This is a genomic window from Agrococcus terreus (assembly GCF_014645235.1).
GTDB lineage: Bacteria > Actinomycetota > Actinomycetes > Actinomycetales > Microbacteriaceae > Agrococcus > Agrococcus terreus.
Map to the genome: position 1 here is coordinate 1 of NZ_BMLM01000002.1, position 113,480 is coordinate 113,480.

The 113,480-nt window shown below is 74.6% G+C and carries 105 protein-coding genes (1 of these 105 running past the window's edge); 16 read left to right on the forward strand and 89 right to left on the reverse strand.

Annotation, left to right across the window (positions count from 1 at the left end):
- Window positions 1-706 precede the first annotated feature (706 nt).
- The 17 genes from tyrS to infC all read right to left on the reverse strand — a co-directional run bounded on the left by tyrS (window position 707) and on the right by infC (window position 17,907).
- Window positions 707-2,005: a tyrosine--tRNA ligase gene (gene tyrS / locus IEW90_RS09820; protein ID WP_188718123.1), complete on the reverse strand. Its 1,299-nt coding sequence runs from the start codon at window positions 2,003-2,005 to the stop codon at window positions 707-709.
- A 20-nt stretch (window positions 2,006-2,025) separates the two neighbouring features.
- Window positions 2,026-3,441 carry an argininosuccinate lyase gene (argH, locus tag IEW90_RS09825; RefSeq protein ID WP_188718124.1) on the reverse strand — a complete coding sequence of 472 codons (1,416 nt, stop codon included), beginning with the start codon at window positions 3,439-3,441 and terminating at the stop codon, window positions 2,026-2,028.
- Window positions 3,438-4,367, reverse strand: coding sequence for an ornithine carbamoyltransferase (gene argF / locus IEW90_RS09830; RefSeq protein WP_188718125.1), 930 nt, complete (start codon window positions 4,365-4,367; stop codon window positions 3,438-3,440). The genes argH and argF overlap by 4 nt, the downstream gene beginning before the upstream one ends.
- Window positions 4,364-5,287 (reverse strand): acetylglutamate kinase, encoded by a 924-nt coding sequence (gene argB / locus IEW90_RS09835; protein WP_188718126.1) that lies wholly within the window; start codon window positions 5,285-5,287, stop codon window positions 4,364-4,366. Before argB ends, argF begins: the two co-directional genes overlap by 4 nt.
- Window positions 5,277-6,461 (reverse strand): bifunctional glutamate N-acetyltransferase/amino-acid acetyltransferase ArgJ, encoded by a 1,185-nt coding sequence (argJ, locus tag IEW90_RS09840; RefSeq protein WP_188718127.1) that lies wholly within the window; start codon window positions 6,459-6,461, stop codon window positions 5,277-5,279. Before argJ ends, argB begins: the two co-directional genes overlap by 11 nt.
- On the reverse strand, window positions 6,458-7,504 hold the full coding sequence (gene argC, locus IEW90_RS09845) for an N-acetyl-gamma-glutamyl-phosphate reductase (protein WP_188718128.1): 1,047 nt from the start codon (window positions 7,502-7,504) through the stop codon (window positions 6,458-6,460). The genes argJ and argC overlap by 4 nt, the downstream gene beginning before the upstream one ends.
- A 9-nt stretch (window positions 7,505-7,513) precedes the next feature.
- On the reverse strand, window positions 7,514-8,176 hold the full coding sequence (locus IEW90_RS09850; RefSeq protein WP_188718129.1) for an SIMPL domain-containing protein: 663 nt from the start codon (window positions 8,174-8,176) through the stop codon (window positions 7,514-7,516).
- Between the two features lie 68 nt (window positions 8,177-8,244).
- Window positions 8,245-10,713, reverse strand: coding sequence for a phenylalanine--tRNA ligase subunit beta (gene pheT / locus IEW90_RS09855; protein WP_188718130.1), 2,469 nt, complete (start codon window positions 10,711-10,713; stop codon window positions 8,245-8,247).
- 1 nt (window position 10,714) lies between these two features.
- The gene (gene pheS / locus IEW90_RS09860) at window positions 10,715-11,761 is read right to left on the reverse strand and encodes a phenylalanine--tRNA ligase subunit alpha (protein WP_188718131.1); all 1,047 of its coding nucleotides are present in this window, start codon (window positions 11,759-11,761) and stop codon (window positions 10,715-10,717) included.
- 86 nt (window positions 11,762-11,847) lie between these two features.
- Window positions 11,848-12,834: an amino acid ABC transporter permease gene (locus tag IEW90_RS09865; protein WP_188718132.1), complete on the reverse strand. Its 987-nt coding sequence runs from the start codon at window positions 12,832-12,834 to the stop codon at window positions 11,848-11,850.
- Window positions 12,831-13,481: an amino acid ABC transporter permease gene (locus tag IEW90_RS09870; protein ID WP_188718133.1), complete on the reverse strand. Its 651-nt coding sequence runs from the start codon at window positions 13,479-13,481 to the stop codon at window positions 12,831-12,833. Before IEW90_RS09870 ends, IEW90_RS09865 begins: the two co-directional genes overlap by 4 nt.
- A gap of 67 nt (window positions 13,482-13,548) precedes the next feature.
- The gene (locus tag IEW90_RS09875) at window positions 13,549-14,454 is read right to left on the reverse strand and encodes a glutamate ABC transporter substrate-binding protein (protein ID WP_188718134.1); all 906 of its coding nucleotides are present in this window, start codon (window positions 14,452-14,454) and stop codon (window positions 13,549-13,551) included.
- Between the two features lie 31 nt (window positions 14,455-14,485).
- Window positions 14,486-15,232, reverse strand: a complete 747-nt coding sequence (locus tag IEW90_RS09880) for an amino acid ABC transporter ATP-binding protein (protein WP_188718135.1) — start codon at window positions 15,230-15,232, stop codon at window positions 14,486-14,488.
- Window positions 15,233-15,319: 87 nt separating this feature from the next.
- Window positions 15,320-16,132 carry a TrmH family RNA methyltransferase gene (locus IEW90_RS09885; RefSeq protein WP_188718136.1) on the reverse strand — a complete coding sequence of 271 codons (813 nt, stop codon included), beginning with the start codon at window positions 16,130-16,132 and terminating at the stop codon, window positions 15,320-15,322.
- Window positions 16,133-16,134: 2 nt separating this feature from the next.
- Window positions 16,135-16,515 (reverse strand): 50S ribosomal protein L20, encoded by a 381-nt coding sequence (gene rplT, locus IEW90_RS09890; RefSeq protein ID WP_188718137.1) that lies wholly within the window; start codon window positions 16,513-16,515, stop codon window positions 16,135-16,137.
- A 34-nt stretch (window positions 16,516-16,549) separates the two neighbouring features.
- Window positions 16,550-16,744: a 50S ribosomal protein L35 gene (rpmI, locus tag IEW90_RS09895; protein ID WP_188718138.1), complete on the reverse strand. Its 195-nt coding sequence runs from the start codon at window positions 16,742-16,744 to the stop codon at window positions 16,550-16,552.
- A 29-nt stretch (window positions 16,745-16,773) separates the two neighbouring features.
- Entirely contained in the window at window positions 16,774-17,907 is a 1,134-nt protein-coding gene (infC, locus tag IEW90_RS09900) for a translation initiation factor IF-3 (RefSeq protein ID WP_188718139.1), read from the reverse strand.
- A gap of 187 nt (window positions 17,908-18,094) precedes the next feature.
- On the opposite strand from infC, the gene IEW90_RS09905 reads away from it, so the two are divergent.
- A complete protein-coding gene (locus tag IEW90_RS09905) occupies window positions 18,095-18,460 on the forward strand; it encodes a DUF1844 domain-containing protein (RefSeq protein ID WP_188718140.1) in 366 nt (121 codons plus the stop codon).
- A gap of 23 nt (window positions 18,461-18,483) precedes the next feature.
- Here IEW90_RS09905 and IEW90_RS09910 read toward each other — a convergent pair whose 3' ends face one another.
- From IEW90_RS09910 to IEW90_RS09935, 6 genes are all read right to left on the reverse strand, one after another.
- Window positions 18,484-19,302 (reverse strand): SseB family protein, encoded by an 819-nt coding sequence (locus IEW90_RS09910; RefSeq protein WP_188718141.1) that lies wholly within the window; start codon window positions 19,300-19,302, stop codon window positions 18,484-18,486.
- A gap of 10 nt (window positions 19,303-19,312) precedes the next feature.
- Window positions 19,313-20,062, reverse strand: a complete 750-nt coding sequence (priA, locus tag IEW90_RS09915) for a bifunctional 1-(5-phosphoribosyl)-5-((5-phosphoribosylamino)methylideneamino)imidazole-4-carboxamide isomerase/phosphoribosylanthranilate isomerase PriA (RefSeq protein ID WP_188718142.1) — start codon at window positions 20,060-20,062, stop codon at window positions 19,313-19,315.
- A 50-nt stretch (window positions 20,063-20,112) separates the two neighbouring features.
- Window positions 20,113-20,751, reverse strand: a complete 639-nt coding sequence (gene hisH, locus IEW90_RS09920; protein ID WP_188718143.1) for an imidazole glycerol phosphate synthase subunit HisH — start codon at window positions 20,749-20,751, stop codon at window positions 20,113-20,115.
- Window positions 20,748-21,347 carry an imidazoleglycerol-phosphate dehydratase HisB gene (gene hisB / locus IEW90_RS09925; protein WP_188718144.1) on the reverse strand — a complete coding sequence of 200 codons (600 nt, stop codon included), beginning with the start codon at window positions 21,345-21,347 and terminating at the stop codon, window positions 20,748-20,750. Before hisB ends, hisH begins: the two co-directional genes overlap by 4 nt.
- Before the next feature lie 9 nt (window positions 21,348-21,356).
- Complete coding sequence (locus IEW90_RS09930) at window positions 21,357-22,454, reverse strand: histidinol-phosphate transaminase (protein WP_373284783.1); 1,098 nt, start codon at window positions 22,452-22,454, stop codon at window positions 21,357-21,359.
- A 72-nt stretch (window positions 22,455-22,526) separates the two neighbouring features.
- Window positions 22,527-22,886 carry a hypothetical protein gene (locus tag IEW90_RS09935; protein ID WP_188718146.1) on the reverse strand — a complete coding sequence of 120 codons (360 nt, stop codon included), beginning with the start codon at window positions 22,884-22,886 and terminating at the stop codon, window positions 22,527-22,529.
- Window positions 22,887-23,136: 250 nt separating this feature from the next.
- Here IEW90_RS09935 and lexA point away from each other — a divergent pair, with 250 nt between their 5' ends.
- Entirely contained in the window at window positions 23,137-23,763 is a 627-nt protein-coding gene (gene lexA, locus IEW90_RS09940; protein WP_188718147.1) for a transcriptional repressor LexA, read from the forward strand.
- Window positions 23,763-24,494: an alpha/beta fold hydrolase gene (locus IEW90_RS09945; RefSeq protein WP_188718148.1), complete on the forward strand. Its 732-nt coding sequence runs from the start codon at window positions 23,763-23,765 to the stop codon at window positions 24,492-24,494. Before lexA ends, IEW90_RS09945 begins: the two co-directional genes overlap by 1 nt.
- Here the strand turns inward: IEW90_RS09945 and hflX are convergent.
- Window positions 24,491-26,005, reverse strand: coding sequence for a GTPase HflX (gene hflX, locus IEW90_RS09950; protein ID WP_188718149.1), 1,515 nt, complete (start codon window positions 26,003-26,005; stop codon window positions 24,491-24,493). The genes IEW90_RS09945 and hflX overlap by 4 nt on opposite strands.
- Before the next feature lie 26 nt (window positions 26,006-26,031).
- On the opposite strand from hflX, the gene IEW90_RS09955 reads away from it, so the two are divergent.
- Complete coding sequence (locus tag IEW90_RS09955; protein WP_188718150.1) at window positions 26,032-26,643, forward strand: class I SAM-dependent methyltransferase; 612 nt, start codon at window positions 26,032-26,034, stop codon at window positions 26,641-26,643.
- A gap of 40 nt (window positions 26,644-26,683) precedes the next feature.
- Here IEW90_RS09955 and dapF read toward each other — a convergent pair whose 3' ends face one another.
- From dapF to dapA, 13 genes are all read right to left on the reverse strand, one after another.
- Complete coding sequence (dapF, locus tag IEW90_RS09960; protein WP_188718151.1) at window positions 26,684-27,565, reverse strand: diaminopimelate epimerase; 882 nt, start codon at window positions 27,563-27,565, stop codon at window positions 26,684-26,686.
- On the reverse strand, window positions 27,562-28,470 hold the full coding sequence (gene miaA, locus IEW90_RS09965; RefSeq protein ID WP_188718152.1) for a tRNA (adenosine(37)-N6)-dimethylallyltransferase MiaA: 909 nt from the start codon (window positions 28,468-28,470) through the stop codon (window positions 27,562-27,564). Before miaA ends, dapF begins: the two co-directional genes overlap by 4 nt.
- Window positions 28,467-29,966, reverse strand: coding sequence for a tRNA (N6-isopentenyl adenosine(37)-C2)-methylthiotransferase MiaB (miaB, locus tag IEW90_RS09970; RefSeq protein WP_188718153.1), 1,500 nt, complete (start codon window positions 29,964-29,966; stop codon window positions 28,467-28,469). Before miaB ends, miaA begins: the two co-directional genes overlap by 4 nt.
- Before the next feature lie 96 nt (window positions 29,967-30,062).
- Window positions 30,063-30,527, reverse strand: a complete 465-nt coding sequence (locus tag IEW90_RS09975) for a hypothetical protein (protein WP_188718154.1) — start codon at window positions 30,525-30,527, stop codon at window positions 30,063-30,065.
- Between the two features lie 62 nt (window positions 30,528-30,589).
- A complete protein-coding gene (locus IEW90_RS09980; protein WP_188718155.1) occupies window positions 30,590-31,198 on the reverse strand; it encodes a regulatory protein RecX in 609 nt (202 codons plus the stop codon).
- Entirely contained in the window at window positions 31,195-32,253 is a 1,059-nt protein-coding gene (gene recA / locus IEW90_RS09985) for a recombinase RecA (RefSeq protein WP_188718156.1), read from the reverse strand. Before recA ends, IEW90_RS09980 begins: the two co-directional genes overlap by 4 nt.
- A 192-nt stretch (window positions 32,254-32,445) precedes the next feature.
- A complete protein-coding gene (locus tag IEW90_RS09990; protein ID WP_188718157.1) occupies window positions 32,446-32,667 on the reverse strand; it encodes a DUF3046 domain-containing protein in 222 nt (73 codons plus the stop codon).
- A 3-nt stretch (window positions 32,668-32,670) separates the two neighbouring features.
- Window positions 32,671-33,000 (reverse strand): helix-turn-helix domain-containing protein, encoded by a 330-nt coding sequence (locus IEW90_RS09995; protein ID WP_188718158.1) that lies wholly within the window; start codon window positions 32,998-33,000, stop codon window positions 32,671-32,673.
- A 120-nt stretch (window positions 33,001-33,120) separates the two neighbouring features.
- Window positions 33,121-33,678, reverse strand: a complete 558-nt coding sequence (locus IEW90_RS10000) for a CinA family protein (protein ID WP_229679623.1) — start codon at window positions 33,676-33,678, stop codon at window positions 33,121-33,123.
- Between the two features lie 28 nt (window positions 33,679-33,706).
- On the reverse strand, window positions 33,707-34,309 hold the full coding sequence (gene pgsA / locus IEW90_RS10005; RefSeq protein WP_188718159.1) for a CDP-diacylglycerol--glycerol-3-phosphate 3-phosphatidyltransferase: 603 nt from the start codon (window positions 34,307-34,309) through the stop codon (window positions 33,707-33,709).
- Between the two features lie 53 nt (window positions 34,310-34,362).
- Window positions 34,363-37,227, reverse strand: a complete 2,865-nt coding sequence (locus IEW90_RS10010; RefSeq protein ID WP_188718160.1) for an FtsK/SpoIIIE family DNA translocase — start codon at window positions 37,225-37,227, stop codon at window positions 34,363-34,365.
- Between the two features lie 142 nt (window positions 37,228-37,369).
- Window positions 37,370-39,043 carry a ribonuclease J gene (locus IEW90_RS10015; protein ID WP_268236829.1) on the reverse strand — a complete coding sequence of 558 codons (1,674 nt, stop codon included), beginning with the start codon at window positions 39,041-39,043 and terminating at the stop codon, window positions 37,370-37,372.
- A 99-nt stretch (window positions 39,044-39,142) separates the two neighbouring features.
- Window positions 39,143-40,114: a 4-hydroxy-tetrahydrodipicolinate synthase gene (dapA, locus tag IEW90_RS10020; RefSeq protein ID WP_188718161.1), complete on the reverse strand. Its 972-nt coding sequence runs from the start codon at window positions 40,112-40,114 to the stop codon at window positions 39,143-39,145.
- A 55-nt stretch (window positions 40,115-40,169) separates the two neighbouring features.
- Here dapA and IEW90_RS10025 point away from each other — a divergent pair, with 55 nt between their 5' ends.
- Window positions 40,170-40,688 carry a GNAT family N-acetyltransferase gene (locus IEW90_RS10025; protein ID WP_188718162.1) on the forward strand — a complete coding sequence of 173 codons (519 nt, stop codon included), beginning with the start codon at window positions 40,170-40,172 and terminating at the stop codon, window positions 40,686-40,688.
- A gap of 19 nt (window positions 40,689-40,707) precedes the next feature.
- Here the strand turns inward: IEW90_RS10025 and IEW90_RS10030 are convergent, their stop codons facing one another.
- The 4 genes from IEW90_RS10030 to dapB are packed head-to-tail and all read right to left on the reverse strand — an operon-like array spanning window position 40,708 to window position 43,301.
- Window positions 40,708-41,202 (reverse strand): dihydrofolate reductase, encoded by a 495-nt coding sequence (locus IEW90_RS10030; protein ID WP_308421873.1) that lies wholly within the window; start codon window positions 41,200-41,202, stop codon window positions 40,708-40,710.
- A gap of 13 nt (window positions 41,203-41,215) precedes the next feature.
- Entirely contained in the window at window positions 41,216-42,079 is an 864-nt protein-coding gene (locus IEW90_RS10035; RefSeq protein WP_188718164.1) for a thymidylate synthase, read from the reverse strand.
- Window positions 42,076-42,600 carry a hypothetical protein gene (locus IEW90_RS10040; RefSeq protein WP_229679624.1) on the reverse strand — a complete coding sequence of 175 codons (525 nt, stop codon included), beginning with the start codon at window positions 42,598-42,600 and terminating at the stop codon, window positions 42,076-42,078. Before IEW90_RS10040 ends, IEW90_RS10035 begins: the two co-directional genes overlap by 4 nt.
- The gene (dapB, locus tag IEW90_RS10045; protein WP_188718165.1) at window positions 42,597-43,301 is read right to left on the reverse strand and encodes a 4-hydroxy-tetrahydrodipicolinate reductase; all 705 of its coding nucleotides are present in this window, start codon (window positions 43,299-43,301) and stop codon (window positions 42,597-42,599) included. Before dapB ends, IEW90_RS10040 begins: the two co-directional genes overlap by 4 nt.
- A gap of 65 nt (window positions 43,302-43,366) precedes the next feature.
- On the opposite strand from dapB, the gene IEW90_RS10050 reads away from it, so the two are divergent.
- Window positions 43,367-43,828, forward strand: a complete 462-nt coding sequence (locus IEW90_RS10050; RefSeq protein ID WP_229679625.1) for a GNAT family N-acetyltransferase — start codon at window positions 43,367-43,369, stop codon at window positions 43,826-43,828.
- Between the two features lie 156 nt (window positions 43,829-43,984).
- Here IEW90_RS10050 and IEW90_RS10055 read toward each other — a convergent pair whose 3' ends face one another.
- The 3 genes from IEW90_RS10055 to IEW90_RS10065 form a co-directional block, all read right to left on the reverse strand.
- Window positions 43,985-44,587 carry a histidine phosphatase family protein gene (locus IEW90_RS10055; RefSeq protein WP_188718166.1) on the reverse strand — a complete coding sequence of 201 codons (603 nt, stop codon included), beginning with the start codon at window positions 44,585-44,587 and terminating at the stop codon, window positions 43,985-43,987.
- A gap of 92 nt (window positions 44,588-44,679) precedes the next feature.
- Window positions 44,680-46,062 carry a M16 family metallopeptidase gene (locus tag IEW90_RS10060; RefSeq protein ID WP_188718167.1) on the reverse strand — a complete coding sequence of 461 codons (1,383 nt, stop codon included), beginning with the start codon at window positions 46,060-46,062 and terminating at the stop codon, window positions 44,680-44,682.
- 125 nt (window positions 46,063-46,187) lie between these two features.
- A complete protein-coding gene (locus IEW90_RS10065; protein ID WP_188718168.1) occupies window positions 46,188-48,449 on the reverse strand; it encodes a polyribonucleotide nucleotidyltransferase in 2,262 nt (753 codons plus the stop codon).
- 256 nt (window positions 48,450-48,705) lie between these two features.
- On the opposite strand from IEW90_RS10065, the gene IEW90_RS10070 reads away from it, so the two are divergent.
- Window positions 48,706-49,569: a hypothetical protein gene (locus IEW90_RS10070; RefSeq protein ID WP_188718169.1), complete on the forward strand. Its 864-nt coding sequence runs from the start codon at window positions 48,706-48,708 to the stop codon at window positions 49,567-49,569.
- A gap of 123 nt (window positions 49,570-49,692) precedes the next feature.
- Here the strand turns inward: IEW90_RS10070 and rpsO are convergent, their stop codons facing one another.
- The 7 genes from rpsO to IEW90_RS10105 form a co-directional block, all read right to left on the reverse strand.
- A complete protein-coding gene (gene rpsO / locus IEW90_RS10075; protein ID WP_188718170.1) occupies window positions 49,693-49,962 on the reverse strand; it encodes a 30S ribosomal protein S15 in 270 nt (89 codons plus the stop codon).
- 88 nt (window positions 49,963-50,050) lie between these two features.
- The gene (locus IEW90_RS10080) at window positions 50,051-51,367 is read right to left on the reverse strand and encodes a PrsW family intramembrane metalloprotease (protein WP_188718171.1); all 1,317 of its coding nucleotides are present in this window, start codon (window positions 51,365-51,367) and stop codon (window positions 50,051-50,053) included.
- Between the two features lie 55 nt (window positions 51,368-51,422).
- Window positions 51,423-52,937: an aspartate ammonia-lyase gene (locus IEW90_RS10085; protein ID WP_188718172.1), complete on the reverse strand. Its 1,515-nt coding sequence runs from the start codon at window positions 52,935-52,937 to the stop codon at window positions 51,423-51,425.
- A gap of 131 nt (window positions 52,938-53,068) precedes the next feature.
- The gene (locus tag IEW90_RS10090; protein WP_188718173.1) at window positions 53,069-54,313 is read right to left on the reverse strand and encodes a kynureninase; all 1,245 of its coding nucleotides are present in this window, start codon (window positions 54,311-54,313) and stop codon (window positions 53,069-53,071) included.
- Window positions 54,310-55,365 carry an amidohydrolase family protein gene (locus IEW90_RS10095; RefSeq protein ID WP_188718174.1) on the reverse strand — a complete coding sequence of 352 codons (1,056 nt, stop codon included), beginning with the start codon at window positions 55,363-55,365 and terminating at the stop codon, window positions 54,310-54,312. Before IEW90_RS10095 ends, IEW90_RS10090 begins: the two co-directional genes overlap by 4 nt.
- 32 nt (window positions 55,366-55,397) lie before the next feature.
- A complete protein-coding gene (locus tag IEW90_RS10100) occupies window positions 55,398-56,282 on the reverse strand; it encodes a tryptophan 2,3-dioxygenase (RefSeq protein ID WP_188718175.1) in 885 nt (294 codons plus the stop codon).
- Window positions 56,283-56,358: 76 nt separating this feature from the next.
- Complete coding sequence (locus tag IEW90_RS10105) at window positions 56,359-57,204, reverse strand: N5-glutamine methyltransferase family protein (RefSeq protein WP_188718176.1); 846 nt, start codon at window positions 57,202-57,204, stop codon at window positions 56,359-56,361.
- Window positions 57,205-57,303: 99 nt separating this feature from the next.
- Between IEW90_RS10105 and IEW90_RS10110 the strand changes: the two genes are divergently transcribed.
- Together IEW90_RS10110 and IEW90_RS10115 are read left to right on the forward strand one after the other, a co-directional pair.
- Window positions 57,304-58,602, forward strand: coding sequence for a M20/M25/M40 family metallo-hydrolase (locus IEW90_RS10110; RefSeq protein ID WP_229679626.1), 1,299 nt, complete (start codon window positions 57,304-57,306; stop codon window positions 58,600-58,602).
- Window positions 58,603-58,805: 203 nt separating this feature from the next.
- Complete coding sequence (locus IEW90_RS10115) at window positions 58,806-59,213, forward strand: PIN domain-containing protein (RefSeq protein WP_188718177.1); 408 nt, start codon at window positions 58,806-58,808, stop codon at window positions 59,211-59,213.
- 138 nt (window positions 59,214-59,351) lie between these two features.
- On the opposite strand, the gene IEW90_RS10120 is transcribed toward IEW90_RS10115, so the two are convergent.
- The 9 genes from IEW90_RS10120 to truB form a co-directional block, all read right to left on the reverse strand.
- Window positions 59,352-59,774: a hypothetical protein gene (locus tag IEW90_RS10120; RefSeq protein ID WP_188718178.1), complete on the reverse strand. Its 423-nt coding sequence runs from the start codon at window positions 59,772-59,774 to the stop codon at window positions 59,352-59,354.
- Window positions 59,775-59,807: 33 nt separating this feature from the next.
- Complete coding sequence (locus tag IEW90_RS10125) at window positions 59,808-60,737, reverse strand: cation diffusion facilitator family transporter (RefSeq protein WP_188718179.1); 930 nt, start codon at window positions 60,735-60,737, stop codon at window positions 59,808-59,810.
- Window positions 60,738-60,739: 2 nt separating this feature from the next.
- On the reverse strand, window positions 60,740-61,615 hold the full coding sequence (locus IEW90_RS10130; RefSeq protein WP_188718180.1) for an aldehyde dehydrogenase family protein: 876 nt from the start codon (window positions 61,613-61,615) through the stop codon (window positions 60,740-60,742).
- Window positions 61,612-63,054, reverse strand: a complete 1,443-nt coding sequence (locus IEW90_RS10135; RefSeq protein WP_188718181.1) for an aldehyde dehydrogenase family protein — start codon at window positions 63,052-63,054, stop codon at window positions 61,612-61,614. Before IEW90_RS10135 ends, IEW90_RS10130 begins: the two co-directional genes overlap by 4 nt.
- Before the next feature lie 7 nt (window positions 63,055-63,061).
- Window positions 63,062-64,072, reverse strand: coding sequence for a deoxyribose-phosphate aldolase (gene deoC / locus IEW90_RS10140; RefSeq protein ID WP_188718182.1), 1,011 nt, complete (start codon window positions 64,070-64,072; stop codon window positions 63,062-63,064).
- A 156-nt stretch (window positions 64,073-64,228) separates the two neighbouring features.
- Window positions 64,229-65,164, reverse strand: a complete 936-nt coding sequence (locus IEW90_RS10145) for a bifunctional riboflavin kinase/FAD synthetase (protein WP_188718183.1) — start codon at window positions 65,162-65,164, stop codon at window positions 64,229-64,231.
- Window positions 65,161-65,571 (reverse strand): hypothetical protein, encoded by a 411-nt coding sequence (locus tag IEW90_RS10150; protein WP_188718819.1) that lies wholly within the window; start codon window positions 65,569-65,571, stop codon window positions 65,161-65,163. The genes IEW90_RS10145 and IEW90_RS10150 overlap by 4 nt, the downstream gene beginning before the upstream one ends.
- A gap of 69 nt (window positions 65,572-65,640) precedes the next feature.
- On the reverse strand, window positions 65,641-66,012 hold the full coding sequence (locus tag IEW90_RS10155; protein WP_188718184.1) for a hypothetical protein: 372 nt from the start codon (window positions 66,010-66,012) through the stop codon (window positions 65,641-65,643).
- Window positions 66,009-66,911: a tRNA pseudouridine(55) synthase TruB gene (truB, locus tag IEW90_RS10160; protein ID WP_188718185.1), complete on the reverse strand. Its 903-nt coding sequence runs from the start codon at window positions 66,909-66,911 to the stop codon at window positions 66,009-66,011. The genes IEW90_RS10155 and truB overlap by 4 nt, the downstream gene beginning before the upstream one ends.
- Before the next feature lie 33 nt (window positions 66,912-66,944).
- Here truB and IEW90_RS10165 point away from each other — a divergent pair, with 33 nt between their 5' ends.
- On the forward strand, window positions 66,945-67,937 hold the full coding sequence (locus IEW90_RS10165; protein ID WP_188718186.1) for a ketopantoate reductase family protein: 993 nt from the start codon (window positions 66,945-66,947) through the stop codon (window positions 67,935-67,937).
- Between the two features lie 55 nt (window positions 67,938-67,992).
- On the opposite strand, the gene IEW90_RS10170 is transcribed toward IEW90_RS10165, so the two are convergent.
- Together IEW90_RS10170 and IEW90_RS10175 are read right to left on the reverse strand one after the other, a co-directional pair.
- Window positions 67,993-68,694 carry a nucleoside/nucleotide kinase family protein gene (locus tag IEW90_RS10170; RefSeq protein WP_188718187.1) on the reverse strand — a complete coding sequence of 234 codons (702 nt, stop codon included), beginning with the start codon at window positions 68,692-68,694 and terminating at the stop codon, window positions 67,993-67,995.
- 50 nt (window positions 68,695-68,744) lie between these two features.
- Window positions 68,745-70,139 (reverse strand): DUF418 domain-containing protein, encoded by a 1,395-nt coding sequence (locus IEW90_RS10175; protein WP_229679627.1) that lies wholly within the window; start codon window positions 70,137-70,139, stop codon window positions 68,745-68,747.
- Between the two features lie 80 nt (window positions 70,140-70,219).
- On the opposite strand from IEW90_RS10175, the gene IEW90_RS10180 reads away from it, so the two are divergent.
- Window positions 70,220-71,092: an iron-sulfur binding domain-containing protein gene (locus tag IEW90_RS10180; protein ID WP_188718188.1), complete on the forward strand. Its 873-nt coding sequence runs from the start codon at window positions 70,220-70,222 to the stop codon at window positions 71,090-71,092.
- A gap of 71 nt (window positions 71,093-71,163) precedes the next feature.
- On the forward strand, window positions 71,164-72,576 hold the full coding sequence (locus IEW90_RS10185; RefSeq protein ID WP_188718189.1) for an RNB domain-containing ribonuclease: 1,413 nt from the start codon (window positions 71,164-71,166) through the stop codon (window positions 72,574-72,576).
- Here IEW90_RS10185 and IEW90_RS10190 read toward each other — a convergent pair.
- From IEW90_RS10190 to ispG, 15 genes are all read right to left on the reverse strand, one after another.
- Window positions 72,573-73,049, reverse strand: a complete 477-nt coding sequence (locus IEW90_RS10190; RefSeq protein WP_188718190.1) for a hypothetical protein — start codon at window positions 73,047-73,049, stop codon at window positions 72,573-72,575. The two genes, IEW90_RS10185 and IEW90_RS10190, sit on opposite strands and share 4 nt — an antisense overlap.
- Before the next feature lie 13 nt (window positions 73,050-73,062).
- The gene (gene rbfA / locus IEW90_RS10195; RefSeq protein WP_188718191.1) at window positions 73,063-73,500 is read right to left on the reverse strand and encodes a 30S ribosome-binding factor RbfA; all 438 of its coding nucleotides are present in this window, start codon (window positions 73,498-73,500) and stop codon (window positions 73,063-73,065) included.
- A gap of 89 nt (window positions 73,501-73,589) precedes the next feature.
- Window positions 73,590-76,307, reverse strand: coding sequence for a translation initiation factor IF-2 (gene infB, locus IEW90_RS10200; protein ID WP_188718192.1), 2,718 nt, complete (start codon window positions 76,305-76,307; stop codon window positions 73,590-73,592).
- 72 nt (window positions 76,308-76,379) lie between these two features.
- Window positions 76,380-76,763, reverse strand: coding sequence for a YlxR family protein (locus IEW90_RS10205; protein WP_308421888.1), 384 nt, complete (start codon window positions 76,761-76,763; stop codon window positions 76,380-76,382).
- Between the two features lie 166 nt (window positions 76,764-76,929).
- Complete coding sequence (gene nusA / locus IEW90_RS10210) at window positions 76,930-77,919, reverse strand: transcription termination factor NusA (RefSeq protein ID WP_188718194.1); 990 nt, start codon at window positions 77,917-77,919, stop codon at window positions 76,930-76,932.
- A gap of 130 nt (window positions 77,920-78,049) precedes the next feature.
- Entirely contained in the window at window positions 78,050-80,035 is a 1,986-nt protein-coding gene (locus tag IEW90_RS10215; RefSeq protein ID WP_188718821.1) for a PhoX family protein, read from the reverse strand.
- A gap of 236 nt (window positions 80,036-80,271) precedes the next feature.
- A complete protein-coding gene (locus tag IEW90_RS10220; protein ID WP_229679628.1) occupies window positions 80,272-82,035 on the reverse strand; it encodes a proline--tRNA ligase in 1,764 nt (587 codons plus the stop codon).
- 38 nt (window positions 82,036-82,073) lie between these two features.
- Window positions 82,074-82,778, reverse strand: a complete 705-nt coding sequence (locus IEW90_RS13855) for a hypothetical protein (RefSeq protein WP_229679629.1) — start codon at window positions 82,776-82,778, stop codon at window positions 82,074-82,076.
- 8 nt (window positions 82,779-82,786) lie between these two features.
- Window positions 82,787-83,782 carry a vWA domain-containing protein gene (locus IEW90_RS10225; protein WP_188718196.1) on the reverse strand — a complete coding sequence of 332 codons (996 nt, stop codon included), beginning with the start codon at window positions 83,780-83,782 and terminating at the stop codon, window positions 82,787-82,789.
- A complete protein-coding gene (locus tag IEW90_RS10230; RefSeq protein WP_373284758.1) occupies window positions 83,779-84,768 on the reverse strand; it encodes a vWA domain-containing protein in 990 nt (329 codons plus the stop codon). The genes IEW90_RS10225 and IEW90_RS10230 overlap by 4 nt, the downstream gene beginning before the upstream one ends.
- Complete coding sequence (locus IEW90_RS10235) at window positions 84,759-85,247, reverse strand: hypothetical protein (RefSeq protein ID WP_188718197.1); 489 nt, start codon at window positions 85,245-85,247, stop codon at window positions 84,759-84,761. The genes IEW90_RS10230 and IEW90_RS10235 overlap by 10 nt, the downstream gene beginning before the upstream one ends.
- Window positions 85,234-86,121 carry a DUF58 domain-containing protein gene (locus tag IEW90_RS10240; protein WP_188718198.1) on the reverse strand — a complete coding sequence of 296 codons (888 nt, stop codon included), beginning with the start codon at window positions 86,119-86,121 and terminating at the stop codon, window positions 85,234-85,236. Before IEW90_RS10240 ends, IEW90_RS10235 begins: the two co-directional genes overlap by 14 nt.
- Before the next feature lie 9 nt (window positions 86,122-86,130).
- Window positions 86,131-87,138: an AAA family ATPase gene (locus tag IEW90_RS10245; RefSeq protein WP_188718199.1), complete on the reverse strand. Its 1,008-nt coding sequence runs from the start codon at window positions 87,136-87,138 to the stop codon at window positions 86,131-86,133.
- Window positions 87,139-87,188: 50 nt separating this feature from the next.
- On the reverse strand, window positions 87,189-88,445 hold the full coding sequence (locus IEW90_RS10250; protein WP_188718200.1) for an MFS transporter: 1,257 nt from the start codon (window positions 88,443-88,445) through the stop codon (window positions 87,189-87,191).
- Window position 88,446: 1 nt separating this feature from the next.
- Complete coding sequence (ispG, locus tag IEW90_RS10255) at window positions 88,447-89,589, reverse strand: flavodoxin-dependent (E)-4-hydroxy-3-methylbut-2-enyl-diphosphate synthase (protein WP_188718201.1); 1,143 nt, start codon at window positions 89,587-89,589, stop codon at window positions 88,447-88,449.
- A gap of 106 nt (window positions 89,590-89,695) precedes the next feature.
- Here ispG and IEW90_RS10260 point away from each other — a divergent pair, with 106 nt between their 5' ends.
- On the forward strand, window positions 89,696-90,604 hold the full coding sequence (locus IEW90_RS10260; protein ID WP_188718202.1) for a ribonuclease HI family protein: 909 nt from the start codon (window positions 89,696-89,698) through the stop codon (window positions 90,602-90,604).
- 22 nt (window positions 90,605-90,626) lie between these two features.
- Here IEW90_RS10260 and IEW90_RS10265 read toward each other — a convergent pair whose 3' ends face one another.
- Window positions 90,627-91,955, reverse strand: coding sequence for a M50 family metallopeptidase (locus tag IEW90_RS10265; protein WP_188718203.1), 1,329 nt, complete (start codon window positions 91,953-91,955; stop codon window positions 90,627-90,629).
- A 46-nt stretch (window positions 91,956-92,001) separates the two neighbouring features.
- Between IEW90_RS10265 and IEW90_RS10270 the strand changes: the two genes are divergently transcribed.
- Window positions 92,002-92,610 carry a hypothetical protein gene (locus IEW90_RS10270; protein WP_188718204.1) on the forward strand — a complete coding sequence of 203 codons (609 nt, stop codon included), beginning with the start codon at window positions 92,002-92,004 and terminating at the stop codon, window positions 92,608-92,610.
- Window positions 92,611-92,718: 108 nt separating this feature from the next.
- On the opposite strand, the gene dxr is transcribed toward IEW90_RS10270, so the two are convergent.
- Together dxr and IEW90_RS10280 are read right to left on the reverse strand one after the other, a co-directional pair.
- Complete coding sequence (gene dxr / locus IEW90_RS10275; protein WP_188718205.1) at window positions 92,719-93,804, reverse strand: 1-deoxy-D-xylulose-5-phosphate reductoisomerase; 1,086 nt, start codon at window positions 93,802-93,804, stop codon at window positions 92,719-92,721.
- Window positions 93,801-94,319, reverse strand: coding sequence for an OsmC family protein (locus IEW90_RS10280; RefSeq protein ID WP_188718206.1), 519 nt, complete (start codon window positions 94,317-94,319; stop codon window positions 93,801-93,803). Before IEW90_RS10280 ends, dxr begins: the two co-directional genes overlap by 4 nt.
- Before the next feature lie 50 nt (window positions 94,320-94,369).
- Here IEW90_RS10280 and IEW90_RS10285 point away from each other — a divergent pair, with 50 nt between their 5' ends.
- Window positions 94,370-95,692, forward strand: coding sequence for an aminotransferase class III-fold pyridoxal phosphate-dependent enzyme (locus IEW90_RS10285; protein WP_188718207.1), 1,323 nt, complete (start codon window positions 94,370-94,372; stop codon window positions 95,690-95,692).
- Window positions 95,693-95,697: 5 nt separating this feature from the next.
- Complete coding sequence (ald, locus tag IEW90_RS10290) at window positions 95,698-96,813, forward strand: alanine dehydrogenase (protein WP_188718208.1); 1,116 nt, start codon at window positions 95,698-95,700, stop codon at window positions 96,811-96,813.
- Between the two features lie 16 nt (window positions 96,814-96,829).
- Here ald and IEW90_RS10295 read toward each other — a convergent pair whose 3' ends face one another.
- The 9 genes from IEW90_RS10295 to IEW90_RS10335 all read right to left on the reverse strand — a co-directional run.
- Complete coding sequence (locus IEW90_RS10295; protein WP_188718209.1) at window positions 96,830-99,478, reverse strand: FtsK/SpoIIIE domain-containing protein; 2,649 nt, start codon at window positions 99,476-99,478, stop codon at window positions 96,830-96,832.
- Between the two features lie 86 nt (window positions 99,479-99,564).
- Entirely contained in the window at window positions 99,565-101,718 is a 2,154-nt protein-coding gene (locus tag IEW90_RS10300) for a transglutaminase-like domain-containing protein (RefSeq protein WP_188718210.1), read from the reverse strand.
- The gene (locus IEW90_RS10305) at window positions 101,715-102,893 is read right to left on the reverse strand and encodes a DUF58 domain-containing protein (protein WP_188718211.1); all 1,179 of its coding nucleotides are present in this window, start codon (window positions 102,891-102,893) and stop codon (window positions 101,715-101,717) included. Before IEW90_RS10305 ends, IEW90_RS10300 begins: the two co-directional genes overlap by 4 nt.
- Before the next feature lies 1 nt (window position 102,894).
- Window positions 102,895-103,845 (reverse strand): AAA family ATPase, encoded by a 951-nt coding sequence (locus tag IEW90_RS10310; RefSeq protein WP_229679630.1) that lies wholly within the window; start codon window positions 103,843-103,845, stop codon window positions 102,895-102,897.
- Between the two features lie 35 nt (window positions 103,846-103,880).
- The gene (locus IEW90_RS10315) at window positions 103,881-109,586 is read right to left on the reverse strand and encodes an Ig-like domain-containing protein (RefSeq protein ID WP_188718212.1); all 5,706 of its coding nucleotides are present in this window, start codon (window positions 109,584-109,586) and stop codon (window positions 103,881-103,883) included.
- The gene (locus tag IEW90_RS10320; protein WP_188718213.1) at window positions 109,583-110,941 is read right to left on the reverse strand and encodes a serine/threonine-protein kinase; all 1,359 of its coding nucleotides are present in this window, start codon (window positions 110,939-110,941) and stop codon (window positions 109,583-109,585) included. Before IEW90_RS10320 ends, IEW90_RS10315 begins: the two co-directional genes overlap by 4 nt.
- On the reverse strand, window positions 110,941-111,783 hold the full coding sequence (locus IEW90_RS10325) for a PP2C family protein-serine/threonine phosphatase (RefSeq protein ID WP_188718214.1): 843 nt from the start codon (window positions 111,781-111,783) through the stop codon (window positions 110,941-110,943). The genes IEW90_RS10320 and IEW90_RS10325 overlap by 1 nt, the downstream gene beginning before the upstream one ends.
- Before the next feature lie 66 nt (window positions 111,784-111,849).
- A complete protein-coding gene (locus IEW90_RS10330) occupies window positions 111,850-113,034 on the reverse strand; it encodes an NAD(P)/FAD-dependent oxidoreductase (protein ID WP_188718215.1) in 1,185 nt (394 codons plus the stop codon).
- 9 nt (window positions 113,035-113,043) lie between these two features.
- Window positions 113,044-113,480 carry the end of a DUF4192 family protein gene (locus tag IEW90_RS10335; protein WP_188718216.1) on the reverse strand. The gene runs 613 nt beyond the window's last position, so the window shows 437 of its 1,050 coding nt (coding positions 614-1,050); its start codon lies beyond the right edge, outside the window — the gene reads right to left on this strand; it ends in the stop codon at window positions 113,044-113,046.

The following is a 113,480-nucleotide window of genomic DNA, read 5'->3' on the forward strand; positions in this document are numbered from 1 at the left end:
GCCAGGATCAAACTCTCCGTAAAGAAAAGTTGCATACGAGCCGGGGAAAATACCGGCACGCAGCGAGTTCGATCTTGACAATAAGGATCGTCTACTGACAATCCGTCATCATCCAAAGGAATCCGCGCGCCTTACGGCACGACGGGTTCAAAAATATGGCATTTGACATTGTGCACGCTGTTGAGTTCTCAAGGATCAGACGCTCTCGTGCCTTCCCTCTCAGGTCGGCGCCAAGGCAACTTCTCTATCGTAACCACTTCTCGGACCGTGTCAAATCGACACGCCGTGCGGAGTGAAACTCGGACCGAATGTCGAGCCTCCGTCGTGGCAACCTGGCTAGGTTACCCGCTTCGGAGCGACTGTCAAGTCGGCGAGTCGGCCGGCTCGAGGAGCCCGCCAGGTGGATGACCGAGGCCATCCGACGATCGGCAGCTGCCGATCGTGCGTTCCGCACGTTCATCGTTGAAGTGGATGTTCACCATACCCGCGACTATCGGCACCACGCAATGCGTGTCGCCTGTCGGCTGGGAGGTGGCCCCCGCTTGATCCGCTGGCCTCTCCGGCCTGGCGTCTTTGGGGTGACGAGTGGATACGTTACACGGCTGGTCGGGCCGTGCTCCAAACCGCGCGCATCCCGGGCGTGTCGCCCGCGCCATCCCGCGCGACCGGAGGAGCGACTCCCCCGGAACCGCGGACGCGGGAGCCCTCAGGCCCCCGCGTCGATCCCCGCCAGCGTCTTCTTGCCGCGCCGCAGCACGGCGAACCGCCCGTGCAGCAGCCGGCCGTCGAGGGTCGCGGCCGGGTCGTCGATGCGCTCGTTGTTCACCGACACCCCGCCCTGCGCGATCGCGCGCCGGCCGTCGGAGAGCGACTCGACGAGCCCCGTCTCCTGCAGCAGCTGGAGCACCGGCGCGTCCGGGGTCGCGGTCGCCTGCTTGTCGAGCGACGAGACCGCCGCCTCGAGCGTGCCGGCGTCGAGCGCCGTCAGGTCGCCCGAGCCGAAGAGCGCCTGCGACGCGGCGATCGCCTGCTGGGTCGCGTCCGCACCGTGGATGAACGAGGTCGCCTGCAGCGCGAGCTCGCGCTGCGCCTCCCTGCGGAACGGCGCATCGAGGGTCGCCTGCTCGAGCTCGTCGATGCGCGACTTCGGCAGGAACGTGAACGCCCGCAGCAGCTGGCCCACGATCGCGTCGTCCTGGTTGAGCCAGAACTGGTACATCGCGTACGGCGTCGTGAGCGCGGCGTCGAGCCACACGGCGTTGCCCTCGCTCTTGCCGAACTTGCGTCCGTCGGCGTCGGTGATGAGCGGCGCGCCGATCGCGTGCGCGTGCACGCCCTCGGCCTTGCGGATGAGCTCGGTGCCGGAGGTCAGGTTGCCCCACTGGTCGCTGCCGCCCGTCTGCAGCACGCAGCCGTAGGCGCGGAACAGCTCGAGGAAGTCCATGCCCTGCAGCACCTGGTAGCTGAACTCGGCGTACGAGATGCCCTCGTCGCTCGCCATGCGCGAGGCGACCGCGTCCTTCTTCAGCATCGTGCCGACGCGGAAGTGCTTGCCGACCTCGCGCAGGAAGTCGACGGTCGAGAGCGGCGCCGTCCAGTCGAGGTTGTTCACGAGGCGCACCGCGCTCTCCCCCTCGTCCGAGAGGAAGCGCAGCACCTGCGCCTGCAGGTACGTGACCCACTCGGCCACCGTCTCGCGCGCGTTGAGCTGCCGCTCGCTCGTGGGCTTCGGGTCGCCGATGAGGCCGGTCGAGCCGCCGACGAGCGCGAGCGGCCGGTGCCCGGCGAGCTGCAGCCGGCGCATGATGATGAGCTGCGTGAGGTTGCCCAGGTGCAGGCTCGGCGCCGTCGGGTCGAAGCCGCAGTAGAACGTGATCGGGTCGCCCGAGAGCAGCTCGCGGAGCGCCTCCGGGTCGGTCGAGACGTGCACGCTCCCGCGATAGACCAGCTCGTCCCAGACGCTGTCGAAGGACGGGTCGAGCTGGATGGGGGCGATCTCGGTCACCCGACGAACCTACCGGAGGATCAGCACCCGACCAGGCGCGCGAGCCGCGCGTCGAGCGCCTCGAGCTGCGTCGCCACGGCCGTCGCCGCCGTGCCCCCGATGCCCGAGCGGGCGGCGATCGCGCCGTCGACCGTGAGCACCTCGCGCACCTCGGGCGTCAGGTGCTCCGACACCGAGCGGTAGTCCTCGTCGGACGCCTCGTCGAGCTCGATCCCGCGCTCCTCGCACAGCCGCACGAGCGCGCCCGAGATCTCGTGCGCCTCCCGGAACGGCACGCGCCGACGCACCAGCCACTCCGCCACGTCGGTCGCGAGCGCGTACCCGGCGGCCGCGCCCTCCCGCATCCGCGCCTCGTCGAAGTCGAGCGTCGCCACGAGCCCGGCGAAGGCCGGCAGCAGCAGCCGCAGCTGGTCGACCGCGTCGAAGACCGGCTCCTTGTCCTCCTGCAGGTCGCGGTTGTACGCGAGCGGCAGCGCCTTGAGCGTCGCGAGCAGCCCCGTGTGGTCGCCGATGAGGCGGCCGGCCTTGCCGCGCGCGAGCTCGGCGATGTCGGGGTTCTTCTTCTGCGGCATGATCGATGACCCGGTCGAGAAGCCGTCGTGGAGGCGGGCGAAGCCGAGGTCGCGGGTCGACCAGAGGATGATCTCCTCGGACAGGCGCGAGAGGTCGATCGCCGTCATCGCGAGGATCCAGGTGAGCTCGGCGACGACGTCGCGCGCGCTCGTGGCGTCGACGGAGTTCGGGCTCGGCGCGTCGAGGCCCAGCTCGGCGGCGACGATCGCCGGGTCGAGCCCGAGCGTCGAGCCAGCGAGCGCGCCGGCGCCGTACGGCGACTCGCTCGCGCGGACGCGCCAGTCGGCGAGGCGCTCGAGGTCGCGCACGAGCGGCCACGCGTGGGCGAGCAGGTGGTGCGAGAGCAGGATCGGCTGCGCGTGCTGCAGGTGGGTGCGGCCGGGCATCGGAGCGTCGGGGTGCGCCTCGGCCTGCATCCGCAGCGCCTCGACGACCGCGCGGATGCCGCGCTCGACCTCGACGCTCTCCTCGAGCATCCAGACGCGCACGAGGGTCGCGATCTGGTCGTTGCGGCTGCGGCCGGCGCGGAGGCGCCCGCCGAGCTCGGCGCCGGCGACCTCGATGAGGCCGCGCTCGAGCGCGCCGTGGACGTCCTCGTCGGACTCGGCCGCCGCGAAGGCGCCCGTGCGGACGCGCTCGGCGAGCTCGTCGAGCGCGCCGCGCATGGCGCGCAGCTCGTCGTCCGAGAGCAGGCCGGCGGCGTGCAGGGCGCTCGCGTGCGCCTTCGAGCCGCGGATGTCGTGCTGGGCGAGGCGCCAGTCGAAGTGCGTCGACTTCGACAGCGCCGCCATCTCGGGGCTCGGCCCCGACGCGAATCGGCCGCCCCAGAGCGAGCCCTCGTTCGTGCCGTGCTGCTCGCTCATGCCGCGCTCCGCTCGAGCAGCCAGGCCAGCAGGGCCTTCTGCGCGTGGAGGCGGTTCTCCGCCTCGTCCCAGATGATCGACTGCGGCCCGTCGATGACGTCGGCCGTCACCTCGAACCCGCGGTCGGCGGGGAGGCAGTGCATGAAGGCCGCGTCGGGCTTCGCCTGCGCCATGAGCGCGGCGTCGACGCGGAAGCCGCCGAAGGTGGCGACGCGCTCGGCCTTCTCGTCCTCCTTGCCCATCGACACCCACGTGTCGGTGACGACGACGTCGGCGTCGGCGACGGCCTCGGCCGCGCTCGCGACGACGGAGGCGGAGCCGCCCGTCCCCTCCGCGATGCGCTGCGCGTCGGCGACGACGGCCGCCTCGGGCGCGTAGTCGGCCGGCGCGCCGACCCGCACGTGCATGCCGGCGGTCGCGCACGCGAGCAGGTACGACTGCGCCATGTTCGAGCGGCCGTCGCCGACGAAGGCGACCGTCAGCCCGGCGAGCGCGCCCTTGTGCTCGCGGATCGTGAGCAGGTCGGCGAGCAGCTGGCAGGGGTGGAAGTCGTCGGAGAGCGCGTTGACGACGGGCACCGTCGTGCCGGCTGCCATCTCCTCGAGGCCCGCCTGCGCGTAGGTGCGCCACACGATGGCGGCGACCTGGCGCTCGAGCACGCGCGCGGTGTCGGCCGCGGTCTCCTTGCCGCCGAGCTGGCTCGAGGCGGTCGAGATGATGAGCGGCGAACCGCCGAGGTCGGAGATGCCGACGTGGAACGAGACGCGCGTGCGGGTCGACGACTTGTCGAAGATGACCGCGACCGAGCGCGGGCCCTCGAGCGGGCGCTCCGCGAAGCGGTCCGCCTTCATCCGGGCGGCGCGCTCCAGCACCTCGCGCTGCTCGGCGGGGCTCAGGTCGTCGTCGCGGAGGAAGTGGCGGGTCATGCGGGCTCCTTGGCGGTCGGGGCTGCGGCGGATGCGGGCACGACCTCGGTGCCCGAGCCGGCGCTCGTGAAGATCTCGGTGAGGATGGAGTGGGGCGAGCGGCCGTCGATGATCGCGGCCTTCGGCACGCCGGCGCGCACGGCGTCGAGGCACGCCTGCATCTTCGGGATCATGCCGGACTCGAGGGTGGGCAGCAGCGCCGCCAGGTCGACGTCGGTGATCTCGCTGATGAGCGAGGAGCGGTCGGGCCAGTCGGCGTAGAGCCCCTCGATGTCGGTGAGGATGACGAGCTTCTGCGCGCCGAGCGCCGCGGCGAGCGCGGCGGCGGCCGCGTCGGCGTTGACGTTGAGCGACTCCCCCGGCCGGTCGCCGTCGGGCGCGATCGACGAGACGACGGGGATGAGGCCCGCGTCGAGCAGGCGCCGCACGGGAGCCGGGTCGACCGCGACCACGTCGCCGACCTGGCCGAGGTCGACCTCGACGCCGTCGACGACGGCGCCGCGGCGGCGGCCGGTGAAGAGCCCCGCGTCCTCGCCCGACATGCTCGCGGCGAGCGGGCCGTGCGCGCTGATGAGCGACACGAGCGTGCGCGCGACCTGGCCCGTGAGCACCATGCGCACCACGTCCATCGCCTCGCGGCTCGTCACGCGGTAGCCGCCGCGGAACTCGCTCTCGATGCCGTGCACCTTCAGCGCCTCGTTGATCTGCGGGCCTCCCCCGTGCACGACGACCGGCTGGATGCCGACGTGGCGCAGGTACACCATGTCCTCGGCGAAGGCGCGCTGCAGCTCCTCGCTCACCATGGCGTTGCCGCCGTACTTCACGACCATCGTCGCGCCGCGGTAGCGCTCGAGCCACGGGAGCGACTCGATGAGCGTCTCGGCCTTCTGCGCGAGCAGCGCCTCGTCCCTAGCTGGCATATGCGGAGTTCTCGTGGACGTAGTCGTGGGTGAGGTCGTTCGTGCGGATCGTCGCGGCAGCGTCGCCCGCGTGGAGCTCGATGAGGATGCGCGTCGCGCGGGGCGCGAGGTCGACCTCCTCGCGCGGCCGGTCGGGCTCGCCGGCGTGGCAGACCCGGACGCCGTTGAACGAGACGTCGACCGCGTACGGGTCGAAGGGCGCATCCGTCGTGCCGATCGCCGCGAGCACCCGGCCCCAGTTGGGGTCGTTGCCGAAGATGGCGGCCTTGAACAGGTTGGAGCGCGCGACGGAGCGGCCGACGACGACGGCGTCGTCCTCGGTCCCGGCGCCCGTGACCTCGATGGTGATGTCGTGCGAGGCGCCCTCGGCGTCCTGCTGCAGCTGCGCGGCGAGGTCGTCGCACACCGCGGTGACGGCGGCGGTGAGCGCGGCCTCGTCGGCCTCGATGCCGGAGGCGCCCGAGGCGAGCAGCCACACGGAGTCGTTCGTCGACATGCAGCCGTCGGAGTCGAGGCGGTCGAAGGTCGCGCGGGTCGCGGCGCGGAGCGCGCGGTCGAGCACGTCGGCGGGCGCGGCCGCGTCGGTCGTGAGCACGACGAGCATCGTGGCGAGGCCGGGCGCGAGCATGCCGGCGCCCTTCGCCATCCCGCCGACGACCCAGCGGCCTCCGCTCGCGGCAGCGCCGTGGTCCGCGCCGCGGGCGACCGCCTGCTTCGGCACGGAGTCGGTGGTCATGATCGCGCGGGCGGCGTCCTCGCCGCCGTCGGCGGCGAGCGCCTCCGCGGCGAGGTCGACGCCGTGCAGCACGGCGGCGCGGAAGGCCTCGTCGCCGACGCCGATGAGGCCGGTCGAGGCCACCTGCACGTCGATCGCGCCGATGCCGAGCCGCTCGGCGACCCGCTCGGCGGTCTGGTGCGTCGTCTGGAAGCCGAACGCGCCGGTGAAGCAGTTGGCGCCCCCGGAGTTGAGGACCACGGCGCGCGCCGAGCCGCCCGCGATCGCCTGCTGGCTCCAGAGCACCGGGTTGGCCTTCGCGCGGTTGGCGGTGAAGACCGCGGCCGCCGACGAGAGCGGGCCGTCGTTGACGACGAGCGCGACGTCCTTCGCCCCGGACGACTTGACGCCGGCGGCGACGCCGGCGGCGCGGAAGCCCGCGGCCGCGGTGACGCTCACGGGGCGACCCCGTCGATCGAGAGGCCCGTGTGCTCCTCGAAGCCGAGCGCGATGTTCGCCGACTGGATCGCGGCGCCCGCCGTGCCCTTGCCGAGGTTGTCGATGGCGGCGACGGCGATGACGCGGCCGGCGGCCTCGTCGAGCCCGACGCCGATCTGGATCGCGTTCGAGCCGAGCACGTCGGCGGTGCGCGGGTACTGACCCTGCGGCAGCACCTGCACGAAGCGCTCGTCGCCGTAGGCGCTCACCCACGCCGAGCGCACCTCGTCGGCCGTCGCCTCGGCGACGAGCGGCGCCGTGACGGAGGCGAGGATGCCGCGCGACATGGGCACGAGCATCGGGGTGAAGGAGTGGCGCACCTCGGTCGCGCCGACGGCGCGCAGGTTCTGCGCGATCTCGGGCAGGTGGCGGTGCGTGCCGCCGACGCCGTACGCGTTCGCCGAGCCCAGCAGCTCGGAGGCGAGCAGCGACACCTTCGCGGCGCGGCCGGCGCCCGAGGGGCCGACGGCGAGCGTGGAGACGAGACCGCCCGGGTCGACGAGGCCCGCGGCGATGCCGGGGGCGATCGCGAGCGTCACCGCGGTGGCGTTGCAGCCGGGCACCGCGATGCGGCGGGCGGCGCGCAGCTCGCGGCGCTGGCGGCCGCCGTCGGCGAGCATGAGCTCCGGCATGCCGTAGGGCCAGGTGCCCGCGTGCTCGGTGCCGTAGAAGGCGGCCCAGTCGTCGGCGCTCTCGAGCCGGTGGTCCGCGCCCGCGTCGACGACGAGGGTCGACTCCGGCAGCTGCGCGGCGATCCCGCCCGAGTGGCCGTGCGGCAGGGCGAGGAAGACGACGTCGTGGCCGGCCAGCACCTCCGGGGTCGTCTCCTGGAACGTGAGGGAGGCGAGGGATCGCAGGTGGGGGTGCACGGCGACGAGGGGATGCCCGGCGTTCGAGTGCGCGGTGACGGTGCGCACCTCGAGCTCGGGGTGCTGCGCGAGCAGCCGCAGCAGCTCGCCCCCTGCGTACCCGCTCGCGCCTGCGACGGCGACGGAGAGGCTCATGCTCCCAGGCTACTCGGGTGCGGAGTCGCCTCCGGTCGCGAACGCCGCCTCGACCGCCGCAGGCACCTCGACCTCGCCGGCGCGCAGCTCGACCGCTCCCCCGCCCGGCGCGGACGCCAGCATCACGTCCATCGCCCTGCCCTTCGCGAGGGGCTGCGGGCCGGTGCCGGGCTCGCGGATCGCGACGATGCGCACCGCGCCGAGCGACGCGGCGCGCGCGTAGTCCTCGGCGCGCTCGACGGCGTCGGCGACGGCGTCCTGGCGGGCGCGCTGCGCGAGGCTGCGGTGCGTGGCGTCGGTGAGCGTCCACTCGATCTCGCCGAGCTCGTGCACCTCGTCGCGGCCGAGCGCCGCGATCCAGCGTCCGAGCGCGTCGAGGTCGACGAACGTCGCGGTCACGCTCGAGGCCGCGGTGTAGAGGATGCGCGGCGGCTGCCCCTCGGCCACCCACTCGCGGTGGTGCGAGAGCCAGACGCGGTCGGCGTGCCAGGACTCCGCCGCGCCACCCTCGACGAGGTCGCGCACCTCGTCGACGACGCGGCCGTGGGCCTCCTGCACGGCGGCCATCGCCGCCTCCGGCTGCTCCGCCTGCCAGCGCGACTGCACCGTGAGCCGCGCCCGCTCGGCTGCCGCGCGGCGCACCGCCTCGCCCCGGACCGTGATCTCGACCATCGCCGACCTCCTCGGATCCGGATGCTAGCGGTGCGCCCTGGCCGTTCCGCCCGGGTGCGCGCCCCGCCTCAGTCGCGCAGGCGCGCCCCGTGCCGGGCCGTCGCGACGGCGAGGCCCGCGAGCTTCGCGTCGCTCGCCTCGGCGGCGGTGAGGGTGCGGTCGGCGCCGCGGAAGCGGAGCGCGAAGGTGAGCGACTTCTCGCCCGCCCCGAGGCCTGCGCCCCGGTAGTCGTCGACGAGCGCGATGTGCTCGAGCAGGTCGCCGGCGCCCTCGCGGACGGCGGCGAGCACCTCGCCCGCCGGCACCGCGACCGGCACCACGAGCGAGAGGTCCTGCGTCGCCGCCGGCACCGGCGCGATGCGCTGCGTGTCGAGGCCGACGCGCGCACGCTCGACGAGCGTGCCGAGGTCGAGCTCGACCACCGCGACGACGCGCGGCAGGTCGGCCTCGGCCGCGACCGAGGGCAGGAGCTCGCCCGCGACGCCCACGACCTCGCCGTCGAGCAGCAGCTCGGCCGTGCGGCCGGGGTGCAGCCACGACCGCTCGCCCTGGCGCACCTCGAGCGCGAGGCCCGCGGTGCGGGCGGCGCGCTCGGCGACCTCGATCGCGTCGGCGACGCCGAAGCGGACGGCGGCGACGCCGGGCTGCTTGCGCACGCGCTCGCCGACGAGCACCGCGGCGAGGTGCAGCGGCTGCTCGGGCAGCGCGTCGAGGCTCGCGAGCACGTCGTCGGCCGGGCGCGCGTCGGCGCCCGGGAGCGCCTCCGTGCCCTGGCCGTCGACCGCGTGGAAGGTGCGGCCGAGCTCGAAGATCGCGAGGTCGGTGAGGCCGCGGCCCGCGTTGCGGTGCGCGGTGTCGAGCATGCCCGGCAGCAGCGCGGTCCGCAGCCACGGGCGCTCGCCGTCGAGCGGGTTCTCGAGCCGCACGGGCTCGGAGCCCGTCAGGCGCGCCTGCGCCTCGGTGACGAACGGCGCGACGAGCACCTCGGTGAGGCCCGACGACGCGAGCGCGTCGGCGATGCGGCGGCGGAGGCGCTGGGCGCGCGTGTAGCCGCGGCCTGGAGGCGCGACGGGCAGCACGGCGGGGATGCGGTCGAAGCCGACGATGCGCGCGACCTCCTCCACGAGGCCCTCGCGGTCGACGAGGTCGCCGCGCCACGTGGGCGGCACGACGGCCCACGCCTCGCCGTCGTCCTCGACGGATGCGCCGATGCGCTCGAGCGCGTCGCGCGCCTCGGCGTCGGTGTAGTCGGCGCCCGTGAGCGCGCGCCAGTAGCCGACCGGGATGCGCAGCGGCGCGGGCTCGGGCACCTCGCCCACGCGGGCGCCGAGCGCGTCGAGCTCGCCGCCTGCCAGCTCGACGAGCAGCTGCGCGACGCGCGCGGCGGCGGCGTCGGCGACGGCCGGGTCGACGCCGCGCTCGAAGCGCTTGGACGCCTCGGAGAACAGCTTGTGGCGGCGCGCGGTGCGGCCGATCGAGACGCCGTCGAAGGTGGCGGCCTCGATGAGCACGTCGGTGGTCGACGCGTCCATCTCGGTCTCGGCGCCGCCCATGACGCCCGCGAGGCCGATGGCGCCGCGGTCGTCGGTGATGACGAGGTCCTCGGGGTGGAGCGCGCGGTCGACGTCGTCGAGCGTCGTGAGGCGCTCGCCCGGCCGCGCGCGGCGCACGCCGAGACCGCCGCGGAGCTTGCCGAGGTCGTAGCCGTGGATCGGCTGGCCGAGCTCGAGCATCACGTAGTTCGTGATGTCGACCGGCAGCGAGATGGAGCGGATCCCGGCGAGGCGGAGGCGGCCCGCGAGCCACGACGGGGTCGCGCGCGTCGAATCGATGCCGCGCACGACGCGGACGACGAAGCGCGAGCAGCCGACGCGGCCGCGGATGGGCGACGCGTCGTCGATCGCGACGGGGAAGCCGCTGCCCTCTCCGGCGTCGATCACGGCCGGGTCGCGGAACGCCTGGCCGGTGGCCGAGGCGACCTCGCGCGCGATGCCCCGCAGCGAGAGCGCGTAGCCGCGGTCGGGCGTGACGTTGATCTCGACGGCCTGGTCGTCGAGGCCGAGGATCGCGAGCGCGTCCTCGCCGACCTCGCCCGGGATGCCGAGCTGGTCGAGGCGCATGATGCCGTCGTGGTCGTCGCCGAGGCCGAGCTCGCGCTCGGAGGCGATCATGCCGTCGGAGACGTGGCCGTAGGTCTTCCGCGCGGCGATCTCGAAGCCGCCCGGCAGCGATGCGCCGGGGAGCGTGACGACGACGCGGTCGCCCTCGACGAAGTTCAGGGCGCCGCAGACGATGCCGCGCACGCCGCCGTTCGGCTCGCCGACGTCGACCTGGCACCAGCGGATGGTCTTGCCGTTCTTCTGCGGCTCCTCCTCGATCGAGAGGACGCGGCCGACGACGATCGGGCCGCGGAGCCCGCCGCCGTGGACGGCCTCCTCCTCGAAGCCGACGCGCACGAGGGTCGCGTGCAGCCAGGCGGCCGGGTCGGCCGCGGGGATCTCGACGTGGTCGCGGAGCCAGGAGAGCGGGATGCGCATCTCAGATCACCATCCCGAACTGCTCGGTGAAGCGGACGTCGCCCTCGATCATGTCGCGCATGTCGTCGAGCTGGTAGCGGAACTGGAGGGTGCGCTCGATGCCCATGCCGAACGCGAAGCCGGAGTGCACCTCGGGGTCGACGCCTGCGGCGCGGAGCACGTTGGGGTTGACCATGCCGCAGCCGCCCCACTCGACCCAGCGGGCGCCGCCGCGCATGCCGGGGTGCCACACGTCCATCTCGGCGCTCGGCTCGGTGAACGGGAAGTAGTTGGGGCGCAGGCGGATGCGCGCCTCCTCGCCGAACATCTGGCGGGCGAGGTGCTCGAGCGTGCCGCGCAGGTGCGCCATCGTGATGCCCTTGTCGACGGCGAGGCCCTCGAGCTGGGTGAACACGGGCAGGTGCGTCGCGTCGATGTCGTCGGTGCGGTAGACGCGGCCGGGCGCGACGACGTAGACGGGCAGCTCGCGCGTGAGCAGCGAGCGGATCTGCACGGGGCTCGTCTGCGTGCGCAGCACGAGGTGGCGGTCGGCGGGCGCGACGTAGAACGTGTCGGACTCGCTGCGCGCCGGGTGATCGGGGTCGACGTTGAGCGCGTCGAAGTTGTACCACTCGTGCTCGAGCTCGGGGCCCTCCGCGATCTCCCAGCCCATGCCTACGAAGACGTCGCCCATCTCCTCCTGGAGGAGCGTGAGCGGGTGGCGGCCGCCGGGACGCTGCAGCCGCGGCAGCGCGGTGACGTCGATGCGCTCGGCCTCGAGCTGCGCGGCCTCCTCGGCCGCCTCGAGCTCGCCCTGGCGCGCCGCGATCGCGGCGCCGACCTGCTGGCGGCCGCCGCCGATGAGCTGGCCGGCGGCCTTGCGCTCCTCGGGGGCGATCTCGCGGAGCGAGGCGTTGAGCGCGGCGAGCGCGCTCCCCTGGCCGTTGTGCGCGGCCTTCGCCGCCTGGAGCTCCGCCGTCGTCTGCGCCGCCTCGATCGCGAGGAGCGCCGCGCCGACGGCGGCCTCGACGCGCGCGCCGAGGTCGTCGGAGGTGTGGGGATCGGTCACCGGTCGATCCTACCGACGGCCCGTGAGGCGGGACGACGGAGGGCGGGCACCCGCAGGTGCCCGCCCTCGTGACCGGTGGCCGAGCGTCAGGGCGCGCGGCCGTCGGCTGTGTCGTCCGCGTCGGGAGCGCGGCCCGTGAGCCCGAGCGTCCCGCCACCGCCGACGGCGTTGCCGGTGTTCGCATCGACGCCGCGCTGTGTCAGCAGCAGCTGCGTGTCGGTCGCGCCGCCCGCGTTGCCTGGGCGCTTGCCGCCCGCCGCGCGCGGGCTCGCCGAGACCCGCCGCTGCGCGATCGTCGCGACCCATGACAGCAGGAGGCAGATGGCGATGTAGATGGCGCCGATCACGATGGTCGACTGGATGATCGGCCGGTCGAGCGTCGCCGCCGAGCCGAGGCGCTTCGCGATGAAGAGGAGCTCCTCGAACGTGATGATGAAGCCGAGCGCGGTGTCCTTCAGCGTCACGACGAGCTGCGCGATGATCACCGGGAGCATCGAGCGGATCGCCTGCGGCATGAGGATGAGGCGCATGACGCCGGACTTGCGGAGTCCGATCGCGTAGCCGGCCTCCTTCTGGCCGCGCGGCAGAGACTCGACGCCCGCGCGGATGACCTCGGCGAGCACCGAGCCGTTGTAGGCGATGAGCGCGATGACGACGGCCCAGTACGGCGGCAGGCGAGGCCCGAGGACCGGCAGCGCGTAGTAGAGCAGCATCATGAAGATGAGGACCGGCACCGCACGCAGCACCTCGGTCACGATGGCCGCCGGGATGCGCACGGCGCGGTGGTCCGACAGCCGCGCGATCGCGAGGACGAAGCCGAGCGCGAGGGCGCCGATGGCCGCGACGACGAACGCGCCGAGCGTGTTCTGCAGGCCCTGGAGGATCTGCGCCCAGATGGTCTGGTAGGCGAACGCCTCCCACTTGCTGGCGCTGAACTGGCCGGTCTCTGCCATGCGCCAGACGATCCAGCCGAGCACCGCGATGACCGCGGCGACGGTCACGACGCCGAGGATGCGGTTGCGCGCGATGGCGCGCGGGCCGGGGACGTCGTACAGGACGGATGCCTGGCTCATCGCGCCACCTTCCAGCGTCGTTCGAGCTGCGACTGGAGCAGCGTGAGGAGCATCACGAGGGCGACGAAGATGATCGCGACCCAGAGGAGCACGTCCATCGCGTTCTCGCCGCGCTCGGACATGTAGGCGCGGATCGACCCGAGGTTGAGCACCGAGAAGCCCGCCGCGACCGTCGTGTTCTTCAGCAGCGCGATGAAGACGCTCATCATCGGCGGGATCACCGCGCGCATCGCCTGCGGCAGGATGACGAGCGACATGACCTGGCCGAACGGCAGGCCGATCGCCCGCGCGGCCTCGGCCTGGCCCACGGGGACCGTGTTGATGCCGGCGCGCATCGTCTCCGCCACGTAGGTCGCGGTGTACAGGCCGAGCGCCCACACGGCGAGTCCGAGGAAGTCGACGTCGCCCTCGACGAGGACGGGAACGCCGAAGGCGAAGAGGAAGAAGATCAGGGTGAGCGGGGTGTTGCGCACGAGGTTGACGTAGACCGTCCCCACGGCGCGCGCGATCGGTACGGGCGAGACCCGCATGCCGCCCACGATGACGCCGAGGACGAGCGCGATGGCGCCGCCGCCGAAGAACAGCACGACGGTGCCCCAGAGCGCCTGGCCCCACAGGTCCAGGTGTCCGAAGAGCGCGTCCAGCATGCGGCTCCCCTCTCTTGTCAGGAGTCAGCGGTAGGGGCGGCGGCTGCGCCGCCGCCCCCGTCGCGGATCAGTAGCGGTCGACCTCGGGCTGGGTGCCCTCGACGCCCGACGAACCGAGGTTCGCGTCGTAGATGGCCTGCCAGATGTCCGGGTTCTCCTCGAACAGCGTGTTGATGTGGTCGCGGAGCGCGTCGTCGTCCTTCGGGAGGCCGACGCCGTAGTTCTCCTCGCTGAAGGGCTCGCCCACGACCTGGAGGTTCTCCGGGTCCTGCGCGGCGTAGCCGATGAGGATCGCCTCGTCGGTCGTGACGCCCTGGACGGTGCCGGCGAGCAGCGCTTCGACGCACTGCGAGTAGGTGTCGAACTCGGTCGTCTCGATGTTCGGGTAGTTCTCGCGGATGTTCTGGATCGGCGTCGAGCCGGTCGCCGAGCAGACGGTCTGGCCGTCCATGTCGTCGATGCTCGCGATGTCCGAGTCGGCGGCGACCAGCAGGCCCTGGCCGGTCACGAAGTACGGACCGGCGAAGTCGATCGACTCCTTGCGCGAGTCGGTGATCGAGTAGGTGCCGACGTAGTAGTCGATGTCGCCGTTCTGGATCGCCGTCTCGCGGTTCGCCGAGGGGATCGACTGGAAGGTGATCTGCTCCTCGTCGAAGCCGAGCGACGCCGCGATCCAGCGCGAGATGTCGACGTCGAAGCCCGTGCGGTCGCCCGTGACGGGGTCCAGGTAGCCCAGGTTCGGCTGGTCCTCCTTGACGCCGATGGTGACGCCGCCGGCCTCGGTCATGGCATCGAACGTGGGCGAGCCCTCGAGCTGGACGTCGGTGGCGACCTCGAAGAGGGCGCCGGTGTCGCCGGTGTCGCCGCCGTCGGTGGCCGCCGGGTCGCCAGGGGTGCCCTGGGCGCAGCCGACCAGTGCCATGGCGGCGATGGCGCCGATGGCGATGGCGCTGCCGCGTCGCGTGGTGCGCATGCTGTCTCCTTGTGTGTCTCGGTGCTGGGGTCTAGTGGGTGATGAGCTTGGAGAGGAAGTCCTTGGCGCGGGGCGTGCGCGGGTTCGTGAAGAACTCCTCGGGCACGGCCTCCTCGACGATCTCGCCGTCGGCCATGAACACGACGCGGTCGGCGGCCTTGCGCGCGAAGCCCATCTCGTGGGTCACGACGATCATCGTCATGCCCTCCTTGGCGAGGCCGACCATGACGTCGAGCACCTCGTTGATCATCTCGGGGTCGAGCGCGGACGTCGGCTCGTCGAAGAGCATCACCTTGGGCTTCATCGCGAGCGAGCGGGCGATCGCCACGCGCTGCTGCTGGCCGCCGGAGAGCTGCGCGGGGTACTTGTCGGCCTGGTGGCCGACGCCGACGCGGTCGAGGAGCGCCCGCGCCTCCTGCTCGGCCTCGCGCTTCGAGAGGCCGCGCACCTTGATCGGGCCCAGCGTGACGTTCTCGAGGATCGTCTTGTGCGCGAAGAGGTTGAAGGACTGGAAGACCATGCCGACGTCGGCGCGCAGGCGCGCGAGCGCCTTGCCCTCGGCGGGCAGCTCCTTGCCGTCGATCGTGATCGAGCCGGACGTGATCGTCTCGAGCCGGTTGATCGAGCGGCAGAGCGTCGACTTGCCGGAGCCGGAGGGGCCGATGACGACGACCACCTGCCCCTGCTCGACGGCGAGGTTGATGTCCTTGAGGGCGTGGAACTCGCCGTAGTGCTTCTCGACGTGCTCGAGCTCGACCAGGGGCTGCATGGGAGTCATCCAAGCACGGCACCGGTGCGTCGGAGCCCGTCAACGGCCTTTCGCAACGAAACGGTTACACGCGCGCGGGCGGGCGCACGCGGGGCGTCAGCCCCGGCGCTGCGCGAAGGCCGACTGGTAGAGGCAGACGGAGGCGGCCGTGGCGAGGTTGAGCGACTCCGCCTCACCGAAGACGGGCAGGCGCACAGCGCGGTCGGCGAGCGCGAGCGTGGCGGCGTCGAGGCCGCGGGCCTCGTTGCCGAACAGCCACGCGGTGGGGCCCGCGAGCCGCCCCGCGCCTTCCAGCGCCAGGAGGTCCTCCCCCGACACGTCGGCGGCGAGCACCGAGAGGCCCGCGGCGCGCGCGGCCTCCACCGCATCCGCGGTCTCGGCGCCGACCGCGACGTCGACGTGGAAGAGCGAGCCTGTGGTGGAGCGCACGACCTTCGGGGCGTACGGGTCGACGGAGTTCGCCGTCACGATCACGGCGGAGGCGCCGGCCGCGTCGGCGGCGCGGAGGATCGTGCCGAGGTTGCCGGGATCGCGCACCTCGTGGAGGATCGCGACGAGCGGATGGGGCCGTGCGGCGGCGCGCGCGATCGCGTCGGCGAGGCGCACGGGCCGCTGGCGCGCGACGGCGACGACGCCCTGCGGGCGCACGGTGTCGGCGATCGCGGCGAGCGCGCGGTCGGAGACCTCGGTGAGCGGCGCGTGCTCGCCTGCGCGGTCGAGCAGCTCGGGATGGCGCTCGCGCGCCTGCTGGGTCCAGAAGACCTCGACGAGCTGCGCGCCCTGCCAGCGCACCGCCTCGTCGAGGGCCGCGGGGCCCTCCAACAGGAACAGCCCGGTCTGCGACCGGGCTGCTCGCTGCTGGAGCCTCGCAGCCTCGCGCACCCGTGGGGCGCGGGGGCTGTCGAGCATCCTCAGGCCTTGGCGGCCGAGGTGTCGGCGGGGAGGGCTGCCTTGGCGGCCTCGACGAGCGTCGCGAAGGTCGCGGGCTCGTGCACGGCGAGCTCGGCGAGCATGCGGCGGTCGACCTCGATGCCCGCGAGGCCGAGGCCCTGGATGAGGCGGTTGTAGGTCAGGCCGTTCGCGCGCGACGCGGCGTTGATACGCTGGATCCACAGGCGGCGGAACTCGCCCTTCTTCGCCTTGCGGTCGCGGAAGGCGTAGACGTGCGAGTGGAGCAGCTGCTCCTTCGCCTTGCGGTACAGGCGCGAGCGCTGGCCCCGGTAGCCGGAGGCCTGCTCGAGGATGACGCGGCGCTTCTTGTGCGCATTCACTGCGCGCTTGACACGTGCCATGGTTCTTGACTCTCTTCTCGGTTCCGGGGCCGGGTCAGCGGCCGAGCAGCTTCTTGATGACCTTGGCGTCGGCCGGGGCCAGCACCTTGTCGCGGTTCAGGCGGCGCGTCTGGACCGACGACTTCACCTCGAGGTTGTGGCGCATGCCGGCCTGCTGCTTGCGGATCTTGCCGCTGCCGGTGACCTTGAAGCGCTTCTTCGCACCGGAGTGCGTCTTCTGCTTGGGCATTCTTCTCTCCTTCGTACGGGCAGCCGCGGCTAGGCCGACGGCGTCGCCTTCGGGCTCGCCGGCTTGGGCGAACCGGTCGTGGGCGCGGCGGGCTTGCCGGGGGTGGCAGGCTTCGCAGCGGGCTTGGGCGCCGCCGGGCGCGCGGTGGGCGAGGCCGCCGGCTTCGCGGGCGTCGCGTCGCCGGCCGGCTTCGGGGCCGGCGGGCGCGGCGCACCGGCCGGGCGCGGGGCGCCGGCGGGCGTCGGGCGCACGGAGCGCGCCTGCGGACGGTCGCCCTGCGGGCGGTCGGAGCGGTCGGGGCGGTCGCCGCGGTCCGGGCGGTCGCCGCGGTCCGGGCGGTCGCCGCGGTCCGGGCGGTCGCCGCGGCCGCGCGACGGGCGGTCGATGCGCTCGCCGCGGTCGAAGCGGTCGGGCCGCTCAGCGCGCACGGGGCGCTCGGCGCGGATGAAGCCGTCGGCCGAGGGGACGCCGGCAGGCAGCGCGGGCTTGGCGGGGCGCGCGGCCTCGACCTCTGCCTGGTGCGCGGCCTGGCGCTCGGCCTCGATGCGGCGCTTCTCCTGGTCGGCCTTGCGCTGCTCCTGGCGGCTCGTGTTGAGCTCGGCCTTCGCGTCCGACTTCGAGCGCGTCGGGCCGATGATCATCGTCATGTTGCGGCCGTCGATCGTCGGCGACGACTCGACCGTGCCGTACTCGGCGATCTCCTCCGCGAAGCGCTGCAGCAGGCGCACGCCCATCTCGGGGCGCGACTGCTCGCGGCCTCGGAAGAGGATCATCGCCTTGACCTTGTCGCCCGCCTCCAGGAAGCCCTGGGCACGCTTGCGCTTCGTCTCGTAGTCGTGCTCGTCGATCTTCAGGCGGAACCGGACCTCCTTGAGGACGGTGTTCGCCTGGTTGCGACGGGCCTCCTTGGCCTTCTGCGCCTGCTCGTACTTGAACTTGCCGAAGTCCATGATCTTGACGACGGGCGGGCGCGAGTTCGGCGCCACCTCGACGAGGTCGAGGTCCGCCTCTCGGGCAAGACGAAGGGCATCCTCGACCCGGACGACGCCGACCTGCTCGCCGGCGGGGCCGACCAGACGGACTTCGGGGACGCGGATGCGCTCGTTGATGCGGGGATCGCTGATCGCGGGCTCCTTCTCGTTGCTTCGTGTGCTGGGGTGCACGGCGAACGGGGAGCCTCGCGCGGGACCTGCCTGCGCATGCTCAGCACCCTCCGACGACGTGCGCCCGGGTGCCGCTGACCCGATAGCCTGGTGCGGCTGCGGGTGGGATCGCTCCTCTTTCACCTCCGGGCTGACGCCCGAAACCTGCAGAAGCCTAGCAGAGACCACTCCTCAGGAGAAGACCGCGATGACCGACTCCACGCCGCACCACACCCACGACGAGACGGCGGGCCAGGCCCGCGACATCGCGGAGGTGCCTGCGGTCGAGCTCATCAACACCGTCGCGATCCACCTGCTCAGCGCCGCCGCCGTCAAGCTCGGCCTGGGCGAGGGCCCGGATGCCGCCGACGAGATCGACCTCGACGAGGCGCGCAAGCTCATCAACGCCCTCGCAGGCCTCGTGACCGCCGCCGCCCCCGAGATCGGCAGCATCCACGCCGCGCCGCTGCGCGACGGCCTGCGCTCGGTGCAGCTCGCGTTCCGCGAGGCGAGCACGATCCCCGACGCCCCGGGCAAGGGCCCGGGCGAGAAGTTCACGGGCCCGGTCAACTAGCGCCGGTCTCGCGCTCGGCCACCTCAGCCGCGGTCGGCGCGCGTCACCGCGACGACCGCCGGCGCGGCGAGCGGCAGGCGCGCGGCGCCGCCGTCCCAGCGGTGCACGCGGACGGCGAGGCTCACCACCCGCTGGCGGAGGATCGCCGCCCGACCGAGGACGGCGGCCGCGGCCTGCACCTGCTGCGCGGCGTCCGCCGCGTCGTCGACCAGCGCGTGCGCCTCGAGCTCCGCCCCCGCGAGCCGGCTCGTCGGATCGCCCGAGGCGATCACGACCGCCTGCACGGCGGGCGCCACGAACATCGCGTCGAGCACGGCCTCGCGCACCTCGGCGTCGTCGAGCGGCGAGGCCCAGGGCTCGTCAGCCAGGAGCGCCTCGAGCATCGTGCGGGTGAGCACGAACTCGGTGGCGGCGCCCGGGTCGACCACCACGCGCGCGGGCCCGTCGAGCGCCGCCGCCGCGGCGCGGTCGACCCCCGTCGGCACGGGCCGCGCCGCCGGATCCCACGCCTGCATCGCCGCGACGCTCGCGAACATCGGCAGGATGGGCGCGCCGTCGGGGCCGCCGACCGTCACGATCGAGAGCTCCTGCGTCTTGTCGACGAGCCGGCGTGCGTCGTCGAGGCCGGTCTCCCCCGCCGCCGCCAGCAGCGGCACGAGGAGGCGCTGGCCGCGGAGCGCGTCGACGACGGCCGCCTGGCCGGCACCGCCGTCCCGCAGCGCCGCCACCGCGTCCGCCCATCCGGGAGGCGCCGAGCCGTCGTCGCCCGCGTACGCGGTGTCGTGGTGCGTGAACGAGCGGCCCTCCCAGGGCCGCCCGGCGGAGTCGGCGCCGCGGCTCACGGGGTGGGCGTCAGTCGCCGGCGACGTCGAGCGCCGCCGCGAGCGTGAAGGCTCCGGCGTAGAGCGCCTTGCCGACGATGACGCCCTCGATGCCCGCGGGCACGAGCTCGCGGAGCGCCGCGATGTCGTCGAGGGTCGAGACGCCGCCCGAGGCCACGACGGGCTTCTCGGTGCGCTCGGCCACCTGGCGGAGCAGCTCGATGTTCGGGCCCTGGAGCGTGCCGTCCTTCGTGACGTCGGTGACGACGTAGCGCGAGCAGCCGGCGGCCTCGAGGCGGTCGAGGACGTCCCACAGGTCGCCGCCGTCCTGGGTCCAGCCGCGCGCCGCGAGCGTCGTGCCGCGCACGTCGAGGCCGACCGCGATCTGGTCGCCGTACTCGGCGATGACCGAGGCGGTCCACTCGGGGTTCTCGAGCGCCGCGGTCCCGAGGTTGATGCGCTTCACGCCCGTGGCGAGCGCCGCCTCCAGAGACCCCTCGTCGCGGATGCCGCCCGACAGCTCGACGTTGACGCGGCCCTTCACGGCCTTGATGACCTTCTTGATGACGGCGCGGTTGTCGCCCCGGCCGAAGGCGGCGTCGAGGTCGACCAGGTGGAGCCACTCGGCGCCCTGGCGAACCCAGTCCTCCGCGGCCTCGACGGGGCTGCCGAAGGAGGTCTCGGTGCCGGCCTTGCCCTGCGTGAGGCGCACGGCCTTGCCGCCGGCGACGTCCACCGCGGGGAGCAGCTGGAGCTTGGGTGACTGGTTGAAGTCGGTCATGACGAGAGATGCCTTCCGGGACGGAGCCGTAGCGATGCTACTGCCGTCGGTCAGAGCGAGCGAACCCAGTTGCCGAGCAGGCGGAGGCCCGCCTCGCCCGACTTCTCGGGGTGGAACTGCGTGGCCGAGAGCGGGCCGTTCTCGACGGCCGCGATGAAGCGCTCGCCGTGCTCGGCCCAGGTGACCTGCGGCTGGCGGATGCGCGGGTGCGGGTCGATGAGCCACTCGGTCGCGGCGTAGGAGTGGACGAAGTAGAAGCGCTCGTCGCGGATGCCGGCGAACAGCGTCGAGGCCTCGGAGGCCTCGACCTCGGCCCAGCCCATGTGCGGCAGGACCGGTGCGTCGAGGCGGCGGACCACGCCGGGCCACTCGTCGAGGCCCGCGACGTCGCCGCCGCCCTCCTCGCCCGAGGCGAAGAGCACCTGCATGCCGACGCAGATGCCGAGCACGGGGCGGCCGCCCGCGAGCCGGCGGCCGATGAGCTCGCCGCCGTGGACGGCGTCGATGCCGGCCATCACGGCGGCCATCGAGCCCACGCCGGGCACGACGAGGCCGTCGGCCTCGAGCACCTGCCGGCGGTCGGCGGTGAGCGTCACGTCGGCGCCGCCAGCCTCGATCGCCTTGGCGGCGGAGTGGACGTTGCCGAGCCCGTGGTCGAGCAGGACGACACGAGGACGCGCAGCGGTCACAGCGCGCCCTTGGTCGAGGGCACGCCGCTCACGCGGGGGTCGGGCTCGACGGCGGCACGCATCGCGCGCGCGAGCGCCTTGAACTCGGCCTCGGCGATGTGGTGCGGGTCGCGGCCGGCGAGCACCTCGAGGTGCAGCGTGATGCGCGCGTTGAGGGCGATCGCCTCGAGCACGTGGCGCACGAGCGAGCCCGTGAAGTGGCCGCCGATGCGGTGCAGCTCGAAGCCGGCGGGCTCGCCGGAATGCACGAGGAACGGGCGCCCCGAGAGGTCGACGACGGCGCGCGCGAGCGCCTCGTCGAGCGGCACGGTGGCGTCGCCGTAGCGGCGCACGCCCGCCTTGTCGCCGAGCGCCTCCGCGATCGCGAGGCCGAGGGCGATCGCGGTGTCCTCGACGGTGTGGTGGGCGTCGATGTCGGTGTCGCCGGTCGCCTCGACCGTGAGGTCGATGAGCGAGTGCTTGGCGAAGGCCGTCAGCATGTGGTCGTAGAACGGCACCGTCGTCGAGATCGACGAGGCGCCGGTGCCGTCGAGGTCGAGCGAGAGCCGGATGCTCGACTCGCTCGTCGTGCGCTCGATGGATGCGGTGCGGGCCATGCCTCGATCCTATTCGGCGGCGGATCCCGCGCCGGACAGCGCGGCCATCGCCTCGAGCAGCGCGGTCGTCTCGGCCTCGGTGCCCGCGGTGATGCGGAGCGTGCCGGGCAGGCCGACGTCGCGCACCAGGATGCCGCGCGCGAGGAGCGCCTCGAACGTGGCGCGCGGGTCGGCGACGCCGCCGACGAGCACGAAGTTCGCGTCGGACGGGTAGGGCTCGTAGCCGAGGGCCGCGAGCTCGTCGACGATCCGGTCGCGCTGGGCGCGCAGCGCGTCGACGCGGCTGAGCATCTCGTCGGCGTGGCGGAGCGCCGCGACGGCGGCCGCCTGCGTGATGGCCGACAGGTGGTACGGCAGGCGCACGAGCCGCAGCGCGTCGACGACGGCGGGGTGCGCCGCCAGGTAGCCGACCCGGATGCCGGCGAAGGCGAACGCCTTGCTCATGGTGCGCGAGACGAGCAGGCGCGGGTGCTCGTCGAGGAGCGAGAGCGCCGTCTGCGAGCGGTCGTGCGCGAACTCCGCGTACGCCTCGTCGACGAGCACGATGCCGCGGGCGGCCTCGGCCGCGGCCCGGACCGTCTCGAGCGGGATCGCGGTGCCGGTCGGGTTGTTCGGGGCGCAGAGGAAGACGACGTCGGGGTCGTGGTCCTCGATGGCGGCGCGCACCGCCTCCGGGGTGATCGTGAAGCCCTCCCCTCGGGGCACGCCGATCCAGTCCATCCCGACACCGCGCGCGAGCAGCGGATACATCGAGTACGTGGGCGTGAACGAGAGCAGCGAGCGGCCCGGTCCGCCGAAGGCCTGGAGCACGTGCTGCAGCACCTCGTTGGAGCCGTTGCCCGCCCAGATCTGCTCCGGCGCGACCCCGTGGCCGAGGTAGGCGGCGAAGGATGCGCGGAGCGCGTCGAACTCCCGGTCGGGGTAGCGGTTCGCCTCGGGCAGCGCCCGGGCGACCTCCTGCACGATGTCGAGGGCGACGGCCTCGGGGACGCGGTAGGCGTTCTCGTTGACGTTGAGCCGCACCGGCACCTCGAGCTGCGGCGCGCCGTAGGGCGTGAGGCCGCGGAGGTCGTCGCGGATCGGCAGGTCGTCGAGGCTCGTCACCAGACCAGCCTAGGACGCGGCGGGTACGGCGAGGCGCCGCGCATCGCGCCGGATGCGGGCGCCTGACGCCGCCGCTCAGCCCGCGTACTGCGCGGGGATGGCGAGGCGGTCGCCGGGCTGGATGGCGCCCGAGATGCCGTTCAGCAGCTCGATCTCGGCGATGACCTCGCGGGGGTCGGCCTCGGGAGCGACGCCCTCGGCGATCTGCCAGAGCGACTGGCCGGGCAGGACGGTGACGTGCTCGAACGCGGCGGTCTGCTCGCTGCTCGACGCGATGGCGCCCGAGACGGCGCCGCCCAGCACGCCGCCCGCGGCGAGGACGCCGACGCCGAGCAGCGGCGCGGCGACGAGGAGGGCGAGCGCGCGCCGTCCGCGCGCGGTCAGGCGCAGGCGGGCGGTGGTCGCGTTGCTGGCGGTGGCGGTGATGGAGGTCATCTCCGGCTCCTCTCGATCCGGGTCCGCAGGTGGCGCTCGGCCGGGAGCGCCGCCTGCGAACCTCTGTTTCGAATGTATCTTCGATCTGCTGCGTGCGTCAAGCCCTGCCGCGGAAGAATGCCGCGACACGGTCGAACACCTGTGTGGTTCCTGGCCATCCGTCGGATACGCTTTCGAACCAGGAGCAGTCAATCGCAGGCCACTGACACGCCCGCCCGGGCGCCAGGCAGCCCGCGGATCGGAGCGGGGCATGACGAGGCAGCTGACCGAGAAGCAGCAGGCGATCCTGCAGGTGATCCAGCAGGCCGTGCGCCAGCGCGGGTACCCGCCCAGCTACCGCGAGATCGGCGACGCCGTCGGCCTCTCCTCGCTCTCGAGCGTCACGCACCAGCTCGGCCAGCTCGAGCTCGCGGGCGCGATCCGCCGCGACCCCGCACGGCCGCGAGCGATCGAGGTGCTCGTCGAGGACGAGTCGGTCGAGGGCGCCGACAGCATCGACCAGGCCACCTTCGTGCCGCTCGTCGGCCGCATCGCGGCCGGCATCCCCATCACCGCCGAGCAGCAGGTCGAGGACGTCCTGCCGCTCCCGAAGCAGCTCGTCGGCTCGGGCGGCGACCTCTTCATGCTCAACGTGGTCGGCGACTCGATGATCGATGCCGCCATCTGCGACGGCGACTGGGTCGTCGTGCGGCAGCAGCGCACCGCCGAGAACGGCGACATCGTCGCCGCCATGCTCGACGGCGAGGCGACCGTCAAGGTCTTCCGCCAGCGCGACGGCCACACCTGGCTGCTCCCCCGCAACTCCGCCTTCGAGCCGATCCTCGGCGACGAGGCCGAGGTGCTCGGCCGGGTCGTCGCGGTGCTCCGCGCGGTCTGATGCCCGAGACCCGGATCGACGGCGTGCCCACGTGGCACGAGGCGTCCGGCGCCGGGGAGCCCGTCGTGCTGCTGCACGGCGGGCTCTCCCACTCCGGCGGCATGCGGTCCATCGGCGACGTGCTCGCCCGCACCCACCGCGTGCACGCCTTCGACCGCCGCGGCCACGGCGCGACGCCCCGCGCGGGCGCCCCCTTCACCTACGCCGCGATGGCGCTCGAGGTCGTGCGGTTCCTCGAGGAGGTCGTCGGCGGCCCCGCGCACCTCGTCGGCTGGAGCGACGGGGCGATCGCCGCCGTGCTCGCCGGGCTCGAGCGCCCGGAGCTCGTGCGCCGCATCGTCGCGATCGACCAGTACCTCTCGCTCGACGGCGCGCCCGATCCCGACGCCTTCGAGGAGGGGATGCGCGACCCCGCCGTGCGCGAGCGCCTGCGCGCGTCGTTCGCGCGCCGCTCCCCCGACGGCGCCGGCGCCTTCGACGCCGCGCTCGAGGACTCGCTGCGCCTGTGGCGCACGGAGCCCGCGTTCGACCTCGACCTGCTCGCGGGCCTGGGCGCACCGGTCCTGCTGCTCACGGGTGACCGCGGCGAGGTGCTGCCGGAGCACGCCGCCGAGCTCGTGCGGCGCATCCCGGTCGCCGAGCACCGGGAGCTGCCCGGCACGCACCTGCTGCCGCTCGAGTCGCCCGAGGCGGTCGCGGCGGCGTGCCTCGACTGGCTCGCGCGCGGCTAGGCCGCGTCGACCCGGAACTCCCGCAGCCTGCCGGCCTCGGCCTCCGTCACCATCGCGTCGATGCGCGTGCCGGCCTCGACGTAGTCCTCGCGGAGCACCTCGAAGCGGTCGTGCAGGTCGGCGACCACGTCGCCGCGGTCGTAGGGCACGAGCAGCGAGACGGCCACGTCGGGGCGCGGCAGCAGCGCCGCGATCCGACCGAGCAGCTCGTCGACGCCCTCGCCCGTGCGTGCCGAGGCGAAGACCGCGTCGTGCTGCAGGCCGCGCAGCACGAGCCGCGTGCCCTCGTCGACGAGGTCGCTCTTGTTGAACACCACGACCTCGGGGATGTCGCGCGCGCCGGTCTCGCCGATGACGTCGCGCACCGTCGCGAGCTGGGCCGCGGGATCCGGGTGGCTCGCGTCGACCACGTGCACGACGACCTGCGACTCCGCGACCTCCTCGAGCGTCGAGCGGAACGCCTCGACGAGCTGGTGCGGCAGGTTGCGCACGAAGCCGACGGTGTCAGCGATCGTGAACTCGCGGCCGTCGGGCGTCGTCGCGCGGCGCACGCTCGTGTCGAGCGTCGCGAACAGCGCGTTCTCGACGAGCACGCCCGCGCCCGTGATGCGGTTGAGGAGGCTCGACTTGCCCGCGTTCGTGTAGCCCGCGATCGCGACGCCCGGCACCTCGTAGCGGTCGCGGTTCGCGCGCTTCGCCTGGCGGGCCGGGGCGAAGCCCTTGATCTGGCGGCGCAGGCGCGCCATGCGCGAGTGGATGCGGCGGCGGTCGAGCTCGATCTTCGTCTCGCCGGGGCCGCGGGAACCCATGCCGGCGCCCTGGCCGCCGACCTGGCCACCGGCCTGTCGCGACATCGACTCGCCCCAGCCGCGCAGGCGCGGCAGCAGGTACTCGAGCTGCGCGAGCTCGACCTGCGCCTTGCCCTCGCGGCTCTTCGCGTGCTGGCTGAAGATGTCGAGGATGACGGCGGTGCGGTCGATGACCTTCACCTTCACCCTGTCCTCGAGCGCGCGCCGCTGGCTCGGGGCGAGCTCGGAGTCGGCGATGACGGTGTCGGCGCCGAGCTCCTTCACGACGTCGGCGAGCTCCTCCGCCTTGCCGCGGCCCACGTAGGTCGCCGGATCGGGGTTCGGCCGGCGCTGCAGGAGCCCGGCGAGCACCGTGGCACCGGCGGTCTCGGCGAGCGCGGCGAGCTCGCGGAGCGACTGCTCCGCCTCCTCGACGCCGCTCGAGTGCACGCCGACGAGCACGACGCGCTCGAGGCGCAGCTGCCGGTACTCGACCTCGGTGACATCCTCGAGCTCGGTGCGGAGCCCGTCGACGCGGCGCAGCGCCGCGCGGTCGGCGCGGTCGAGCTGCTCGCCGTCGACCTCCCCGACCGTGTCGCTCGCCTGGAGCGCCTGCGCGCGCTCCGCGAGCAGGGCGTCCGAGGGCTGCGCCCACGCGAGGATGCGATCCGTCGCGCGGCCGGCGCCCTCGCCGTCCACGGTGCCGTCCTGCGGTGCTGCCATGCTTCGTCCTTCGCTACTGTCGATCCGTGCCGGACCACTACTTCTCGCCCGATCCTGCCGCGCCCGAGACGCTCCGCACCATCCGCGTCCCGCTCGCGGGCCGCGAGCGGGAGCTGGTCACGGCCACCGGCGTGTTCTCCGGCGACCGCCTCGACGTGGGCACGTCGGTGCTCCTCGACGCCGTGCCCGCCCCGCCGGAGGCCGGGGACCTCCTGGACCTCGGCTGCGGCTGGGGGCCGATCGCGGCGACGCTCGCGCTCCGCTCCCCCGCCGCCCGAGTATGGGCGGTCGACGTCAACGCCCGTGCGCTCTCGCTCGTGGAGCGGAATGCCGAGCTGCTCAGCCTATCGAACATCGAGCCCGCGACGCCAGACCGCGTGCCCGACGACCTGCGCTTCGCGACCATCTGGTCGAACCCGCCCATCCGCATCGGCAAGGCGCAGCTGCACGAGCTGCTCGAGACCTGGATCCCGCGCCTCGCGCCCGACGCGACGGCGTGGCTCGTCGTGCAGAAGCACCTCGGCGCCGACTCCCTGCAGCGCTGGCTCGACGAGCGGTTCCCCGACCACGACGTGGAGCGCGCGACCTCGAAGAAGACCTACCGGATCCTCGCGGTCACGGCCCCGTCGGAGGACTGACGCGGCCGCAGCGCAACAGGCCGCTCCGCGCGGCGGAGGCTCAGTGCCGCGGCGCGACCGTCGCCGCGCCGCGCGCCACGATCTCGGCCGGCCCCGTGAGCCACGCGTGCCCGCGCTCGTCGACCTCGACCTCGAGGCGACCGCCCGGCACGTCGACGATCCAGCGGTCGGCTGCGCCGCCCGACCAGTGGCGCACGGCCATCGCCGCCGCGACCGCGCCCGTCCCGCACGACAGCGTCTCGCCGACGCCGCGCTCGTGCACGCGCATCCGGATCGCGCCCACGCCGTCGGCGATGAGCCCCGGGACGGCGAACTCGACGTTCGCGCCGTCGGCCGCGACCGGGTCGAGCGCGGGCGCGGCGTGGAGGTCGAGGCCGTCGAGCTCGTCGTCGCCCGCGAGGGCCACGACGACGTGCGGGTTGCCCGTCGAGACGTCGAGGCCGGGCCTGGCCACGTCGAGCCCGTGGGCTGCCACGAGGCGGTCGCCGCCGAGCTCGAACGGGCCGAGGTCGGCCGAGAGCAGCGGCCCGCGGCGCTCCACGCGCTTGATGCCGGCGCGCGTGACGATCTCGAGCACCTCGCCGTCGGCGAGGCTCGCGAGCCCCTCCTCGAGCAGGTAGCGCACGAACACCCGCACGCCGTTGCCGCACATCTCGCTCACGCTGCCGTCGGCGTTCCAGTAGTCCATCGCCCAGGTGCCCGGCGCCGCGGCGTCGAGCGCGGCGTCGCCCGTGCTGCCGGCCCGGACGGCGCGGATGACGCCGTCGCCACCGATGCCGAACCGGCGGTCGGCGAGCGCGCGCACGGCGTCCGCGTCGAGCGGCGCGGCGCCCTCGGGGTCGGCGAGCAGCACGAAGTCGTTGCCCGTGCCGTGCCCCTTGGCGAAGGCGACGGACGGATGCTGCACGGGCGCCTGGGTCATGCCTCCAGGCTACCGACCGCCCGCACCGCGAGCTCGCCGGGAGTCAGCGGCGCCGCGGCCGGGTAGCGCTGGAACCAGGAGACCTGGCGGCGCGCGTAGCGCCGCGTGAGCGCCTGCGTGCGCTCGATCGCCTCGGCCTCGTCGATGCGGCCGTCGAGCTGGTCGAGCGCCTGGCGGTAGCCGATGGCCTGCTGCGCGGTGGTGCCGCGCTCGATGCCGGCCTCGCGCAGCGCCCGCACCTCGTCGAGCATCCCGATCGCCCACATCTGCTCGACGCGCGCATCGAGCCGAGCCACGAGCTCGTCGCGCGGGGCGCGCTCGTGCTGGATGATCGTGGGCCGCGCGAGCGCCTCCTCGGGCGGCAGGCCGACGCGGAACGGCTCGCCGGTGAGCGTGACGGCCTCGAGCGCCCGCACGAGGCGGCGCCCGTTGTGCGGGCCGATCGCGTCGGCCGCCGCGGCGTCGACGGTCGCGAGGCGCGCGTGCATCGCGGCCGCGCCCACCGCCTCCAGATCGGCCTCGAGCTCGGCGCGCAGCGCCTCGTCGGTCGCCGGGAACGCGAAGTCGTAGAGCACGCTCGAGGCGTAGAGCCCGCTGCCGCCCACGAGGATCGGGACGGCCCCGCGCGCCTCGATGGCGGCGATCGCCTCGAGCGCCGCGTCGCGGTAGGCCGCGACCGCGGCGTCCTCCCACGGGTCGAGCACGTCGAGGAGGTGGTGCGGGTGCCCGCCGCGCTCCTCGACGCCCGCCTTCGCGGTGCCGATGTCCATGCCGCGGTAGAGCTGCATCGCGTCGCAGTTCACGACCTCCACGCGCGCGCCGAGGGCGACCACGGCATCCGCGATCGCGATCGATCGCGCCGTCTTGCCGGTGCCGGTCGCGCCGACGACGGCGATGAGCGTCACGCGCCGACGCGGATGGTCGGCAGGCCGAGAGAGACGGCGCCGCCCTGCGCTGCACCGCCCTGCGACGCGGACGTGGCGTCCGGGGCGGGCACGGCGCAGGAGTCGGCCTGCGCGCGGTCCCAGGCGTCGCCCGAGCGGGTGCGGCGCAGGTGCTGCACGCCGGCGTCGGCGAGCAGGTGGAAGGGCGCCGCCCGGGTGATCTCGACCGTCACGACGTCGCCGGGCCGCGGCGCCGCGTCACCGGGCGCGAAGTGGACGAGGCGGTTGTCCTCGGCGCGCCCCGACAGGCGGTGCGTCTCGGCGTCCTTCTTGCCCTCGCCGACCGAGACGAGCACCTCGACCGTGCGGCCCACCTGGCGCTCGTTCTCCTCGGCCGAGATGCGGTCCTGGAGCGCGACGAGCCGCTCGAAGCGCTCCTGCACGACCTCCTTCGGCACCTGGTCGGGCATCGTCGCCGCGGGCGTGCCCGGGCGGATCGAGTACTGGAACGTGAACGCCGACGCGAAGCGCGAGGCCTCGACGACCCGCAGCGTGTCCTCGAAGTCCTCGTCGGTCTCGCCGGGGAAGCCGACGATGAGGTCGGTCGTGATCGCCGCGTGCGGGATGCGGTCGCGGACGCGGTCGAGGATGCCGAGGAAGCGGCTCGAGCGGTACGAGCGGCGCATCGCCCTGAGCACGCGGTCGGAGCCCGACTGCAGCGGCATGTGCAGCTGCGGCATGACGGCCGGCGTCTCGGCCATCGCCTCGATGACGTCGTCGGTGAACGCGGCCGGGTGCGGGCTCGTGAAGCGGATGCGCTCGAGCCCGTCGATCGCGCCGGCGGCGCGCAGGAGCTTGCCGAACGCGAGCCGGTCGCCGAACTCGACGCCGTAGGAGTTCACGTTCTGGCCGAGCAGCGTCACCTCGAGCGCGCCGTCGTCGACGAGCGCCTGCACCTCGGCGAGCACCTCGCCGGGCCTCCTGTCGCGCTCCTTGCCGCGCAGCGACGGCACGATGCAGAACGTGCAGGTGTTGTTGCAGCCGACCGAGATCGACACCCAGCCGGCGTAGGTCGACTCGCGCTTCGTCGGCAGCGTCGAGGGGAACACCTCGAGCGACTCGAGGATCTCGACCTGCGCCTCGTCGTTGTGGCGGCTCCGCTCGAGCAGCGTCGGCAGCGAGCCCATGTTGTGGGTGCCGAAGACGACGTCGACCCACGGCGCGCGCTCGACGATCGTCGCGCGGTCCTTCTGCGCGAGGCAGCCGCCGACGGCGATCTGGAATCCGGGGCGCTCGCGCTTCGTCCTCGCCAGGTGGCCGAGGTGGCCGTAGAGCTTCGTGTCGGCGTTCTCGCGCACCGCGCACGTGTTGATGACGACCACGTCGGGGGCGCCGTCGACCGCCTCGACGTAGCCCGCGTCCTCGAGCGATCCGCGCATCCGCTCGGAGTCGTGGACGTTCATCTGGCACCCGAAGGTCTTGACCTCGTAGGTGCGCTGCGGGGCGATCGCGGACATGCCTCGAGGGTACCGGCGGGCCGGCGGGGACGCGCGACGGCGGACCGCCCGCAGGCGGTCCGCCGTCGTCGTCGCTGGGGGCGTCAGCCTGCTGGGTCAGCCGCCCTGCGTCAGCGTGAGGTCGTAGCCCTGGTCGCCGTTGCCGTCGACGCCCGTGAGCTGCATCTCGCCCTCGGCCGCAGGTCCGGTGTACTCGAGGCTCTGGATCTCTCGGATGCCCGAGATGAACATCGTGAACTCGCCGCCCGACACCTCCCAGGTGTCGGTCGGCTCGTCCCAGTTCTCGTCGTTCCAGTTGTTGAGGAGGACGGTGCCGTCCTCCTCGAGCACGAGGTCCATCGCGTTGCCGGCGGCGTCGGTGCCGCTCCACGACGTGCCGGCGAGATCGACGTCGCCGCCCGTGTCGCCGGAGCCGGTGTCGCCGCCGTCGGTGCTCGGCGCGGTCGTCTCGCCGGAGCCGCCCGGGTTGCCGCCGACCGGAGGCAGCTGGAAGCAGCCCGTGAGGGCCAGCAGGGAGGCGGCTGCGAGCGCCGGCAGCACGACGATGCGAGAGGTCTTCATGGTGGTCAACGTAGCCGCGGGCGGATGCCGCTACCTGGATGCGGGCTGGAGGTTGGCAGGACTCAGCGGAACCGCGGACCGCGCGGCCTCGTGCGCTCGATCGCGATGCGCACCGCGCCCCCGCCGAAGCCTCGCCGCTGCAGGAAGCCGGCGAGCCGGCGCTCGGCCGTCTCGTCGTCGAGGCCGCCCATGCGACGCCGCCGATCCGCGGCCGCCTCGACCGCGCGCTCGAGCTCGTCGCCGTCGTCGGGCCGCTCGAGCACGTCGGGGTCGAGGCCGCGCCGGCGGAGCTCGGCGGCGACGCCCCGCTCGCCCAGGTGCTTGCGCTCCCGGAGCCGCTCGGCGAGGTCGTGCGCGAGCTGCGCGTCGTCGACGAGGCCCTCCTGCTCGAGCCGGTCGAGCACGGCCTCGCGGACCTCCGACTCGACCTCGCGGCGCTCGAGCGCGCGGTCGAGCTCGTGGCGGCTCGCCGCCTTGCGGCCGAGCGCGCGGAGCGCGATCGAGCGGGCGGCATCCTCATCGGGGGTCTCGGGCGCGACGGCATCGGCGTCGGGGTCGGATGCGGCCGAGGCCCCGTCCTCCCGGACGGGGCCTCTCGCGTCGTCGTCGTCCCGCCCGGCGATCCAGGCGGAGAGCTCGACGACGCCTGCCAGGCGGTCGGGGTCGCTCACGCGCCCTTGCGCTCCTCGCGGCGGGCGTCGAGCGACTCGACCTGCGCGTGCGCGGCGCCCGCGCCGATGCCGAGCTTCGACAGGATCTGCCGCTCGATGTCGGCGGCGATGTCGGGGTTCTTGAGCAGGAAGTTGCGCGCGTTCTCCTTGCCCTGGCCCAGCTGGTCGCCGTCGTAGGTGTACCAGGCGCCCGACTTGCGGACGATGCCGTGCTCGACGCCGAAGTCGATGAGGCTGCCCTCGCGCGAGATGCCGACGCCGTACAGGATGTCGAACTCCGCCTGCTTGAAGGGCGGCGCCATCTTGTTCTTCACGACCTTGACGCGCGTGCGGTTGCCGACCGCGTCGGCGCCGTCCTTGAGCGTCTCGATGCGGCGGATGTCGAGGCGGACCGAGGCGTAGAACTTCAGCGCCTTGCCGCCCGCGGTGGTCTCGGGGCTGCCGAAGAACACGCCGATCTTCTCGCGCAGCTGGTTGATGAAGATGGCCGTCGTCCTCGTCTGGTTCAGGCCACCGGTGAGCTTGCGGAGCGCCTGCGACATGAGGCGGGCCTGGAGGCCGACGTGGCTGTCGCCCATCTCGCCCTCGATCTCGGCTCGGGGCACGAGCGCCGCGACGGAGTCGACGACCACGAGGTCGATCGAGCCCGAGCGGATGAGCATGTCGGCGATCTCGAGCGCCTGCTCGCCCGTGTCGGGCTGCGAGACGAGGAGCGCGTCGATGTCGACGCCGAGCTTGCGCGCGTACTCCGGGTCGAGCGCGTGCTCGGCGTCGATGAACGCGGCGATGCCGCCGTTGCGCTGCGCGTTCGCGATGGCGTGCAGCGTGAGCGTGGTCTTGCCCGAGGACTCCGGGCCGTAGATCTCGATGATGCGGCCGCGGGGCAGGCCTCCGATGCCGAGCGCGACGTCGAGCGCGATGGAGCCCGTGGGGATGATCTCGACGGGGGCGCGCTCCTCGCTGCCGAGGCGCATCACCGTCCCCTTGCCGAACTGACGGTCGATCTGCGCGAGCGCCGCCTCGAGCGACTTCTCGCGGTCTGCGGGTGTGGGCATTGCTGGCCTTCCGTTCGCCGTGCCTGTGGACTGATGCGCTCACGCTACGTCGGGCCGCTGACATGCGTGCGGCCCTGGCGGCCGCCTGTGGAGACGGCCCCTGCGTGCGGATCCAGCCTACGCGCGATTCGAACGGATCTTCGAAGGATGTCGCGGCGTGTCGCTGCCGCGACGCGCATCGGGCGACGCGGTTCAGGCGATCGGGTCGCGGAGGCCGCGGCCGTGCCGGCGCGCGGCGGGCACGTCCTGCGAGTCGCACAGCGCGGCCCACACGTCGCGGGCGGGCACACCGCCGCGGAGCGCCTCGGTGCCGGTCCGGCCGCCGAGCCGCTCGAGCGCGAGGTCCGCGAGCAGCACCGCGCCCATGGCGCCGAACTCCTCGCGGACCGCGACCTGCAGCTCGCTCGCCCGCACGGCCTACCGGACGGCCGCGTCGAACTGCGCGACGAGCTCGTCGGGCAGCGTGTCGGGCACCGTGCTCAGCGGAGCGTCGAGCTCCGGGAACGTCAGCCCCTCGAGCACTGCGAGACGGTCCCCCACCTCTCGCAGGATGCTCGACAGCGGCACCTCGAGCGCGTCGGCGACGGATGCGAGGATCTCGCTCGACGCCTCCTTCTGCCCGCGCTCGACCTCGCTCAGGTAGCCCAGCGCCACCGAGGCCCTCGATGCGACCTGCCGCAGCGTCCTGCCCTGTCGCAGGCGGACGTCGCGCAGCACGTCGCCGATCTCCTGTCGTACCAGCACCATGGTCTCCCCCCTCCACCGTGGTCGGTGCCCCAAGACTAGCCCGCGGGATCCGCGGAGCCGCTGAGGCCCGTGACGGTGACAACGCCCATCAGATCGTCCGCATTCCGCAGGCGGCACTGGTCAGGGTGTGGATCCGCTGTGGACGTCGAGGTCGGTGCGGTCGAGCGCCGCGTCGAGCAGCTCGAGGGCCGTGCGGACCGCCGCGGCGCGCACGTGCTCTCGGTCGCCCGGCACGACGCGCGAGGCGTGCTCCGCGACGAGGCCGTCGCGCGTGGCGACCACGAGGCCCACGTGGAACTCGCCAGGGGCGTGGCCGTCCTGGCCGTCGGGGCCCGCGACGCCCGTGGTGGCGACGCCGATCGTGCACGCGCCGCGGTCGATCGCGGCGAGCTCGCGCACCCCGTGGGCCATCGCGATCGCGACGTCCGGGTCGACGGCGCCGCGCTCGGCGAGCAGCGCGGCCGGCACGCGCAGCACGGAGCCCTTCATCTCGGTCGCGTAGGCGACGACGCCGAGCCGGAGGACCGCGGAGGCGCCCGGTGTGCGGACCAGGGTCGACGCGACGAGCCCGCCCGTCAGCGACTCCGCCACCGCGACGCTAACGCCGCGCGCCGCGCCGCGGGCGACGACGCGGGCCGCGGTCTCCTCGATGTCGCCTGCCTGCTCCGGTGCGTCCACGGGCTCCTCCTCGTGCCGAGGGGGTCGCTCAGCGCCGGCTGCGGAACGCGTGGACGACGAACTCGACCCCCGAGTAGATGGTCAGGGCGACGGCGATCGTCATGGTGACGACGCACACCCATGTACCCCACTCTCCCACCCATGCCTGGAAGGGGATGAGCGCCAGCGGCAGCGCGATGCCCTGCGCCATCGTCTTCGCCTTGCCCGCCCAGTCGGCCGCGATGACGACCTCTTTCGCGACGACGAGCCGGTAGACCGTGATGCCGACCTCGCGCACGAGGACGACGATCGTGATCCACCAGTCGAGCTCGCCCAGGATCGAGAGGACGACGAACGCGCTGCCGGTGATCGCCTTGTCGGCGATCGGGTCGACGAGCTTGCCGAGGTCGGTGACGAGGTTCCGGCCGCGCGCGATCCAGCCGTCGACGAAGTCGGTCGCGATGAGCACCGCGAACAGCAGGGCGGCGGCGGTGCGCAGGCCCCCCGGCTCGGGGTTCGCGAGGGCCAGCCAGACGAAGCCCGGGGTGAGCAGGATGCGCACGAACGAGATGAGGTTCGGGACGCTCAGCACGCTCGCCGGGGTCTCGCCCCGCGTCCACACGCGGCCGCGGAGCGGACTGAGGATGCCCATGCGTCGAGGCTACCGGCGGGAGCCGGGCGCGCCGCGCGGTCGAGGCTGGTGCATCAGTCGCGCCCGGTGAGCGACCAGGCGTCCTCGTCGTCGCCGTCGGCCTCGACGACCTCGAGCCCGTCGCGGTTCGCCTCGTCGAAGGGGTCGGCGTAGCGGTCGTCGGACTCGACCCAGGCGCCGGCCTCGTCGTCCCCGTCGGCCGGCTCCTGCGCCGCGACGGCGGCCGAGGCGACACCGCTCACGGCGCCACCGCCAGCCGCACCGGCCGCCGCGGGCACCGGAGCGCTCGCCGCGGGCGTCGGCGCCGGGCCCTCGCCGCGCAGCGACGCGAGCACGGCGGCGAGGCCGTCCGGCGGCACGAGCACGTCGCGGGCCTTCGACCCCTCGGAGGGGCCGACGATCTCGCGCGACTCGAGGAGGTCCATGAGGCGGCCGGCCTTCGCGAACCCGACGCGCAGCTTGCGCTGCAGCATCGAGGTCGAGCCGAACTGCGTCGAGACGACGAGCTCGGCCGCCGCGCACAGGTCCTCGAGGTCGTCCCCGATGTCGCTGTCGATCTCGCGCTTCTCGGCCACCTCGGCGACGTCGTCGCGGTACTCGGGCTGCGCCTGGCCGGTGACGTGCTGCACGACGCGCTGGATCTCGGCCTCGTCGACCCACGCGCCCTGCACGCGCATCGACTTGTTCGCACCCATCGGCAGGAACAGGCCGTCGCCCTGGCCGATGAGCTTGTCGGCGCCCGGCTGGTCGAGGATGACGCGCGAGTCGGTGACCGACGAGACGGCGAACGCGAAGCGCGAGGGCACGTTGGCCTTGATGAGGCCCGTCACGACGTCGACCGAGGGCCGCTGCGTCGCGAGCACCAGGTGGATGCCGGCGGCGCGCGCGAGCTGCGTGATGCGCACGATCGAGTCCTCGACGTCGCGCGGCGCGACCATCATGAGGTCGGCGAGCTCGTCGACCACGACGAGCAGGTACGGGTACGGCTTCAGCGTGCGCTGGCTGCCCGCGGGCAGCACGATCTCGTCGCCCCGGACGGCGGCGTTGAAGTCGTCGATGTGCTTGTAGCCGAACGACGCGAGGTCGTCGTACCGCATGTCCATCTCCTTCACGACCCACTGCAGCGCCTCCGCGGCCTTCTTCGGGTTCGTGATGATGGGCGTGATGAGGTGCGGGACGCCCTGGTAGGCGGTGAGCTCGACGCGCTTCGGGTCGACGAGCACCATGCGCACCTCGGCGGGCGTCGCCCGCATGAGGAGGCTCGTGATCATCGAGTTGACGAACGACGACTTGCCCGAGCCGGTCGAGCCGGCGACGAGCAGGTGGGGCATCTTCGCGAGGTTCGCGACGACGAAGCCGCCCTCGACGTCCTTGCCGATGCCGATCGTCATCGGGTGGCGCGACTCCCCCGCCGCGCGCGAGCGCAGCACGTCGCCGAGCTTCACGGTCTCGCGGTCGGGGTTCGGGATCTCGATGCCGATCGCGCTCTTGCCGGGGATGGGCGAGAGGATGCGGACCTCGTTCGAGGCGACCGCGTACGAGAGGTTCTTCGACAGCGCGGTGACGCGCTCGACCTTGACGCCCGGGGCGACCTCGATCTCGTAGCGCGTGACGGTCGGGCCGCGCGAGAAGCCGGTGACCTTGGCGTCGACGTTGAACGACGAGAGCACCTGCGTGATGGCCGCCACGATGTCGTCGTTCGCCGCCGAGCGGGCCTTGGGCGGCTCGCCCTGCGCGAGCGACGCGATCGAGGGGAGGCGGTACGGGCGCTCGCGGCGCGGTGCCGCGGCCGGGGCGGCGGGCGCGTCGACCGGCAGCTCGGGCTGCTCGCCCGTGGTGCGCGCGATGGCGGCCTCGGCCTGCTCGAGCGAGGCGAGCACCTCCGTGGCGTAGTCGTCGTGCTGCTGCGGCGAGACGGGGGCAGCCTCCTGCTCCTCGACCGGCATGCCGAAGAGCGACTCGATCGACTCGACCCGCTCGGTCTCCTGCTCGCGCTCGACGAGCACGGGGCTGTCGTAGGCGGGGTCGACCTCGCGGCCGGTGGCGTTGCGGCGCCAGAACGGCAGCTGCTCGGCGTCGTCGTCGCCGTCGAGCGCCTCGTCGTCGGCGTCGACGGTCCTCGCCGCGCGTCGCTCCTCGCGGCGGGCGCGGCGCGCCTCGTCGCGCTCCTCGCGCGTGGCGGTCTCGACGCCGAAGAGGTAGCCGTAGAGGTCGGTGAGGCGCTCGGGGATGCGCGTGGGCGCCGTGGCCGTGATGACGAGCACCGCGAGCAGTGCGATGAGGCCGCAGACGATGCCGGCGCCGACCTGCGTCAGGAGCGCGGCGAGCGGCGCGGCGGCCACCCAGCCGAGGATGCCGCCCGCGTCGGCGAGCGCGGGCATGCCGAGCGACGCGTCCGGCATGCCCAGCAGGACGTGGCAGAGGCCCGCGACGGCCATGAGCAGCATGACGATGCCGACGCCCACGCGGCCGTTGTCGCTCACGGAGGCGGGGTGGCGGAACATCCACAGCGCGAGCAGCACGAAGACGACCGGCAGCGCGATGGCCACCTGGCCGAAGAGGCCGCCGAGCGTGTACGCCGAGATGGCCTGGGCCACCTGGTTCGCGGGCAGGATCCACTCGACGACCGCGCCCGCGATCGCGAGCAGCGTCAGCAGGAACGGCACGCCGTCGCGGCGCTCGTCCTTCTCGAGCGACTCGCGCCCGAAGACGCGGGCGGCACCGCCGGTGGCGTGCGCGAGGCCCATCCAGGCGCGCTGCGCGACGCCGGGGCCGGCGTCCTCGAACGTCGGCTGCACCTTGGTCGCGCGGGTGGTGCGCTGCGTCTGGGTCGTGCGCGGCGCGCGCCCGGTGGCGCTCCCCTTCGAGGAGCCCTTCCCGGCGGCGCCGCCGCGCGGCGGCTTCGTGCTCGTGGCCATGCGCACACCCTAGGGGCGGCCGCCCCGGAGGCCGGGGAGGCGCTCCGGCCGCGCCCGGGACCGCCCGGGGTGGCGGAGACCCCGAGAGGACGACGGCGTGCCCGCGCCAGGGGCACGGGCACGCCGGATCGACAGACGGGGCCTAGGCCTCGATCACGACCGGGACGATCATCGGGCGGCGGCGGATGCGCGTGCCCACCCAGCGGCCGACCGTCCGGCGCACGACCTGCTGGTACTGGTGCTGGTCGCGCACGCCCTGCTCGCCGGCCTCGGCGAGCGCCTTGACGATCTTGGGGCGGATGTCGTCGAACACCTTGTCGTCCTCAGCGAAGCCGCGCGCGTGGATCTCGGGGCCCACGATGACCTTGCCGGTCTGCGGCTCGACCGCGACGAAGATCGAGATGAAGCCCTCCTCGGCGAGGATGCGGCGGTCCTTCAGGTCGGCCTCGTCGATGCGGCCCACCGACGAGCCGTCGACGTACACGAAGCCGATCTCGAGCTGGCCGGCGACGGTGATCTGCCCGTCGCGCAGGTCCCAGACGGTGCCGTTCTCGCCGACGTGCGCGCGCTCGCGCGGCACGCCCGTGTCGATCGCGAGCTGCGCGGCCGCGTGCAGGTGGCGGTACTCGCCGTGCACGGGGATGACGTTCCTCGGGCCGAGGATGTTGTAGCAGTAGAGCAGCTCGCCGGCCGAGGCGTGGCCCGAGACGTGCACCTTCGCCGTGCCCTTGTGCACGACCTTCGCGCCGAGCTGCATGAGGCCGTTGATGATGCGGAAGACGGCGTTCTCGTTGCCCGGGATGAGGCTCGAGGCGAGGATGACGGTGTCGTCCTCGCCGACCTCGATGCGGTGCTCCTGGTTGACGATGCGGCTGAGCACGGCCATCGGCTCGCCCTGCGAGCCGGTGGACATGAAGACGACCCGGTCGCGGGGCATCTGCTCGGCCTTCTTCTGGTCGACGACGACGCCGTCCGGCACCTTGAGGTAGCCGAGGTCGGCGGCGATGCCCATGTTGCGCACCATCGAGCGGCCGACGAACGCGACCTTGCGGCCGTGCTCGGCGGCGGCGTCGAGCACCTGCTGCACGCGGTGCACGTGGCTCGAGAACGAGGCGACCACGACGAGGCCGGTGGTCTTGCCGATCACCTGCGAGATCACCGGGCCGATCTCGCGCTCGGGCGCGGTGAAGCCCGGCACGTCGGCGTTCGTGGAGTCGACGAGGAACGCGTCGACGCCCTCCTCGCCGAGCCGCGCGAACGCGCGCAGGTCGGTGATGCGGTCGTCGAGCGGCAGCTGGTCCATCTTGAAGTCGCCCGTGTGGAGCACGAGGCCGGCCTTCGTCCGGATCGCGACGGCGAGCGCATCCGGGATGGAGTGGTTGACCGCGACGAACTCGGCCTCGAACGGGCCGAGCTGCTCGACCTGGCCCTCGCGCACCGTGTGCGTGTAGGGCTTGATGCGGTGCTCCTTGAGCTTCGCCTCGATGAGGGCGAGCGTGAGCTGCGAGCCGATGAGGGGGATGTCGGCCTTGAGGCGCAGCAGGTAGGGCACGGCGCCGATGTGGTCCTCGTGGCCGTGCGTGAGCACGATGCCGACGACGTCGTCGAGCCGGTCCCGGATGGGGCCGAAGTCGGGCAGGATCAGGTCGACGCCGGGCTGGTGCTCCTCGGGGAAGAGCACGCCGCAGTCGACGATGAGCAGCTTGCCGTCGATCTCGTAGACCGTCATGTTGCGGCCGACCTCGCCGAGGCCGCCGAGCGGGACGATGCGGAGGGTGCCTGCGTCGAGTCGGGCAGGCTGGGTGATGGCCGTCAAGGGGCCTCCTTCGTATTCGGCTCTCTCCTGGAGAGCGGTTGTGCTGGGTGCGCGCACCTCGCGCGCGGAAGCTTCGTGCTGTGGTGGGGTGCCCTGCGCTCAGCGCGTGGTGCCGTGCACCTTGGGCAGCGCGCCGCCGGCGGCCGCGTTGCGGTCCGGCCGGAAGCGGCTGAGGTCGAGGCCGTCGACGCCCTGGACGAGCGCGATCTCGTCCTCGATGAGCGCCGCCTCGGTGTCCTCCGGCCCGACGAGCGGCAGGCGCACGCGCGGGCTGCCGATGCGGCCGAGGCCGTGGAGGATGTACTTCGTGGCGACCGTGCCGGGCACGTGCGTCATGGTGGCGCGCACGAGCGGCTCGAGGGCCTTGTGCTGCGCCTGGGCGGTGTGGAGGTCGCCCGCGTTCACCGCGTCGATCATGGTGCGGTAGGGCTTCGGCGCGATGTTCGCGGTCACGCCGATGAGGCCCGAGGCGCCGATCGCGAGGTGCGGGAGCACGTTCGCGTCGTCGCCCGAGAAGTAGAGCAGGTCGGTCTGGTTGAGCACGCGGCTCACCTCGGCGAGGTCGCCCTTCGCATCCTTCACGGCGAGGATGTTGGGGTGCTTCGCCGCCCGGAGCAGCGTCTCGTAGCGGATCGGGATGCCCGCCCGGCCGGGGATGTCGTACAGGATGACCGGCAGGTCGGTCGCGTCGGCGATCATCCGGAAGTGCGTCAGGATGCCCGCCTGCGTGGGCTTGTTGTAGTACGGCGTGACGATCATGACGCCGTCGGCGCCTGCCTGCTCCGCCTGCTTGTAGAGGTCCATGGCGTGGGCGGTCTCGTTCGAGCCGCCGCCCTGGATGACCTTGGCCCGGTCGCCGGCGACGGCCTTCGCCACCTCGACGAGCCGGATCTTCTCCGGGTCGGTGAGCGTCGAGGTCTCGCCGGTGGTGCCCGAGACGACGATGCCGTCGGCGCCGTGCGTCACGACGTCGTCGATGAGCCGCTCGACGTCGTCCCAGTCGACCTCGCCGTCGGCTGCGAACGGGGTCACGAGCGCGACGAGCACCTGGCCGAAGGGATTGTGGGTCACCCGTCAAGGCTATCGCGGCGCGCGCCCGCCCAGTCCCGGGCCGTAGCGTGGGCGCATGATCCGCATCGAGCTGCCGTCCCGCGCGCTGCGCGGCGGGTGGCTCGAGGCGATGCGCGAGTTCGAGGGCGAGACGCTGCACGGCTTCTCGACCTTCGGCTACGAGGTCGAGGAGCTCGCGCGGCCGGAGCGCTTCGAGCACTGGATCGCGCGCGAGGAGCGCCAGCGGATCGAGGGGCAGGACGGCTTCGTGCCCGCGACGGTCTGGTGGATCGTCGACGACGCCTCGCCGGGCCGCGTGCTCGGCTCGATCCACCTGCGGCACGAGCTGGACGACTGGCTGCTCGCCGAGGGCGGCCACATCGGCTACGGCGTGCGGCCCTCCGCGCGGGGGCGGGGCGTGGCGACCGCCGCGCTGCGGCTCGTGCTCGACGAGGCGCGCGCGATGGGCATCGACCGGGTGCTCCTGCTGTGCGACGACGACAACCCGGCCTCGCGCGCGACGATCGTCGCGGCGGGCGGCGTGCGCGAGGACGTGCCGAGCCCGTACGAGCGCTCCTGGATCGCGCTGGGCTGAGCGCGGCGCCGCGGTCCGGTCAGGCGCGCTCGAGCGTGCGGTAGCGGTAGCGGAGGCCGGTGCGGCTCTCGTGCCAGCCCTCGGCCGGGTCGCGCCCCACCTCGCGCCAGCCCGCCCCCGGCTCGGGCGCGACGGTGTCGCCGTCGGCTTCCAGGTCGATGTCGGTGATCTCGAGCACGTCGGCGCGGTCGATCGCATCGCGGTAGACGCGGCCGCCGCCGATGATCCAGGCCTCGCCGCCCTCCGCCAGCCTGCCCGCGAGCACGAGCGCCTCCTCGAGGCTGCCGACGACCTGCGCACCGGGCGCGGCGTAGGCGGCATCGGAGGTGATCACGACGTTCGCGCGGCCCGGGAGCGGCCGGAAGCGCTCGGGGAACGACTCCCACGTCCGCCGGCCCATCACGACCGGGTGCCCCGTCGTGGTCGCCTTGAAGCGCGCCATGTCCTCGGGCAGCGACCACGGCATGTCGCCGGCCTCGCCGATGACGCCGCCGCGGGCCTGCGCCCAGATCATCCCGATCCGCATGTCAGACCGCGACCGGCGCCTTGATGCCCGGGTGGTGCTGGTAGTCGACGACCTCGAAGTCGTCGAGCTCGTAGTCGAGGACGCTGTCGGGCGTGCGGCGGATGCGCAGCGTCGGCAGCGGGAACGGCTCGCGAGCGAGCTGCCGCTCGACCTGCTCGACGTGGTTGTCGTAGATGTGGCAGTCGCCGCCGGTCCACACGAAGTCGCCCACCTCGAGGCCCGTCTGCTGCGCGACCATGTGCGTCAGCAGCGCGTAGCTCGCGATGTTGAAGGGCACGCCGAGGAACATGTCGGCCGAGCGCTGGTACAGCTGGCACGAGAGCCGGCCGTCGGCGACGTGGAACTGGAAGAACGCGTGGCACGGCGCGAGCGCCATGTCGGGGATGTCGGCCGGGTTCCAGGCCGAGACGATGTGGCGGCGCGAGTCGGGGTTCGTGCGGATCGACTCGACGACCTGCGCGACCTGGTCGATGGAGCCGCCGTCGGGCGTCGGCCACGAGCGCCACTGGACGCCGTAGACGGGGCCGAGGTCGCCCTCCGCATCCGCCCACTCGTCCCAGATGGTGACGCCCTGCTCCTGCAGCCAGCGCACGTTCGACTCGCCGCGCAGGAACCAGAGCAGCTCGAGCGCGATCGACTTGAAGTGCACCCGCTTCGTGGTGATGAGCGGGAAGCCCTGCGAGAGGTCGTAGCGCAGCTGCCGGCCGAAGACCGAGCGCGTGCCGGTGCCGGTGCGGTCGCCCTTCACCTCGCCGTGCGCGAGCACGTCGGCGAGCAGCTGCTCGTAGGGGTGGCCGTCGAAGCGGTGCGCGTCGGCGGCGCTGACCTCGGTGGCGCCGCCTTCGGTGGGAACGGTGTCGCTCATGCTGCCTCCTGGCTCCCATCCTGGCGCACGTCGCCCGCGCGACCCGCGTCGCCGCGGCGCGCCGCTCGACGGAGGCGCAGGGCCTGGCGGGCGGCGTGGCGCGCGCGGCGCCGGTCGCGCGCCGCGTCGTACGCCATCGACAGCCGCAGCCACGACTCCCACGACTCCTCGTGCGCCTCGACGTCGGCGCGCGCCGCGGGGAACGCTGCCAGCGCGGCCTCCTGGTCGGGGCGTCCGCCGGGCGTCGTCGGCAGCGGCTCGGGCATGCCGCCGGCCGCGTCGAGCTCGCGCACGGCGCGGTCGAGCTGCACGCCGAAGACCACCTCGCGCACGAGCGCCCACGCACCTGCCACGAACATCACGAGCAGCGCAATGCCCACGCCGATGCCGATCGGCTCGCCGGTGGCGATGAAGCGGATGGCGCGGTCGCCCGCGAGCACGACGTAGAGGCCGAGGAGCGCGGCCATCGCGAGCGCGGCGGCGCGCGGGATGCCCGCAGGCGCGGCGCGGCGCTCGCTCACGCGAGGCCCAGCAGGTCGCCGATGCCGACCGTGACGCCGGCGCGCGGCTCGGCGCGGAGCGCGAGCAGGATGCCGGCGGCGTACGACTCGGGGCTCGTCGTGTCGTGGCGGATGGTGAGGGTCTCGCCGAGGCCGCCGAAGACGACCTCCTGCCGCGCGACGACGCCCGGCAGCCGCATCGCGTGCACGGGCACCCCGGCGATGACGGTGCCGCGGCCCGGCTCGTCGGGCGTGGGCGCCTCGAAGGCGCGGACGGCGCCGATCGCCTCGGCGGTGCGGGTCGCGGTGCCGCTCGGCGCGTCGACCTTCTTCGCGTGGTGCGCCTCGAGGATCTCGACCGCCTCGAAGTGCGCGGCCGCGATCGTCGCGAGGTGCGTCTCGAGGGTGCTGCCGAGCGAGAAGTTGGGCACGATGCGGACGCGCTCGCCGCCGCGCTCGCGGAGCGCGTCGATGCGCGCCTCGCTCCACCCGCTCGTGCCGACGACCACCGGGACGCCGGCGGCGACGGCCGCGTCGACGATCCCCTCGCTCGCCTCGAGCACCGTGGCGTCGAAGAGCACGTCGAGGCCTTCGAGCTCGAGCGACTCCCGCGCGTCGACCGGCACGGCCTCGAGGTCGTCGGCCTCCTGCGCGAGGCGCAGGGCGAGGGATCCGAGCCTGCCGGTGCTGCCGGAGACGCCGACGCGGAGGGTGCGAGCCATGGCTCCAGCCTACGAGGGCGGCGCATGCGGGCGGGGGCCGTCCGCGGCGAGCGTAGGGTCGGATCGTGAGCATCCGCATCGAGCACGAGCCCGCCGACTCCCCCGCCGCCCAGGGGCTCCTGGAGGCGTACTTCGCGGATCGGGCGATGACGTTCGTCGGCGGCCCCTACCGGCCGAAGCCCGCCGACCCCTCGACGCTGCGCGCCCCGGACGGGGCGTTCCTCGTGGCGCGCGCGGAGGACGGCGCGGCGATCGGGTGCGGCGCGCTGCGGCGGCTCGGCCCCGCGCGCTTCGAGGTGAAGCACCTCTACGTCGCCCCCGCCGGCCGCGGGCGCGGCACGGGCGCCGCGCTGCTGCGCGCGCTCGAGGAGGAGGCGGTGCGGCTCGGCGCCGACGAGGTCGTGCTCGACACCAACCGCTCGCTCGAGGCCGCGAACGGCCTCTACGCATCCCGCGGCTACGAGGCCATCGAGCCCTACAACGACAACCCGAACGCGACGAGCTGGTTCCGCAAGCCCGTCGGCTGACCCGCCGCTCGCCGAGGTGCACCGAAGCGCCCGCTCCGGGCGCGGCTCGGGGCCGATCGGTGCACCTCCCTCGGCGCAGATGCACCGAAGCGCCCCGCTCCGGCGTGGATGGGGGCGCTTCGGTGCATGCGGGCGACGCGGCGGCCGCGACGCGCGTCAGTAGGGCTGCGGGATCGCGAGGCCCGTGCGGTCCTCGGGCGGCAGGTGGCCGAGGTCGTTGTGGGTCACGAGCTGCGCGGGCTTGCCCGAGCGGAGGCGGATGATCGTGAGGCCGCAGTTGGCCTGGTTCAGGGCCATCCACTGCCACGCCGGCGCCTGCATGACCTCGCGCACGAACCAGCCGATGACGAAGTTGTGGGTCACGAGCAGCTCGTTGACGTCGCCGCGCGAGGGGCGCAGCCACTGGTCGCCGGCGTCCTGCATCTGCGCGGCGCCGGCCTCGACCTGCTCGTCGCGCACGCTCTCGAGGAAGCGGTGGAAGCCGGAGGGCGTGTCGTGCTCGAGGCCCGACGGGATGCAGTCGAGCAGCAGCGACGAGCGCTCGAACGGCACCGCCGGCAGGCGCTGCTGCATGATCGACGCGGTCTCGACCGCGCGCTCGAGCGGCGAGGTCCACGCGTGGTCGAAGCGCACGCCCGACAGCCGCTGCGCGATCGCCTGCGCCTGGCGCACGCCGCGGGGCGAGAGGGCGCCGTCGTCGACGCCGTGCTCCGCGTCGACCTGCTCGCCGTGTCGGACGAGGTAGAGCAGGTGGGCCATGGTTCCTCCGGGCGCGTGCAGCGTCGTGCGTGACAGGGCCGTCCGTGCCCGAGGGCCGGCGGCGGTTCGGCCGCCGCTGCGCTCCGTCGCGCTCAGGCCGCCGGTTCCACCGTACCCCGAGGCGCCGACGCGTCGCCGGACGCGGTCGCCGGCACGACGAGCCGGTCGTAGCCGTCGACGGCGGGACCGACCGCCGCGATCGAGCGCGGGCCCCCGGCGAGCTCGGCCGCCAGCGAGCGGACGTCCGCATCGGTGACCGCGTCGATCCGCTCGAGGGCGGCGTCGATGTCGGCGAGCTCGCCGAGCGTGAGCTCCGCGCGGCCCAGCCGCGACATCCGCGCATCCGAGTCCTCGAGCGCGAGCGCCGACCCGCCGGCGAGCTGGCCCTTGGCGCGCCGCAGCTCGTCGGCCGAGACGCCCTCGACGAGCCGCTCGAGCTCGGCGCCCATGAGCTCGGCGACCTCGATCGCCTTCCGCGGGGCGCACGCCGCGGCGAGCGACATGAGGCCCGCGTCCGAGTAGCCGGACGAGTACGAGTAGACGGCGTACGCGAGGCCGCGCCGCTCGCGCACCTCCTGGAACAGCCGCGACGACATGCCCGAGCCCAGCACGGCGTTGAGCACCGCGAGCGCGCCGCGGCGCGGGTCGCCCGCGACGATGCCGGGCATGCCGATCATGAGGTTCACCTGCTCGAGCGGCCGGTCGACGACGACGAGGCCGCCCGCGCCCGGCGCGGCGGGGTCGGATGCGCGACGCGGCCGGGGCGCGCCCGTGCCGAGGCTCCAGCCGTACCGGTGCAGCGCGTCCTGCAGCAGCGCGACGATCCGATCGTGGTCGACGGCGCCGGCGACCGTGACGACGACGTCGCCCGGGCCGTAGTGCTCGCGGTAGTGCTCCGCGACGCGGTCGCGGCTCACCTCGCGGATGGAGGCGGGGCTGCCGCCGATCGGGCGGCCCAGCGGGTGCTCGCCGTGCACGAGCTCGGCGAGCCGCTCCCCCGCGACGTCGGCCGGGTCGTCGTCGGCCATCGCGAGCTCGTCGAGGATGACGTCGCGCTCGCGCTCGAACTCCTCGGCGTCGAGCACCGAGGAGACGATCATGTCGGCGAGCACGTCGATCGCCATGGGCACGTCGCGGTCGCGCACCTTCGCGTAGTAGCAGGTGTGCTCCTTGGTGGTGACGGCGTTGTGCTCGCCGCCCACCTCGTCGAAGGCCACCGCGATGTCGAAGGCCGAGCGCGTCGGCGTGCCCTTGAAGAGCAGGTGCTCGAGGAAGTGCGTGGCGCCGAGCGCGTCCTCGCGCTCGTCGCGCGAGCCGACCGGCACCCAGAAGCCCACGGAGGCGCTCACGGCGCCGGGCACGGACTCGGTGAGGACGCGCACGCCGCTCGGGAGCAGGCTGCGGCGCACGACGGCGCCGCCCGCGGCGGCGATGGCGATCTCGGGGGTCTCGAGCTGGAGGGGCACGACGGGCATCCGTCCAGCCTACGGCCGTCGGCCGCCGCCGCGGCCCGGATGCGACTCGGATGCGTTCCGGATGCGCCTCGGACGCGACGGAGGCCCCCGCGCGATGCGGGGGCCTCCGTGCGCCTAGCGCGAGGTCACTCGGCGGCCGGGGCCTCCGAGGCTGCCTCGTCCGTCGACGCGTCCTTCGACTCGTCGACGAGCTCGAGCGAGAGCTTGCCGCGGTCGTCGATCTTCGTGATCTCGACCTGGAGCTTCTGGCCCACGGTCACGACGTCCTCGACGGCCTCGATGCGCTTGCCGCCGTTGAGCGGGCGCATCGCGGTGACGTGGAGCAGGCCGTCGCGGCCCGGCAGCAGCGAGACGAACGCGCCGAACGAGGCGATCTTCACGACCGTGCCGAGGTAGCGCTCGCCGACCTCGGGGTTGAGCGGGTTGGCGATCGCGTTGACCGCGGCGCGCGCGGCCTCCGCCGAGGGGCCGTCGACGGCGCCGATGTAGACGGTGCCGTTGTCCTCGATCGAGATCTGGGCGCCCGTGTCGTCCTGGATCTGGTTGATCGTCTTGCCCTTGGGGCCGATGAGCTCGCCGATCTTGTCGACCGGGATCTGCACGCTGATGACGCGCGGCGCGGTGGGCGCCATCTCGTCGGGGGCGTCGATGGCGGCGGTGAGGACCTCGAGGATCTTCGTGCGCGCCTCCTTCGCCTGCGTGAGCGCGCCGCCGAGCACCGAGGCCGGGAGGCCCGAGAGCTTGGTGTCGAGCTGGATGGCGGTGACGAACTCGGGCGTGCCGGCGACCTTGAAGTCCATGTCGCCGAGCGCGTCCTCGGCGCCGAGGATGTCGGTGAGCGCCGCGTAGCGGGTCTCGCCGTCGACCTCGTCCGAGACCAGGCCCATCGCGATGCCCGCGACGGGCGCCTTGAGCGGCACGCCGGCGTTGAGCAGCGCGAGCGTCGAGGCGCAGACCGAGCCCATCGACGTCGAGCCGTTCGACCCGAGCGCCTCCGAGACCTGGCGGATCGCGTAGGGGAACTCCTCGCGGCTCGGCAGCACGGGCACGAGCGCGCGCTCGGCCAGGGCGCCGTGGCCGATCTCGCGGCGCTTCGGGCTGCCGACGCGGCCCGTCTCGCCCGTCGAGTACGGCGGGAAGTTGTAGTTGTGCATGTAGCGCTTCGACGTGACCGGGCTCAGCGAGTCGATCTGCTGCTCGAGCTTCAGCATGTTCAGCGTGGTGATGCCCATGATCTGGGTCTCGCCGCGCTGGAAGATGGCCGAGCCGTGCACGCGCGGGACGACCGCGACCTCGGCGTCGAGCGGACGGATGTCGGCGAGGCCGCGGCCGTCCATGCGCACGCCGTCGGTGAGGATGCGGCCGCGGACGACCTCCTTCGTGACGGCCTTGTAGGCGCCGGAGACCTGCGTCGCGACGACGGCCTCGAGCTCGCCGCGCTCGACGCGGGCGTTGATCTCCTGCTTGACCTGCTCCTTGAGCCGGTCGTCGGCGTCCTGGCGCTCGAGCTTGGCCGCGATCTGGTAGACCTCGGCCAGGCGGTCCTTCGCGAGCTCGCGGACGGCGACGAGCGCCTCCTCCGAGTACGGCGGGAAGAGCGGGTACTCCTGCGTCTCCTTGGCGGCGGTCTTGGCGACCTCCGCCTGGGCGGCGACGAGCTGCTTGATGAAGGGCTTCGAGGCCTCGAGGCCCTGGGCCACGACCTCCTCGGTCGGCTTGACGGCGCCGCCCTCGATGAGCTCCCACGCGTTGTCGGTGGCCTCGGCCTCGACCATCATGATCGCGACGTCCTCGTTGCCCGCGGCATCGGTGACGACGCGGCCCGCGACGACCATGTTGAACACGGCCTGCTCGAGCTGCGAGTGCTTGGGGAAGGCGACCCACTGGCCGTCGATGAGCGCGACGCGCACGCCGCCGATCGGGCCGTCGAACGGCAGGCCCGAGAGCTGCGTCGACATGGACGCGGCGTTGATGGCGAGGACGTCGTACAGCTCGTCGGGCTCGATGGCGAGCACGGTGACGACGACCTGGACCTCGTTGCGGATGCCCTCGACGAACGACGGGCGCAGCGGCCGGTCGATGAGGCGGCAGGTGAGGATGGCGTCGGTCGAGGGGCGGCCCTCGCGACGGAAGAACGAGCCGGGGATGCGGCCCGCGGCGTACATGCGCTCCTCGACGTCGACCGTGAGCGGGAAGAAGTCGAAGTGGTCCTTCGGCTGCTTCGAGACGCTCGTGGCGCTGAGGAGCATGGTCTCCTCGTCGATGTACGCGACCGCGGCGCCCTGCGCCTGCTGCGCGAGGCGGCCGGTCTCGAACCGGACGGTGCGGGTGCCGAAGCGGCCGTTGTCGATGACGGCCTCGGCGAAGGTGATCTCAGGACCCTCCACGGGTCTCCTCTCGTCGGCGCGCGAGCGCGCTGTCGATGATCGCGTCGACGGGCGAGGAGGTGGTCATCAGTGGAGGAGGTCGAAGCTCCGCTTCGGCATCCTCCACCAACGACCAGACTCTGGGTCTCGTCCGTGGAGGCGCGATCGGCTGGCGATGGTGCTGCAGCCGGGCTCGATGCTACCAGCCGGATGCCGGGATCCCGCGGAACGGCGCAGGATCGCGCTGCCGCTCGGCCGCCGCGGCTAGCCTGCGCGCATGCGCACCGTCCCCCCGCCCGACCTGCGTCCGCTGCAGCAGCCGCTCGACGGCGCCCGGCTGCGGGAAGCCAGACGACGCCTGCGCGCCGAGCGGCAGGCGGCCGACGTGCCGGGCGCCGGGCTCGCGATCGCCGGCTGGGTGCTGCTGCTGCCGGGCGCCCTCGTGCTCGTCGCCGGGCTCGCCGCCCACGACGCCGATCCGGCGATGCCCGTCGTCGGCGGCCTGCTCGCCGCGGTCGGCGCCGCGCTGCTCGTCTGGCGCGGTGTGCGCCGCCGCGACGCCGTTCGGCGCGCTGCGCGGCTGCAGGCGTTCGCCGACGCGAACCGGCTCGCCTACGCGCAGCGCGCGCTGCTCGGGCCGAAGGCGGCGCCCGCGCTGCGGCGCGGGTTCGGGCACGTCGCGGTCGACGTGCTGCGCGCCCCGGACGGCGCCGAGTGGGGCGTATGGGCCGCGCGGCTGCCGGAGCGGGGCGGCCAGGAGTCGCGGATCGGCTTCGTCGAGCTGCCGCTGCGCCCTGAGGGGCTGCCGGAGCGGGTGCTCGCGGGACTCATCGACGACCTGCGCTCGGCGCCGCTGCCGCTGCGCGTCGAGCTGGCGGGCGGGCGCCTCGCCGTGACCGCGGAGCGCGCGTGGGCGGTCGACGACCCGGCCGTGCAGTCGCTCGTGCACCGGATCCGCTCCTGGGCGGCCGCGGGCACGGCATCTCCGACGGAGCCGTCGGGCGCGATGCCCGCCGCGATCGCCTCCACGCCGGCCGGCCGGCGCGGCGCGCGGGCGGCGCTCGCCTCCGGCGCGCTCATCGCGCTCGCGGCGATCGGCGCGGCGTTCCTGCAGGCGGTGCTCCGCGCCGCCGCGCCCTGAGCATCGGCTCGCACGACGAAGAGGAGGGCCGCCCCTCGCGGGGCGACCTGCGACGAAGAAGAGGGCCGCCCCTCGCGGGGCGACCCTCCTCGTGCCTCGAAGGCGGGAAGTCTCAGGCCGTGACTAGCGGCGCAGGCCGATGCGCTGGATCAGCGCGCGGTAGCGCTCGATGTCGACCGACTGGAGGTAGCCGAGCAGGCGGCGACGCTGACCGACGAGCAGCAGCAGGCCACGACGCGAGTGGTGGTCGTGCTTGTGCTCCTTCAGGTGCTCCGTGAGGTCCTTGATGCGGCGCGACAGGATCGCGACCTGCACCTCGGGGCTCCCGGTGTCGCCCTCGTGCGTGGCGTACTCCTCGATGATGGCCTTCTTGACCTCTGCGTTCAGGCTCATGTGGACCCCTCTCTGCTTGCAGCGCGGTGCTCCTGCCCGATGCAGGAGCGCTCTCTCTCCGCGGCCGATGGACGGCAACCTGATGACTCTACCAGGGAACGGGGCCCCGCGTCTCGCCGATCGGCGGCTGCTGCCGGCCGGTGAGGCGCGGGCCGTCGAGGTCACCGAAGCGCTGCACGCGCTGCGGGCCGTGCGCCGCGACCGGCGCGCCCTGCAGCACCGGCAGCGGCGGGCCGGCGCTCGAGGCGGCGAGCTCGCGGCGCTGCTGCAGCAGGAGCGAGAGGAGGCCCGCCTCGTCGGCGACGTCGCGCGCCGCGTGGCGGCCGATGAGCGCCCGCTGCCTGTGGTTCGCGAGCCGGGTGGCGGTGTGGATGTAGTCGCGCATCGTCGCGCCGAGGCGGCGTCGGCGCGCCCAGTCCATGAGCGCCGCGCGGCCGTCGCCGGACGAGAGGCGCTCGACCTCCTCGTGCGTGAACCAGCCGGCGCGGCCGTAGTCGTGGAGCCGGGCCCGGGTGATGCGCACCTCCTGCCGCAGCAGCAGCCAGACGAGCGCGGCCGCGAGCGCGCAGAGCGGCACCTGCACCACGAGGTAGTAGGTGAAGTAGCCGAACTCGCCGCCCGGCACCCAGAAGCCGGCCGAGTTCCAGAGCGCGTGCAGCAGCGCCGACACGAGCCAGCCGGCGGGGAACGCGACGAGCGCCCACGCCCGCGACCGCGCCCGCGCGGCGAGGCCCAGCGCGAGACCCACCCCCACCGCCGTGAACAGCGCATGCGTCAGGGGGCTCATGATGCCGCGCAGGAAGAAGATGAAGGCGCCGTCGCCGGTCTGCGCGAGCGAGCTGCCGAAGTAGAGGATGTTCTCGGTGAAGGCGAACCCGGCCGCCGAGAGCGCCGCGAACACGATGCCGTCGACCGGCCCGTCGAAGGTGCGCCGGAACCAGAGGTACATGATGAGGACGGGCACGCCCTTCCACAGCTCCTCGACGACGGGCGCCTGCACGACCGTCGCGTAGAGCTCGTACGCCTCCTGCGACGGCAGGAACGGGACGACCAGCGGCTCGAGCACGAGTCCGTTCGTCCCGAGCGTCAGCAGCACCGCCGCGATGCCGCCCCACAGCGCCGAGAACCACATCGCCACGCGCGGCTCCGGCTCCCAGCGGTCGATCGCGAGCACGGCCCAGATGACGAAGCCGAGCGGGACGAGCGCCATGACGCCCGAGACCGCGACGAGCAGCGGACTGCCGATGGCGCCGCCGAGGAAGAGGATGACGAGGAACGACAGCAGCGCGAGCACCACGATGGCGACGACGCCGAGCACGAGGCCCGTGCTCGGGCCCGGGCGACGCGCCGGACGCCAGGTGCCGGGGCCGGGGGCTGGTGCGGGTGCGGGTGCTGCGGCGCTCACGCCGGAAGCGTATCCGGCGCGAGCCGCCGCAGCAGGCCTCCTGGCGAGGACTGCCTCAGCGGGCCTCGGGCGCGGGCGCCTCGTCGGGCAGCGGGATCACGGGGATCGCCTGCGTCACCGGCTGCAGGCCCGACAGGCGCGCCGGCTGCAGCAGCTTCTCGACCCGTTCGCGGTCCATCAGGCCCGCCTCCACGACGAGGTCGGCGATCGACTTGTGGCTCGTGAGCGCCTCGTGCGCGAGCTGCGCGGATGCCGCGTAGCCGATGTACGGCGTGAGGGCCGTGACGACGCCGACCGAGGTGCCGACCATGTCGCCCAGCCGGTCGCGGTTCGCCTCGATCCCGTCGACGCAGTTGATGCGCAGCGTCAGGCAGGCCTGCGTCATCCAGTGGAGGCTCTGCAGGATCTGGTGGGCGATGACCGGCTCGAACGCGTTCAGCTGCAGCTGCCCCGCCTCGGCGGCGGCCGTGACGGTCGCATCGGAGCCGATGACGGCGAACGCCACCTGGTTCACGACCTCCGGGATCACCGGGTTGACCTTGCCGGGCATGATCGACGAGCCGGCCTGCTTGGGCGGCAGCGTGATCTCGCCCAGGCCCGCCTGCGGGCCGGACGAGAGCAGGCGCAGGTCGTTGCAGATCTTCGAGAGCTTCGCGGCGCAGCGCTTGAGCGTGCCCGAGAGCGTCATGAACACGCCCGTGTCGCTCGTGGCCTCGATGAGGTCGGCGGCCGCGACGATCGGGAGGCCCGTGAGGTCGGCGAGGTGGCGGCAGGCGGCCTCCGCGTAGCGCGGGTCGGCCGTGATGCCGGTGCCGATCGCCGTGGCGCCGAGGTTGACCTCCGACAGCCACGCGATGGTCTCCTCGAGCCGGTCGCGGTCCTCCCGCAGCGTCACGGCGAACCCGTGGAACTCCTGCCCGAGCGTCATCGGCACGGCATCCTGCAGCTGCGTGCGGCCGACCTTGAGCACGTCGCGGAACTCCCCCGCCTTCGCGTCGAACGCGTCGGTGAGGCGCTGCAGCTCGTCGAGCAGCCGGCGGAGCGTGAACGCCATCGCGACCTTGATCGAGGTCGGGTAGGTGTCGTTCGTCGACTGCGAGCGGTTGACGTCGTCGATGGGGCTGAAGTGCTGGTAGTCGCCCTTCTGGTGGCCGAGCTCGACGAGGCACGCGTTCGCGATGACCTCGTTCGTGTTCATGTTCGTCGAGGTGCCCGCGCCGCCCTGGATGACGCCGACCTTGAACTGGTCGTGCAGCTCGCCGCCGCGGATGCGCCGGCAGACGCGGTCGATGAGGTCGGCCTTCTCGGGGTCGAGCACGCCGATCTCGCGGTTGGCGCGCGCGCACGCCTGCTTCACGACCGCGAGCGCGGTGACGAGGTCGGAGTAGACGGAGATGGAGCGGCCCGTGATGGGGAAGTTGATGAGGGCGCGCTCGGTGTGGATGCCCCAGTAGGCGTCGCGCGGCACCGGCAGCTCGCCCAGCGAGTCGCGCTCGAGGCGCGTCGGGCCCGAGGAGGTGTGCTCGCCCTGCGGCGCCGGGTCGAGCTTGTACGTGGGCGTGTCGGTCATCTCGGCTCCATCGCCTCGTGCCTCGCGGTCGGGATCGTGCCCGCGGGACTGTCGGTGCATCGAACGCGGGTGTCGCCCGCGCCCACGAGCCTAGTGCGGAGGCGCATCCGCCTCCGCGACCGCGCCGCGCCTCATGCCGCGGACCTGCGGAGCTCCTCGCCGATCGCCTCGACGCCCACGAGCACCTCGGCGAAGGTCGTCGAGAGCGGCGACAGGCCGATCCGGATGCCGTCGGGCGCGCGGAAGTCGGGGATGACGCCGCGCTCCCACAGCCGCGCCGTCACGTCGCGGAAGGCGGGGTGCGCGACCGTCAGGTGGCTGCCGCGGTGCGGGCCCGCCGGCGGGCTCACGAGCCTGGCGCCGAGCGGCAGCACGTGCTGGGCGAGCGCCGCCTCGGCGAAGCCCGTGAGGGCGACCGACTTCTCGTGCGCGGCGCTCACGCCGACCCGCTCGAGCAGCTCGACCATGGCCTCGAGCGCCACGGTCGCGAGCACCGGCGGCGTGCCGGAGGCGAAGCGGCGGATGCCCGCCGCGGGCTCGTAGCGCGCCCCCATCGCGAAGACGTCGGCGGCGCCCATCCAGCCCTGGATGGGCTGCGCGAGCGCGCCCTGGTGCTCGGCGCGCACGTAGGCGAACGCGGGGCTGCCGGGGCCGCCGTTGAGGTACTTGTAGGTGCAGCCGACCGCGAGGTCGACGCCCCAGGCGTCGAGCTCCGTGGGGATGACGCCCGCGGAGTGGCAGAGGTCCCACAGCACGAGCGCGCCCGCGGCGTGCGCGGCGCGGGTGATGCCCGGCACGTCGGCGACGAAGCCCGAGCGGTAGGCGACGTGGCACAGCAGCACGAGCGCCGTGCGCTCCGAGAGCGCCGCCCCGACCTGCTCGAGCGTCGCGCCCGCGGCGCGGTCGACCTCGAGCCACCGCACGGTGCAGCCGCGCTCGGCAGCGATGCCCTGCACGACGAAGCGGTCGGTGGGGAACGAGTCGTCCTCGATGACGATCTCGGTGCGGGCCGGGTCGGCGGCGATCGCCGCGTCGACGGCGGCGCGCACGAGCTTGTAGAGCAGCACGGTGGTCGAGTCGCCGACGAGCGCCTGGCCCGGTGCCGCGCCGACGAGCGCGCCGAGCCGATCGCCGAGCTCGAACGGCCGCGCCATCCACTGCTCGTCCCAGCCGCGGATGAGGCGGGTGCCCCAGTCGTGGCCGACGAAGCCGGCGAAGCGCTCCGGGAGGCTCGCGAGCGGCCGGCCGAGCGAGTTGCCGTCGAGGTACGAGACGACGTCGCCCTCGCGCACGAAGGCTGCCGCGTGCTCGGCGAGCGGGTCGGCGGCGTCGAGCGCGGCGGCGCGCGAGCGGAGGTCCTGCGCGGTGTCGGTCATCGGGGCTCCTCGGTCGTGGCGGCGGCGGTGGCGTCGGTCGGGGCGAGGTCGTCGGCTCGGACGGCGCGGGCCTCGTGGAGGGCGGCGAGCACCGCCTCGTCGTCGGCGACGTCGGGCGGCAGCGCCGTGGCGGTGCGCGCGGGCCAGGGCAGCAGCAGCTCGAGGCCGGAGCCGGTGAGCGCGTCGACGGTGCCGCTCGCACCGAGGCCGGCGGCGAGCAGCGCGGCGACCTCGTCGGCCTCCACGCCCAGCCGGCTCGTGCCGTTGCCGAGGTCGGTGCCGTGCAGCACGGCCCCGCCTGCGCGGGCGAAGCGCGCGACGTTGTCGACGGCGGTCGCGAGCGCCGCGTCGTCGCCGTCGCGGACGTGCATCGAGAGCGTCGTGACCCACGCGGTGCGCTCGGCGGCGCGGGTGACGAGCGCGTCGTCGAGCCGCTCCGTCCAGGGCGCGTGCGCGAGGATCCGGACCCCGTGGTCGATCGCCCGCTCGGCCTGCCCCTCCCCCTGCACGTGCGCGGCCACGGGGCGCCCCGCGACGCGCGCAGCGGCGACGATCGCGACGAGCGCGAGGTCGTCGAGCACGGGCCCGGCGTCGGCGTTGAGCGCGACCTTGATCGCCGAGGCGCCCGCGGCGACCTGGGCGGCGACGGCCGCGGCGGCCTCCTGCGCGCCGGCGACCTCGTGCACGGCCTCCGCCGGCGCCCAGCCGCTGCGGCTCGGGTAGCCGCCGGGGGCGGTGAGGAGCGCGCCTGCCCAGCGGACGTCGAGCGCCGGGGCCGCCGCGGCGTGCGCGGCCGCGATGCCGGGGAGCGCCGCGGGAACCCAGCCGAGGTCGAGCGCGCGCCCGATGGCGCCGGCAGCAGGCTCGGCGAGGCCGAGGTGCACGTGCGCGTCGGTGAGCGGCGGCAGGAGGGCGATCGGGAGGCGCTCGAGCGCGGCGCGGTCGGCCTCGGGCGCGAGCCGCAGGCCGGCATCCGAGCCGAGCCCCACGACGACGTCCTCGTGCCACGCGCCGCCGATGCGGGCGCGCGCGACGCGGACGACGCGCTCCACGCCCTCCCGGTCCGTGGCCCCGCCCATCCGGATCAGGCGCCGATCCGGGTGCGGACGGCGTACAGCTCGGGGAAGAACGTGAGGTCGAGCGCGCGGCGCAGGAAGTCGGTGCCGCTCGAGCCGCCCGTGCCGGTCTTCATCCCGATCGTGCGGGTGACGGTGCGCAGGTGCCGGAAGCGCCACAGCTGGAAGTTGTCCTCGAGGTCGACGAGCTCCTCGCACGCCTCGTAGGCGCGCCAGTCCTCGTCGCCCTGCCGGGCCCCGGCACCGGGCTCGCCCGCGCGCTCGTAGATCGCCGTGAAGACCTCGACGAGCGGCTCGTGGAAGACGTGGGCCTTCCGCACGTCGCGCTCGAGGACCTCGGCGGGCACCGGGTGGCCGCGGCGCGCGAGGAGGCGCAGGAACTCGTCGTAGAGGCTGGGCCGCTCGAGCTCGGCCGCGAGCGCCGCGTGGTCGTCGGGGCTCGACTCGAAGACCTTCAGCATCCGCTCGTGCTTGTTGCCGAGCGCGAACTCCACCTGCCGGTACTGCGCCGACTGGAATCCGGAGGCGTTCGCGAGCGCGCCGCGGAACTGCGCGTACTCGGTGGGCGTGAGGGTGGCGAGCACCGACCACTGCTGCGTCAGCACCTCCTGGATGTGCTTGACGCGGGCGATGCGCTTCAGCGCCGATCCGAGGTCGTCGGCGACCAGGAGGCGGCGGGCGTCGTCGAGCTCGTGGAGCACGAGCTTGAGCCAGAGCTCGGTGGTCTGGTGCTGGATGATGAACAGCAGCTCGTCGTGGTGCTCGGGGCTGCTGCGCGGGTGCTGCGACTGGAGCAGCGTCTCGAGCCCCAGGTACGAGCCGTACGTCATCCGCTCGCGCAGGTCGGTGACGATCGTCGCCTCGATCTCGCGCGTGTTGTCCTCGACCGCCATCGGCGTCTCCCCTCGGTCGCTCCACGCTAGCGCCGGGCACGATGCCGCGCGGCGCTCGCGGCGCTGGCGCTCCAGCTCAGCCGCGCCGGGCGAGGAGGGCCGTCGCGCCGATCGCGTCGTCCTCGTGCACCGCGATGCCCTCCAGGCCCGCGGCGGCGAGGATGCGCGCGGCCTCCGCGAGCTGCGGCGGCGCGACCTCGGTGACGACGACGCCCCCGGGCGCGAGCCGCGCGGCGATCTGCGGGGCGAGGGCGCGCAGCGGCTCGAGGCCGTCGGCGCCGCCGTCGAGCGCGAGGGCCGGCTCGTGCTCGCGCGCGTCGCGCGGCAGGTGCGCGAGCTCGGCCGTCGGCACGTACGGGAGGTTCGCGGCGATCGCGTCGAAGCGGGCGTCGGCGGGCAGCGCCGACAGGTCGGCGGCCTCGAGCACGAGCACGCCCGGGAGGTTGGCGCGCGCGTTGGCGGCCGCGCGCGCATCCGCGTCGATCGCCGTCACGCGGGTGCCGGGTGCGCGGTGCGCCGCGAGCGCCGCGATCGCGCCCGTGCCGCAGCCGAGGTCGAGCAGCCGCGCACCCGCGCCGCGGGCCCGCAGCGCGTCGGCGACGAGGCCCGCGAGGAGCGTCGTGCGGCGGCGCGGCACGAAGACGCCCGGGTGGACGAGGATGCGCAGCTCGGCGAAAGCGGCACTGCCCACGATCGCTTCGATCGGCTCGCCCGCGATCCGCCGCGCGACCATCGCGTCGAGCGCCGCTTCGTCGTCGGCCGCGTCATCGCCGGGCGCGTCGTGGTCGGCCGCGCGGCGCAGCTCGGCGAGCTCCTCCTCGGCGAAGGCGCTCCCGCCGCGGCGCAGGCGCTCGACGCGCGCGGCGTCGCGCGCATCCGGCCGCTCGTGCTCGCCGGTCGCGCCGCCCTCCACCACGATCATCGGCCTCCGTCCCCCGCTCCGCCGCCCGTGCCTGACGGCCTGGGCCTGCCGACTTGGGCCTCCCGGCGCGCGCGTCGACGCCGACGATAGCCTGCGCGCATGCCGCGCATCGACGCCTCCGCCCTCGACCACCTCGTGGCGCTCGTGCAGGTGCCGACCGAGGCGCCCGAGCAGCTGCCGGTGTTCCGCGCGGCGCTGCGCGAGCGCTTCCCGCGGCTGTTCGCGGCGCTCGAGGTCGAGGAGGTCGGCGGCACGATCCTCGCCCGCTGGGCCGGCCGCGGCGACGGCGCGCCGGCGCTGCTCATGGCGCACCAGGACGTCGTGCCGGCGCCCGCCGAGGGCTGGACGCACCCGCCCTACTCCGGGCACCGCGACGGCACGCACGTGTGGGGCCGCGGCACGCTCGACGACAAGGGCTCGCTCGTGGGCATCTGCGTCGCCGTCGAGGCGCTGCTCGCCGAGGGCTTCGCGCCCGAGCGCGACGTGTGGCTGCTGTTCGGGCACGACGAGGAGACGATGGGCTCGGGCGCGGCCGCCGCGATCGGCGTGCTCGCCGAGCGCGGCGTGCGGCCCGCGTGGGCGCTCGACGAGGGCGGCGCGATCATCGAGCCGCCCGTGGCCGGGGTCGCGCGCGACGTGGCGGTCGTGGGCGTCGCCGAGAAGGGCTTCGCGAACGTGCGGCTGCGGGTCGCGCAGGTGGGCGGCCATGCATCGACGCCGCCGCGGCTGCCGGCGACCTCGCGGCTCGCGCGCGCCGTCGGCCGGCTCGGCCGCGCGCGCTTCCCCCGCTCGCTGCCCGCCCCGACGATCCGGATGCTCGAGCTGCTCGGCGCCGAGGCGCGCGGTCCGCAGGGCGCGGTGCTGCGCCGCGTGCGCACCGCCAGACCGCTCGTCGAGCGGATCCTCGCCCGCGGCGACGAGACGCGCGCGATGCTCTCGACCACGGCGGTCGTGACGCAGCTGTCAGGCGCGGCCGCGCCGAACGCGCTCGCCGAGGAGGCCGTCGCAGTCGCGAACGTGCGGATCGCCGTGGGCGAGGACGTCCCCGCGACCCTCGCGCGCATCCGCCGCGCGATCGCCGACCCGGCCGTCGAGGTCTCGCTGCTGCACGGCCACGGGCCGAGCCCCGTCAGCCCGTCCGCGGGCGTCGGCTGGACCGACGTCGAGGCGGCGATCGGGCGCCTGCGGCCCGACGTGCTCACCGTGCCGTACGTGATGCTCGGCGGGAGCGACGGCCGGCACGCGCACCGCATCACCGACCGCGTCTACCGCTTCGCGCCGTTCGCGATGACGCGCGAGGAGCGGCTCGCGCTGCACGCGCGCGACGAGCGGATCCGCGAGGACACCTGGCTCGACGGCTGCCGCTGGTACGCCGACCTGCTCGAGCGGAGCTGCTGAGCGGTCGGTCTCGCGATCCGGGACCCCGTCGCGCATCCGGGACCCGCTCGTGCGGGTCCCCGATCGCCGGAGGGGTCCCCGATCTCGCGCGATCGTGGCCCCCTACGTGCGGCGTGGACCCTAAGGTTCGGGTCCACGCCGCAGGATCGGGTTTACGGCGACGTGGGGCGGGGGGCGTGGGCGGGGTGCGCGAGGATCGGCGCATGACGCGCTTCGCCATCGACGCCCCCATCGCGCTCCGCATCGTCGCCGGTGGCACGGCCATCGCCGAGGGCCACCAGCTGGTCGGCCCGGCGATCCTCCGCTCGCACGCGCTCGCGGCCCTCTACCGCGACGTGCGCGAGGGCCGGCGCGACGAGCGCGACGGCCGCGCGGCGCTCGAGGGCATCGCCGGCCTCCGCATCCGCCTGCTCGGCGACCGCGTCTCGCGCGCGACCGCGTGGCGGCTCGCCCTCGAGCGCGGCCTCGACGATCCGGCGCTCGCCGAGTACGTCGCCGTCGCCGTGCTGCAGGCCGACCTGCTCGTCACCGACGACCCGGCGCTCGCGGCGATCGCCCGCGGCGCCGTGCCCGTGATCGGCTGGGACGCCTTCGCTCGCGACGCGGCCTGACCGCGGCCGCCCAGCGCGCACCCGCATGCATCGGCACAGCCCGCATCCGGACCCCATCGCACGAACGGGGACCCGGCATACGGGGCCCGCTTCGCGAGATCGGGTCCGCGCAGAGAGCGAGCGTGCTCGGGCGTCGCGTCAGTCGCGGGCACCTCGGCGCGCGAGCCAGACGTGCATCGCTGCTGCGCCCGCCACCGCGCCCAGCGCGATCGCGGCCGGCAGCGCGGCGAGCAGCGGCTGCGCCAGCGCGATGCCGATGATCCAGCCGAGCAGCACCACGGCCGTGAGCGCCAGGTGCGCGATCCACCAAGGGCCGGTCGCGGTGCTCCGCCACCAGGACCCCGACGCGAGCCGGCTGATGACGACCATCGTCGCGAGCATGGCGAGCACGAGCCAGACCGGCGGCATGAGCCCGAACGGCAGGCACACGAGCACGTACGCCGGCAGCCATGCCGCCATCGCGTACCGGCCGACCACCATCGTCCGAGTCGGCGGCGCCACGGGACCGCCGCTGTCGACCGAACCCGTCACCGGGTTCGCGATCCGCATCGTCGCCGCCATGCCCCGACGGTACCGATCCGGAAGGCCGCTCCGCTAGGCGTGCGTGCGGCCCTCGTGGGCGGCGTGGCCCGGCGGCTCGAGCTGGAAGGTGGCGTGCTCGAGCGCCACCGGGAAGTGCTCGGCCGCGCACGCCTGCAGGGCGTCCAGGATGCGCGGCGCGTGCCCGTCGCGGAAGCACGCCTCCTCGATCACCACGTGCGCCGTGAGCTGGTGCGTGCCCGTGCCGAGCGTCGACGCGTGGAGGTCGTGCACCGCGACCACGTGCTCCTGCTCCTCGAGGTGGCGCCGCACCTCCGACAGGTCGAGCTGCGGCGGGGTCGACTCGAGGAGGATGCGGCCGGCGTCGCGCAGCAGCACGACCGCGCGCGGCACGATGAGCGCCGCGACCAGCGCCGAGGCGATGAGGTCGGCCTGCTGGAAGCCCCACAGCCAGATCGCCAGGCCCGCGAGGATCACGGCCACCGAGCCGATCGCGTCGTTCAGCACCTCGAGGAACGCCGCGCGCAGGTTGAGCGAGTCGCTCCGGCCGCCGGCGAGCACGACGAGCGACACCGCGTTGCCCGCGAGCCCGACGACGCCGAACACGAGCAGCATCCCGCCCGGCACCTCGGGCGGCTCGGCGATGCGGCGGATGCCCTCGACCACCACGACGAGCGCGACGACGAGCAGCGCCGCCGCCTGCGCGGCCGCGGCGAGCACCTCGACGCGCACGAGCCCCCACGTGCGCCGCTGCGTCGGCGGGCGCGCGATGAGCACCTGCGCGACGAGCGCCACCGCGAGCCCCGCGACGTCGGTGAGCATGTGCACCGTGTCGACGAGCAGCGCGAGGCTGCCCGTGAGGATCGAGCCCACGACCTGCGCGACGAGCACGGCCGACGTGATGCCGAGCGCGACCGCGATGCGGGTGCGCCCGGAGGCGCGGGCCGCGCCCGCGCCGTGCGCGTGGTCGTGCCCGGCACCCACGGCTACAGGCGGGACTTCGTGTGCCAGACCGTCTTCGTCTCGGTGAGCGCGAGGATGCGCTGCGGCGTCTCGGGCGCGAGGCCCGGCTCCGGGCGCACGACGCGCTTGAGCGTCTCGGCCGCCGCCTGCTCCAGCTCGACCCAGTCGAGGTCGCCCGCGCCGGTGAGGTCGAGCGCGTTGACGTCGGCGTGGCTCGCGAGCCACGGCGCGAGCTCGGCCGGGTCGCCCGTGAGCACGTTGACGACGCCGCCCGGCAGGTCGCTCGTGGCGAGCACCTCCGAGAGCGAGATCGCGACGAGCGGCGACGACGCGGCGGGCACGACGACGACGGCGTTGCCGGTGACGAGCGCGGGCGCGACCACCGAGGTGAGGCCGAGCAGGCCCTGCTGCTGCGGCGCGACGACCGCGACGACGCCCGTGGGCTCGGGCACCGAGATGTTGAAGTACGGGCCCGCGACCGGGTTGGCGCTGCCGCCGACCTGGGCGATCTTGTCGGTCCAGCCGGCGTGCCACACCCAGAGGTCGATCGCGGCCTCGACCTGCTCCTGCGCGCGGGCGGGCTTGAGGCCCTCGGTGCGCACGAGCTCGTCGACGAACTGCGCCTTGCGGCCCTCGAGCACCTCGGCGACGCGGTAGAGCACCTGGCCGCGGTTGTAGGCGGTGGCGGAGGCCCAGCCGGCCTGCGCCTTGCGCGCGGCGCGCACGGCGTCGCGCGCGTCCTTCCGGCTCGCCCTCGCGACGTTCGCCACGAACGCCCCCTTGGGGTCGCGCACCTCGGTCACGCGGCCGGACTCGCTGCGCGGGAACGCGCCGCCGATGAAGAGCTTGTAGGTCTTCGGCACGTCGAGGCGCGTCGTCGTCTTCGTGGTGGTGGTCATCGCTCGCCTGCCTTCAGGTACGCCTGCATGCCCTGCACGCCGCCCTCGCGGCCGTAGCCGGACTCCTTGTAGCCGCCGAACGGGCTCGCGGGGTCGAACTTGTTGAACGTGTTCGTCCAGACGACGCCCGCGCGCAGCTTGTCGGCGACCGCCAGCACGCGGCTGCCCTTGTCGCTCCAGATGCCGGCGGAGAGGCCGTAGGGGGTGTTGTTGGCCTTCGCGATCGCCTCGTCGGGCGTGCGGAAGGTGAGCACCGAGAGCACGGGGCCGAAGATCTCCTCGCGCGCCACGGTCGACGACGCCTCGACGCCCGTGATGACGGTCGGCGCGAACCAGTAGCCCTCCGCGGGCAGCTCGCACGCGGGGCTCCAGACGTCGCCGCCCTCGGCCGCGCCCTGCGCGACCAGGCGCGTGATGCGCTCGAGCTGCTCGCTCGAGTTGATCGCGCCGACGTCGGTGTTCTTGTCGAGCGGGTCGCCGACGCGCAGCGTCGCCATGCGCTCCTTGAGGCGGTCCATCACCTCGTCGTGCACGCTCTCCTGCACGAGCAGGCGGCTGCCGGCGCAGCAGACCTGGCCCTGGTTGAAGAAGATGCCGTCGACGATGCCCTCGATGGCCTGGTCGAGCGGGGCGTCGTCGAAGACGATGTTCGCGCCCTTGCCGCCGAGCTCGAGCGTCAGCTTCTTGTCGGTGCCGGCGACGGCCTTCGCGATCTCGCGGCCGACCGCCGTGGAGCCGGTGAAGGCGACCTTGTCGACGCCCGGGTGGCGCACGAGCGCCGCGCCCGTCTCGCCCGCGCCGGTGACGAGGTTGACGACCCCGGCGGGCAGGCCCGCCTGCTCGCACACCTCGGCGAAGAGCATCGCCGTGAGCGGCGTCGTCTCGGCGGGCTTCAGCACCACCGTGTTGCCCGCGGCGAGCGCCGGGGCGACCTTCCACGCGAGCATGAGCAGCGGGAAGTTCCACGGGATGACCTGTGCGGCGACGCCGTGCGGGCGCGGGCGCGCGCCGAGGCCGACGTGGTCGAGCTTGTCGGCCCAGCCGGCGCAGTGGAAGAACCACTGGGCGACGAGCGGCACGTCGGCGTCGCGGGTCTCGCGGATGGGCTTGCCGTTGTCGACGGTCTCGGCGACGGCGAGCTCGCGGGCGCGCTCCTGCAGGATGCGCGCGATGCGGAAGAGGTACTTGCCGCGGTCGCGGCCCGACATCGGGCCCCAGACCTGCTCGAAGGCGGTGCGGGCGGCGCGGACGGCCGCGTCGACGTCGCCCTCGTCGGCCGACGCGAAGGTCGCGATCTGCCGCTCGGTCGAGGGCGAGACGGAGGCGAACGGCGTGCCGCCGCCCGCCACCCACTCGCCGCCGATGAAGAGTCGGTACTCGTCGCGGAGGTTCAGGATGGACGTCGACTCGGGAGCCGGCGCGTAGTCGAGGAATGCCATGGTCGCCTCAGTCGATCGTCACGTAGTCGGGGCCGGAGTAGTGGCCGGTGGAGAGCTTCTGACGCTGCTGCAGCACGTCGTTGAGCAGGCTCGAGGCGCCGAAGCGGAACAGGTGCGGGTCGAGCCACGCCTCGCCGCAGGTCTCGGCGACCGTCACGAGGTACTTGATCGCATCCTTCGCGGTCGCGATGCCGCCCGCGGGCTTCACGCCGATCCGCTCGCCCGAGAGCCGCTCCCAGTCGCGCACGACCTGCAGCATGAGCAGCGTCACCGGCAGCGTCGCCGCGGGCTGCACCTTGCCGGTGGAGGTCTTGATGAAGTCGCCGCCGGCGAGGATCGACAGCCAGGAGGCGCGGCGCACGTTGTCGTACGTCACGAGCTCGCCGGTCTCGAGGATCACCTTGAGGTGGGCGTAGGTGCCGTCGGCGCGGCGGCACGCCTCCTTCGTCTGCACGATCTCGTCGAAGACGAGGCCGTAGTTGCCCTCGAGGAACGCGCCGCGGTCGATGACCATGTCGATCTCGTCGGCGCCCGCGTCGACGGCGTCGCGGGTGTCCTGCAGCTTGACCTGGAGGCTCGCGCGGCCGGCCGGGAAGGCGGTGGCGACGGCGGCGACGTTGATGCCGTCGTCCTTGCCGGCGCTCCACGCGGATCCGAGCGCCTCGACCGCGTTGCCGACCATGTCGCCGTAGACGCAGACGGCGGCGGGGCGCGGGGTCGCGGGGTCGGAGACGTCGGGCACGAGCGCCTTGGCGACGAGCGAGCGGACCTTGCCGCGGGTGTCGGCGCCCTGCAGCGTCGTGAGGTCGATCATCCGGATGATGAGGTCGAGCGCCGCCTGCTTGGAGCTCGTCTTGATCGATCGCGTGCCGAGCTTGGCGGCGCGGGCCTCGAGGCCCACGGCGTCGACGGCGGGCAGGCCCTGGAGGTGGCGCCGGAGGGCGACCTCGGACAGGTCGCCGCCGAGCAGCTGGACGGCGCGCTCCGCGGGTGCGAGCGCGGCACTGGGTTCGGTCACTGCGTTCCTCACGTCTCCGCGCGGTGCCGGATCGCTCCTGCGCGGTGGCTCAGGCCCGGGCTGTGGCCCGCGGCACCTGGACGCACGAGTCTAACCGGATGCGGCACCGCCCCGCACCGTCGCCAACACCGTCGCCGGCACCGTGCGCGGCGCGGCTCAGGCGGCGTCGGCGCCGAGGAGCTCGCGCGTCGTGTCGACGTCGCGGCCCATCTGCGCGATGAGCTCGTCGAGCGACTCGAAGCGGTGCATCGGCCGCACGAAGTCGACGAGCTCGAGCGAGATCGGCCGGTCGTAGAGGTCGAGGTCGACGTCGAGCAGGTACGCCTCGACCGTGCGCTGCGGCACGCCCTCGAACGTGGGGTTGTTGCCGATGGAGACGGCGGCCATGAAGCGGCCCGCGTCGACGTCGGCCCACGCGGCGTACACGCCGTCGGCGGGGATGAAGCCCTCGACGGGCGCGCCGAGGTTGGCGGTCGGGTATCCGAGCCCGCGACCGCGCTGGAAGCCGCGCACGACGGTGCTGCGGAGGCGGTGCCGGCGGCCGAGCATGTCGGTGGCCTCGCGCACGCGCCCGAGCGCGAGCGCCTCGCGGATCCAGGTCGACGAGACACGGCGGCCGTCGGCGAAGCAGATGTCGTCGATCGACTCCACGCGCACCCCGGTGGGCGCGCCGAGCTCGCGCAGCAGCGCGGCGTCGCCCGCGCCGCGGGCGCCGAAGCGGAAGTCGTCGCCGACGAGCAGCACGCGCGCGCCGAGGCCGTCTAGCAGCACCCGCTGCGCGAACTCCTCGGCGGGCACCGCCGACACCTCCTTCGTGAAGGGGATGACGACGACCCGGTCGACGCCGGCCTCGCGGAGCAGCTCGACCCGGTGCTCGTTCGTGGTGAGCGGCAGTGGCGCGCGGTCGGGGCGGACGACCTCGAGCGGGTTGCGGTCGAAGGTGACGACGACCGTCTCGAGGCCCTCGGCATCCGCGATCGACCGCAGCTGCTCGATGATGCGGCGGTGGCCGATGTGCACGCCGTCGAACTTGCCGACCGTCACGGCGCTCGGGCGCGACTGGAGCGCGTCGGCCCAGTCGAGCGCGCTCACGCGGCGGCCCTCGTGCGGCTCGCGCGCAGCCACCACAGGCCGAGGAACGGCAGCACCGCGGGGATGAACAGGTAGCCCATGCCGAAGCGGCTCCACACCGTGTCGTGGGCGAAGAGCTCGGGATGCGTGAGCGAGAGCGCGCCGACCACGACGACGCCGACGAGCTCGAAGCAGACGGCGGCGAGCGCGACGGGGCGCCAGCGGTCGCTCGGCATCGCGAGCGCCACGGTCGCGAGGATGTAGACGACGGCGGCGACGGCGCTCAGCGCGTAGGCGAGCGGCGCCTCCTCGAAGCTGCGGACGATCTGCACGAACGAGCGGCCGGTGGCCGCGAGCGCCAGCACGGCGTACACCGCGATGAGGACCCGTCCGATCCCGGCATGCCTGCGCTCGCTCACTCGATCGATCCTACGCCGGGTGCGGCGCGCTCGGGACGCCCGGTGCCGCTCCCCCGCGCTCCTCGCCCGGCCCACCGGCTACGCGATCTGCACGAACCAGATCTGGTGCATCCGGTAGACCATGACGGCGCAGGCGAGGATGCCCACGCCGACGATGAGCGTCGACCACTGCCCCTTCTTGTCGACGAGCGCCCACAGCACCGCCGCGGGCGGGATGAGGATGGCCGAGAGCAGGTACGTCCAGTACTCGAGCAGGTCGCCCGTGGGGCCCGCGCCCGCGATGGGCGCGATGATCGAGGCGACGATCTGCACGACGAGGGTGGCGAACGCGCCGATCGCCGCGAAGAGCGCGAGGTCGCCGAAGGGACGGCGCGCGAGGCCCGCGATCGCGACGACGAGGCCGGCGATGCCGAGCGCCGCCGCCTGCGCGAGCATGAGCCAGCTGATCATGCGGCGCCGCCGTCGGCCGTCGGGAAGTTCGTGACGGGCAGCAGGCGACGCCCGGAGACCCGGGCGATGCCGACCAGCCGGTCGCCGTGCACGGCGGCGACCACGCCGGACTCCCCCTCGAGCGCGGGCGTGCGGCGGCCGTGGGCGAGGTCGGCGGCGCGCTCGTCGTCGAGCTGCACGACGGGCAGGATGCGGGCCGCGGCCCGCGCGGGCGGGACGAGGAGCGAGGCGGCGCCCTCCGGGAGCGCGTCGGCGATCGGGGCGCCGTCGACGTCGAACGCGCCGATGCGCGTGCGGCGGAGCGCCGTGAGGTGGCCGCCGACGCCGAGCGCGGCGCCCAGGTCGCGGGCGAGGGCGCGGATGTACGTGCCGCTCGAGCAGTCGACGACCACGTCGAGCTCGGCGACCGCACCGGGCCGGAAGGCGAGCGCCTCGAAGCGCGCGACGGTCACGGGCCGCGCCTGCAGCTCGACCTCCTCGCCGGCGCGCACGCGCGCGTAGGAGCGCTGCCCGTCGACCTTGATCGCCGAGACCGCCGAGGGCACCTGCTCGATGTCGCCGGTGAGCGCGGCCATCGGCGCGACGAGGTCGGCCTCGGTGAGGTGCGACGCATCCGCCCCGCCCGTCACGTCGCCCTCGGCGTCGTCGGTGACGGTCGTGCGGCCGAGCGCGATCGTGGCCGTGTACGTCTTGTCGAGCCCGACGATGTGCGTCAGCAGCCGCGTGGAGGGGCCGACGCCCAGGATGAGCAGGCCCGTGGCCATCGGGTCGAGCGTGCCGGCGTGGCCGACCTTGCGCGTGCCGAGCGCGCGCCGGGCCCTCGCGACCGCCGTGTGGCTCGTGATCCCTGCGGGCTTGTCGACGAGCAGGATGCCGTCGGGGGCGGTGGTCGGGGGCACCCGAAGATCCTAGTCGCCGATAGCCTGGCGGGCATGGCTGAGGGATGGTCGCGCCAGCGCGTCGCGGTGATCGGCGCGGGCGCGATCGGCGGCGCGATCGCCGCCCGGCTCGACGCGATCGGCCACGAGGTGGTCGTCACCGCGCGAGGCGACAACCTCGCCGCGATCGCCGCCGACGGACTGCTGCTGCGCGGCGCGTTCGGCACCCACACGGCCCAGGTCGAGGCGGTGCCCGCGCTCGAGCGGCGGCCCGACGTCGCGATCCTCGCGACGAAGGCCACCGGCGCCGTCGCCGCGCTCGAGGCCAGCCGGGAGGCGCTCGCCGACGTGCCGCTGCTCGTCGTGCAGAACGGCCTCGGCGGCGAGCGCGCCGCCGCGCGGCTGCTCGGGCACGAGCGCGTCGCCGGCGGCATCGCGCTCATGGCCGCGAACTCCATGGAGCCCGGCACCGTCACCGTCACGGCCCGCGGCGACACGATCGTCGGCGGCGCCGAGGGCGCGCGCTTCGCGGCGCTGCTCGGGCAGGCGATCCCCACGAGCGAGACGCCGTCGATCGAGGGCGCGCAGTGGACGAAGCTGCTCATCAACATGGTGAACGCGATCCCCGCGATCGTCGGGCGCTCAGTGCAGGACGTCATCCGGGATCCGGGGCTGCGGCGCGTGCTCGTCGCCGCCATGCGCGAGACGGCGCGCACGGGGCTCGCCTCGGGCGTGCGCTTCCAGCCGCTCCAGGGCCTCACGCCGCTGCTCGTGCGGCTCGTCGCCTGGGGACCGGCGGCGCTCGCCGCGCAGGTGCCGCTGCGCATCAAGGACCGCCTGGGCGACGTGCCGAACCTCGGCTCGACCCAGCAGTCGATCCGGCGCGGGCAGCCGACGGAGGTCGACGCGATCAACGGCGCGGTCGTTGCGGCCGCCGCCGCCCTCGGGCGTGAGGCGCCCGTGAACGCGGCGCTCGTGGCGCTCGTGCACGAGGTGGAGCGGCGCGGGCGGTTCCTGCAGGCGTCGGCGGTGCGGCAGCTGGTCTGAGGGGTCTCGTGACGGGTGCGGCCTGCGGCCGCGCCCTCCTCGACCGGCGGAGTGGCTAGCAGCGGTCGTCGAAGACCTGCCGGGGCTTCCGCCAGTCGGTGGTGTCGATGATCATCGTCGCCTTCGACGCCGGGCGCTGCTCGCGCTCGTACCGGTCGTGCGCCTCGCGGTAGCGCCGGTGCGACTCGTGCGCGACGTCCGGATGCGCCCCGTCGCGGGCGCGCAGGCGCTCGCCGCGCACCCGGTCGTCGGCGATCAGGAACAGGCTCGCGTGCCACTTGCCCGCGAGCGCCGGGCGCTGCAGGAAGACGCCGTCGACGAGCAGCACCGCATCCGGCCCGGCCGTGCGCCACTCCATCTCGACCGGCTGGTCGCGCGCGAGGTCGAACGCCGCGGTCTGGAAGCCCGTCGAGCCGCCCATGCGGAACGGCTGGAGGAGCACGCGGTCGAGCAGCTCGACGTCGAACGCGTCCTCGTAGTAGCCCTTCGGGGAGTCGCGCCCCTGGCGGTAGCGGAACACCTGCGGGCGGTGGAAGTCGTCGACGCTCGCCCGGAACGCCTCCACGCCCGCGCGCGCGAACGCGACCTGCAGCGCATCCGCGAAGTGCGTCTTGCCGACGGCGTCGCGGCCGTCGATGCCGATGATCCGGCGGCCCCTGGCGCTGCGCCGCTGCAGCTGGTCGACGACGCGCGTGTACAGCTCCTTCTGCTCGGGCGTCCACGACGCGGCGCGCATGAGGAGGGAGCGGTCGACCATGCGCCCAGCGTACGACGGGCGGGTCGGCGCCTCCTGGGGCGACGGGACGCTCAGCGCAGCGGCGACGGCTCCGCCACCTGGCGGCGACCGTAGGCGAGGCGCCGCAGCAGCACCTCCGCCGGACCGCGGCGACCGGTGCGCTCGAGCACCGCCGCCACGACGAGCGTGACGAGCCAGACGCCCGCGGCGACGCCCGCCGCCTGGAGCGGCGAGAGCACGCCGCCGAGGCCCAGGCCCCACGCGGCGAGCAGCGGCGCGAACAGCACCGACTGCAGCAGGTAGCTCGAGAGCGAGCGCTTGCCGACCGCGGCGATCGCGCCGCTCACCGGCCCGCGGCGCTCGCCGATCGCGGCCGCGACGAGCCCGAACAGGGCCGCGTAGCCGACGCCGCCGGCGACGCCCGCGAGGCTCGAGAGCCCCATCGTCGCCCACGACAGCTCCGGCGCGAGGAGGGCGCCGGCGTGCTGCGCCGCGGCGAGGGCGCCGCCCGCCCAGCCGACGAGGATGCCGGCGATGGCGATGCGCACGAGCGTCGCGCGATGCTCTGCGGGCCGGTCGAGGAGGCCGCGTCGGGCCGCGAGCATGCCGAGCACGACCGCGAGCGGCACGGTGAGCGAGAAGACCTGCGCGGGGGTCGCGACCAGCCACATGCCGAGGCTCTGGATGGCGAAGAGCAGGTAGTTCGACTCGGCGGGCGGCTGGGGCAGGCCGGCCGGGGCGCCGAACTGGCTGACGTCGCCCGCGACGCCCGAGCCGAGCACGAGCCCGCTCGTGAGGCCCAGGAGGCCGAAGCCCAGCAGGAGGCCCGCGAGCACCCACGTGACGATCCGCAGCGCGCGGTCGGAGCGGCGCAGCAGCAGCGCGACCACGATGAGGCCGACGAGGCCGTAGGCGCCGACGATATCGCCGAGCCAGAGCAGCAGCGCGTGCACGGCGCCGAGCGCGACCATCCACGCGTGCCGGCGCTGCAGCAGGCGGCGCGCCTCGCGCCACGGTGTGCCCGCGGCCGACTGCCGGCTGTAGAGCTGCCAGATGCCGTAGCCGAAGAGGAAGGCGAACAGCGGGTACGAGCGGCCGTCGATCGCGACGAGCGAGAACAGCTGCCAGGCGAGGTCGGCGCCCTCCTGGCCCGTGGGGTGCGCGCTCGTGAAGCCCTGCTCGCCGCCGTAGAGCCACCACGGCACGTTCGCGAGCGCGATGAGCAGCAGCATGAGTCCTCGGGCGAGGTCGGGGGCGAGGCTGCGACCGCGCGCGGCGGTCGCGGCGGCGGCGTGGTCGACCTCCGGCGGCGCCCACTGCTGGGGCGGTGGCGCCCACTGCTGCTGGGGCGGCTGCCCCGGCTGGGCGGCGGGCGGCGCCTGACCGGGCCGCGGCGCGGCGGCATGGGGATGCTGCGGCGGCTGCTGCTGCTGCGGGAGCGGGGCGTCAGGGGGGAGCTGGCTCACGCGATCGACGCTAGGCGGCGGGCGTGAACGGGCGCTGGGCGCCGTCGTGCGCCGCCGGCGGCGCTGGATACGCTGGCCGGATGCTGCGACCGGCCGACCTCGACGCGCTCGCCGGCTGGTACCGGGAGCACGCGCGCGACCTGCCGTGGCGACATCCGGACTTCGACGCGTGGGGCACTCTCGTGAGCGAGATCATGCTGCAGCAGACGCAGGTGGCGCGCGTGCGCGTGGCGATCGAGGCATGGCTGGAGCGGTGGCCGACGCCGGCGGCGCTCGCCGACGCGCCCACCCACGAGGTGCTGCGCCAGTGGGGCACGCTCGGCTATCCGCGGCGGGCGCTGCGGCTGCAGGACGCAGCGCGCGCGATCGTCGAGCGCCACGGCGGCGTCGTGCCGCGCGACGTCGACGCGCTGCTCGCGCTGCCCGGCATCGGCGACTACACGGCGCGGGCGGTCGCGGTGTTCCACTTCGGCGACCGGCACCCGGTGGTCGACACGAACGTGCGCCGCGTCGTGGCGCGCGCCGTCCACGGGCAGGGCGAGCAGGGGCCGGCCGCGCGGCGCGACCTCGCGGACGTCGAGGCGCTGCTGCCCGGGGATGCGGCGGATGCGGGGGTCCTGTCGATCGCGCTCATGGAGCTCGGCGCGCTCGTCTGCACCGCGCGCGCGCCGCGCTGCGACGCATGCCCGATCGCGGACGCGTGCGCGTGGCGGGCGGCGGGCTACCCCGCGTACGAGGGCCGCCGCGCGCCGCGGCAGGCGCGCTTCGCCGGCAGCGACCGGCAGGCGCGCGGCACGGTGCTGCGGGCCCTGCGGGGGCTCGACGGGCCGATCGCCGAGGCGGAGGCGGCGGGGCTGTGGCCGGATGCGGCGCAGCTGGAGCGGGCGCTCGCGTCGCTCGCCGCCGACGGCCTCGTCGTGCGCGAGGACGGCTCGGTGCGGCTCCCCCACTGAGCCGGTCAGTCGCTGGTCGAGGTGCACACAGCACCGGCGAGCGCCCCAGGCGGCGGGGCTATCGTCGGCGCATGCCTGCACGACACCAGCGGCTCCGCGGCGGCGACGGCGCGCTCGCCGACGCCCTCGCGGCCATCCGCGCCGAGCTCGAGCTGCCGACCGCGTTCCCGCCCGACGCGGAGGCCGAGGCCGAGCGGCTCGCCGCCGCCCCTCCCCTGCCCGAGGCCGACGCGACCGACGTGCCCTTCGTGACGATCGATCCGCCCGGCTCGACCGACCTCGACCAGGCGATCCACCTCGAGCGCGACGGCGACGCGATCGTGGTCCGCTACGCGATCGCCGACGTGCCCGCGTTCGTCGAGCCCGGCGGCGCGATCGACGCCGAGGCGCGCCGCCGCGGCCAGACCCTCTACGCGCCCGACGAGCGCATCCCCCTCCACCCCGTCTCGCTCTCCGAGGGCGCCGCGAGCCTGCTGCCCGAGCAGGAGCGGGCCGCGCTCGTGTGGACGTTCCGCCTCGACGCCGCAGGCGAGCCGAGCGGCACGACGCTGCGGCGGATGCGCGTGCGCTCCCGCGAGCAGCTCACGTACGCCGAGGCACAGCGCCGCATCGACGCCGGCGACGCGATGCTGGGGCTCCTGCGCGAGCTCGGCGAGGCGCGCATCGCCCTCGAGGAGGCGCGCGACGGCGCGAGCCTCGACATGCCCGAGGAGGAGGTCGTGCACGAGGACGGCCGATGGCAGCTGCGCCGCCGCGCGCTGCTGCCGGTCGAGCGCTGGAACGCGCAGATCTCGCTGCTCACCGGCATGGAGGCCGCGCGGCTCATGCTCGACGCGGGCGTCGGCATCCTGCGCACGATGCCCGCCCCGCCGGACGGCGACGTGCGGCGGTTCCGGCGCGAGGTCGAGGCGATCGGCGAGCGCTGGGAGGAGGGCGAGCACTACGGCGCCTTCCTGCGGCGGCTCGACCGCGAGGCGCCGACGACCCTCGCGATCCTGCAGGCCGCGCGCCGCCTGTTCCGCGGCGCCGGCTACACCGTCGTGACGGGCGCGACGCGTCCCGACGACGTCGAGCAGGGCGCGATCGGCGCCCCGTACGCCCACGTGACCGCGCCGCTGCGGCGACTCGTCGACCGGTACGGGCTGGCGATCTGCGAGGCGGTGGCGGACGGTCGCGAGGCGCCCGCGTGGGCCGTCGAGGGGCTCGAGGGGCTGCCGGAGATCATGCAGTCGTCGAGCGCGCTCGCCGGCCGGCTCGAGCGCGAGAGCGTCGACGCGGTCGAGATCGCGGTGCTCGAGGACCGGGTAGGCGAGGACTTCGACGCGGTCGTCGTCGAGCGCCGCGACTCGGGCGCCACGATCCAGCTGCTCGACCCGCCCGCGGAAGCGGGCTGCGACACCGATGCGGAGCCGGGCGAGCGGATCCGCGCGCGGCTCGTCGAGGCTGACCTCGCGTCGCGCCGCCTCCGCTTCGCGCAGGCCTAGGGGCGGCAGAGCTCGGCGTCGTCGAGCGGCAGCCCGAGCGCCTCGCGCGCCTCGCGGTCGAGTCGGTCGCGCTCCTCGGCACCCGGCGCCGGGATCCTCGCGGCGCCCTCGGCCCAGCCCGCGTCGGCGACGGCCATCGCCCAGTCGAGCTCGTGGCGCAGCTCCTCCTCCACCCGCCACGCGGCCTCCGCGCCCTCGGGCCACACCTCGTCCTCGCCCCCGATCGGCCCGATCCCGTCGAGCTGCCGGACGCGCTCGAGCGCCGCCTCGGCGATCTCGTCGGCGTCGCCACGCTCGATCGCCGCCTGCAGGTCGCCGTCGCCGTCGAGCACCGTGCACATCGCCGCGCGGTGCTGCGCCGCGGCGCGCTCGACCGAGATCGACTCGAGCCCGTCGTCGGCGGCGCACCCGCCGAGCAGCACCGCCGCCGCCAGCACCGCGGCCGGAGCCGTGGCGCGGGCGGCGGCGCGCATGGGTGCCCGGACCTCAGTCCTCGGGGTCGAGCTCGCGCGGCTTGCGGTACGGGTCGGCCTCGCCGGCGTACTGCGCGGTCGAGGCCGCGTCGTGGCTCGCCTTGTCGCGCACGCGCGCCTCGTCGAGCAGGTGCTCGATCGTCGACGCCGACTCCGGCAGCGCGTCGAGCATGAACTCGATCGACGGGGTGAGCCGCAGGCTCAGCCCCTTGCCGAGCTCGCGCCGCACGATGCCCTTCGCGCTCGAGAGCGCCGCGGTCGTGTCGGCCCGCTCCTCGTCGGTGCCGAGCACCGTGTAGAAGATCGTGGCGTGCTGCAGGTCGCCCGTCACGCGCACGTCGGTGATCGTCACGAACCCGAGCCGCGGATCCTTGACCTCGCGCTCGAGCGCGCGGACCGTGATCTCGCGGATCCGGTCGGCGATCTTCCTCGCCCTGGGGTTCTCGCTCATGGCTCGTCCCTCCTGCTCCTGTCGTAGGAGCGATCCTTCCTGCAGACACCTGTGGGGCGGCCGAGGCCGCCCCACAGGTGACGATCCGATCAGGCTCGGGGCTTCTCGACCATCTCCGTGGTCTCGATCTCGTCGCCGATCTGGATGTCGTTGTACTTGCCCAGGCCGATGCCGCACTCGAAGTCCGTGCGGACCTCGGTGACGTCGTCCTTGAAGCGGCGCAGCGACTCGATGGCCAGGCCGTCGGCGAGCACGACGCCGTCGCGGATGACCCGCGCCTTGGCGTTGCGCGTGATCGTGCCCGAGCGCACGATGACACCGGCGATGTTGCCGAACTTGGAGGAGCGGAACACCTCGCGGATCTCCGCGACGCCCGACTGGACCTCCTCGTACTCCGGCTTCAGCATGCCCTTCAGCGAGTTCTCGATGTCCTCGATCGCCGCGTAGATGACGTTGTAGAAGCGGACGTCCACGCCCTCGCGGGCGGCGCGCTCGCGCGCCTTCGTGTCGGGGCGGACGTTGAAGCCGATGATCACGGCGTCGTCGACCGTCGCGAGGTTCACGTCGGACTCGGTGATCGCGCCGACGCCGCGGTGGATGATCCTCAGGTCGACCGAGTCGTCGATCTCGATCTTCATGAGCGACTCCTCGAGCGCCTCCACAGCACCCGACACGTCTCCCTTGATGATGAGGTTGAGCGTCTCGACCTTGCCCTGCTCCAGCGCCAGCTTGAAGTCCTCGAGCGAGAGGCGCTTGCGGGCCTTCGCCAGCAGCGCGTTGCGCTCGACGGCCTCGCGCTTCTCGGCGATCTGGCGGGCCATGCGGTCCTCCTCGGTGACGAGGAAGGTGTCGCCGGCGCGCGGGACGCTCGAGAGGCCCTGCACCTGGACGGGCATCGACGGGCCGGCCTCCTCGACCAGCTCGCCGCGGTCGTCGACCATCGCGCGGACGCGGCCGTAGGCCGTGCCGGCGACGATCGCGTCGCCGACGCGCAGCGTGCCGGACTGGATGAGCACGGTCGCCACCGAGCCGCGGCCCTTGTCGAGCTTCGCCTCGATCGCGACGCCGCGCGCCTCCTTGTTCGGGTTCGCGCGCAGGTCGAGACCCGCGTCGGCCGTCAGGAGGACCGCCTCGAGGAGGTCCTCGATGCCGGTCTTCGCGAGCGCGGAGACGTCGACGAACATCGTGTCGCCGCCGTACTCCTCGGCCACGAGGCCGTACTCGGTGAGCTGCTGGCGCACCTTGGCGGGGTTCGCGCCCTCCTTGTCGACCTTGTTGACCGCGACCACGATCGGCACGTCGGCCGCCTGGGCGTGGTTCAGCGCCTCGATCGTCTGGGGCATGATGCCGTCGTCCGCCGCGACCACGAGGATCGCGATGTCGGTCACCTGCGCACCGCGGGCACGCATGGCGGTGAACGCCTCGTGGCCCGGGGTGTCGATGAACGTCAGCGCGCGGTCCTCGCCCTCGTGCTCCTGCCAGACCTGGTAGGCGCCGATGTGCTGCGTGATGCCGCCGGCCTCGCCGTCGATGACGTTGGCGCCGCGGATCGCGTCGAGCAGTCGCGTCTTGCCGTGGTCGACGTGACCCATGACCGTGACGACGGGCGAGCGGTACTCGAGGTCCTCGTCGCTCTCGTCCTCGAGCTCCTGCTCGAGGTCGAGGCCGAAGCCCTCGAGGAGCTCCTTGTCCTCGTCCTCCGGGCTGACGATCTGGATCTGGTAGCCCAGCTCCGCGCCGAGCAGCTGGAAGGTCGTCTCGTCGAGCGACTCCGTCGCCGTCGCCATCTCGCCGAGGTGGAAGAGCACGGTGACGAGGTCGCCGGGGCTCGCGTCGATCTTCTCGGCGAAGTCGGCGATCGATGCGCCGCGGCGCATGCGCACGACGGTCGTGCCGTCGCCGCGCCGGACCTTGACGCCGCCGATCGACGGCGCCTCGCGCATCTCGAACTCGAGCCGCTTCGTGCGCTTCGACTTGCGCGACTTGCCCTTGGCGCCGCCCTTGCCGAACGCGCCGGCGGTGCCGCCGCGACCGCGACCGCCGCCGCGACCCGCGAACGCGGGGCCGCCGCGACCGGGAGCGCCACGACCGGGCGCGCCCTGGCCGGGACGCTGGAAGCCGCCGCCGCCGCCCGCGCCGGGACGGCCGCCGCCGCCGGGGCGGGGCGAGCCGGGACGCGGAGCACCGGGACGCGGGGCGCCCGGACGGGGCGCGCCGGGGCGCGGCGCCGCGGGGCGGGGGCCGCCGGGGCCCGCTGCGCCCTGACGGCTGGTGAACGGGTTGTTGCCGCCGCGGGGACGGCCCATGCCCTGGCTCGCCGCGAACGGGTTGTTGCCCGGGCGCGGGGCGCCGGGACGGCCCATCGGGCGCGGGATCGCACCGGGGGTCGGCGCACCGGGGGCGGGCGCCTCGGGCGCGGCGGAGCCGCCGTCGCGGGGCGCCTCGGGCTGCGCGGGGGCAGCCGGGGCGGCGGGCGCGGGGGCGTCTGCCTTCGGCGCCGCCGTCTTCGGAGCCTCCGCCTCGGGGGCGGGCGCCTCGGGCGCGGCGGGCTGCGCGGCCGCGGGCTTCGCGGCCGGCTTGGCGGCCGGCTTCGACTGGGCCTTCGGGGCCGCCTTGGGGGCCTCGGCGGCGGGCTTGGCCGTCGCGCCGTCGGCTTCGAGGGCCGCCTTGAGCTTGCGGGCGACCGGGGGCGCGATCGCCGAGGCGGGTCCCTTGACGAACTCGCCCATCTCCTTGAGCTTGGCCATGGCGACCTTGCTCTCGACGCCGATCTCGGCGGCGATCTCGTGCACGCGTGGGTTTGCCACTTCTCTCCTGTCCTGGTCCGCCCAGGACAGGGCGGACGTCACTTGCTGACGGGTCTCATCTCGAGCCGCTCATCAGTTGTCCATTGGCCGTTCGTTCCTTCGGTCGGGGCTCTGGCCGAGCCCGTCCTGCGCCCATCGTGCGATGGGCGAGGTGTCCACGTGCTGGCGCAGCGCCCGCGGGATCGCGCGGATCGCGCGCTCCGCGCACTGCTGCGTCGGATGCACCCACGCGCCTCGGCCGGGAAGCCGTCGACCTTCGTCGACGACCGCCTGCCCGCCCTGCGCGGCGATCCGCACCAGGAGTGCGGGTTCGGAGCGCGTGCGGCAGCCAAGACACGTTCGGATGGGGTCCACTCTACCGCACGACACGCCCGGGCGCTGGAGCTCGGACGACCGCACGTCGAGTGGCGCAATTCGCATCTCAGTGGCGGAGAACGACTGGCAGTGGCGGCACATTCCGGCCGATCGGCACCACTCGGCGCCGAGAGCCGCCACTCGACGGGTGGGTGAGCGGAGGCTCAGTCCTCCATGACGGAGTCGGGCTGGATGTCGATCTCATCGCTCGCGGAAGGCCCACAGGGCCTTCCGCTCAAGACGGCTCAGATCGACATCCGGTGAGGTCCTAGTCCTCCATGACGCTGTCAGGCTGGATGTCGATCTTCGCCCCCGTCAGCTTCGCGGCGAGGCGCGCGTTCTGGCCCTCGCGGCCGATCGCGAGCGACAGCTGGAAGTCGGGCACGAGCGCGCGCACGGCCTTCGTCTTCGCGTCGAGCATGAAGGCGTCGGAGACGCGCGCCGGGCTCAGCGCAGAGGCGACGAAGGCGGGCAGGTCCTCCGAGTAGTCGACGATGTCGATCTTCTCGTCGCCGAGCTCCGCCTGGACGGCGCGCACGCGCGAGCCCATCTCGCCGATGCAGGCGCCCTTCGCGTTGATACCGGGCTGCGTCGCGCGCACGGCGATCTTCGAGCGGTGGCCGGCCTCGCGCGCGATCGCGACGATCTCGACGGCGCCGGAGGCGATCTCGGGCACCTCGAGCGCGAACAGCCGGCGCACGAGCGCCGGGTGGGTGCGCGAGACGGTGACCTGCGGGCCGCGCTGGCCGCGCTCGACCTTCGTGATGTAGACGCGCAGGCGCTGGCCGTGGCGGTACTCCGCGCCGGGCACCTGCTCCTCGGGCGGGAGGATCGCCTCCATGTCGTCGCCGAGCTTCACGTGCACCATGCGCGGGTTCGGGCCCTGCTGCACGACGCCGGCGATGACGTCGCCCTCGCGGTCCTTGTAGGCGCCGAGCACGGTCTCGTCGTTCTTCTCGCGCAGCGCCTGGAAGATGACCTGCTTGGCGGCCGAGGCGGCGATGCGGCTGAAGTCGTCGGTGTTCGCGGGCGACTCGCCGACGACGTTGCCGTCCTCGTCGACCTCGGGCTCGTAGAGCGTCACGTCGCCGGTGCGGCGGTCGATCTCGACGCGCGGCTGCGGGGCGTCGGCGTCGTGCTTCTCGCCCGAGCGGAGGTGCGCCTGGAGGATCGCCTGCTCGATGATGCGGATCAGGTCGTCGGCGGAGATCTCCCGCTCGCGCTCGACGGTCTTCAGCACGGTCAGATCGATCTTCACTTGTGTCTCCCTCTCCAGGTCCGCGACCACATGCGGACCCGACAGCCTACCGCGACCGGGACGCGCGCGGCGAGCCCGGGCGGGGCGCGGGAGGGGCCGGGCGCGCGCCCGACCCCTCCCCCGGTCCGCGTCAGGCGCGGACGACTTGCACGACCGACGGCCGCGGGCCGGCGAAGGTGCCGGGGCCCGTCGCGCCGTAGTCGGGGAACGCGGAGCGCTGCACCTCCCACGAGCCGTCCTCGCCCGGGTGCTGGACGGCGACGAACACAGAGCCCTCACGGTCGTGGATGACGGGCCCGCACGTCTCGGCGTCGACCGGCACGGCGAGGAACTGCTCGACGCGGCCGCGCGTCGGCCCCTCGAGCGACACCTTGAAGAGGCCGTCGTCGAGGCCGAGCGTGCCCGGCTGGCCGTCGGTCGAGATCCACAGGTTCCCCGCGGCGTCGAAGGCGACGTTGTCGGGGCACGAGATGGGCGAGACGAGCTCCTTCGGGTAGCCGGCGAAGTACGTCGACGGGGAGGCGGGGTCGCCGCACAGCAGCAGGATCGACCACGCGAACGCGGTGCCCGAGGCGCCCTGCAGCTCGGTGAGCTCGACGACGTGGCCGTCGCGGTTGCCGGTGCGCGGGTTCGCCTCGTCGAGCGGGTGTCGGCTGCCGCGCTGCGAGTTGTTCGTGAGCGCCACGTAGACGCGGCCGGTCGTCGGGTGCGGCTCGACGTCCTCGGGGCGGTCCATCTTCGTCGGCCGCACGAGGTCGGCGGCGAGGCGCGTGTGGACGAGCACCTCCTCGACCGACATCCCGGGCACCATGCTGCGCCCGCCGAGCGTCAACGGGATCCACTGACCGGTGCCGTCGAACGCGCCGTCGGCGGGCAGCGCGCCCGAGCCGTCGACCTCGGCCGCCGGCGACGTGCCCGAGAAGCGCGCGACGAAGAGGTCGCCCTCCGACAGCAGCTGCAGGTTCTGCCTGCGGGCGCCGGGCCCGGTGCCGTCGTTGTAGCGGTGCTTCGAGACGAACTTGTAGAGGTAGTCGCCCCGCTCGTCGTCGCCCATGTACGCGACGACGCGGCGGTCCTCGCCGATCCGCACGTTCGCGCCCTCGTGCTTGAAACGACCGAGCGCCGTGTGCTTCACCGGCGTCGAGGTCGGGTCCTGCGGGTCGATCTCGACGATGTACCCGAAGCGGTTCGCCTCCTGCTCGTGGCCGTCGGCGGCGCGGAAGCGCGGGTCCTCGAGCTCCCAGCGGGTCGACGACGGGGATGCGGAGAGGCCGTAGCGCGAGGTCGCGGCCGTGGCCGTCGGGGTCGTGAAGTAGCCGTTGAAGTTCTCCTCGCCCGAGAGCACCGTGCCCCACGGCGTCGTGCCGCCGGCGCAGTTGCCGAGCGTGCCGCGCACCATGCGGCCGCTCGGATCGTCGACCGTGCGCAGCAGCGCGCCGCCCGCGGCGGGGCCGACGAGCGCGAACGGCGTCTCGACGGTGATGCGGCGACTGCGGCGGCCGACGGTCGCGCGCCAGGGGGCGCCGATCGCGTCGCGCTCGATCTCGACGACCGACATGCCCTGCGCCATCTTCGTGATGCGGGAGCGCTCGACCGCGCCGAGCGAGGGCGGGAACATGATGCCCTCGTTCGAGTACTCGTGGTTGACGACGAGCACGCCCGTGAGGCCCGAGGGGTCGGCGAGCACGTCGAGGTAGTCGTTGTTGTAGCCGAACTGGAGCGCCTGGGCCTCGGGCGTCTGCGCCTCCGGGTCGAAGGCGGGCGCGCCCGGCAGCACGGGGTCGCCCCAGCGGATCACCGGGTGCCAGGCGTAGCCATCGGGCACCGTGAGCGCGTCGACGCTCGCGGGCACGGGCGGGATGGGCTGGAACGGCAGGGTCGTCGACGCGGCGGCCGCTGCGGGGCGGCCCGGTCCGACGCCGAACGCGCTCGGGAGGGCGATCGCGACGGCGCCGGCGAGGCCGAGGCCGAGGGCCGCCCGGCGCGTGAGCACCGCGTCGACGACCGAGCGGAACGTGGGGTTGTCGGTGCGGTTGCACTCGGGGCCGAGGCACGCGTTCGCGCACTTGAGCATGCACGTGACCGGGGACCGCTTGCCCCGGACGTGGTCGGCCATGGGGAGGCTCCGTCGGTCCTGTCGCTCGATGGTCACGGTGGGCTCCTTCGGTCGTGGATCCATGACCAGGACAGGGTGCTCCTCCGGAACCGCGATCCGGTTGCGCGCGGGTGAACGCGCGGCGACGGTGCCGTGACGGGACGTGCGTCCACGGAGGCGCCGCGATGCGAGCGAGGCCCGCGCCCCTGTCGGGATCGCGGGCCTCTGCCGCTCTGGGCGTCTGTGGACCGGTCGCGTCAGCGCGCGAGCGCCGCCGCGAGCTCCTCGATGCGCACCTGCTGGCGCTCGCCCGTCGCGCGGTCCCACACCTCGACGAGGCCCTCGGGCGCGTCGCGGCCGACCACCACGGCCGTGGGCATGCCGAGCAGCTCGACGTCGCCGAACTTCACGCCCGGCGAGACCTTGCGGCGGTCGTCGTAGAGCACCTCGAGGCCGAGCGCCTCGACGTCGGCGGCGACGCGGTCGGCGATCGCGAAGACCGCCTCGTCCTTGCCGGTGGCGACGACGTGCACGTCGAACGGCGCGACCTCGCGCGGCCAGACGATGCCCTTCTCGTCGTGGTACCGCTCGACGATCGCCGCGAGGTTGCGGGTGACGCCGATGCCGTACGAGCCCATGGTCGGCACGACGAGCTTGCCGTTCTGGTCGAGCACCTTGAGGCCGAGCGCCTCCGCGTACTTGCGGCCGAGCTGGAAGACGTGGCCGACCTCCATGCCGCGCTCGAGCGTGACGGGGCCCGAGCCGTCGGGCGCCTCGTCGCCGGCGCGCACGTCGGCCGCCTCGACCCATCCGTCGCCGACGAAGTCGCGGCCCGCGATGAGGCCGAAGACGTGATGGCCGGCGAGGTTCGCGCCCGTGAGCCACGCGGTGCCGTCGACGACGCGGGGGTCGAGGAGGAAGCGGATGCCGGTGGTCGACGCCTCGCCGAGCACGGCGCCCGCCTCGGACCACGGGCCGATGTAGCCCTTGACGAGGCCGGGGTGCTTCGCGAAGTCCTCCTCGGTCGCGGGGACGACCTCGGCGGGCTGGAAGGCGACCTCGACGCGCTTGTCGTGCACCTCGCGGTCGCCCGGCAGGCCGATGACGACGAGCTCGGTCGAGCCGTCGGGCTGCGTGAGGCGCAGCACGACGTTCTTCAGCGTGTCGGCGGCGGTCCAGGGGCGGCCGTCCTCGCGCGGGTGGTGCTCGTTGGCGTGGGCGACGAGCGTCTCGATCGTCGGGGTGTCGGGGGTGGCGCGGATGCTCGCGGGCGCCTGGCCGTCGATCGGCAGCGCCGCGGGCGGCACGGTCGTGAAGGCCTCGACGTTGGCGGCGTAGCCGCCGGCGGAGCGGACGATCGTGTCCTCGCCGACGGGCGTCGGGTGCAGGAACTCCTCGGACTTCGAGCCGCCCATCGCACCCGCGTCCGCGGCGACGATGACGTAGTCGAGGCCGAGGCGCTGGAAGATGCGCTCGTAGGCGTCGCGCTGCGCCTGGTAGGAGGCCTCGAGGCCCGCGTCGTCGACGTCGAACGAGTAGGCGTCCTTCATCGAGAACTCGCGGGCGCGCAGCAGGCCCGCGCGGGGGCGGGCCTCGTCGCGGTACTTGTCCTGGATCTGGAAGAGCGTCAGCGGCAGCTGCTTGTAGCTCGAGACGAGGTCCTGCACGAGCAGCGTGAACATCTCCTCGTGCGTCGGGCCGAGCAGGTGGTCGGCGCCCTTGCGGTCCTGCAGGCGGAAGATGCCGTCGCCGTACTCCTCCCACCGGCCGGTGCGCTCGTAGGGCTCGCGCGGCAGCAGCCCCGGGAAGAGCACCTCCTGGCCGCCGATCGCCTCCATCTCCTCGCGGACGATGCGCTCGACGTTGCGGCGCACCCGCAGGCCCAGCGGCAGCCAGCTGAACAGGCCGGAGCCGGCACGGCGCACGAGGCCGGCGCGCAGCATGAGCGTGTGGCTCGCGACCTCCGCCTCGGCGGGGTCCTCGCGCAGGGTCGTCAGGAACAGCTGGGACTGTCGGATCACCCTGCCGATCCTAGAGGTCGGCGGGCGCCCGCCCGGCCTCACCAGGGCCGCTCGACGCCCGTGCCTCCGGGGCCCTCGCCCTCGTCGTAGCTGTCCTGCTGCTGCTGCTCGGTCTGGGCGTCCTGGTTCTGCTGGTCGAGCTGGTCCTCGGGGCTCGGCTCGGTCGGCTCGCCGTCGCCGTCGCCCTGGCCCTGCTCGATCTTCTCCTGGATGCGCGGGTCGGCGGCCTCGAGCTGCGCGCCGGTGTCGGGGCGGCCCTGCATCGGCTCGTCGAAGCATCCCTCGGGCGCTCCGTCGATGCGCGAGAGCGCCTCCTGGTAGAAGCGGTTCGCGGTCTGCTGGTCGTCGGCCTCCCGGGCCTCGTCGCCCTGCTGCTCGATCGCGGTGACGATCGTGGCGACGATGACGCACCGCTCCGAGCGCTGCGCCGCCGTCACCGGCTCCGGGTGCAGCCCGAGCGCCTCCTCGAGCTCCGCCCGGCCCTCCACGAGCTCGCCGCCCATGACGAGCGCGACGCCGAGGTTGAACGGCGCCTTCCACGGCTCGACCCAGTTCCAGCCCTCGAGCGCGCGCGACGCCTCCGCCGACTGCGCGTACGCGCGCGCCTGGAAGCGGTCGACCGCGACCTGCCCGAGCACCGAGACGCTGATGAGCTTCGAGGCGACGACGAGCGCGACGATCGCGACCGGCACGAGGCCGATGAGCAGCCAGCGGCGCAGCACTCGGCGGCGCGCGTCGGACATCGGGCGGCTCATCGCTCCGCCCCCGTCAGCTGGCCGCGGGAGGCGCGGAGCGTACGGGCGAGGCTGAGCCCCTCCCAGCCGAGCAGCAGCGCGAGCGGGGCGCCGAACGCCCAGGCGAGCTCGAGCCGCGACTCCTCGGTGCGGTCGAGCTCGGCCTCGCCGTCGGCCGCGGCCATCGGCCCGAGGGCGTCGGCGATCGGCAGCCCGGGCGCGCGGTGCAGGTAGGTGATGCCGAGCTGGTCCGCGATGCCGCGCAGCCGCCCCTCGTCGATGCGGCTGATCGCGTCGCCGCCCGCCGGGTCCTGCACGTACTGCGGCTCGCCGCTCGTGTCGAAGCCCGAGGCCTGCATCCGGCCGCCCTGCGGGGTGCCGTAGCCGAGCACGAGGCCGCGGTCGACGAGCCCCGCGACGTCGCCGAATGACTCGGGCTCGCCGTCGGCGGTGTGCTCGCCGTCGCCGAGGTAGAACACGACGGCGGGCGACGACGGGTCGGCGGCCTCCGAGCGCTCGAGCTCGGTGCGCAGCAGCTCGTGCGCGATCGCCACGGAGGTGCCGCGCGAGCGCACCGCGATCTCGGGCCGCAGCGCGCGCACCATCTCGATGACGGCGGAGCCGTCGTCGGTGAGCGGCACCCGCAGCGCCGCCTGCGAGTCGAACGAGATGACCGCGATATCGGCGCCGGCGAACGCGCGCGCGATCTCGACCACGTCCTCCTGCACGCCGGTGAGGCGCGGCTCGCCGCCGAAGTCCTCTGCCGCGATCGACTGCGAGGTGTCGACCATCACGAACACACGCGCCTGGATCGAGGCGGTCGGCACCTCGCCGCCCGGGATCGCGGGCCGCAGCGCCATCGCGACCGCCAGCACCACGAGCGCCGTGCGGCGCAGCCACGCGAGACGCCGGCCGCGCTCGGCGACGAGCTGCCAGATGCAGAGCGCCAGCAGCGCCGCGCCGATCGCGGCGACGAGCCAGGGCTGCTCGGCCTGGAGGGTGAACGGGGTCACAGCCTGGCCCTCCAGACGGCGATGCAGACGCCGCCGACGAGCAGCAGCACGACGAGCGGCAGGATGCCGGGGCGGTCGACGACCTGCACGAGCGGCGGGGTCTCGATGTAGCCGGCCTCGATGGCGTTGACGCGGTCGACGATGCCGGGCACCGTCTGCGCGAAGTCGAGCGGGAAGTACGCGCCGCCCGTGCCCTCCACCGTCTCGCGCAGCTCGTTCGCCGCCTGGTCGGCGCCGAAGTCGAAGGGGTTGATGGCGTAGACGCGCACGTCGTGCTCGATCGCGAGCTGGCCCGCCTGCGGCAGCGAGAAGATCTGCTGGCCGTTCACGATGTTGTCGGTCGCGAGGATGATCGAGCGCGGCCGCTCGCTCGCCTCGAGGTCGGCGAAGTCGAGCACGCACGAGGCGAGGCCGTCGCCCACGAGCGAGGCGCCGAGCCCGTTCGCGGTGCCGGCGAGGTAGTTGAACTGCTCCTCGGGCGAGAGCTGCCCGGTGAGCGCGCGCTCGTAGCGGCCGAGCTGCGCGGCGATGTAGTCGTAGTCGCTCGTGAGCGGGAACGCCATGACGCTCGACGCGTCGAAGATGCGCATGCCGATGCGCTCGCCGTCGAGCTCGCGGGCGATGTCCTGGTAGACGGCGAGGATGTCGGCGTCGACGTCGACCATCGAGCCCGACACGTCGAGGCACAGCACGATGTCGCGCTTGTAGTCGTCCTGCTGGCTCGCGTGCACGCCCGCGGGCCGGGAGGCGAGCACGCCCGCGACGAGCGCGCCGCCGAGGGCGAGCGCGAGCGCGCCGCCCACGAGCAGCCGGTAGCGCACGAGCGCGCCGCGGAAGGCGCCGAGCGCCGTCATGCGGTCGACGTGCGCGACGGCGACGCCGCGGTCGCGCCGGCGCCGCGGCAGCAGGAGGCCCACCACGACGAGCGCGACGGCGACCACCGCGAGCACCGGCAGCACCCACGGCCACAGCAGCATCACATCCACGTCGCCACCACCTGCCGCGCGGCCGCGAGCGCCGCATCCGGGTCGTGCCGCGCCGCGCGCCGGAAGGACGACGGGTAGTACTGCTCGACCGCGCCGCGCACCGCGGGCAGGTCGGCGCCGCCGAGGTCGCGCAGGGTCATGACCTCGGCGACGACGCCCGTCGACTCGTGCGCGAAGAAGCGCAGCACGAGGCTCAGCCGCTGCGCGAGCGCCCGTGGGTCGAGCTCGCCCGCGGCGTGCTCGGCCGCGACCTCGTCGATCATGCCGAGGTACTTCTCCTTGACGCTCCGCACGTCGATCGGCACGGGCGGCGGCGGGGGCGGCTCGAGCACGCCGCGCGGCCGCGTGAGGAACCAGGCGGCGGCGTACGCGAGCATCGCCGCGAGCAGCACGGCGCAGCCGAGCACCCACCACGGCCCGTAGCCGAAGGGGCCGTAGGTGTCGGGCGCCGGCAGCAGCGCGAGGTCAGCGGCGCGCACGGCGGTGCCTCTCGAGCAGCCGGAACAGCGCCGCGATCGCGCCCCGCTCGTCGGAGACGCGCGCCGCCGCGATCCCGAGCGAGCGCAGGCCCTCCTCGAGCCGAGCGCGGCGCTCCGCCGCGGCCTCGTCGAAGGCGCGGCGCAGCCGCCGATCCCGTCGCAGGAACGCGGGGAGCCCCTGGCCGGAGTCGACGCCGACGAGCTCGCGCCGATCGCGGCCGCGCGCCATGAGGTCGGCGTCGCCGATCGAGACCCACAGCACCTCGTGGCGCGCCTGCAGGCGACCGAGGTGCACGTCGAGGTCGTGCGTGTAGGCGACGTCGTCGGCGATCACCACGACGAGCGCCCGCCGCCGCATCCGCCGCACGGCGAGCGCGAGCACCCGCTCGAGGTCGGAGCGCGGGCCGTCGAGCGAGACGGCCTCGTCGATCTGGCGCAGCATCCGCTCGAGGTGCGCCTCGGAGCCGCCCTCCTGCACCGCGAGCACCCGCTCCTCGTCGCCCGCGAGCAGCGCGACCCGGTCGCCGTGGCGCGAGGCGAGGTAGCCGAGCACCCCCGCGACGAGGATCGCGAGCTCGGCCTTCCGCTCCCCCGACTCCGACACCGCGGCCATGTTGCGGCCGGCGTCCACGACGAGCAGGAGGGTGTGCTGGCGGGAGGCGATGTAGCGCTTGATGAGCGGCACGTGGCTGCGCGCGGTCGCCTTCCAGTCGATGTCCTTGACGTCGTCGCCCGGCTGGTACTCGCGCAGGTCGTCGAAGTCGTGGCTGCGGCCGTGGTGGATCGACGCGTACTCGCCGTCGAGCAGCTCGAGGGTGCGGCGGTGCGCGTGGATCGACATGGTCGTCCTGACCTTGCGCAGGCGTCGCTCCATGGATCGCCCCTACGGCGTCCGGACGGCGCCGAAGACGGCGTCGACGATCTGCTCGCTGGAGACGCCGTCGGCCTCCGCCTCGTAGCCGAGGATGAGGCGGTGGCGGAGCACGGGATGCCGGAGGTCCTTGACGTCCTCCGGGATCACCCAGTCGCGGCCCTGCACGAGGGCGAGCGCTCGCGCCGCGGTCGAGAACGAGAGCGAGCCGCGGGGGCTCGCGCCGTACTCGATGTAGCCGGCGAGGTCGGCGCCGATGTAGTCGGATGCGTGGCGGGTGACGTACATGAGCTGCACGACGTAGTTGGTGATCGCCTGGTCGACGTAGACCCGCTTGACGAGCTCCTGCAGGAACCGCACGTCGTCGAGCGTCGCGACGGGCTCCGCGTGGCCGCGCTCGAAGACGCCCGTCTCGCTGCGCCGGACGATCTCGGCCTCCTCGGTGGGCGTGGGGTAGGTGAGCACCTCCTTGAGCAGGAAGCGGTCGAGCTGCGCCTCGGGCAGCGTGTACGTGCCCTCCTGCTCGATGGGGTTCTGGGTGGCGAGCACGAGGAAGGGCTCGGGCAGCGCGTGCGTCTCGCCGCCGATCGACGTCTGCCGCTCCTGCATCGCCTCGAGCATCGCCGACTGCGTCTTGGCGCTCGAGCGGTTGATCTCGTCGAGCAGCACGAAGTTCGCGTGCACGGGGCCGAGCTGCGTGCGGAACTGCCCCGTGTGCTGGTCCCAGATCTGCGTGCCGACGATGTCGCTCGGCAGCAGGTCGGGGGTGCATTGGATGCGGTGGAAGGAGGCCGACACGGAGCGCGCGAGGGTCGCGGCCGCCGTCGTCTTCGCGAGGCCGGGCACCGACTCCATGAGCAGGTGGCCGCCCGAGAGCAGCGCCACGAGCAGCGAGCGCAGCAGCTGGTGCTGCCCGACGACCGTCGACTGGAAGGACTGCTCGATCGAGCGGATGATGCGCGACGCGCGCTCGAGCTCCTCCGGCGAGATCGGCTCGCGGCCGGGGACTGCAGCGTTCACGCGGGGCTCCTCACGTCGGTCGGCCCGCTGCGACGGGCCGCCCGATCACGCTATCGGCTCGCGCCCGCGAGGCGCTGGACGCCGCCGGCCCCGCGCGCGCCCGTCGCGAGCACCGCGGCGACCGCGATCGCGGCGATGATCGGGAGCATCGCGAGGTTGAGCCCGGCGTAGCCGACGAGGCCGAGCACGGGACCGGCGGCGGCGCCCGCGGCGGCCCCGGCGAGCCCCAGCACGAGGTCGCTCCTGCCCTGCAGCGCGGGGCGCAGGTCGGTCTCGACCGCGCCCGCGACGAGGGCGGAGCCGGCGACGGTCGCGGCGCTCCAGCCGAGGCCCAGCAGCGCGAGGCCGACGGGTGCGGCGGCGGGCGGCAGCGCGAGGTTCGCGGCGACCGAGAGCGCGAGGAGGCCGACGCCGACGAGCACCGCGACGCGGCCGCCGAGCCGGTCGGTGAGCCAGCCGAAGACGGGCGAGAGGGCGTACATGCCGGCGGTGTGCGCGCTCATCGTGAACCCGATCGCGGCGAGGCCGTGGCCTGCGTGCTCGAGGTGCACGGGCGTGAGCGCCATGACGCCCACCATGGTGGCGTGGGCGCCGGCGACCGCGACGATCGCGGCGACCGCGCGCGGGTGCTCGCGCACGCGCAGCCGCGGATGCGCGCCCTCGCGGGGCGGCAGGCCCTGTCTGGCGAGCAGCAGCGGGTCGGGGCGCAGCGCCGTCCAGAGCACGAGCGCCGTCACGGCGAGCGCGCTGCCCGAGATGACGTACGCGCCCACGAGGTGCGGCAGGCCGAGCGCCGTGCCGAGCGCGTCGCCCGGCGCGATGAGGTTGGGGCCGACGATGACGCCGATCGTCGTCATCCACACGACGAGCGCGAGGTCGCGGCCGCGCCGCGAGGGGCTCGAGAGGTCGGTGGCGGCGAACCGAGACTGCAGGTTGATCGCGGTCGCGCCGCCGAGCACCAGGAAGCCCGGCAGCACCATCCAGGCGGCGCCGAGCGTGCCGCCGACGGCGAGCAGCACGGTGCCGCCGAGCGCGAGCAGCGCGCCGGTGGTGAGCGCGACGCGGCGGCCGCTGCGGACCGCGAGCCGCGCGAGCGGCACGGCGAGCGCCGCGCCGCCGAGCACGAGCAGGGTGGCGGCGAGGCCCGCGAGCTCCTCGCGGCCCGTCACCTGGGCGACGAGCAGCGAGCCGACGCCGAGGGCGACGCCGTTCGCGACGCCGCCGAGCGCCTGCGCGATCGACAGGACGACGAGGGTGCGGCGCTGCGCCGGGTGGGCGATCAGGCGCCCCGCGCCGCCGCCGGCCATGTCAGGCCGTGACGACTTCCGCCTCGCCGGCGGGCAGGCCCTGCTCGTCGGCGATGCGTCGCGCCTCCTCGATGAGGGTCTGCACGATCTCGGCCTCGGGCACGGTCTTGATGACCTCGCCCTTCACGAAGATCTGGCCCTTGCCGTTGCCGCTCGCGACGCCGAGGTCGGCCTCGCGCGCCTCGCCGGGGCCGTTGACGACGCATCCCATGACGGCGACGCGAAGCGGCACCTGGACGTCCTTGAGGCCCTCGGTGACGTTGTCGGCCAGCGAGTAGACGTCGACCTGGGCGCGGCCGCAGGAGGGGCAGGAGACGATCTCGAGCTTGCGCTCGCGCAGGTTGAGCGACTGCAGGATCTGCAGGCCCACCTTGACCTCCTCGGCGGGCGGCGCCGAGAGCGAGACGCGGATCGTGTCGCCGATGCCCTCCGAGAGGAGGATGCCGAACGCGGTCGCCGACTTGATCGTGCCCTGGAAGGCGGGGCCGGCCTCCGTGACGCCGAGGTGGAGCGGCCAGTCGCCGCGCTCGGCGAGCTGGCGGTACGCCTTCACCATGACGACGGGGTCGTTGTGCTTCACCGAGATCTTGAAGTCGTGGAAGTCGTGCTCCTCGAACAGGCTCGCCTCCCAGACGGCCGACTCGACGAGCGCCTCGGGCGTCGCCTTGCCGTGCTTCTGCAGCAGGCGGGGGTCGAGGCTGCCGGCGTTGACGCCGATGCGGAGGGAGACGCCGGCGGCCTTGGCGCGCTTGGCGATCTCGCCGACCTGGTCGTCGAACTTGCGGATGTTGCCCGGGTTGACGCGCACGGCCGCGCAGCCCGCGTCGATCGCCTGGTAGACGTACTTCGGCTGGAAGTGGATGTCGGCGATGACCGGGATCTGGCTCTTCTTGGCGATGATGTGCAGGACGTCGGCGTCGTCCTGGCTCGGCACCGCGACGCGCACGATGTCGCAGCCGGTGGCCGTGAGCTCGGCGATCTGCTGGAGCGTCGCGTTGATGTCGGTCGTCTTCGTCGTGGTCATCGACTGCACCGACACCTGGGCGTCGCCGCCGACGAGCACCTTGCCGACCCTGATCTGCCGGCTCTTGCGGCGCGGCGCGAGGGTGAGCGGCTCGGGCTTGCCGAGGTTGATGGCTGCCATGGTGCTCAGCCTAGACGTGCGGGCTGTGCGCGGACGATGCCGGGCCGGGCGCCCGCGGCGGCGCCGCGCGGCCTGCCGCCGCCCGCGCCGCTGGCACGATGGACGCATGACGATCACCGCGGCGGCAGACGGCTCCTCGCTCGGCAACCCCGGGCCCACCGGCTGGGGCTGGTACGTCGACGAGCAGCGCTGGGCCGCGGGCGGTCGGCCGACCGGCACGAACAACATCGGCGAGCTCTCGGCCGTGCTCGACCTGCTGCAGCAGACGCGCGGCGTCGAGGCGCTGCACGTGCTGTGCGACAGCAAGTACGTCATCGACTCCATCACCAAGTGGATGCCCGGCTGGAAGCGCAAGGGCTGGAAGAAGGCCGACGGCAAGCCGGTCATGAACGTCGACCTCATGCAGGAGCTCGACGCGCTCATGGCCGAGCGCCGCGCCGCGGGCGGCCGGGTGACCTTCGAGTGGGTGAAGGGGCACGCCGGCCACCCGCTCAACGAGGCCGCCGACCGGCTCGCGAACGGCGCGGCGGCCGCCTACCAGCGCGGGCTCGTGCCGGATGCCGGGCCCGGCTTCGGGGGCGTCACGCGCGCCGCGACGCCGGCTGCCGCCGTCGCCGAGCCCGCTGCAGCAGCCGCCGCCTCCCCCGACCTGTTCGACGGCCTCGACCTCTTCGCCGACGAGCCGGCCGAGGCGGAGGTCGTGCGCCTCGAGCGCTCGCTGCTCACCGACGAGGTGCGCGCCGACCCCGCGGCCGTCGCGGCGCTGCTGCACCCCGAGTGGGAGGAGATCGGCGCCTCGGGCCGCCGCTGGAGCCGCGACGAGCTGCTCGCCGAGATCGCCCCGCTCCCCTCCCGCGTCGACCTCGAGCTGCTCGCGACGCACGAGCTCTCGCCCGACGCGCGCCTGCTCGTGTGGCGCTCCGTCGGCGAGGCGCCGGCGCTGCGCAGCTCGCTGTGGGTGCGCGCGGGCGGCCGCTGGCGCCAGCGCTTCCACCAGGGCACCCGCGAAGCCTGATCCGGGCCCCGGCCCCGGCGGCCTACCCGCCGAAGAGGCTGATGGGCTTGACGATGTCGGCGTAGATGAGCAGCGCGCTCATGACGCCGAGCACCATCGTCACCACGAGCGTCACCGGGACCCAGCGGGCCGTGTCGAGCGGCGTCGCGATCGTGCCGCGCACCTTCGCCCAGCCGCGCCGGATCGCGTCGACGATCGCGCCGAGCACGTGCCCGCCGTCGAGCGGCATGAGCGGGATGAGGTTGAAGACGAAGAGCGCGACGTTGAGGTTGGCGAGCAGCTGCAGCATGGCGCTCACGCGCTCGAGCGCCGGGATCTGGTCGAGGCTCGCGAGCTCGCCCGCGAGGCGCCCGACGCCCACGACCGAGATCGGGCCGTTCGGGTCGCGCTCCCCCGGCCCGAACGCCGCGACCGCGACGTCGACGAGGCGCTGCGGCAGGTTGAGGATGAGGTGGCCGACGCGCGCGACGTTGTCGCCCACGGCCGGCAGCACCTCCGTGACGGGCTGCTGCTGCACCTCGTACTGGGGGCCGACGCCCGCGAAGCCGACGGTCTCGACGACCGGCTCGCCGTCGACCTCGACGACCTGCCCGGCGTCGTCGACGACCGCGCGCTGCGTCTCGAGCGGCGTGATCGTGAGCTCGACCGGCTGGCCTTCGCGCTCGACCTCGACCGCGAGCGCCGTGCCGGCGCTCGTGCGGAACGCCTCCTGCACCGCCGCCCAGCCGTCGACCGGCTGCCCGTCGATCGCGACGATCCGATCGCCCGGCTGCACGCCCGCCGCTGCGGCGGGCGCCTCCGGGTCGGTCGCGGCGCAGTCGGTGCGGTCCTCCGAGGCCGAGATGACGCACTCCGAGACGCTCGCGACCGTCGTGCCGGGCACGGCGATGCCGAACCCGCAGAGCACGACCGCGTAGAGGACCACCGCGAGCAGCAGGTTCATCGCCGGGCCGCCGAGCATGATGACGATGCGCTTCCAGGTGGCGAGGCGCCAGAACGCGCGGCCCTCCTCGCCCTCCTGCACCGACTCCGCGCTCGTCTCGCGCGCGTCCTGCACGAGCGTGTCGAGGAAGCCGGTCGAGGCGGTGCGGCTCTCGCCGCCCGGCTGCAGCGGCGGGAACATGCCCGACATCGAGATGTAGCCGCCGAGCGGGATGGCCTTGACGCCGTACTCCGTCTCGCCCTTGCGTCGCGAGAAGAGCGTCGGGCCGAACCCGATCATCCACTGCCCGACGCGCACGCCGAAGGCCTTCGCGGGCCACAGGTGCCCGAGCTCGTGCAGGCCGATCGAGACGGCCAGGCCGACGACCACGACGAGCACGCCCAGGATGTAGAGGAGGACGGGTTCCATCGCCGCTCAGGGTAGTGCCACAGACGATGTCCCTACGGTGGCTGGCATGTCAGCAGGCCATGGGCGCCGCGCGCGCTCGGTCGCCGAGCGTGCGCCGCGATCGCGCGATGTGCGCGGGCTCGTGCTGGGCCTCGCGGGGCTCGCGGCCGTGGTCGTGCTCGCGTCGCTCGCGCTGCGGCCGCCGGTCGAGGAGCCGGTCGTGCCGCAGTCGGCGGTCGTCGAGGGCGAGCTGCCGCGCGCCGTCGGCGAATGGCGCGGCGAGCAGCTCGAGAACGCCGCGATCGTCGTGCAGGCGGGCCGCGACATGGGGCTCTCGGAGCGCGACGTGCGGATCGGCGTCATGACCGCCATGGGCGAGTCGAGCCTGCGGGTGCTCGACCGCGGCGACCGGGCCGGGCCCGACTCGCGCGGGCTCTTCCAGCAGCGCGACCCGTGGGGGCCGTACGAGGTGCGGATGGACGCCTACGCCTCGGCGGTGCTCTTCTACCGCCAGCTCGCGGAGCTCGAGGGCCGCGACGGGCTCGCGCCGACGCGCGTCGCGCACGCGGTGCAGATCAACCGGGATCCGGACCACTACGCGCGCTGGTGGGACGACGCGGGCGAGGTGGTCGCGGCGCTCGACGCCGCGCCGCACGAGGTGGTCCGCACCTCCTGAGCGGGTCTCGAGACGGCAGCGCCCTGCGGGCGCAGCCTCCTCGACCAGCGGCGGTCGCATCCCGCTGGCCGAGGAGCGCGCGCCGCAGGCGCACGCGTCACGAGGCCGTCAGCGGTGGACGGCGCAGACGCGGTCGGCCTCCGCGCGCGCCCAGCGCTCGGCGGCGAGCACGCCCTCGAGGGTCAGCTCGCCCGGCTCGTGCGCATCGAGCACGCGCTCGATCGCGGGGATGATGTCGAGGAAGCCGATCTCGCCCGCGTGGAACGCGTGCACCGCCTGCTCGTTCGCGGCGTTGAAGACGGCCGGGAACGTCGAGGCCTGCCGGCCCACGCGCTTCGCGAGCGCGACCGAGGGGAACGCGTCCTCGTCGAGCGGCTCGAAGGTCCAGCTGGAGGCGACCGTCCAGTCGAGCGGGCGGCCGACGCCCGCGACGCGGTGCGGCCAGTCGAGCCCGAGCGAGATCGGCAGCCGCATGTCGGGCGGCGACGCCTGCGCGATCGTCGAGCCGTCGACGAACTCGACCATCGAGTGCACGATCGACTGCGGGTGCACCGTCACGTCGATGCGGTCGTAGGGCACGTCGAAGAGCAGGTGCGCCTCGATCACCTCGAGGCCCTTGTTCACGAGCGTCGCGGAGTTCGTGGTCACCATCGGCCCCATGTCCCACGTCGGGTGCGCGAGCGCGTCCTGCGGGGTGACGTCGGCCATCCGCTCACGGCCCCAGCCGCGGAACGGGCCGCCGGAGGCGGTGAGCACGAGCCGGCTCACCTCGGCGTGCGTGCCCGAGAGCAGCGCCTGCGCGAGCGCCGAGTGCTCGGAGTCGACCGGCACGATCTGCCCGGGCGCCGCGCGCTCGGTGACGAGCGCGCCGCCCGCCACGAGCGACTCCTTGTTCGCGAGCGCGAGCACGCGCCCCGCGTCGAGCGCCGCGAGGGTCGGCGCGAGGCCCACGGATCCGGTGATGCCGTTGACGACGACGTCGCACTCGACGTTCTCGATCATCGTCACCGCGGCGTCGGCACCGAGCGCCGCCTCGCCCCCGTGCTCGGCCTGCTGCGCCTCGAGCCCGGCGCGGTCGCGGCCGGCGACGAGGCCGACGACCTCGAAGCGGTCGGGGTTGGCGCGGATGACGTCGAGCGCCTGCGTGCCGATCGACCCGGTCGAGCCGAGCAGGATGACGCGGCGGCGGCTCACGCGGCGTCCTCGCGGCGCGCGCGGGCCTCGGCGGAGGCGACGACCTCGCCGTCGACGACGATCGTCGGCGCGTGCAGCACCGGGAACGCCACCGAGGAGGCGATGAAGCAGTCGATGCCCGCCTGGCGGTGCGCGTCGAGCGCATCCGCCGCCTGCGACGCATCCGCGATCGTCACGACCGGGTGCAGCACCGCCTCGGTGAAGCGGCCGCCCGTGCCGGCGGTCTCCATCGCGCCGGTCGCGGCGTCGCGGTAGGCGGTCACGACGATGCCGCGGCTCGCGGCCTGGTGCAGGTAGCTGAGCATGTGGCACTGCGCGAGCGCCGCGAGCAGCAGCTGCTCCGGGTTGTGGCGGGCGCGGTCGCCGCGGAACGTCGGGTCGGCCGAGCCGAGGATCTCGGGGAGGCCCTCGACGCGGATCACGTGGTCGCGCGCGTACGAGCGGTAGGTGCGCGTGCCCTCCTCGCCCGCTCCCGTCCACTCGACCTCGACGGCGTAGGAGTGTCGCATCGGCATGCCCCCAGCGTAGGCCGACCGGGCGTCCGGCCGAGGCGTAGGATTCCGACATGACCGACACCGCTGCCCCCGCGACCTCCCGCTCGATCGTCACCGAGATCCCCGGCCCGAAGAGCCGAGCCCTGCTGGAGCGCAAGGCGGCCGCGGTGGCGCAGGGCATCCCCCACCAGCTGCCCGTCTTCATCGCCGAGGCGCACGACGCGATCATCACCGACGTCGACGGCAACCGCTTCATCGACCTCGGCTGCGGCATCGGCGTGACGACGATCGGCCACACGAACGACGAGGTCGTCGCCGCCGTCCGCGAGCAGGTGGGCCTCCTCACGCACTCGCTGTTCGGCACGACGCCCTACGAGCCGTACGTGCGCGTCGCCGAGCTGCTCGCCGAGCTCACGCCCGGCGACCACGCGAAGAAGTCGTTCTTCGTGAACTCGGGCTCGGAGGCCGTCGAGAACGGCGTGAAGATCGCCCGCCGGGCGACCGGCCGCCGCGCCGTCGCCGTCGTCGAGCACGGCTACCACGGCCGCACCAACCTCACGATGACCATGAACTTCAAGCCGGCGCCGTACGCGACCGGCATGGGACCGCTCGCGAGCGACATCTTCCACGCGCCGGGCTCGTACCCGCTGCGCGACGGCCTCGATGGCGCCGCCGCGGCGAAGCGCACCCAGTGGTACCTCGAGAAGCACGTCGGCGCCGCCGACCTCGCGTGCCTCGTCATCGAGCCCATCCAGGGCGAGGGCGGCTTCATCGTGCCCGCCGACGGCTACCTGCCGCTCATGCAGGAGTGGTGCACCGCGAACGGCGTCGTCATGATCGCCGACGAGGTGCAGTCGGGCGTCTGCCGCACCGGCACGACCTTCGCCTCGGAGCAGTTCGGCTGGGTGCCCGACATGGTGCTCTCGGCCAAGGGCATCGCGGGCGGCATGCCGATCGCCGGCGTCACGGGCCGCGCCGAGATCATGGACGCCGTGCACACGGGCGGCATCGGCGGCACGTTCGGCGGCAACCCGGTCTCGTGCGCCGCGGCCGTCGCCGTGCTCGAGCAGGTCACGTCGAAGGACCTCAACGCCCAGGCCCGCCGCGTCGAGGCCGTGCTGCGACCGCTGCTCGAGGAGCTCGCCGCGTCGCGCCCGGAGATCGCGGAGGTGCGCGGCAAGGGCGCGATGCTCGCGATCGAGCTCGTCGACCCCGAGACGGGCGAGCCGATCCCGACCGGCCCGATCTCGGCCGCCGCGGGCCTCGAGGGCGTCCTCGTGCTCACGGCCGGCACCGACTACAACGTGCTCCGCTTCCTCCCGAGCCTCGCGATCACCGACGAGCAGCTCCGCGAGGCGATCGAGGTCATCGGCCGGGCGCTCTCGGCGCGGTAGCCGACATGCTGATCGGCGTCCCCCGCGAGATCAAGGCCGACGAGGCGCGCGTCGCCCTGACGCCCGCGGGGGCCGCCGAGCTCGTCGCGCGCGGCCACGTGGTCGTCGTCGAGACGGCCGCTGGCGTCGGCTCCGGCATCGCCGACGAGGCGTACGCGGCCGCGGGCGCCCGGGTGGCGCCGACCGCCGCGGAGGCGTGGGCGGCCTCGCTCGTGCTCAAGGTGAAGGAGCCGGTCGGCCCCGAGCTCGCGCTGCTGCGCGACGACCTGACGCTGTTCGCCTACCTGCATCTCGCCGCCGCGCCGGAGCTCGCCGACGCGCTGCTCGAGCGCGGCACGACGGCGATCGCGTACGAGACGGTGCGGGCGCCCGACGGCTCGCTGCCGCTGCTCGCGCCGATGAGCGAGGTGGCCGGCCGGCTGTCGGTGACCCAGGGCGCGACGCTCCTCACCCGCGCCGGCGGGGGCGGCGGGCTGCTGCTCGGCGGCGTGCCGGGCACGCGGTCGGGGCACGTCGTGGTGCTCGGCGGCGGGGTCGCCGGATCCGCGGCGGTCGAGATGGCCGTGGGGCTCGGCGCGCGCGTCACGGTGCTCGACGTCTCGCTGCCGCGGCTGCGCCAGCTCGACCTGCACTGGGCGGGCCGCGTGCAGACGCTGCACTCGAACCGCGCGACGGTCGAGGCGTCGGTCGCCGACGCCGACCTCGTGATCGGCTCGGTGCTCATCCCCGGCGCGCGGGCGCCGAAGCTCGTGCCGAGCGCGCTCGTCGAGCGGATGCGCGAGGGCTCGGCGCTCGTCGACATCGCGATCGACCAGGGCGGCTGCTTCGAGGACTCGCGGCCGACCACGCACACCGACCCGAGCTACCGGGTGCACGGCACGGTCTTCGCCTGCGTCGCGAACCTCCCGGGCGCCGTGCCGCGCACGTCGACCGAGGCGCTCACGAACGCGACGCTCGCATCCACGCTCCGGCTCGCCGAGCTCGGCTGGCGGGCGGCCCTCCGCGACGACCCGGGCCTCGCCGCGGGCCTCAACGCGGCCGGCGGCCGGATCGTGCACGAGGGGGTCGCGACGGCGCTCGGCCACGAGGCGGTCCCGGTGGCGACCGCCCTCGCCCCGTAGTCGCACCGCAGCGGCGTCACCGCAGCCGCAGCACCGCTCCCCCGTCGATGAGCCAGGCGGGCTCGCCCCGCGTGGGCGGCGGCAGCGGCGCGTGGCGCAGCGCCTGGCGCAGCTGGCGCGCGTCGACGCCCAGCGCGAGCACGGGACGGACGCGGCGCAGGCGGTCGAGCTCACCCCACGCGGCCTCCCACTCGTGCGCGGCGCCCGCGACCACGGGCGCGGCGTCGGCACCCGGCGCGCCGGGCGCGACCGCGCCGGCCGCGAGCGCCGGCGGCAGCGCGGCGGCCGGCCCGAGCACCACCGCGAGCGGGCCCTCGGGCAGCGGCACCGCGCGCGGAGCGCGACGGGGCGCGGGCGCCGGAGGGAGCGCGAGCTGCACCCGCTCGTCGTCGATCCAGCCGCCGCCCGGCGGCAGGCCCGCATCGTGCGTGCCGCCCGCGCCGCCCGCGACCACGTGCTCCTGCCGGCTCGCGATCCGCAGCAGCACCCGCAGCTCGGCGAGCGGCGCGAGCTGCGCCATCGCCGAGGTGGCGCGCCGCGCGGTGAGGGCCACGGGCCTGCCGGAGCGCATCGCCGTCGCGAGCCCCTGCGCGACCGCCTGCTGGTGCTCCTCGCCGAGCCGCGCGAGCAGCAGGTCGACGTCGTCGACGACGAGCGGACCGCCGTCGGCGAGCGCGTCCCACAGGGCGTCCTCGCGGTCGACGACCGAGGTGCCCAGCTGCCCCGCGACGAGGTCGGCGAGCGCGGTGCGGCCGCTCGAGGCGGAGCCGATCGCGAGCAGCGGGCCGTCGCGCTCGGACCGCCACAGCACCGGATCGACGGCCTGCGCCGCCGGCCGGTCGACGAGGCCCAGGACGACGCCCTCCGGGCCATCCCCTGCGCCGCTCGCGGCCGCCGTCGCCGCCGCGAGCGGCAGCAGCTCGGGCAGCGGCTCGCGCCACGGCCGCGCCGGCGCGGGGAGCGCGGCGGAGGCCGCGACGAGCCGGGCCAGCGCCTCGGGCTCGGCGAGCGCCGCCTGCGCGAGCCGCGTCGCCCCGCCGCTGACCCGCACGACGCAGCGGCCCCTCGCCTCGAGGCCGATGCGGGCGGCCTCCGGCGTGCCGGTGACGGCGATCGCGTCCTGCTCCCCGGTCACGCGGAGCGAGATGCGGATGCCGCAGTTCGCCAGCAGCGCGTCGCGGACGGCCTCGGCGGGCCGCTGCGTGCAGAGCACCAGGTGGACGCCGAGGGAGCGGCCGCGGGCCGCGAGGTCGACGAGCAGACGATGGAGGTCGGGCAGGTCGTCGAGCATCGCCGCGAGCTCGTCGACGACGATGACGAGCCGCGGCAGCCCCCTCGCCTCGCCGATCTCGCGCGCGCCCTGCTCGGCGAGCACGCGCTCGCGCCGGCGGAGCTCCGCGCGCAGGCTCTCGATCGCCCGCCGCGCACCGCGCTCGTCGAGGTCGGTCATGACGCCCACGCAGTGCGCGAGCCCCGCGAGCGCCGCGAACGACGCGCCGCCCTTGAAGTCGACGAGCAGGAACGCGACCTCCTCGGTCGAGCGGCCCGCCGCCATCGCCGCGATCCAGGCGATGAGCAGCTCGCTCTTGCCGGAGCCGGTCGTGCCGCCGACGACCGCGTGCGGACCGTCGCGGACGAGGTCGAGGTCGATCGGGGCGTCGGCGACGAGGAAGCGGGCGGCGAGGCCGCCGCGCGGCTGCTCGAGCTGCGCGAGCGCGACGTGCGGCGGCGGCCCGCTCGCCGGACCGAGCCCGGCGCGGGCGGCGGCGTCGCGGAGCGTGCTCGCCGCCTCCGCCGCCTCCCGGGCCGAAAGCGCCTCCGGCACCCCCACGGCGTCGCCGCAGCGCACCTCGTCGAGCGTCGCCCGCACGACGGCGCGGCACTCCCTCGGCAGCCCCTCCGGCGAGGCCGCCACCGCGACCGTCGCCTCCACGCCGTCGCCGACCACCCGCACGGCCGAGCCCGGCTCGCGGTGCAGCTCGTGCGGCCCGAGCGCGAGCCAGTCCCACGCCGGATCCTCGGGCGCGACGACCCGTGCGGCGCCCGGCGGCACCGCCTCGAGCACCTGCACCACGGCAGTGCGCGCGACCGCGGCCGCCGCAGGCCCCACGAGGCCGACCCCGTCGCGAGCATCGACGACGAGGGGCCCGTCGAGCACTGCGGCACGCTCGCGCAGCCGCGCCGCGTCGTCGACGGCGCCCGAGCGCACCGCCGCGGGGTCGGACGCCCGCACCTCGCCCTCCAGCCGGATGCCGGACGGCCGCTCGCCGACGCCGAGCACGACCGGCACCGCGGCGTCGTCGGCCCGCCGCCAGCGCCGCGGGTCGTGCGCGGGCATGCCCGCGAGCGTCCGGGCCCCGGGGTGCTCCGCCCGGAGCCGGTCGGCCCGCTCGGCGAGCGCCGCGTCGACCCGCGCCGACACCTCCTCGAGCTCGCGCCGCCAGCGCTCCGCCTCGCGGCGGCGGCGCCGCCGACGCGTGCGCCGGCCGTCGCCGAGGCTCGCGAGCGCGATGAGCGGCCCGAGCAGCGCGAACGCCAGCACGGCGGGCGACTGCAGGACGAGCCACATCGCGGCGGCGCCGAGGACGGGCGCGAGGCTCGCGAGCAGCGGGAACGCGCCGGGCTCGGGCTCGGCGGGCGGTCGGGGCAGGGCGATCGGCTCCATGCGGCGAGCATGCGGGAGCGCGCCGACGCCCGCTCCGCCGACGCCGCGCGCTGTGGATCGTGACCGCCGCGAGCGACGGCGACGGCTCAGCGGCGCGCGAGCGACGACGGGTTCAGCACCGCCGCGAGGCGCCGGAGGCGGCCCCGCTCCGCGTCGTGGTCGGCGAGGACCCGGTCGCCGATCCGCCAGGCCTCGTCGATCTCCTGCTCGGTCGGCGGTCGCGGGGCGAACACCGCTCGGTCGACCCGCTCGGCGAGCGCGCGCATCCCCTCGTGCGCGCCCGACTGCTCGAGCCGGGTGCCGCCCGGCGGCAGGTCGGCGCCGCGGTCGTGCAGCGCGTCGGCGAGCTCGGCCCAGGCGCCCTCCGCCCGGTCGCGCGGCTCGTCCGCGGCCCGCCTGCGGCGGCGGCGCACCACCTTCGAGACCACGAGGCCGACGGGCAGGGCCGCCACGAGCGCGAGGAGGCCCAGCACCGATCCGGCCGCCGCGAGCGCCGCGAGCAGCCGCGAGCCGTCGTCCACCGGCTCCTGCGGCGCGTTCGGTGCCGCGGCGTCGTTGCCGGCGTCCTGGCCCGCCGGCGCGGGCGCGGGCGCCTGCTGGGCGGGCGGCTGCTCGACCACCGTCGGCGCGCCCTCCTCCTCGTCCGGGATGGGCCGCGGCTCGGGCGAGACGTCGATGCCGACCCAGCCCGTCTCTGTGCGCACCTCGATCCACGCGTCGGCGTCGCTGCCGAGCACGCGCGTCGGCGCATCCGGCTCGATCGACCCCGGCGTGAAGCCGACGACGACCCGAGCGTCGAAGCCCACCTGCCGCGCCAGCAGCATCGCCGCGGTCGCGTACTGCTCGGCGTCGCCGACCATCGGCGCCTCGAACAGCTCCTCGAGCCGCTCGAGCGAGTGGCCGGCGCGCGAGGGCACCTCGTCGGGCAGCACGCCGTGGCTCACGTAGCCGTCGGCGCGGATGCCGGCGACGAGCGCCGCGAGCCGCTCGCCGGGCCGCTGCGCGTCGCCCGTCCACGCGGCGAGCGCCGTGAGCATCGCGTCGGGCAGCTCCGTGACGCCCTGGCGCGGATCGGCGGGGTCGAGCGTCGGGATGCCCGCCGCATCGACGACCGGCGGGCCCGGCTGCACGAGCAGCTGGACGCCGTCCCCCTCCTCGAGCCCCGGGATGGCGACGAGCGCGTCGAGCGCGTCGTCGCGGTGGAGGCCCGACGCGAGCTCGGCGCTGCGCGGGCCCACGAAGCGGATCGCGGAGGGCGTGCCGACGGTCGGCAGCCACGGCGTCTCGAGCGACCCGACCGTGATGCCGACGACCCGCCCGTCGCCCGCCTCCGCCGCCGCGACGCGCTCGAACGCTGCGCGTCCCACGCCGAGCACCTGGCCGTCGTAGGCGTCGAGCGCCGCGAGCCGGATGCGGTCGCCGGGCTCGAGGCCCGTGGCCGCCAGCTGCTCCGCGTCGCGCTCGCCCTCCTCCCAGAACGACCGGTGGCTCGAGAGCGGGCTCGCCCCGACGAGGTCGATCGACGAAGGCGGGTCGCCGCGCAGCACGATCCGGTCGGGCAGCTGCGCGAACGCGCCCGCGGCGGCGGCGGCACCGGCCGCGAGCACCGCGACGACCGCGCCCGCCCCGACGCGGCGCGCGAGCGACGAGAGCGCGCGCGGGCTGCGGCTGCGGCGGCGCGCCTGGCGCACGAGCGCGACGTACGCCGTGATCGGCACGATGGCGACGAGGCCGGTGAGCCACGGCATCGGCAGGTCGTGCGGGCCCCACAGCACCGCCCAGACGCCGATCGCGGCGGGGATCGCCGCCGCCACCTCGGCGCGCGGGGAGCGCAGCGCGAGCCACACGCCCGCGACGCTGCCCGCGAGCACGAGCACCACCGGCGCGACGAGCAGCGCATCGCTCGTGCCGACCGGCAGCCCGATCGACAGCAGCCGGCGCCACGACAGCACGAGCGCCGCCGCGGAGTCGCCGAGCGCCGGCAGCCACTCGCCGCGCGGGATGCGCTGCGGCGCGGTGAGCGGGACGACGAGGAGCGCGAACGCGGCGATGCCGCTCAGCAGCAGCGACAGCCCCGACCAGCGGCGGACGGCCGCGAGCACGCCGAGCGCGGCCCCGACGAGCAGCGCCACCGCGAGCGCCACCACCAGCTGGAGCGTGCCGAAGATCCACCACATCGGCACGCAGGCCGCCGCGATGGCGATGAGGATCGCGCCGACGCCCGGCGCCCGCGCGATCACTGCGGTGCCCCGTGCCGCACGCCGCGCGCGAGGTCCTCGACCGCGCCGACGGTGACGACGTCGGCGTCGCCGAGCCGCGAGCGCGCCGGCACGGCGCCGACGGCGGCGCGCACGACGACCGAGACGACCCCGCTCGGCATGCCGTTGGAGGCGGTGCGCAGCGTGCGCGGCGAGGCGCGCGAGCCGGTGATGAGCCAGGCGACGCTGCCGGCGCTGACGCCGCGCGACGCGCGCGCGGCAGCGGCGATCCCGTGGTCGCTCGTCGGCTCGAGCACCGCGAGCGCGTCGAGCAGCCGCTCGCGCGTCGCCGCGTCGACCGGCTCGGCGCCGCTGCGATCCGAGCGCGGGCTCTCGACCACGCGCAGCCCGCGGCGGTCGGCGAGCGAGGCGAGACCGAGCGTGCCGACGAGCGACAGCGCGAGCTCGAAGTCGTCGCCGTCGTACTCGTCGGGGTCGGTCGAGACCACGATGAGGGTGTCGGCGCGCCGCGACGGCTCGAACTGGCGCACGAGCAGCTCGCCGTAGCGGGCGCTCGAGCGCCAGTGGACGAGCCGGCGGTCGTCGCCCGGCGCGTACTCGCGGAGGCTGTGGAACGAGACGTCGTCGGCGGTGCGCTCGGCGGCGGCCTCGCCGTCGAGGTCGCGCACGACGCCTGCGGCGCCGCCCGGGAGCCGCACGGTGCGCGGGTGCACGACGAGGGTGCGCGTGTCGGTGAGCCGGTGGCGGCGCTCGAGCACCCCGAAGGGGTCGGTGCGCAGCAGCGTCGCGGGGCCGATGGTGCGCAGGCCCCGGCGGGAGGTGTCGAGCGGGACGCTGCGCAGCACGGTGCCGCCCACCTCGAGCGGCGGGATGTCGAGCACCGCGTCCTCGCCGCCGACGTCGAGGTCGACCTGCCGCGGCGTGAGCGCGCGCGTGGGGCGCGAGATCTCGACGAGCGCGAGCGCGGGCGAGCCGACGGGCACGCGCTCGGCGCTCAGCCCGATCCGCGCGCGGGCCCAGCGCTCGCCGACCACCCAGGGCACCGCGCCCGCGATGAGCGCCCCGGCGGCGACCGCGGCGACGAGCGCCTCAGTCCAGCCGAGCGCGCGCGACACGACGGCGCCGACCGCGACGGTCGCCACGAGGGCCCAGCCCCACGGGGTGACCGAGCGCCGGACGACGTCGAGCCAGCGCACGTCAGCGCCTCGGCGGCGCCACCGTCAGCATGAGCTGCTGCACGACGCTCTCGGGCCGCACGTCGTCGAACTCCGCCTCGGGCTGCAGCACGAGGCGGTGGGCGAGCGCGGGCACCGCGAGCGCCTTGACGTCGTCGGGCGTGACGTAGTCGCGGCCGTGGAGCGCCGCCCACGCCCGGGCGGTGCGCACGAGCGCGAGCGCGCCGCGCACCGAGACGCCGAGCCGCACCTCGTCGGCCTCGCGGGTCGCGTCGACGAGCCGCGCGACGTAGTCGACGATGGAGGGCTCCACGTGGACCTCCCGCACGGCCGCCGCCATCGCGAGGATCGTGCGCTCGTCGGCGACCGGCCGGAGCGATTCGGGCGAGACGTCGTCCCCGGAGTCGGTGAGGATGCGGAGCGTCGACGCGTGGTCGGGGTAGCCGATGGAGGCCTTGAGCGCGAAGCGGTCGAGCTGCGCCTCCGGGAGCCGGTAGGTGCCCGCGTGCTCGACCGGGTTCTGCGTGCCGATCACCATGAACGGCTGCGGCACGGCGTGCGCGACGCCGTCGACCGTGACGCGGGCCTCCTGCATGACCTCGAGCAGCGCCGACTGCGTCTTGGGGCTCGCGCGGTTGATCTCGTCGGCGAGCACGACGTTCGCGAAGACGGGGCCCGCGCGGAACTCGAACTCTCGGCTCGCCTGGCTCCAGACCGCGACGCCCGTGATGTCGCTCGGCAGCAGGTCGGGGGTGAACTGGATGCGGTGCGACGTGCCGGCGATGCACGCGGCGAGCGCGCGGGCGAGGGAGGTCTTGCCGGTGCCCGGGTTGTCCTCGACGAGCAGGTGGCCGCGGCTCAGCATCGCCGAGAGGGCGAGCTGCACGACGTGGGGCTTGCCCACGAGCACCGGCTCGATCCGCTCCACGACCCGCTCGGCCAGCGCCTGGATGCTCGTGACGTCGACGCCCACGGGCGCCCCCTCCCGTTCGATGGCCGCGCGCCGGCTCACAGTCCGCACCCCGCGACGGTCGGCTGCGGATCCACGTACGGTTCGGGGTCCTGATAGGTTACGACGCCCCTCGCCTGGACCTGGGAGGCCCGCGGCGGCACGTCGTCGCGCGAGCTGCCCCAGGCGGTCCACGATCCGTCGACGAGGTAGCGCGCCTCGACCGAGCCGAACGCCTGCAGCGACGCGTTCGACGGCGGCGTCGCCTCGAGCGGCTGCAGCGGCCTGCACGACTCCACGGTGGCGCGCAGGCTCAGCGGCGTGAACGAGCCCACGGTCGACGGGTCGGAGCAGACGGACCCGGAGCCGGCGCCGGAGGGCGCGCACGCGCGCACCTCGACGCGCGTGTCGGCGCGGCCGTACTGGAAGGACGCTGCGGGCGTGAGCCAGGTGCCGGCGGAGGCGCGGGCCCACTCGCCCGAGCCCGACTGCACGACGCGCGCCTCGATCCAGAGGCCGCTGCCGGGCGAGCGGGCGGTCACGAGCCGCAGGTCGCGAGCGTCGTCGCGCACCTCCGCGCGCACCTCGACCGTCGAGGGGTCGACCGGGGCCGGCTTGCCGAAGACGGGCTGCGAGACCGAGACCGAGCAGTGCCAGCCGTTGTCGGCGGTCACGGCGACCACGGCGCGGGCGCCGTCGGCCACCGGCAGGGTGGCCGAGGTCGCGGTGCCGCCCGACGGCTGCCCGCCGCCGCCGCTCGTGCACGAGAGGCCGGGCGCCTCCGACTCGGCGACGATGCGCGCCTGGTAGCGCACCTGGCGCGCGCCGCCCGCGTCGACGCCCGCCCAGCGCGCCGTGACGGTGCCGCCCTCGCGGTCGGTGATGAGCACCTGCGTCGTGCCGGGCAGACCCACGGCGGTGAACGGCACGGGCGCGGCGGGCCAGCGCCAGCTGGCGTCGGGCACGCCCGCGGCATTCGCGGCCGCGACCTCCACCTGGTAGGCACGGCCGGCCACGAGGCCGCCGACCACGGCGCTGCGCTCCCCCGCCCCGACCCGGACGATGCGGTCGGTGCCGGCGCCGGTGATGTGCACGAGGTACGCCTCGACGGGCGTGCCGCCGGGGGGCTGGCCGACGCCGCGCCAGCGCACCTCGACCGATCCCGGATCGCGCGCCGGGACGGCCTCGATGCCGCCGACGGCTGCGGGGAGGCGGTCGGCGTGCACCGGCTCGGACGGCGCGGACGGCTCGCTCGGGCCGAGGGCGTTCACGGCGATCGCGGCGAGCCGCATGTCGACGCCCGCCTGCAGCCCTTCGATGCGGCACCGCGGCTGCGCGCCGCAGTCGACGTCGATGCCCGGCCCGACGATCCGGTACCCGGTGATCGGGCTGCCGTTCGCGGCGGGAGGGTCGATCGCCATCGTGACGACGCCGTCCTCGTGGGCGTCGAACGCCTGCACGGGCGGCGCGGGCGGATCCGGCCGATCCTGCACCGTCACGGTGACGGGGCTCCAGACGCCGCGCCGCTCGTCGCCGGTCGCGTCGAGCACCTGGACGTGGACGATCGTCGCGCCGATCGCCGCCTCCGTCGCGACCGAGATGCGCAGGCGCCCGTCGATCAGGCGCGCCTCGACCCCGCGAGCCGCGGCGCCCTCGGCGCGGATCCCGCCGAGCCGCAGCGGCGTGTCCGGGAAGGGGTTCGACACCTCGTCGTTCGCGAGCGGACGCACCTCGGCGCTCTGGCCGCGCTGCACCGTCACGGCGTCCGGCGCCGGCGCCACGAGCGGCGCGGTCGACGAGAGCACCGACAGCACGATCTCGCCCGGGTCGCCGTCGCCCGCGGCGTCGCGCACGCCGAGCCGCAGGCCCGCGAGCGTGCCCGCCGGGGTGCGGTCGAGCGCGCGCACGGTGAGCTCCGAGCCGACGATCGACGCCTGGAAGCCCGCGGGCACCGCCTCGACGATCGACCAGGACGCGCGCGCGAGCCGCTCGGGGTCGGGGGTGCGCGTGATGCGCTCGAGGTCGATCGTGCGCTCCTCGCCGGGCTCGAGCTGCACCTGGAAGCCGCGCACCGAGAGCGGCACGTCGTCGCCGGGCACGACGTCGATCGGCAGCACGATCGTCGCGACCCGGCCGTCGGGGTCGCTCGGGCTGTCGCCGTCGGTCACCTCGAAGGTGAGGCTCGCCGGGCCGAAGTAGGTCGGCGGCGGCGCGAAGCGGAGCGTGCGGGAGTCGATCACGGGATTCGCGCCGGAGTCCGGGGTCGCCTCGACCTCGGAGGCGTCGGTGAGGATCGGCCCATCGCCGTCGAGCGTGTCGACGTAGTCGGCGAGCCGCACCTCGGCGACCTCGCCAGAGCGCATGGTGAGCGGCGCGACGCCCGGGCGCAGCTGCGGCAGCGCGTCGGCCCGGCCAGGCACGGCGATGACCGCGGTGGAGACCGCGCCGGGGTCGTCGGAGCGGCCGACGGCGTACGGCACGTAGCGGGTGCGCTCCCCCACGGCGATCTCGATCGAGCCGTCCTCGCGCAGCACGACGCCCTCCGCCTCCATCGGCAGGCTCGCGACGAGCGCGTCGGCGCGCCCGTCGCGGACGCTCGCGTGCGCGAGCGGATCGATGCGCACGGCATCGGCGGCGGCGATCGCCTGGATGCCGACCTGCACGTCGGCGACGTCGGGCGCGGGCGGCGGGGCGTCGTCGGCGACGCGCACCCGCAGCCAGCTCGCGGCGGTGCTGCCCGCCGAGTTCTCGACGGTCACGAGCACGCCGACCTCGCGCTCGCCGGGTCCGACCTCGACGAGCACGGCGTCGTCCTGCACGGTGGCCCGCGCGCCGGCGCTCGCCGTCTCGGCGTCGACGACGCGCAGCGGCAGGCCGGCAGGGTCGGCGTCGTCGTCGAGCACGGGCACGACGAGGCTCGAGTCGGGGCGCATCTCGGCCTCGTCGGCGCCGAGCACCGGGGGCAGCGCCGGGGTCGGCTCGGAGACCGCGATCCGCACGGACCCCTCGGCGACGCCGCCCAGGTCGTCGGCGATGCGGTACCGCAGCTCGTCGGTGCCCTGCGCGTAGTCGCCGGCCTGGTAGCGGAGGGTCGCGGGCCCCGTCTGCGTGACGAAGCCGAAGGCGGGCGCGCTCGACGGTCCGAGCAGCTGCACGGGGTCGCCGTTGGGGTCGGCGTCCGACAGCGGCAGGTGCACGTCGACCGTCGATCCCGCGACGACGCGGGCCTCGACGGTCGGCGCCTCGGGCGGTGCGTTCGTCGCGACCGCGGCGTCGGCGACGCGGATGGTGGCCGAGGCCGTGCTCGTCTGCCCGTCGGGCCCGCGGACGGCGTAGGTGGCGTGGAAGGTGCCGGGCTCGGGGCCGGCGACGTACCGCAGCCGGTCGCCCTCGACGAACAGCAGGCCCGCCTCCGGCTCGCCCACGATGCCGTCGATCTGGAGGGGCAGGCCGTCGGGCTGCTCGTCGTTCGCGAGCACCGGGATCTCCACGAGCCCGCCGGGGCGGACGGCCGCGGTGTCGTCGCGCGCGATCGGCGGCTGCACGGCGGCCGTGGCCGCGCTCGAGACGGCGAGCACCCCGGTCGCGTCGCGCCGGCCGTTCGTGGCGGTGTACCGCACGGTCGTCTCGCCGTCGAGCTCGTCGACGAGCGTGAGCCGCACGCGGTCGGCATCGACGACCTCGGCGCGCACGGCCGGGTCGTCGCTCGAGGCGATCGAGATCGCGACGATGCCGCCCGCGGGGTCGGTCGCGAGCCGGTCGACGTCGACCTCGATCGAGCCGATCTCCGGCACGAGCACCCGCTGCGGCCGCGTGACGGGCGCCGAGGACGCGTCGGCCGCGTCGAGCACGCGCACCGCGACGGCCCCGTCCATCGTCGAGGAGCCGTCGGTGACGACGTAGGTGAAGCGCAGCAGGCCCGGCTCGGTCGGGCGCACCTCGATGGTGCCGTCGGCGTAGTGCGGGTCGACCGGGAGCCCCTCGGCGACGACGTTGTGGAGGCTCAGCGGCCCGGCGCCGCCGTGCGCGGCGAGCAGCGGCTCGAGCCGGAGCCGCTGGCCGGGGCGGGCGACCGCGGTGATGGGGTCAGCGCTGATGGGGACGGTGCCGGCGTGGACCGTGAGCGCGATCGGCGCGGTGGCGGTGTCGACGCCGTCGGTGACCGTCACCTCGACCTCGCGCTGCGCGCCGGCGCGGCCGTCGCGGATCTCGAGCCGCCCGTCGGGCCGCACCGTCACGCGGTCGGGTGCCTCTGCGGTGGCCGAGACGACCGCGAGCGGGTCGCCGTCGGGGTCGACCCAGCCGTCGAGCGCGTCGAGCACGAGCGTGCCGCCGGCCTCGAGGGTCGCCTCGACGGGCCGCTCGAGCACGGGCGGCTCGTTGCCGTCGGGCCGCACGGTCACGGTGGCCCGCGCCTCGGCGCTCTCCGTGCCGTCCGAGATGCGGTAGTCGACGCCCACGGCCCCCGACTCGGGGGCCTCGAGCCGGACGGTGCGTCCGTCGGGCGAGATCGAGACGGGCGCGTCGTCGCGGTCGGAGGCGACGTCGGTGATGACGATCGGGTCGCCGTTGGGGTCGGCGTCGTTGAGGAGCACGGGCAGCAGCGTCACCGCGCCGGGCCGCGCGCCGAGCTCGTCGTCCTGCGCCACGGGCGGCGCGGGCGAGGCCTCGACCTCCTCCTCGATCGTCTCGCCGTCGGTGGGCGCCTCGGGCTCGGGCACGTCGTCCTCGAGCTGCCAGCCCTCGATCCGGGCGCCGTCGCGGTCGATGGCCCATGCCTCGCCCGCGGCCGGGTCGACGAGCGCGGTGGCGGAGCCGCGCTGGAGCACCTCGAGGCTCGCCTGCGGGTCGACCCCCTCGAGCGCGAGCACCGCGGGCTCCTCGCCCCCGCAGGAGCGCCAGGCCGTGCCGCCGCTCCAGGCGGCGTAGGTGCACTCGGCCACGACCGGCGCGGCCGGCCGGCCGGCCGCGCCGGAGGCGAGCACCTCCGAGGCGCGGATGCCGAGGCCCTGCCGCACGAGCGCGTCGTCGGCGGCGTAGACGACCTCCGGCGCAGCGCCGCCCGGCGCCTGCAGCCGCACGCCCGAGCGCTCGAGCGGCGTCTCCCAGCTGCGGGTCGAGAGCACACCGGAGCCCGCGTCGTAGAGCACCCAGTCCTCGCCGAGCACCGTGAGCTGCAGCGCGGGCGCGGACGGCGACATCGGCGCGCGCTCGCTCGAGACCGTCTCGCCGGCATCGTCGATGCGCAGCACGCGACCGAGGCCGGGCGACGCCGCGAGCAGCGTCTCCTCGCCGAGCGCGGCCACGCCGCCGCGGCCGAGCGCCACGAGGGGGTCGCCGAGCGAGCCGCCCTCCGCGATCGCCCCGGCGGTCGTGCGCCACACGTCGCCGGTCGTCGAGGAGGCGATGAGCACGCGGTCGCCGCGCACCTGGACGTCGGCGCCCGACTGGATCGGCACGGCGGGCCCGGGCTCCGCGGCGTCGGCGAGCACCGCGCGCACGGTCGAGGCGTCGCGGTCGACGAGCACGGTGCCGCTCGCGGCGACGAGGGCCTCGTCGACGCCGCCGACGCGCAGCACCCGCTCGATGGTGGCGTTCGCGGTGTTCGCGAGCCCGATCGCGCCCTCTGCGGCGTTCGCCACCCAGACGCTCGAGCCGTCGAGCTCCGGCTCGACGGCGGCGTAGCCGGGGCTGAGGACGGCGCCCACGACGAGGCCGGCGGCGAGCACGCCGCCGACGCCCGCGGCGAGGGCGCCGCGCTTCACGGGAGCGGCTCCCCGCAGGCCTCGACGACCTCCCCCGTCGAGCCGTCGCGGTTCACCGCGACCTCCACGCAGAGCCGCTCGCCGGGCTCGCCGCCCAGCCGGAAGCTCGAGCCGCCCTGGATGAGCGAGTCGCCCGTCGAGGTCCGCACGAGGTAGGTGTCGGTGCCGGTGAGACCGGGGTCCTCCCAGCGGAACTCGACGCCGCCGCTCTCGGGCTCGGCCGTCACCTCCGCGACCGCGGGGATGCGGGCCGACACCGACGAGAGCGCGACCGCCGCCACCGCGACGATCGCGAGCACCACGATCGAGGCGACGGCGATGCCGATGCCCACGACGATCCGCTTCGGCTGCTGCGGCTGCCGCCGGCCGGTGGAGGCGGAGATGTCGATGCGGCTGCCGGTGATGCCGGGCGAGCGGCGCGCGCGGCGCTGGCGGAGGCGGAGGGCGTCGGCCGCCTCCTCCGGCTCCGGCTCGGGCGCCGGCCCCGAGGCCCAGGGGTCGAGCTGCACCTCGATGGGGGTGACGTCGTGGCCGAGCTCGCGCTGCACGTCCTGCAGCTCCTCGAGGAGCTCCTCGACGCTGACGTGGCGGTCGAGCGGCTTGGCCGAGAGCGCGCGGTCGAGCACGGTCCGGAGGGGCGCGGGGATCGCGCGGGACGGCAGCAGGTCGTGCGAGACGATGCGATCGGTGAGCGCCGCGTGGTCGTTCGCCCTGCCGGGGTGCTCGCCGGGGCTGCGGCCCGCGATGAGCGAGAAGACCGTCGCCGCGAGCGACCACACCTCGGTCGCGATGGTGCCGCCGGTCTCGCCGCGCAGCACCTCGGGCGCCGCCCACGGGACCGAGACGCCCGCGGCCTCCGAGACGTCGTGCCGCAGGCCCGCGATGCCGAAGTCGGAGAGCACGGGGTGCCCGAAGGCGGTGGTGAGGATGTTCGCGGGCTTGATGTCGCGGTGCAGCACGCCCGCGCGGTGCGCGGTCTCGATCGCGGAGCCGATCCGGATCGCGACGCGCAGCGCCGCCTCCGGGGTGAGCGGCTCGGCGCGGAACCGCTCGCCGAGCTCGGGGTTGGCGAGCTCCATGACGAGGTACGGGCGGCCGTCGCTCGCGACGGACGCGCCGTAGACCGTGAGGATGCCGGGGTGCGACGAGAGGCGGCCCATGAGGTTCACCTCGCTGCGGAACGAGCTGCGGACGTCCTCGTCGACGAGCTCGGCGAGCAGCACCTTGACGGCGACGGGGCGGCGCGGCAGCGCCTGCTCGTAGAGGAACACGTCGGCGTACCCGCCCGTGCCGAGCACGTGGAGGTGCGAGTAGCCGGGCAGGACCGGCGGCGCGGAGGGGAGCCGCCTGGGCATCAGGACCGCCTGGTCTCCTCGTCGCGCAGCGTCGTGCGGGGCACGGTGCGGTCGACGTCCTCGACCGACGGCGCCTTGGTGACGTCGAGGACGATCACGCTGACGTTGTCGCGGCCGCCGTGGTCGAGCGCGGCGGCGACGAGCGCCTCGGCCGCGGCGACGGGCTCCTCGTGCTCCCACAGGATGCGCTCGATGTCGACGTCCTGCACCTCCTTCGTGAGGCCGTCGGAGCAGACGAGCAGGCGGAGGTCGGGCATGACGGGCAGCAGGAAGTAGTCGGGCACCGGGTCGATGCCGGCGCCGACGCCGCGCGTGACGACATTGGCCTCCGGGTGCGTCTCGGCCTCCTCCTCGGTGAGGAGCCCGGCGTCGATGAGCTCCTGGACGACCGAGTGGTCGATCGTGATGCGGGTGAGGCGCTCGCCGAGCATCGCGTAGGTGCGCGAGTCGCCGACGTTGAAGACCGCGAAGTGCGGGGCGCCCTCGTGGAGCGCGAACGCGCAGCCGGTGACGGTCGTGCCCGCGGCGCCCTCGCCGTCGCCCAGCCGCTCGATCTCGTCGGTGGCGCGGCGGAGCGCCTCGACCACGTCGATCGGCTCCACGGTGTCGAGGTCGGAGAGCGTGCCGAGCTGCTCCGCGACGGCGCGGCTGGCGAGGTCGCCGTGCGAGTGGCCGCCCATGCCGTCGGCGACGGCGAACACCGGCGGCTGCGTCACGAGGGAGTCCTCGTTGTGCTGGCGGCGGAAGCCGGTGTCGGTCAGGCCCGCCCAGCGCACGGCGAACCGCTGCGCGTCGCTGCCCTGCGTGGCGTGCTCGCCGGTCGCCGATCCGATGTGGGTCACCTGCTCAGTCTTCCACGTCAGCCTCCGAGCCCGCGCATCGGGGCCCACCTGGGCTCACGAGGGCCCTCATGCGCGTCCCTTGAGGATGCCGTGCCAGTAGAGCTGCGGCAGCGCGTAGCGGTCGAGGAGGTGCCACAGCGGGCTCGAGCGGAGGCCGTCGAGCAGCGGGATCGACGAGCGCAGCCGGAGCGCGCGGTCGTACTCGCCGAACGACAGGCTGCGCCGCGCGGTCGCGATGGGCGCCACGGTGTAGCCGTCGTACCGGACGAGCGGGATGCCGGCCCGCGAGCGCCGGATGTTCTCGACCGCGATGCGCACCTGGTGCCGCAGCGCGCCGCCCGTGCGGGCGTCGCCGAGGTCGGCGGCGTCGCCGACGCACCAGATGCGCTCGTGCGCCGGGTGCCGCAGCGTCTCGGCGTCGACGGCGAGGAAGCCGTCGGTGCCCGGCGCGTCGAGGCCGGAGGCCGCGGCAAGCTCGGGCCCCGCGTACGGCGGGAGGAGGTGCACGAGCTCGGCACGCTCGGTCCTGCGACCCTCCGGGCCCTCGAGCACCACGGCGCCCGGCTCGATCGCCGCGACCCGCGTGCGCAGCAGCACGCGCACCCCGTAGCGGTCGAGGTGCCGCGCGATCTCGGCGGCGATCTCGGGGACGGGGTGCAGCGCCTCGCCGTCGTGGACGAGCACGACCTCGATCTCGCCGAGCGCGCCGCTCGCCCGCCAGCGGTCGCAGGCGATGAGGAGGGGCTTCAGCGCCGTCTCGCGACCGGAGGCGGGCTGCTCGTGGAGCGTGAAGACGGCCCGCCCCTCGCGGAGGGCGCGGAGGCGCTCGTCGGTGCGGGCGAGGTGCCGCTCGTGGAAGGCGGTGACGGCGATGCCGCCCTCGAGCGCCTCGGCGGCGCCGGGCAGGCGGTCCCAGTCGATGCGCGCGCCCGGTGCCAGCAGCAGGTCGCCGTAGCGGAGCGCGCTCCCGTCGTCGAGCAGCACCCGACGCCGCTCGGGCTCGACCTGGACGGCGGCGGCGCGGTGCCAGCGCACGCCGTCGGGCACGAGCGAGGCCTGCTCGCGGGTGAGGCTGCGCGCGGGCGCGAGGCCCGTCGCGACGTAGTTCTGCAGCGGCTTGTAGACGTGCACCTCGGAGGGCTCGACGAGCCCGACGTCGGGGCAGCCGCGCCGCCGCAGCCGCGCGGCTGCCGACACGCCGCCGTTGCCGCCGCCGATCACGAGGACGTCGTGCTTCTGCTCGGTCGTCATGCCCGGACGCTAGCGGGTGTCCCCCGACGGCCCGCTCGGCATCGCCTGGGCGCGGGATGCGAGCACCCACTCGGGCGCGCCGCGGGCGTCGACGAGGTCGCGCAGCAGCGGCGCCATCGTGAGCGTCGGGTCGGCGGCGATCGCGAGCTCCGCGCAGCGGCCGGCCGTGCGCCCGCGGCCGAGCGCGAAGTGCAGGAAGCCGACGACGACGAGGAGCGGCGCACGCAGCTCGAGCGGCGTCGCGCCCGCGATGGCCGTCCAGGCCCGCAGCGCCTCGAGGACGCGGTCGGCGTCCGGGGCCGGGCCCCGGCCCAGCATCCGCGCCGCCGCCTCCTCGTCGTCCAGGTCGGCCGCAGCCGGGCCGTCGAGCGCCGCGACGATCGCGAGGTCGCGGTCCACGGGGCGCTGCACGAGCGCGATCGCGAGCGCCGCCGCATCGGCGGGGT

Coding starts and splice junctions, on each gene's coding strand:
- argH (WP_188718124.1), bottom strand. CDS start 3,441: ATGAGCGAGCAGCACGGCACGAACGAGGGCTCGCTCTGGGGCGGCCGA.
- argF (WP_188718125.1), bottom strand. CDS start 4,367: ATGACCCGCCACTTCCTCCGCGACGACGACCTGAGCCCCGCCGAGCAG.
- argB (WP_188718126.1), bottom strand. CDS start 5,287: ATGCCAGCTAGGGACGAGGCGCTGCTCGCGCAGAAGGCCGAGACGCTC.
- argC (WP_188718128.1), bottom strand. CDS start 7,504: ATGAGCCTCTCCGTCGCCGTCGCAGGCGCGAGCGGGTACGCAGGGGGC.
- IEW90_RS09850 (WP_188718129.1), bottom strand. CDS start 8,176: ATGGTCGAGATCACGGTCCGGGGCGAGGCGGTGCGCCGCGCGGCAGCC.
- pheT (WP_188718130.1), bottom strand. CDS start 10,713: ATGCGCATCCCGCTCTCCTGGCTCCGCGACCACGTCGAGATCCCCGCG.
- IEW90_RS09865 (WP_188718132.1), bottom strand. CDS start 12,834: ATGAGCCAGGCATCCGTCCTGTACGACGTCCCCGGCCCGCGCGCCATC.
- IEW90_RS09870 (WP_188718133.1), bottom strand. CDS start 13,481: ATGCTGGACGCGCTCTTCGGACACCTGGACCTGTGGGGCCAGGCGCTC.
- IEW90_RS09875 (WP_188718134.1), bottom strand. CDS start 14,454: ATGCGCACCACGCGACGCGGCAGCGCCATCGCCATCGGCGCCATCGCC.
- IEW90_RS09880 (WP_188718135.1), bottom strand. CDS start 15,232: ATGACTCCCATGCAGCCCCTGGTCGAGCTCGAGCACGTCGAGAAGCAC.
- IEW90_RS09885 (WP_188718136.1), bottom strand. CDS start 16,132: ATGCTCGACAGCCCCCGCGCCCCACGGGTGCGCGAGGCTGCGAGGCTC.
- rplT (WP_188718137.1), bottom strand. CDS start 16,515: ATGGCACGTGTCAAGCGCGCAGTGAATGCGCACAAGAAGCGCCGCGTC.
- rpmI (WP_188718138.1), bottom strand. CDS start 16,744: ATGCCCAAGCAGAAGACGCACTCCGGTGCGAAGAAGCGCTTCAAGGTC.
- IEW90_RS09905 (WP_188718140.1), top strand. CDS start 18,095: ATGACCGACTCCACGCCGCACCACACCCACGACGAGACGGCGGGCCAG.
- priA (WP_188718142.1), bottom strand. CDS start 20,062: ATGACCGACTTCAACCAGTCACCCAAGCTCCAGCTGCTCCCCGCGGTG.
- hisB (WP_188718144.1), bottom strand. CDS start 21,347: ATGGCCCGCACCGCATCCATCGAGCGCACGACGAGCGAGTCGAGCATC.
- IEW90_RS09935 (WP_188718146.1), bottom strand. CDS start 22,886: ATGACCTCCATCACCGCCACCGCCAGCAACGCGACCACCGCCCGCCTG.
- lexA (WP_188718147.1), top strand. CDS start 23,137: ATGACGAGGCAGCTGACCGAGAAGCAGCAGGCGATCCTGCAGGTGATC.
- IEW90_RS09945 (WP_188718148.1), top strand. CDS start 23,763: ATGCCCGAGACCCGGATCGACGGCGTGCCCACGTGGCACGAGGCGTCC.
- hflX (WP_188718149.1), bottom strand. CDS start 26,005: ATGGCAGCACCGCAGGACGGCACCGTGGACGGCGAGGGCGCCGGCCGC.
- dapF (WP_188718151.1), bottom strand. CDS start 27,565: ATGACCCAGGCGCCCGTGCAGCATCCGTCCGTCGCCTTCGCCAAGGGG.
- miaB (WP_188718153.1), bottom strand. CDS start 29,966: ATGTCCGCGATCGCCCCGCAGCGCACCTACGAGGTCAAGACCTTCGGG.
- IEW90_RS09975 (WP_188718154.1), bottom strand. CDS start 30,527: ATGAAGACCTCTCGCATCGTCGTGCTGCCGGCGCTCGCAGCCGCCTCC.
- recA (WP_188718156.1), bottom strand. CDS start 32,253: ATGCCCACACCCGCAGACCGCGAGAAGTCGCTCGAGGCGGCGCTCGCG.
- IEW90_RS09995 (WP_188718158.1), bottom strand. CDS start 33,000: ATGGTGCTGGTACGACAGGAGATCGGCGACGTGCTGCGCGACGTCCGC.
- pgsA (WP_188718159.1), bottom strand. CDS start 34,309: ATGGGCATCCTCAGTCCGCTCCGCGGCCGCGTGTGGACGCGGGGCGAG.
- IEW90_RS10010 (WP_188718160.1), bottom strand. CDS start 37,227: ATGGCCACGAGCACGAAGCCGCCGCGCGGCGGCGCCGCCGGGAAGGGC.
- IEW90_RS10025 (WP_188718162.1), top strand. CDS start 40,170: ATGATCCGCATCGAGCTGCCGTCCCGCGCGCTGCGCGGCGGGTGGCTC.
- IEW90_RS10030 (WP_308421873.1), bottom strand. CDS start 41,202: ATGATCTGGGCGCAGGCCCGCGGCGGCGTCATCGGCGAGGCCGGCGAC.
- IEW90_RS10035 (WP_188718164.1), bottom strand. CDS start 42,079: ATGAGCGACACCGTTCCCACCGAAGGCGGCGCCACCGAGGTCAGCGCC.
- dapB (WP_188718165.1), bottom strand. CDS start 43,301: ATGGCTCGCACCCTCCGCGTCGGCGTCTCCGGCAGCACCGGCAGGCTC.
- IEW90_RS10055 (WP_188718166.1), bottom strand. CDS start 44,587: ATGGCCCACCTGCTCTACCTCGTCCGACACGGCGAGCAGGTCGACGCG.
- IEW90_RS10060 (WP_188718167.1), bottom strand. CDS start 46,062: ATGCCCGTCGTGCCCCTCCAGCTCGAGACCCCCGAGATCGCCATCGCC.
- IEW90_RS10070 (WP_188718169.1), top strand. CDS start 48,706: ATGCGCACCGTCCCCCCGCCCGACCTGCGTCCGCTGCAGCAGCCGCTC.
- rpsO (WP_188718170.1), bottom strand. CDS start 49,962: ATGAGCCTGAACGCAGAGGTCAAGAAGGCCATCATCGAGGAGTACGCC.
- IEW90_RS10085 (WP_188718172.1), bottom strand. CDS start 52,937: ATGACCGACACGCCCACGTACAAGCTCGACCCGGCGCCGCAGGGCGAG.
- IEW90_RS10090 (WP_188718173.1), bottom strand. CDS start 54,313: ATGACCGACACCGCGCAGGACCTCCGCTCGCGCGCCGCCGCGCTCGAC.
- IEW90_RS10100 (WP_188718175.1), bottom strand. CDS start 56,282: ATGGCGGTCGAGGACAACACGCGCGAGATCGAGGCGACGATCGTCACC.
- IEW90_RS10105 (WP_188718176.1), bottom strand. CDS start 57,204: ATGATCGTGGTGGAGGGCGGCGCGACCGGCGAGCACGAGCGGCCGGAT.
- IEW90_RS10110 (WP_229679626.1), top strand. CDS start 57,304: ATGCCGCGCATCGACGCCTCCGCCCTCGACCACCTCGTGGCGCTCGTG.
- IEW90_RS10115 (WP_188718177.1), top strand. CDS start 58,806: ATGACGCGCTTCGCCATCGACGCCCCCATCGCGCTCCGCATCGTCGCC.
- IEW90_RS10120 (WP_188718178.1), bottom strand. CDS start 59,774: ATGGCGGCGACGATGCGGATCGCGAACCCGGTGACGGGTTCGGTCGAC.
- IEW90_RS10130 (WP_188718180.1), bottom strand. CDS start 61,615: ATGACCACCACCACGAAGACGACGACGCGCCTCGACGTGCCGAAGACC.
- IEW90_RS10135 (WP_188718181.1), bottom strand. CDS start 63,054: ATGGCATTCCTCGACTACGCGCCGGCTCCCGAGTCGACGTCCATCCTG.
- IEW90_RS10155 (WP_188718184.1), bottom strand. CDS start 66,012: ATGATCAGCTGGCTCATGCTCGCGCAGGCGGCGGCGCTCGGCATCGCC.
- IEW90_RS10165 (WP_188718186.1), top strand. CDS start 66,945: ATGGCTGAGGGATGGTCGCGCCAGCGCGTCGCGGTGATCGGCGCGGGC.
- IEW90_RS10170 (WP_188718187.1), bottom strand. CDS start 68,694: ATGGTCGACCGCTCCCTCCTCATGCGCGCCGCGTCGTGGACGCCCGAG.
- IEW90_RS10180 (WP_188718188.1), top strand. CDS start 70,220: ATGCTGCGACCGGCCGACCTCGACGCGCTCGCCGGCTGGTACCGGGAG.
- IEW90_RS10185 (WP_188718189.1), top strand. CDS start 71,164: ATGCCTGCACGACACCAGCGGCTCCGCGGCGGCGACGGCGCGCTCGCC.
- IEW90_RS10190 (WP_188718190.1), bottom strand. CDS start 73,049: ATGCGCGCCGCCGCCCGCGCCACGGCTCCGGCCGCGGTGCTGGCGGCG.
- rbfA (WP_188718191.1), bottom strand. CDS start 73,500: ATGAGCGAGAACCCCAGGGCGAGGAAGATCGCCGACCGGATCCGCGAG.
- IEW90_RS10205 (WP_308421888.1), bottom strand. CDS start 76,763: ATGTGCCGCCACTGCCAGTCGTTCTCCGCCACTGAGATGCGAATTGCG.
- IEW90_RS10215 (WP_188718821.1), bottom strand. CDS start 80,035: ATGGCCGACCACGTCCGGGGCAAGCGGTCCCCGGTCACGTGCATGCTC.
- IEW90_RS13855 (WP_229679629.1), bottom strand. CDS start 82,778: ATGTCCGACGCGCGCCGCCGAGTGCTGCGCCGCTGGCTGCTCATCGGC.
- IEW90_RS10240 (WP_188718198.1), bottom strand. CDS start 86,121: ATGGAGCGACGCCTGCGCAAGGTCAGGACGACCATGTCGATCCACGCG.
- IEW90_RS10250 (WP_188718200.1), bottom strand. CDS start 88,445: ATGGCCGGCGGCGGCGCGGGGCGCCTGATCGCCCACCCGGCGCAGCGC.
- ispG (WP_188718201.1), bottom strand. CDS start 89,589: ATGGCAGCCATCAACCTCGGCAAGCCCGAGCCGCTCACCCTCGCGCCG.
- IEW90_RS10260 (WP_188718202.1), top strand. CDS start 89,696: ATGACGATCACCGCGGCGGCAGACGGCTCCTCGCTCGGCAACCCCGGG.
- IEW90_RS10265 (WP_188718203.1), bottom strand. CDS start 91,955: ATGGAACCCGTCCTCCTCTACATCCTGGGCGTGCTCGTCGTGGTCGTC.
- IEW90_RS10270 (WP_188718204.1), top strand. CDS start 92,002: ATGTCAGCAGGCCATGGGCGCCGCGCGCGCTCGGTCGCCGAGCGTGCG.
- IEW90_RS10280 (WP_188718206.1), bottom strand. CDS start 94,319: ATGCCGATGCGACACTCCTACGCCGTCGAGGTCGAGTGGACGGGAGCG.
- IEW90_RS10285 (WP_188718207.1), top strand. CDS start 94,370: ATGACCGACACCGCTGCCCCCGCGACCTCCCGCTCGATCGTCACCGAG.
- ald (WP_188718208.1), top strand. CDS start 95,698: ATGCTGATCGGCGTCCCCCGCGAGATCAAGGCCGACGAGGCGCGCGTC.
- IEW90_RS10295 (WP_188718209.1), bottom strand. CDS start 99,478: ATGGAGCCGATCGCCCTGCCCCGACCGCCCGCCGAGCCCGAGCCCGGC.
- IEW90_RS10320 (WP_188718213.1), bottom strand. CDS start 110,941: ATGCCCAGGCGGCTCCCCTCCGCGCCGCCGGTCCTGCCCGGCTACTCG.
- IEW90_RS10330 (WP_188718215.1), bottom strand. CDS start 113,034: ATGACGACCGAGCAGAAGCACGACGTCCTCGTGATCGGCGGCGGCAAC.